This is a genomic window from Pseudomonas sp. PDM01, assembly GCF_014852325.1.
Taxonomy (GTDB): Bacteria; Pseudomonadota; Gammaproteobacteria; order Pseudomonadales; family Pseudomonadaceae; genus Aquipseudomonas; species Aquipseudomonas migulae.
Genome location: NZ_JACVBK010000007.1, coordinates 288,358 through 398,241, shown reverse-complemented (window position 1 = coordinate 398,241; position 109,884 = coordinate 288,358). Strand labels below are relative to the sequence as shown.

Annotated in this window: 103 protein-coding genes, 1 tRNA gene and 1 pseudogene (1 of these 105 only partly in view); 47 read left to right on the top strand and 58 right to left on the bottom strand. The window is 58.8% G+C overall.

Annotation, left to right across the window (positions count from 1 at the left end; translation table 11 throughout):
• Positions 1-191: 191 nt before the first annotated feature.
• Positions 192-1,508 (top strand): MFS transporter, encoded by a 1,317-nt coding sequence (locus IB246_RS20010; protein ID WP_008042381.1) that lies wholly within the window; start codon positions 192-194, stop codon positions 1,506-1,508.
• Positions 1,509-1,622: 114 nt separating this feature from the next.
• On the opposite strand, the gene purT is transcribed toward IB246_RS20010, so the two are convergent.
• From purT to IB246_RS19985, 5 genes are all read right to left on the bottom strand, one after another.
• Positions 1,623-2,804 (bottom strand): formate-dependent phosphoribosylglycinamide formyltransferase, encoded by a 1,182-nt coding sequence (gene purT, locus IB246_RS20005; RefSeq protein ID WP_008042382.1) that lies wholly within the window; start codon positions 2,802-2,804, stop codon positions 1,623-1,625.
• 100 nt (positions 2,805-2,904) lie between these two features.
• Positions 2,905-3,372: a VUT family protein gene (locus IB246_RS20000; RefSeq protein WP_008042383.1), complete on the bottom strand. Its 468-nt coding sequence runs from the start codon at positions 3,370-3,372 to the stop codon at positions 2,905-2,907.
• A 171-nt stretch (positions 3,373-3,543) separates the two neighbouring features.
• The gene (locus IB246_RS19995) at positions 3,544-3,759 is read right to left on the bottom strand and encodes a DUF1289 domain-containing protein (RefSeq protein ID WP_008042384.1); all 216 of its coding nucleotides are present in this window, start codon (positions 3,757-3,759) and stop codon (positions 3,544-3,546) included.
• On the bottom strand, positions 3,756-4,280 hold the full coding sequence (locus IB246_RS19990; protein WP_008025583.1) for a gamma carbonic anhydrase family protein: 525 nt from the start codon (positions 4,278-4,280) through the stop codon (positions 3,756-3,758). The genes IB246_RS19995 and IB246_RS19990 overlap by 4 nt, the downstream gene beginning before the upstream one ends.
• 54 nt (positions 4,281-4,334) lie before the next feature.
• The gene (locus IB246_RS19985) at positions 4,335-4,934 is read right to left on the bottom strand and encodes a CoA pyrophosphatase (protein WP_008042385.1); all 600 of its coding nucleotides are present in this window, start codon (positions 4,932-4,934) and stop codon (positions 4,335-4,337) included.
• A 147-nt stretch (positions 4,935-5,081) separates the two neighbouring features.
• Between IB246_RS19985 and IB246_RS19980 the strand changes: the two genes are divergently transcribed.
• The 14 genes and pseudogenes from IB246_RS19980 to cmoB all read left to right on the top strand — a co-directional run bounded on the left by IB246_RS19980 (position 5,082) and on the right by cmoB (position 20,498).
• Positions 5,082-5,633 (top strand): NUDIX hydrolase, encoded by a 552-nt coding sequence (locus IB246_RS19980; RefSeq protein ID WP_008042386.1) that lies wholly within the window; start codon positions 5,082-5,084, stop codon positions 5,631-5,633.
• A 51-nt stretch (positions 5,634-5,684) separates the two neighbouring features.
• Positions 5,685-6,188 (top strand): L,D-transpeptidase family protein, encoded by a 504-nt coding sequence (locus IB246_RS19975; RefSeq protein WP_008025576.1) that lies wholly within the window; start codon positions 5,685-5,687, stop codon positions 6,186-6,188.
• Between the two features lie 292 nt (positions 6,189-6,480).
• Positions 6,481-7,212 carry a GntR family transcriptional regulator gene (locus IB246_RS19970; protein WP_008042387.1) on the top strand — a complete coding sequence of 244 codons (732 nt, stop codon included), beginning with the start codon at positions 6,481-6,483 and terminating at the stop codon, positions 7,210-7,212.
• A gap of 32 nt (positions 7,213-7,244) precedes the next feature.
• Positions 7,245-8,351 carry an N-acetylglucosamine-6-phosphate deacetylase gene (nagA, locus tag IB246_RS19965; protein ID WP_008042388.1) on the top strand — a complete coding sequence of 369 codons (1,107 nt, stop codon included), beginning with the start codon at positions 7,245-7,247 and terminating at the stop codon, positions 8,349-8,351.
• Complete coding sequence (locus tag IB246_RS19960; protein WP_008042390.1) at positions 8,332-9,354, top strand: SIS domain-containing protein; 1,023 nt, start codon at positions 8,332-8,334, stop codon at positions 9,352-9,354. Before nagA ends, IB246_RS19960 begins: the two co-directional genes overlap by 20 nt.
• Before the next feature lie 163 nt (positions 9,355-9,517).
• Entirely contained in the window at positions 9,518-12,034 is a 2,517-nt protein-coding gene (gene ptsP, locus IB246_RS19955; RefSeq protein ID WP_008042392.1) for a phosphoenolpyruvate--protein phosphotransferase, read from the top strand.
• Positions 12,035-12,067: 33 nt separating this feature from the next.
• A complete protein-coding gene (gene nagE, locus IB246_RS19950; RefSeq protein ID WP_008042393.1) occupies positions 12,068-13,783 on the top strand; it encodes an N-acetylglucosamine-specific PTS transporter subunit IIBC in 1,716 nt (571 codons plus the stop codon).
• Positions 13,784-14,016: 233 nt separating this feature from the next.
• A complete protein-coding gene (gene lon, locus IB246_RS19945) occupies positions 14,017-16,434 on the top strand; it encodes an endopeptidase La (RefSeq protein WP_008042395.1) in 2,418 nt (805 codons plus the stop codon).
• A 115-nt stretch (positions 16,435-16,549) separates the two neighbouring features.
• Positions 16,550-17,131, top strand: a complete 582-nt coding sequence (locus tag IB246_RS19940; protein WP_192230157.1) for a hypothetical protein — start codon at positions 16,550-16,552, stop codon at positions 17,129-17,131.
• 102 nt (positions 17,132-17,233) lie between these two features.
• A pseudogene (locus tag IB246_RS29105) lies at positions 17,234-17,364 on the top strand (S16 family serine protease); the annotation flags it as partial.
• A gap of 218 nt (positions 17,365-17,582) precedes the next feature.
• Positions 17,583-17,975, top strand: a complete 393-nt coding sequence (locus IB246_RS19935; RefSeq protein WP_008042397.1) for a protease inhibitor I42 family protein — start codon at positions 17,583-17,585, stop codon at positions 17,973-17,975.
• 2 nt (positions 17,976-17,977) lie between these two features.
• Positions 17,978-18,613: a lysoplasmalogenase gene (locus IB246_RS19930; protein ID WP_008042398.1), complete on the top strand. Its 636-nt coding sequence runs from the start codon at positions 17,978-17,980 to the stop codon at positions 18,611-18,613.
• A 152-nt stretch (positions 18,614-18,765) separates the two neighbouring features.
• On the top strand, positions 18,766-19,545 hold the full coding sequence (gene cmoA / locus IB246_RS19925) for a carboxy-S-adenosyl-L-methionine synthase CmoA (RefSeq protein ID WP_177318187.1): 780 nt from the start codon (positions 18,766-18,768) through the stop codon (positions 19,543-19,545).
• The gene (gene cmoB, locus IB246_RS19920; RefSeq protein ID WP_008025566.1) at positions 19,542-20,498 is read left to right on the top strand and encodes a tRNA 5-methoxyuridine(34)/uridine 5-oxyacetic acid(34) synthase CmoB; all 957 of its coding nucleotides are present in this window, start codon (positions 19,542-19,544) and stop codon (positions 20,496-20,498) included. Before cmoA ends, cmoB begins: the two co-directional genes overlap by 4 nt.
• Before the next feature lie 113 nt (positions 20,499-20,611).
• On the opposite strand, the gene tadA is transcribed toward cmoB, so the two are convergent.
• The 7 genes from tadA to treP all read right to left on the bottom strand — a co-directional run bounded on the left by tadA (position 20,612) and on the right by treP (position 29,956).
• On the bottom strand, positions 20,612-21,109 hold the full coding sequence (tadA, locus tag IB246_RS19915; protein ID WP_008042399.1) for a tRNA adenosine(34) deaminase TadA: 498 nt from the start codon (positions 21,107-21,109) through the stop codon (positions 20,612-20,614).
• Positions 21,109-22,485: a multicopper oxidase family protein gene (locus IB246_RS19910; RefSeq protein WP_008042400.1), complete on the bottom strand. Its 1,377-nt coding sequence runs from the start codon at positions 22,483-22,485 to the stop codon at positions 21,109-21,111. The genes tadA and IB246_RS19910 overlap by 1 nt, the downstream gene beginning before the upstream one ends.
• A 125-nt stretch (positions 22,486-22,610) precedes the next feature.
• Positions 22,611-22,901 (bottom strand): PTS transporter subunit EIIB, encoded by a 291-nt coding sequence (locus IB246_RS19905; RefSeq protein WP_008042402.1) that lies wholly within the window; start codon positions 22,899-22,901, stop codon positions 22,611-22,613.
• Positions 22,902-22,903: 2 nt separating this feature from the next.
• Positions 22,904-25,438 carry a phosphoenolpyruvate--protein phosphotransferase gene (gene ptsP / locus IB246_RS19900; protein WP_008042403.1) on the bottom strand — a complete coding sequence of 845 codons (2,535 nt, stop codon included), beginning with the start codon at positions 25,436-25,438 and terminating at the stop codon, positions 22,904-22,906.
• A gap of 62 nt (positions 25,439-25,500) precedes the next feature.
• Entirely contained in the window at positions 25,501-26,724 is a 1,224-nt protein-coding gene (locus tag IB246_RS19895) for a maltoporin (protein WP_008025558.1), read from the bottom strand.
• 104 nt (positions 26,725-26,828) lie between these two features.
• Positions 26,829-28,478, bottom strand: coding sequence for an alpha,alpha-phosphotrehalase (treC, locus tag IB246_RS19890; protein WP_008042404.1), 1,650 nt, complete (start codon positions 28,476-28,478; stop codon positions 26,829-26,831).
• Positions 28,479-28,513: 35 nt separating this feature from the next.
• Entirely contained in the window at positions 28,514-29,956 is a 1,443-nt protein-coding gene (gene treP, locus IB246_RS19885) for a PTS system trehalose-specific EIIBC component (protein ID WP_008042405.1), read from the bottom strand.
• Positions 29,957-30,194: 238 nt separating this feature from the next.
• Here treP and treR point away from each other — a divergent pair, with 238 nt between their 5' ends.
• The gene (gene treR, locus IB246_RS19880) at positions 30,195-30,899 is read left to right on the top strand and encodes a trehalose operon repressor (protein ID WP_008042407.1); all 705 of its coding nucleotides are present in this window, start codon (positions 30,195-30,197) and stop codon (positions 30,897-30,899) included.
• A 99-nt stretch (positions 30,900-30,998) separates the two neighbouring features.
• Entirely contained in the window at positions 30,999-34,052 is a 3,054-nt protein-coding gene (locus tag IB246_RS19875; RefSeq protein WP_008042409.1) for a membrane-targeted effector domain-containing toxin, read from the top strand.
• A 70-nt stretch (positions 34,053-34,122) separates the two neighbouring features.
• Here the strand turns inward: IB246_RS19875 and guaA are convergent, their stop codons facing one another.
• From guaA to IB246_RS19855, 4 genes are all read right to left on the bottom strand, one after another.
• A complete protein-coding gene (gene guaA, locus IB246_RS19870) occupies positions 34,123-35,700 on the bottom strand; it encodes a glutamine-hydrolyzing GMP synthase (protein WP_008025547.1) in 1,578 nt (525 codons plus the stop codon).
• A gap of 93 nt (positions 35,701-35,793) precedes the next feature.
• Positions 35,794-37,263 (bottom strand): IMP dehydrogenase, encoded by a 1,470-nt coding sequence (gene guaB / locus IB246_RS19865; protein WP_008042411.1) that lies wholly within the window; start codon positions 37,261-37,263, stop codon positions 35,794-35,796.
• A gap of 207 nt (positions 37,264-37,470) precedes the next feature.
• Positions 37,471-38,019, bottom strand: a complete 549-nt coding sequence (locus IB246_RS19860) for a hypothetical protein (protein ID WP_008042413.1) — start codon at positions 38,017-38,019, stop codon at positions 37,471-37,473.
• A 186-nt stretch (positions 38,020-38,205) separates the two neighbouring features.
• Positions 38,206-38,973 carry a sulfite exporter TauE/SafE family protein gene (locus IB246_RS19855; protein WP_008042415.1) on the bottom strand — a complete coding sequence of 256 codons (768 nt, stop codon included), beginning with the start codon at positions 38,971-38,973 and terminating at the stop codon, positions 38,206-38,208.
• Between the two features lie 100 nt (positions 38,974-39,073).
• Between IB246_RS19855 and IB246_RS19850 the strand changes: the two genes are divergently transcribed.
• The 3 genes from IB246_RS19850 to IB246_RS19840 all read left to right on the top strand — a co-directional run bounded on the left by IB246_RS19850 (position 39,074) and on the right by IB246_RS19840 (position 42,303).
• The gene (locus IB246_RS19850; protein WP_008042417.1) at positions 39,074-40,021 is read left to right on the top strand and encodes a LysR family transcriptional regulator; all 948 of its coding nucleotides are present in this window, start codon (positions 39,074-39,076) and stop codon (positions 40,019-40,021) included.
• 77 nt (positions 40,022-40,098) lie between these two features.
• On the top strand, positions 40,099-41,478 hold the full coding sequence (gene xseA / locus IB246_RS19845) for an exodeoxyribonuclease VII large subunit (protein ID WP_032832722.1): 1,380 nt from the start codon (positions 40,099-40,101) through the stop codon (positions 41,476-41,478).
• A 3-nt stretch (positions 41,479-41,481) separates the two neighbouring features.
• Positions 41,482-42,303 (top strand): M23 family metallopeptidase, encoded by an 822-nt coding sequence (locus tag IB246_RS19840; RefSeq protein WP_008042419.1) that lies wholly within the window; start codon positions 41,482-41,484, stop codon positions 42,301-42,303.
• Between the two features lie 116 nt (positions 42,304-42,419).
• On the opposite strand, the gene IB246_RS19835 is transcribed toward IB246_RS19840, so the two are convergent.
• The gene (locus tag IB246_RS19835; protein ID WP_008025532.1) at positions 42,420-42,776 is read right to left on the bottom strand and encodes a hypothetical protein; all 357 of its coding nucleotides are present in this window, start codon (positions 42,774-42,776) and stop codon (positions 42,420-42,422) included.
• Positions 42,777-43,164: 388 nt separating this feature from the next.
• Between IB246_RS19835 and leuA the strand changes: the two genes are divergently transcribed.
• On the top strand, positions 43,165-44,844 hold the full coding sequence (leuA, locus tag IB246_RS19830) for a 2-isopropylmalate synthase (RefSeq protein ID WP_008025530.1): 1,680 nt from the start codon (positions 43,165-43,167) through the stop codon (positions 44,842-44,844).
• A 195-nt stretch (positions 44,845-45,039) separates the two neighbouring features.
• On the opposite strand, the gene IB246_RS19825 is transcribed toward leuA, so the two are convergent.
• From IB246_RS19825 to trmJ, 21 genes are all read right to left on the bottom strand, one after another.
• Entirely contained in the window at positions 45,040-45,831 is a 792-nt protein-coding gene (locus IB246_RS19825; RefSeq protein WP_008042420.1) for an amidohydrolase, read from the bottom strand.
• Positions 45,819-46,967: a pyridoxal phosphate-dependent aminotransferase gene (locus tag IB246_RS19820; protein ID WP_008042421.1), complete on the bottom strand. Its 1,149-nt coding sequence runs from the start codon at positions 46,965-46,967 to the stop codon at positions 45,819-45,821. The genes IB246_RS19825 and IB246_RS19820 overlap by 13 nt, the downstream gene beginning before the upstream one ends.
• Positions 46,968-47,192: 225 nt before the next feature.
• Positions 47,193-48,662 (bottom strand): ribosome biogenesis GTPase Der, encoded by a 1,470-nt coding sequence (gene der / locus IB246_RS19815; protein ID WP_008025521.1) that lies wholly within the window; start codon positions 48,660-48,662, stop codon positions 47,193-47,195.
• 139 nt (positions 48,663-48,801) lie between these two features.
• A complete protein-coding gene (gene bamB, locus IB246_RS19810; protein ID WP_192230155.1) occupies positions 48,802-49,953 on the bottom strand; it encodes an outer membrane protein assembly factor BamB in 1,152 nt (383 codons plus the stop codon).
• A complete protein-coding gene (locus tag IB246_RS19805) occupies positions 49,946-50,587 on the bottom strand; it encodes a tetratricopeptide repeat protein (protein ID WP_008025516.1) in 642 nt (213 codons plus the stop codon). Before IB246_RS19805 ends, bamB begins: the two co-directional genes overlap by 8 nt.
• Before the next feature lie 42 nt (positions 50,588-50,629).
• Positions 50,630-51,919 (bottom strand): histidine--tRNA ligase, encoded by a 1,290-nt coding sequence (gene hisS / locus IB246_RS19800; RefSeq protein WP_008042422.1) that lies wholly within the window; start codon positions 51,917-51,919, stop codon positions 50,630-50,632.
• A 23-nt stretch (positions 51,920-51,942) separates the two neighbouring features.
• Complete coding sequence (gene ispG, locus IB246_RS19795) at positions 51,943-53,052, bottom strand: flavodoxin-dependent (E)-4-hydroxy-3-methylbut-2-enyl-diphosphate synthase (RefSeq protein ID WP_007903603.1); 1,110 nt, start codon at positions 53,050-53,052, stop codon at positions 51,943-51,945.
• A gap of 3 nt (positions 53,053-53,055) precedes the next feature.
• Positions 53,056-54,117, bottom strand: a complete 1,062-nt coding sequence (locus IB246_RS19790) for a helix-turn-helix domain-containing protein (RefSeq protein ID WP_008042428.1) — start codon at positions 54,115-54,117, stop codon at positions 53,056-53,058.
• Entirely contained in the window at positions 54,117-54,875 is a 759-nt protein-coding gene (pilW, locus tag IB246_RS19785; RefSeq protein WP_008042429.1) for a type IV pilus biogenesis/stability protein PilW, read from the bottom strand. Before pilW ends, IB246_RS19790 begins: the two co-directional genes overlap by 1 nt.
• Positions 54,876-54,892: 17 nt before the next feature.
• Positions 54,893-56,035: a 23S rRNA (adenine(2503)-C(2))-methyltransferase RlmN gene (gene rlmN, locus IB246_RS19780; RefSeq protein ID WP_008025507.1), complete on the bottom strand. Its 1,143-nt coding sequence runs from the start codon at positions 56,033-56,035 to the stop codon at positions 54,893-54,895.
• A 28-nt stretch (positions 56,036-56,063) separates the two neighbouring features.
• A complete protein-coding gene (gene ndk, locus IB246_RS19775; RefSeq protein ID WP_007916882.1) occupies positions 56,064-56,489 on the bottom strand; it encodes a nucleoside-diphosphate kinase in 426 nt (141 codons plus the stop codon).
• Positions 56,490-56,577: 88 nt separating this feature from the next.
• Positions 56,578-56,778: a Fe-S cluster assembly protein IscX gene (gene iscX, locus IB246_RS19770; RefSeq protein ID WP_008025505.1), complete on the bottom strand. Its 201-nt coding sequence runs from the start codon at positions 56,776-56,778 to the stop codon at positions 56,578-56,580.
• Between the two features lie 14 nt (positions 56,779-56,792).
• Positions 56,793-57,134: an ISC system 2Fe-2S type ferredoxin gene (gene fdx / locus IB246_RS19765; protein ID WP_008025503.1), complete on the bottom strand. Its 342-nt coding sequence runs from the start codon at positions 57,132-57,134 to the stop codon at positions 56,793-56,795.
• Complete coding sequence (hscA, locus tag IB246_RS19760) at positions 57,134-58,999, bottom strand: Fe-S protein assembly chaperone HscA (protein ID WP_008042432.1); 1,866 nt, start codon at positions 58,997-58,999, stop codon at positions 57,134-57,136. The genes fdx and hscA overlap by 1 nt, the downstream gene beginning before the upstream one ends.
• A gap of 51 nt (positions 59,000-59,050) precedes the next feature.
• Complete coding sequence (gene hscB / locus IB246_RS19755) at positions 59,051-59,572, bottom strand: co-chaperone HscB (RefSeq protein ID WP_008025499.1); 522 nt, start codon at positions 59,570-59,572, stop codon at positions 59,051-59,053.
• 8 nt (positions 59,573-59,580) lie between these two features.
• Positions 59,581-59,904 carry an iron-sulfur cluster assembly protein IscA gene (gene iscA / locus IB246_RS19750; RefSeq protein ID WP_003227904.1) on the bottom strand — a complete coding sequence of 108 codons (324 nt, stop codon included), beginning with the start codon at positions 59,902-59,904 and terminating at the stop codon, positions 59,581-59,583.
• 34 nt (positions 59,905-59,938) lie between these two features.
• Positions 59,939-60,325 carry a Fe-S cluster assembly scaffold IscU gene (iscU, locus tag IB246_RS19745; protein ID WP_003443374.1) on the bottom strand — a complete coding sequence of 129 codons (387 nt, stop codon included), beginning with the start codon at positions 60,323-60,325 and terminating at the stop codon, positions 59,939-59,941.
• 86 nt (positions 60,326-60,411) lie between these two features.
• A complete protein-coding gene (locus IB246_RS19740) occupies positions 60,412-61,626 on the bottom strand; it encodes an IscS subfamily cysteine desulfurase (protein WP_008025496.1) in 1,215 nt (404 codons plus the stop codon).
• Between the two features lie 50 nt (positions 61,627-61,676).
• A complete protein-coding gene (gene iscR / locus IB246_RS19735; protein ID WP_008042436.1) occupies positions 61,677-62,168 on the bottom strand; it encodes a Fe-S cluster assembly transcriptional regulator IscR in 492 nt (163 codons plus the stop codon).
• Between the two features lie 253 nt (positions 62,169-62,421).
• Positions 62,422-63,198, bottom strand: coding sequence for a serine O-acetyltransferase (gene cysE, locus IB246_RS19730; protein WP_008045113.1), 777 nt, complete (start codon positions 63,196-63,198; stop codon positions 62,422-62,424).
• Positions 63,199-63,200: 2 nt separating this feature from the next.
• Positions 63,201-63,971 carry a tRNA (cytosine(32)/uridine(32)-2'-O)-methyltransferase TrmJ gene (gene trmJ / locus IB246_RS19725; protein WP_008045111.1) on the bottom strand — a complete coding sequence of 257 codons (771 nt, stop codon included), beginning with the start codon at positions 63,969-63,971 and terminating at the stop codon, positions 63,201-63,203.
• A gap of 146 nt (positions 63,972-64,117) precedes the next feature.
• On the opposite strand from trmJ, the gene suhB reads away from it, so the two are divergent.
• Entirely contained in the window at positions 64,118-64,936 is an 819-nt protein-coding gene (gene suhB / locus IB246_RS19720) for an inositol-phosphate phosphatase (RefSeq protein WP_008014726.1), read from the top strand.
• A 244-nt stretch (positions 64,937-65,180) separates the two neighbouring features.
• Here the strand turns inward: suhB and IB246_RS19715 are convergent, their stop codons facing one another.
• The 6 genes from IB246_RS19715 to queA all read right to left on the bottom strand — a co-directional run bounded on the left by IB246_RS19715 (position 65,181) and on the right by queA (position 71,282).
• The gene (locus tag IB246_RS19715; protein ID WP_008025488.1) at positions 65,181-65,732 is read right to left on the bottom strand and encodes a glycine zipper 2TM domain-containing protein; all 552 of its coding nucleotides are present in this window, start codon (positions 65,730-65,732) and stop codon (positions 65,181-65,183) included.
• Between the two features lie 132 nt (positions 65,733-65,864).
• Positions 65,865-66,779 carry a protein translocase subunit SecF gene (secF, locus tag IB246_RS19710; RefSeq protein ID WP_008025485.1) on the bottom strand — a complete coding sequence of 305 codons (915 nt, stop codon included), beginning with the start codon at positions 66,777-66,779 and terminating at the stop codon, positions 65,865-65,867.
• A gap of 9 nt (positions 66,780-66,788) precedes the next feature.
• Positions 66,789-68,657, bottom strand: a complete 1,869-nt coding sequence (secD, locus tag IB246_RS19705; protein ID WP_008025484.1) for a protein translocase subunit SecD — start codon at positions 68,655-68,657, stop codon at positions 66,789-66,791.
• A gap of 63 nt (positions 68,658-68,720) precedes the next feature.
• Positions 68,721-69,059 (bottom strand): preprotein translocase subunit YajC, encoded by a 339-nt coding sequence (yajC, locus tag IB246_RS19700; protein ID WP_007916913.1) that lies wholly within the window; start codon positions 69,057-69,059, stop codon positions 68,721-68,723.
• Between the two features lie 43 nt (positions 69,060-69,102).
• The gene (gene tgt, locus IB246_RS19695) at positions 69,103-70,218 is read right to left on the bottom strand and encodes a tRNA guanosine(34) transglycosylase Tgt (RefSeq protein WP_162130724.1); all 1,116 of its coding nucleotides are present in this window, start codon (positions 70,216-70,218) and stop codon (positions 69,103-69,105) included.
• A gap of 14 nt (positions 70,219-70,232) precedes the next feature.
• A complete protein-coding gene (queA, locus tag IB246_RS19690) occupies positions 70,233-71,282 on the bottom strand; it encodes a tRNA preQ1(34) S-adenosylmethionine ribosyltransferase-isomerase QueA (RefSeq protein WP_008025479.1) in 1,050 nt (349 codons plus the stop codon).
• 107 nt (positions 71,283-71,389) lie between these two features.
• Here queA and IB246_RS19685 point away from each other — a divergent pair.
• From IB246_RS19685 to IB246_RS19630, 12 genes are all read left to right on the top strand, one after another.
• Positions 71,390-71,474 (top strand) — tRNA-Leu (locus IB246_RS19685).
• 165 nt (positions 71,475-71,639) lie between these two features.
• Entirely contained in the window at positions 71,640-72,881 is a 1,242-nt protein-coding gene (locus IB246_RS19680; protein ID WP_192230153.1) for a tyrosine-type recombinase/integrase, read from the top strand.
• A 244-nt stretch (positions 72,882-73,125) separates the two neighbouring features.
• Complete coding sequence (locus IB246_RS19675) at positions 73,126-74,049, top strand: hypothetical protein (RefSeq protein ID WP_192230151.1); 924 nt, start codon at positions 73,126-73,128, stop codon at positions 74,047-74,049.
• 79 nt (positions 74,050-74,128) lie between these two features.
• On the top strand, positions 74,129-74,395 hold the full coding sequence (locus tag IB246_RS19670; protein ID WP_192230149.1) for a helix-turn-helix transcriptional regulator: 267 nt from the start codon (positions 74,129-74,131) through the stop codon (positions 74,393-74,395).
• Positions 74,392-75,000 carry a hypothetical protein gene (locus IB246_RS19665; RefSeq protein ID WP_192230147.1) on the top strand — a complete coding sequence of 203 codons (609 nt, stop codon included), beginning with the start codon at positions 74,392-74,394 and terminating at the stop codon, positions 74,998-75,000. The genes IB246_RS19670 and IB246_RS19665 overlap by 4 nt, the downstream gene beginning before the upstream one ends.
• The gene (locus IB246_RS19660) at positions 74,997-75,302 is read left to right on the top strand and encodes a hypothetical protein (RefSeq protein WP_192230145.1); all 306 of its coding nucleotides are present in this window, start codon (positions 74,997-74,999) and stop codon (positions 75,300-75,302) included. The genes IB246_RS19665 and IB246_RS19660 overlap by 4 nt, the downstream gene beginning before the upstream one ends.
• Positions 75,303-75,675: 373 nt before the next feature.
• Positions 75,676-75,834 carry a hypothetical protein gene (locus tag IB246_RS19655; protein ID WP_192230143.1) on the top strand — a complete coding sequence of 53 codons (159 nt, stop codon included), beginning with the start codon at positions 75,676-75,678 and terminating at the stop codon, positions 75,832-75,834.
• Positions 75,831-76,115: a hypothetical protein gene (locus tag IB246_RS19650; protein WP_192230141.1), complete on the top strand. Its 285-nt coding sequence runs from the start codon at positions 75,831-75,833 to the stop codon at positions 76,113-76,115. Before IB246_RS19655 ends, IB246_RS19650 begins: the two co-directional genes overlap by 4 nt.
• Positions 76,112-76,384, top strand: a complete 273-nt coding sequence (locus tag IB246_RS19645) for a DUF3077 domain-containing protein (RefSeq protein WP_192230140.1) — start codon at positions 76,112-76,114, stop codon at positions 76,382-76,384. Before IB246_RS19650 ends, IB246_RS19645 begins: the two co-directional genes overlap by 4 nt.
• Positions 76,381-79,287: a DUF927 domain-containing protein gene (locus tag IB246_RS19640; protein ID WP_192230138.1), complete on the top strand. Its 2,907-nt coding sequence runs from the start codon at positions 76,381-76,383 to the stop codon at positions 79,285-79,287. The genes IB246_RS19645 and IB246_RS19640 overlap by 4 nt, the downstream gene beginning before the upstream one ends.
• A 92-nt stretch (positions 79,288-79,379) precedes the next feature.
• Positions 79,380-80,324, top strand: a complete 945-nt coding sequence (locus IB246_RS19635; protein ID WP_192230136.1) for a chromosome segregation protein SMC — start codon at positions 79,380-79,382, stop codon at positions 80,322-80,324.
• Positions 80,325-80,547: 223 nt separating this feature from the next.
• The gene (locus tag IB246_RS19630) at positions 80,548-80,913 is read left to right on the top strand and encodes a histone-like nucleoid-structuring protein, MvaT/MvaU family (protein WP_192230134.1); all 366 of its coding nucleotides are present in this window, start codon (positions 80,548-80,550) and stop codon (positions 80,911-80,913) included.
• 159 nt (positions 80,914-81,072) lie between these two features.
• Here the strand turns inward: IB246_RS19630 and IB246_RS19625 are convergent, their stop codons facing one another.
• Genes IB246_RS19625 through IB246_RS19610 form a run of 4 tightly spaced genes read right to left on the bottom strand, consistent with a single transcriptional unit; the run spans position 81,073 to position 86,402 of the window.
• Positions 81,073-82,032, bottom strand: a complete 960-nt coding sequence (locus tag IB246_RS19625) for a hypothetical protein (protein ID WP_192230132.1) — start codon at positions 82,030-82,032, stop codon at positions 81,073-81,075.
• Complete coding sequence (locus IB246_RS19620) at positions 82,022-84,097, bottom strand: hypothetical protein (RefSeq protein ID WP_192230130.1); 2,076 nt, start codon at positions 84,095-84,097, stop codon at positions 82,022-82,024. The genes IB246_RS19625 and IB246_RS19620 overlap by 11 nt, the downstream gene beginning before the upstream one ends.
• Before the next feature lie 2 nt (positions 84,098-84,099).
• Complete coding sequence (locus tag IB246_RS19615; protein WP_192230128.1) at positions 84,100-85,062, bottom strand: hypothetical protein; 963 nt, start codon at positions 85,060-85,062, stop codon at positions 84,100-84,102.
• On the bottom strand, positions 85,062-86,402 hold the full coding sequence (locus tag IB246_RS19610) for a hypothetical protein (RefSeq protein ID WP_192230125.1): 1,341 nt from the start codon (positions 86,400-86,402) through the stop codon (positions 85,062-85,064). Before IB246_RS19610 ends, IB246_RS19615 begins: the two co-directional genes overlap by 1 nt.
• Before the next feature lie 1,036 nt (positions 86,403-87,438).
• Between IB246_RS19610 and IB246_RS19605 the strand changes: the two genes are divergently transcribed.
• The 3 genes from IB246_RS19605 (at position 87,439) to IB246_RS19595 (ending at position 89,862) form a co-directional block, all read left to right on the top strand.
• Positions 87,439-88,161, top strand: coding sequence for a Cthe_2314 family HEPN domain-containing protein (locus IB246_RS19605; RefSeq protein ID WP_192230123.1), 723 nt, complete (start codon positions 87,439-87,441; stop codon positions 88,159-88,161).
• A gap of 840 nt (positions 88,162-89,001) precedes the next feature.
• Positions 89,002-89,307 carry a DUF3077 domain-containing protein gene (locus IB246_RS19600; protein WP_008036612.1) on the top strand — a complete coding sequence of 102 codons (306 nt, stop codon included), beginning with the start codon at positions 89,002-89,004 and terminating at the stop codon, positions 89,305-89,307.
• A gap of 189 nt (positions 89,308-89,496) precedes the next feature.
• Positions 89,497-89,862: a hypothetical protein gene (locus IB246_RS19595; RefSeq protein ID WP_008036613.1), complete on the top strand. Its 366-nt coding sequence runs from the start codon at positions 89,497-89,499 to the stop codon at positions 89,860-89,862.
• Positions 89,863-89,969: 107 nt separating this feature from the next.
• Here IB246_RS19595 and IB246_RS19590 read toward each other — a convergent pair whose 3' ends face one another.
• Together IB246_RS19590 and IB246_RS19585 are read right to left on the bottom strand one after the other, a co-directional pair.
• On the bottom strand, positions 89,970-90,338 hold the full coding sequence (locus IB246_RS19590; protein WP_008025469.1) for a PH domain-containing protein: 369 nt from the start codon (positions 90,336-90,338) through the stop codon (positions 89,970-89,972).
• Between the two features lie 36 nt (positions 90,339-90,374).
• A complete protein-coding gene (locus tag IB246_RS19585; protein ID WP_008036614.1) occupies positions 90,375-91,124 on the bottom strand; it encodes a hypothetical protein in 750 nt (249 codons plus the stop codon).
• 424 nt (positions 91,125-91,548) lie between these two features.
• Here IB246_RS19585 and IB246_RS19580 point away from each other — a divergent pair, with 424 nt between their 5' ends.
• From IB246_RS19580 to IB246_RS19565, 4 genes are read left to right on the top strand one after another with little or no spacing between them, the layout of a single operon-like run.
• The gene (locus IB246_RS19580; protein WP_008025466.1) at positions 91,549-92,025 is read left to right on the top strand and encodes a formate dehydrogenase subunit gamma; all 477 of its coding nucleotides are present in this window, start codon (positions 91,549-91,551) and stop codon (positions 92,023-92,025) included.
• Entirely contained in the window at positions 92,025-93,581 is a 1,557-nt protein-coding gene (locus IB246_RS19575; protein ID WP_008036616.1) for a formate dehydrogenase beta subunit, read from the top strand. Before IB246_RS19580 ends, IB246_RS19575 begins: the two co-directional genes overlap by 1 nt.
• Entirely contained in the window at positions 93,578-96,454 is a 2,877-nt protein-coding gene (gene fdhF / locus IB246_RS19570; RefSeq protein ID WP_008036617.1) for a formate dehydrogenase subunit alpha, read from the top strand. The genes IB246_RS19575 and fdhF overlap by 4 nt, the downstream gene beginning before the upstream one ends.
• Complete coding sequence (locus IB246_RS19565; RefSeq protein ID WP_008025460.1) at positions 96,451-96,672, top strand: formate dehydrogenase subunit delta; 222 nt, start codon at positions 96,451-96,453, stop codon at positions 96,670-96,672. Before fdhF ends, IB246_RS19565 begins: the two co-directional genes overlap by 4 nt.
• Before the next feature lie 379 nt (positions 96,673-97,051).
• Here IB246_RS19565 and IB246_RS19560 read toward each other — a convergent pair whose 3' ends face one another.
• From IB246_RS19560 to IB246_RS19545, 4 genes are all read right to left on the bottom strand, one after another.
• Positions 97,052-97,393, bottom strand: a complete 342-nt coding sequence (locus IB246_RS19560; protein WP_008025459.1) for a potassium channel family protein — start codon at positions 97,391-97,393, stop codon at positions 97,052-97,054.
• 91 nt (positions 97,394-97,484) lie between these two features.
• Positions 97,485-97,937 (bottom strand): hypothetical protein, encoded by a 453-nt coding sequence (locus tag IB246_RS19555; RefSeq protein ID WP_008036619.1) that lies wholly within the window; start codon positions 97,935-97,937, stop codon positions 97,485-97,487.
• 55 nt (positions 97,938-97,992) lie between these two features.
• Positions 97,993-99,351 (bottom strand): ATP-binding protein, encoded by a 1,359-nt coding sequence (locus IB246_RS19550; RefSeq protein ID WP_008036620.1) that lies wholly within the window; start codon positions 99,349-99,351, stop codon positions 97,993-97,995.
• Positions 99,348-100,058 carry a response regulator gene (locus IB246_RS19545; protein WP_008036621.1) on the bottom strand — a complete coding sequence of 237 codons (711 nt, stop codon included), beginning with the start codon at positions 100,056-100,058 and terminating at the stop codon, positions 99,348-99,350. The genes IB246_RS19550 and IB246_RS19545 overlap by 4 nt, the downstream gene beginning before the upstream one ends.
• A 167-nt stretch (positions 100,059-100,225) precedes the next feature.
• Between IB246_RS19545 and IB246_RS19540 the strand changes: the two genes are divergently transcribed.
• On the top strand, positions 100,226-101,017 hold the full coding sequence (locus IB246_RS19540) for a VacJ family lipoprotein (protein ID WP_008036622.1): 792 nt from the start codon (positions 100,226-100,228) through the stop codon (positions 101,015-101,017).
• 215 nt (positions 101,018-101,232) lie between these two features.
• Here the strand turns inward: IB246_RS19540 and IB246_RS19535 are convergent, their stop codons facing one another.
• Positions 101,233-102,132 carry a LysR family transcriptional regulator gene (locus tag IB246_RS19535; RefSeq protein WP_008036623.1) on the bottom strand — a complete coding sequence of 300 codons (900 nt, stop codon included), beginning with the start codon at positions 102,130-102,132 and terminating at the stop codon, positions 101,233-101,235.
• 92 nt (positions 102,133-102,224) lie between these two features.
• Between IB246_RS19535 and IB246_RS19530 the strand changes: the two genes are divergently transcribed.
• From IB246_RS19530 to IB246_RS19520, 3 genes are all read left to right on the top strand, one after another.
• Positions 102,225-102,791: an NAD(P)H-dependent oxidoreductase gene (locus tag IB246_RS19530; protein WP_008036624.1), complete on the top strand. Its 567-nt coding sequence runs from the start codon at positions 102,225-102,227 to the stop codon at positions 102,789-102,791.
• Between the two features lie 62 nt (positions 102,792-102,853).
• A complete protein-coding gene (locus tag IB246_RS19525; RefSeq protein WP_008036625.1) occupies positions 102,854-104,776 on the top strand; it encodes an alkaline phosphatase D family protein in 1,923 nt (640 codons plus the stop codon).
• 137 nt (positions 104,777-104,913) lie between these two features.
• Positions 104,914-105,429 carry a hypothetical protein gene (locus IB246_RS19520; RefSeq protein ID WP_008036626.1) on the top strand — a complete coding sequence of 172 codons (516 nt, stop codon included), beginning with the start codon at positions 104,914-104,916 and terminating at the stop codon, positions 105,427-105,429.
• A gap of 87 nt (positions 105,430-105,516) precedes the next feature.
• Here the strand turns inward: IB246_RS19520 and IB246_RS19515 are convergent, their stop codons facing one another.
• Positions 105,517-106,692: an aspartate aminotransferase family protein gene (locus IB246_RS19515; RefSeq protein WP_008036627.1), complete on the bottom strand. Its 1,176-nt coding sequence runs from the start codon at positions 106,690-106,692 to the stop codon at positions 105,517-105,519.
• 102 nt (positions 106,693-106,794) lie between these two features.
• On the opposite strand from IB246_RS19515, the gene IB246_RS19510 reads away from it, so the two are divergent.
• Both IB246_RS19510 and IB246_RS19505 read left to right on the top strand, forming a co-directional pair.
• A complete protein-coding gene (locus tag IB246_RS19510) occupies positions 106,795-107,700 on the top strand; it encodes a LysR family transcriptional regulator (RefSeq protein ID WP_008025440.1) in 906 nt (301 codons plus the stop codon).
• 65 nt (positions 107,701-107,765) lie between these two features.
• Positions 107,766-108,779, top strand: coding sequence for a sensor domain-containing diguanylate cyclase (locus IB246_RS19505; RefSeq protein ID WP_008036628.1), 1,014 nt, complete (start codon positions 107,766-107,768; stop codon positions 108,777-108,779).
• Positions 108,780-108,795: 16 nt separating this feature from the next.
• Here IB246_RS19505 and msrA read toward each other — a convergent pair whose 3' ends face one another.
• The gene (msrA, locus tag IB246_RS19500) at positions 108,796-109,503 is read right to left on the bottom strand and encodes a peptide-methionine (S)-S-oxide reductase MsrA (protein WP_008036630.1); all 708 of its coding nucleotides are present in this window, start codon (positions 109,501-109,503) and stop codon (positions 108,796-108,798) included.
• Positions 109,504-109,534: 31 nt separating this feature from the next.
• Positions 109,535-109,884, bottom strand: partial view of a cytochrome c biogenesis protein DipZ gene (locus IB246_RS19495; RefSeq protein ID WP_008036631.1) — the 3' end only. The gene runs 1,426 nt beyond the window's last position; the window shows 350 of its 1,776 coding nt (coding positions 1,427-1,776); its start codon lies off the right edge, out of view — the gene reads right to left on this strand; the stop codon is at positions 109,535-109,537.

Below are 109,884 nucleotides of genomic sequence, written 5' to 3'. Positions count from 1 at the left end.
ATCTCAAGGACGCCATCGCCGGCAAGCCGGCTCCTACAAAAAGCATTTCCGGCCGTGGCATAATCGAGCCCGCTTACCCAAGCCCCGCCCCACCCCCGTGCTACCCGCACCCCCGCATCAAACCCACATCCCTGGGTGTTCGACCATAATAATTCGCTCCACTGGGGCACATGACTGTCAGGGATTACCGCATGACTACCAGCACGACCTATTCAGAAACCACGCCTGCGCAACCGACGAACTCCGCCACCCGCGTGGCGACCGCGAGTTTCATCGGCACCGCCATCGAGTTCTACGACTTCTACGTGTACGCCACTGCCGCAGCGCTGGTGATCGGTCCGGTGTTTTTTCCGCAGACCTCCGGTACGGCCCAGATGCTCTCGGCGTTTCTCACGTTCGGCATCGCGTTCCTCGCCAGGCCGCTGGGCTCGGCACTGTTCGGCCACTTCGGTGACCGCATCGGGCGCAAATCGACCCTGGTTGCCTCTTTGCTGCTGATGGGCGTGTGCACCACGCTGATCGGCGTGCTGCCGGGTTACGACAGCATCGGGGCCTGGGCGCCGATCCTGCTCTGCGTGCTGCGCTTCGGCCAGGGTTTGGGCCTGGGCGGCGAATGGGGCGGCGCGGCATTGCTGGCGACGGAAAACGCGCCCAAGGGCAAGCGCGCCTGGTTCGGCATGTTCCCGCAGCTTGGTCCGTCGATCGGCTTTCTCGCGGCCAACGGGCTGTTTTTGACGCTGGCAATGACACTGGACGACGAACAGTTCCGTTCGTGGGGCTGGCGGATCCCGTTCCTGCTCAGCGCCGCGCTGGTGATGGTCGGCCTGTACGTGCGCCTCAAGCTGCACGAAACCCCAGTGTTCGCCAATGCCATGGCCCGTCAGGAGCGAGTGAAGATCCCGCTGGTCGAGCTGTTCAGCCAGTATTGGGCGCCGATGCTGCTGGGCGCCGGTTCGATGGTGGTGTGCTACGCACTGTTCTACATCTCGACGGTGTTTTCACTGAGTTATGGCGTGTCGACGCTAGGCTACACCCGCGAAACCTTCCTCGCGCTGCTGTGTTTTGCGGTGCTGTTCATGGCCGCCGCGACACCATTGTCAGCCTGGGCCAGTGACCGTTACGGGCGCAAACCGGTGCTGATCATCGGCGGCGTGCTGGCGATTCTGTCCGGGTTCTTGATGGAACCGCTGCTGACCCAGGGTTCGACCTGGGGCGTGGCGCTGTTTCTGTGCATCGAGCTGTTTCTGATGGGCGTGACGTTTGCGCCAATGGGTGCGCTGCTGCCGGAGCTGTTTCCGACACACGTGCGTTATACCGGTGCGTCAGCGGCCTACAACCTGGGCGGCATTGTCGGAGCCTCGGCGGCGCCGTTCTTTGCGCAGAAGCTGGTGGCGATGGGCGGTTTGAGTTACGTCGGCGGGTATGTGTCGGGGGCGGCGGTGCTGAGTTTGATTGCGGTGCTGTGCCTGAAAGAGACGCGTCACAACGATTTGAATCGGGTGGCCTGATAGAAAAAGCTTCGCGGGCAAGCCTCGCTCCTACAGGTCCGCGTCGAACGACAATGGTTCGCTCGACAAATAACCTGTAGGAGCGAGGCTTGCCCGCGAAAGCCGCGCCTCGGTTTACAGCTCGACTACGACCGCCTGAGAAGCGCGGGTCGCTTTAGCACGGGCAGCCTCGATCGACTCGTCCCGCGCCAGCGCCACACCCATCCGGCGCTGACCATTCACTTCAGGTTTGCCGAACAGACGCAACGCCGTGTCCGGCTCGCTCAATGCCGCGCCGAGATTGGCGAAAGCCGTCTGGGTCGACTGCCCTTCCACCAGAATTACCGCCGAAGCCGAAGGCGCGAACTGACGGATCAACGGAATCGGTAGCCCCAGAATGGCCCGTGCGTGCAGTGCGAACTGCGACAGGTCCTGAGAAATCAGGGTCACCAGGCCGGTGTCGTGCGGGCGTGGCGAGACTTCGCTGAACCACACCTGATCGCCTTTGATGAACAGCTCGACGCCAAACAGACCACGACCGCCCAAGGCTTCGGTGACCGCCTTGGCCACACGCTCGGATTCCGCCAGGGCAACCGGGCTCATGGCTTGTGGCTGCCAGGATTCCTGATAGTCGCCCTTCTCCTGGCGGTGACCGACCGGCGCGCAGAACGTGGTGCCGCCGACGTGACGCACGGTCAGCAAGGTGATTTCGTAATCGAAGTCGATGAAGCCCTCGACGATCACCCGACCTTTACCGGCACGACCGCCTTCTTGCGCGTAATCCCACGCGGTTTTCACGTCATCGACGCTGCGCAGCAGGCTCTGGCCCTTGCCCGACGAACTCATCACCGGCTTGACCACGCACGGGAAGCCCAGGTCCTGAACGGCTTTGCTGTAATCCTCGAAGGTGTCGGCAAAGTGGTACGGCGAGGTCGGCAGGTCCAGCTCTTCAGCGGCCAGGCGACGGATGCCTTCACGGTTCATGGTCAGTTGCGCGGCGCGTGCGGTCGGGATCACGGTGAAGCCTTCGGCTTCCAGTTCGACCAGGGTCGCGGTGGCGATGGCTTCGATTTCCGGCACGATGAAGTGCGGCTTCTCGGCTTCGATCACGGCACGCAGGGCGGCGCCGTCGAGCATGTTGATCACGTGGCTGCGGTGAGCGACTTGCATGGCCGGCGCGTTGGCGTAACGGTCAACGGCAATCACTTCAACGCCCAGGCGTTGCAGCTCGATCACCACTTCCTTGCCCAACTCACCACAGCCACACATCAATACGCGGGTCGCGGTTGGCGACAATGGAGTTCCGATACGGGTCATCTCAGGTCCTCAAAGGAGCGGATCATCGAGGGTCGCGGTGCCTGGCACGCTTCCCATGGGGAGAAAGCGCGGCATTTTACATGAACCTGAGGGTTTGGCTTCAGCCGGCGATGGCCAGTTTGCGCAAGCGCCACGCCATGATCAGCCACACGACGGTCACGCCGGCGAACTTCGAGCCCATGGCGGTGAGGATCACGGCCGGGGTGAACGCGTCGATCATGCCGAAGAAGATGAAGGTATCGAGGGGAATGCTCAGGGCCGAACTTATCCACAGGCGGTCGTGCAGCGGGCGTTTGGTGATGCTGAACACCAGCCAGTCGATGCATTCGGAGACCGCGAACGCGGTGGCGCTGGCCAGGGCGATGGACGGATCGGAGGTGACATAGGACAGCACCAGCGCTGCCAGCATTGCCGCGATTGCACCGTGGCCGAAACGGGTTTGCACCATGTCGCGCAGGACGAAGACCAAACCGCCCCAAGCGGACCAGATGATGTCCAGGTGCGGCGCGGTGGAAAAGGCGTAGTTGATCAGCACGACGCTGCTGATGTAGGCGATCAGGAAGAGCATGGGACGTGAGAGTACCTGTCAATTTGGCGCACAGAGTACTGCAGAGAAGGTTGTGGTGTCAGCGCTGATGCCTTCGCGGGCAAGCCTCGCTCCTACGGATCTGCGTCGAACACGTAATTGTGGTTCAACCCTCACCCTGTAGGAGCGAGGCTTGCCCGCGAAGGGCGCACCTCAATTATCCGATTTAGCTCCGATCATCCAGAGCAACCCACTGGATTTCGCCCGCTCATGGCACAACCCCAACACCTTGCGCCGCTCTTCGTTGTCCATCCGGCTCCAGCCCGTGATTTCCGCCACGGTGCGCTGGCACCCGGTGCAGATGTCATCGTCGTCCAGCGCACAGATATTCACGCAGGGCGATAGCACCGGACGTTCGGGCGTGTTCATTCTTCCTGCTCTGCCAGATCGCGGGCATAACGCTGGGAGTTATGCACATAGTGCGCAGCGCTGGCCTCGAGCATTTTTTTCTGCGGCTCGGTCAGCTCGCGCACCACCTTGCCGGGCGAGCCCATGACCAGCGAACCGTCCGGAATCTCCTTGCCTTCGCCGATCAGCGAGTTGGCGCCGATGATGCAGTTCTTGCCGATTTTTGCGCCGTTGAGGATCACTGCATTAATACCGATCAGGCTGTAGTCACCGACGGTGCAGCCGTGGAGCATGGCGTTGTGGCCGATGGTCACGCCAGTGCCGATGGTCAGCGGGTAGCCCATGTCGGTGTGCATCACGGTGCCGTCCTGGACGTTGCTGTTCTTGCCGATCAGGATCAGTTCGTTGTCGCCACGCAGCACGGCGTTGAACCAGACGTTGGCGCCCTCTTCCAGTTTGACCTTGCCCACCAGCACGGCGTTGGGGGCAACCCAGCTTTGCGGATGGGTGTCGACGCGGGCGTCGCCCAGGCGGTATTTCATCGTGTTGTCCTCAGGCTCAGGCAGCCGCGGCTTCACGCCATACGAGCGATGGCTTCAGGTGTTGATAAAACTCTTGGGCGGCTGGTGCAGGCTGATTTTGGCGTCATAGAGCAAGTTGATCAACTCGACGATCATGATCGCGGTCAAACCCCAGATCTTGTATTCGCCATAACGATAACTCGGCACGTACCAGCTGCGGCCCTGGTAATCGATGCGATGGGTATGTTCACGCGGGTCCTTGCGGAAGAATTCCAGGGGAACGCTGAACACCGCAGCGATCTCCGCGTCGTTGGCCAGGTACTCGACAAAATCCGGGATCACGCCGACATAAGGCGTGACCTTGATGCCGTGCAGGGAAATCAGCGGGCTCAACGGCCCGATCACTTCGACCAGCCCCGGCGGCAGGCCGATTTCTTCTTCGGCCTCGCGTAGCGCGGTGAAAATCAGGTCCGGGTCTTCCGGGTCGCGGCGTCCGCCGGGGAAGGCCACTTCGCCGCCATGGGTCGAGAGCCCGCTGGCGCGCAGGGTCAGAACCAGTTCCGGTTCATCACTGCGAGTGATGGGCACCAGAACCGCGGCCTCCGGGAAACGCTTGTCGGTTTCCAGTGTGCGTGGGGTGTGGTTGCTTACTCGATGCAGTAGCTCGTCCAGCATGAGTCTTCTCGATTTATTCGCTACTTCGCATCATGCACCAATCACACCGACCGCCCAACCCCCCGAACTGCGGAGTGTCGCTAAACGACAACTTGCCGACAGACACCGCCGCACGCCAAGATAGGCGCAGCATTCAGGAACCCAAGCATGAAATTTTGCAGTCAGTGCGGCAACCCGGTCACCCAGCGCATTCCCGAAGGCGATTCGCGTCTGCGTTTTGTCTGTGACAGCTGTCAGGCGATTCACTACCAGAACCCCAATATCGTCGCCGGCTGCGTGGCGACCTGGGGCTCGAAAGTGTTGCTGTGCCGGCGCGCCATCGAGCCACGGCTCGGTTACTGGACCCTGCCCGCCGGTTTCATGGAGAACGGTGAAACCATCGAGCAGGCGGCCATTCGCGAGACCGCCGAAGAAGCCTGCGCGCGGGTGCGCAACTTGAGCATCTATACATTGATCGATGTGCCGCACATCAGTCAGGTGCATGTGTTCTTTCGCGCAGAGCTGGTGGACCTGGATTTTTCCGCCGGTCCCGAGAGTCTGGAAGTGGCACTTTTCGACGAAGCCGACATCCCGTGGTCCGACCTGGCTTTCCGCACGGTGGGCCGTACCTTAGAATGCTTCTTCGCTGACCGGCGGACCGAGGTCTACCCCGTGCGATCCGAGTCGATCCCGCCGCTTGCTCAGCCTGCCATCACTTAAAAAACATCTATAAATAAAATAGCCGCGACACCTCTTAGGGATATCGTTTCAATGCGCTGGTTGCTTGCCCTGTTTTGCTTGTCGTTCGTCGCTATCTCCCAGGCTTCCGTAGCGGAAACGCTGGACGGCAAAGTCATCGACAAAGTCCTGGTTCTCAAGTCCGCCCACCAATTGCAATTGATCAACGACGGCAAGCCGCTGAAGACCTATCGCATCTCCCTGGGCAAACGCCCCAAGGGGCCGAAGCTGATGGAAGGTGACAAACGCACGCCTGAAGGTTTCTATTGGCTGGACTGGCGCAAGGTCAGCGATAAATTCAACCTGGCGATGCACATCTCCTACCCGAACATCAGCGACTCCGCGCGCGCCCGGCGCGAAGGCGTCGAGCCCGGTGGCATGATCATGATCCACGGCACGCCGGACACCGAAGAAAACCCTGAAAACCTGTTCCACACCCTGGACTGGACCGACGGCTGCATCGCCATGCGCAACATGGACATGCGCGAGGTATGGGGCCTGGTGCCGGACGGCACGATGATCGAAATCCGCCCGTAACACCGACCTTCGGTCGCCTGTCACAAAATAAATTCTAAAGATCGCAGCCTTTGGCGGCGCCTGCTGGGTTGATACCACTCCCACCCGCAGGCACTGCCAAACGCTGCGTTTTTTGCTTGCAACGCCCTCTCCGCTAATACCACTTAAAACCAACAACCCTGTATGCCATCCGCAAAGGCAGGTTTTCCCGCGCCAACAACAAAGTGGTCTCATTGACATGGTATTCAAGTGGTATTAGTTTCCGCTGCACTACCGGGCGACAACACTCCAATATCCGCATCGGACACCCAACATGAATGACCTCCAGGCCCTGCGCCCTGACGACACCCAACCCACGCCGCTGTACCTGCAACTGGCGCGTAATCTGGAAGCGGCGATCCACGCCGGCCAGTGGAAAGCCGAGCAGGCGATGCCGTCGGAACGCAACCTCAGCGAAATACTGGGCATCTCCCGCGTCACCGCCCGCAAGGCGTTGGAAGTGCTGTTCGATCAAGGCTTGATCCGGCGCAATCAAGGGTCCGGCACCTTCATCACCCCGCGCCTGGAACAACCGCTGTCACGCCTCTCGGGGTTCAGCGAGATGCTGCGGCTGAAAGGTTTCGTCCCCGGCTCGCAATGGCTGGAACGGGAAATCACCCCACCGACCCACGAAGAACTGATTCGCCTCGGCCTGTCGCCAAACGACAAGGTTGCCCGGCTCAAACGCCTGCGCAAAGCCGACGACACGGTAATGGCAATCGAGATGAGCACCCTGCCCGCCTCGATCATTCCCAAGCCGCAAGCGGTGGGCGATTCCCTCTACGAATACCTCGACGGCATCGGCAAACCGGTGGTCCGCGCCTTGCAGCACATCCAGGCGATCAACGCCTCGGACGAATTCGCCGCACTGGTCGGCATCGCCCCCGGCACCGCCATGTTGCTGATGACCCGGGTCGGCTACCTCGAAGACAACACGCCGATCGAAGTCACCGACACCTATTGCCGCAACGACTACTACGACTTTGTCGCAGAGCTGCGTAGATAAAGAGCTTCGCCGCTAAGAACCGAGACCCCATCATGTCCGAAGACAACATCCTCACCGCCGGCGGCTGGATACGCGGCCGGCTGATTCACGAACACGGCAAGGTCCTGTCGATCGAAGGCGTGCCGTGCGATCCGGCAGACAACGACCTGCCTTACTTATTGCCCGGTTTCATCGACCTGCACGTTCACGGCGGCGGTGGCAAAGACATCATGGAAGGCGCGACCGCCTTCGAAACCATCACCCGAACCCACGTGCGTTTCGGCACCACCTCGTTGCTGGCGACCACCATGACCGCGCCGAGCGAAGAGATTTCCAGTGTGCTCAAAGCCGTCGGCGAGTTCTGCGAACAACGCCCGAGCGGCAGCGCCCGCGTGCTCGGTGTGCACCTGGAAGGCCCGTACATCAACCCCGGCAAACTTGGCGCGCAACCGAATTTCGCCCATACCGCGTTGATGACCGAAGTCGAGGAATACCTGGCCCTGGCGCCGATCCGGGTCATCACCATCGCCCCGGAAATCGCCGGCCACGATGCCCTGATCCGCGCCCTCAGTGCGCGCGGCGTGCGCATGCAGATCGGCCACACCCTTGGCAGTTACGAGGAAGGTGTGGCCGCACTGGCCGCCGGCGCGAGCAGTTTTACCCACCTCTACAACGCCATGAGCCCGCTGCATCATCGCGAGCCTGGCATCGTCGGCGCAGCGTTGGCGCATGCGAAATACGCGGAACTGATTCCGGACTTGCTGCATGTGCACCCCGGTGCGATGCGCGTAGCCCTGCGCTCGATACCGTGCCTGTATTGCGTTACCGACTCCACTGCCGCCGCCGGCATGCCGGACGGTGAATACAAGCTAGGTAGCCACACGGTGACCAAATGCCTGGGCGGCGTGCGCCTGGCCGACGGCACCCTGGCCGGCAGCACGCTGACCATGGATCAGGCGTTGCGCAACCTGGTGAAGATCGGTTTGCCGATCGCCGAGGCTTCGCAACGTCTTTCGCAATTCCCCGCCGACTACCTCGGCATCACCGAACGCGGACGCCTGCAACCCGGCGCCTGGGCCGACTGCGTGCGGCTGGATCGCTCACTCACACTGACCGCCGTCATGGTCGAAGGAGAAGACATTGACTTCAAAAATGCTTGAAGAGGCGCTGTCCTCGTTCGAAGCCGTGCAGGCGCAGTTGCAGCAACTCGACCCGCAGATGATCGAGATTGCCGGGCGTCTGCGCCGTCAGCCGCCGCAAGTGGCGATGACCGTCGCACGCGGCAGTTCCGACCATGCCGCCAGCTACTTCGCCTACCTGACCATGCAGCAACTGGGGATTCCCGTGGCGTCGCTGCCGATGTCGGTGGTGACCATGCAACAAGCGCCGTTGAAGGTCAGCGGTCAGGTGGCGTTTGCCTTCTCGCAATCAGGGCAAAGCCCGGATCTGGTGAACAGCCTGCGTCTGTTGCGCAAACGCGGCGCCTTGAGCATTTCCATGGTCAACGCCGAAAGTTCGCCGCTGGAAGCCGCGTGCGAATTCAGCCTGCCGCTGTGCGCGGGGACGGAAAGCAGCGTCGCCGCGACCAAGAGTTTTATCGCCACCCTCAGCGCCAGCGCCCGCCTGATCGCGCACTGGAAAGAAGACGAGCAATTGCTCGAAGCCGGCCACGCCTTGCCGGAAGGTCTGCGCGAAGCGGCGCAGCAGGACTGGAGCCTGGCCATCGATGCCCTGCGCGATTGCCAGCGCTTGATGGTGATCGGCCGTGGCGCCGGCTTCGCTATCGCCCAGGAAGCGGCGCTCAAATTCAAGGAAACCTCGGTGATTCAGGCCGAAGCCTTCAGCAGCGCCGAAGTCCGTCACGGCCCGATGGCGTTGATCGACGAGCACTATCCGCTGCTGGTGTTCGCCCCACGCGGTGCCGAGCAGGCGGGCCTGATCAGTCTCGCATCCGACATGCGTCTGCGGGGTGCCCGCGTATTGCTGGCCGCGCCGGATGACATCGCCGAACGAGACCTCACCCTGACCCGCGCCGAACACCCGGCCCTCGATCCGATTCTGGCGATCCAGAGTTTCTACGTCATGGCCGCCGGTCTGGCGGTGGCGCGCGGCATGGACCCGGACCAGCCACGGCACCTGAGCAAAGTCACGCGAACGCATTGATTCGAATGGTGAATGCATCCCCCTGCAGGAGCCGAGCTTGCTCGCGAAGACGTTGGTACATCCGACGCATCATCTGCGGCTGAAATGCCGCCTTCGCGAGCAAGCTCGGCTCCTGCAGGGGACGGCGTTGATACGAACTGTTGTTTTTTGATGAGACCGAGCCATGCACAACAATAATAAAGAGCTGACCCTCAGCGCCCCGCTCAGCGGCCCGGTGCTCACACTCGCCAAAGTCCCGGACCCGGTGTTCGCCAGCGGCGCGATGGGCGACGGGATCGCCATCGATCCGCTGAACGATACCCTGCACGCGCCGTGCGCCGGCGTCGTGGTACACGTCGCCCGCACCGGCCATGCCATCACCTTGCGCGCCGACAACGGCGCCGAATTGCTGCTGCACCTGGGCCTGGACACCGTCGAGCTGCAGGGCAACGGGTTCTCGATGCTGGTCAAGGAAGGGGCGCGCGTCGCCAATGGCCAGCCACTGCTGCGCTATGACCTGGACAAGGTCGCGCAGCAGTGCAAAAGCCTTGTCAGCCTGATGATCCTGACCAACAGCGAGGACTTTCAGGCGCGGCCAATCACGCTGAAATCGGTGAAGGTCGGCGAACCGTTGCTGCACATCATTCGTCGGCAGGCGTCTGGCGCGCAGGCAGAAGCGGACCTGTCCGGGGAAGCGTTTGTCGGCCACATCCGTATCGCCCATCGGGGTGGTTTACACGCCCGGCCGGCAGCGCTGATCCGCCAGACCGCACAAGGTTTCAAAAGCAAATCACAGCTGCACTTCGCCGGCAAATCGGCGCGCTGCGACAGCCTGATCGGGCTGATGGGGCTGGCCATCGGTGAGCAGGACGAGGTTCAGGTCAGCTGTCAGGGCACGGATGCCGAAGCGGCGCTGCAAGCGTTGTTGACGGCATTGTCCACCGCGCTGACCGAAGACAGTCACGCCATCGCGCCAACACCGATTGCCCAGCGTGGGCGTGCAGCCGAAGCGGGTGTGCTTCATGGTGTGTGCGCCGCGCCCGGCCTGGTCGGCGGACCGCTATTTCGCTTGAACGCGATCAGCCTGCCGGAGGACGCCGGCAACCACGTTCCAGAGCAACAGCACCAAGCCCTGGATACCGCGCTGAATATCGTACGCCGCGAAATCGACACCACGCTGGCCCAAGCCAGGAAGCACAAGGACACCGACGAAGAAGCGATCTTCGCCGCGCACCTCGCCCTGCTCGAGGACCCGGCGCTGTTGGATGCAGCGCACGCCGCCATCGACCGGGGCGTGGCCGCGACTCACGCCTGGAGCCAATCGATCGACGTGCAATGCGACGTGTTGCAGCAACTCGGCAGCCCATTGCTGGCCGAACGCGCCAACGACTTGCGCGACCTCAAGCAACGGGTGTTGCGCGCGCTACTCGGTGAGCGCTGGCACTACGACGTGCCGGCTGGCGCCATCGTCGCCGCGCATGAACTGACCCCGTCCGACTTGCTGCAACTCAGCCAGCAAGGGGTCGCCGGGCTGTGCATGGCCGAGGGCGGCGCGACATCCCACGTGGCAATTCTCGCTCGCGGCAAAGGCTTGCCGTGCATGGTCGCGCTGGGGTTGGCGCTGCTGGATCAGCAACAGGGCCAGGCGGTGGTGCTGGATGCCGACGGTGGGCGTCTCGAACTCGTGCCTTCTGCCCAGCGCATGGCCGACGTGCATCAGGCGCAACGGGACCACCAGCAACGTCGAGCGCTGCAACAATCTCAGGCGCATACCCAGGCGCTGACGCTCGACGGGGTGCAGATCGAAGTCGCCGCCAATGTCGCCTCCAGCGCTGAGGCGGCCGATGCGCTGGCCAACGGCGCCGATGGCGTCGGCCTGCTGCGCACCGAGTTCCTGTTCGTCGACCGCCACACTGCGCCGGACGAAGAGGAGCAGCGTGTCGCCTATCAAGCGGTGCTCGACGCCATGGGCGACAAGTCGGTGATTATCCGCACCATCGACGTCGGCGGCGACAAGCAGCTCGATTACCTGCCATTGCCGGCCGAGGCCAATCCGGTGCTCGGCTTGCGCGGGATTCGCCTGGCTCAGGCCCGTCCGGAAATTCTCGATCAGCAACTGCGCGCCCTGCTGCACGTCAGCCCGTTGTCACGCTGCCGGATCCTGCTGCCGATGGTCACCGAAGTCGACGAGCTGTTGCACGTCCGCCAGCGTCTCGAGGCCTTGTGCGCGGAGCTCGGTGTCAGCGAGCGCCCGGAGCTGGGGGTGATGATCGAAGTCCCGGCCGCCGCGTTGCTGGCCGAGCAACTGGCCGAACACGCGGACTTCCTGTCCATCGGCACCAACGATTTGTCCCAGTACACCCTGGCGATGGACCGCGACCACGCCGGCCTCGCGTCGCGGGTCGATGCCATGCACCCGGCGCTGCTGCGGCTGATCGCCCAGACCTGCGCCGGTGCCGCCGTGCATGGCCGCTGGGTCGGCGTGTGCGGCGCGCTCGCCTCCGATCCGCTGGCGACGCCGGTCCTGATTGGCCTGGGCGTCAGCGAGTTGTCGGTCAGCCCGGTGCAAGTCGGCGAAATCAAGGACCGCGTGCGCCACCTCGACGCCAGCGAATGCCGACGCATCAGCCACGGCCTGCTCAAGCTGAGCAGCGCCAGCGCGGTGCGTCACGCCTGTCATCAACATTGGCCTCTGAGCTGAACAACTAATAACAAGAATCCAGGGAGATCCGCCATGTACCAATACTTCATCGAAGGCCTGCAGCGCCTCGGCCGTGCGCTGATGCTGCCGATCGCGATCCTGCCGATTGCCGGGTTGCTGCTGCGCCTGGGCGACACCGACCTGCTGGACATCGCGATCATCCACGATGCCGGTCAGGTCATCTTTGCCAACCTGGCGATGATTTTCGCCATCGGCATCGCGGTCGGCTTCGCCAAGGACAACAATGGCACCGCCGGCCTCGCTGGTGTGATTGGCTACCTGGTGATGATCTCCACCCTCAAGGTGCTCGACGCGAGCATCAACATGGGCATGCTCGCGGGGATCGTCAGCGGCTTGATGGCCGGCGCGCTGTACAACCGTTTCAAAGACATCAAGCTCCCGGAATACCTGGCGTTCTTCGGCGGCCGGCGCTTTGTGCCGATCATCACCGGGTTCGCCGCAGTCGGCCTGGGCGTGGTGTTCGGCCTGATCTGGCCGCCGATCCAGCACGGCATCAACAGCTTCGGCGTATTGATGCTGGAAAGCGGCAGTGTGGGCGCCTTCATTTTCGGCGTGCTCAACCGCCTGCTGATCGTGACCGGCCTGCACCACATCATCAACAACATGGCGTGGTTCGTCTTCGGCAACTTCACTGACCCGGCCACGGGCGCACTGGTGACCGGCGATATCTCGCGCTACTTCGCCGGTGACCCCAAGGGCGGCCAATTCACTACCGGCATGTTCCCGGTGATGCTCTTCGGCCTGCCAGCGGCGTGCCTGGCGATGTACCGCAATGCGTTGCCGGAACGGCGCAAAGTGATGGGCGGGATCTTCCTGTCGATGGCCCTGACCTCGTTCCTGACTGGGGTGACCGAGCCGATCGAATTCGCCTTCATGTTTCTCGCGCCGCTGCTGTATCTGCTGCACGCGCTGCTGACGGGGCTGTCGATGGCAGTCACCAACCTGCTGAACATCCACCTCGGTTTCACCTTCTCCGGCGGCTTCATCGACATGATTCTCGGCTGGGGGAAATCCACTAATGGGTGGCGAGTGATCCCGGTGGGCCTGGCCTATGCGGTGATTTATTACACGGTGTTCGATTTCTGCATTCGCCGGTTCAACCTGAAGACGCCGGGGCGTGAAGAGGTGACCACGGCCGAGAAAGCGCGAGTGGCAGAAAACCAACGGGCCGGGGCGTACATCAAGGCGCTGGGCGGTGCGCAGAATTTGCTCACCGTCGGTGCCTGCACCACACGACTGCGACTGGACATGGTGGATCGCAACAAGGCCAACGATGCCGAGCTCAAAGCACTGGGCGCTATGGCTGTGGTGCGTCCGGGCAAGGGCGGGAGTTTGCAGGTAGTGGTCGGGCCGATGGCCGACAGCATTGCCGATGAAATCCGCCTGGCGATGCCGGCACTGGGTCGTGCGGCGGTGTCGACACCGGCGGCTGCGATTGATACGCCTGCCCCCGCTGCAGTGGAGCACCCGCAAGCACAGCGCTGGCTGAATGCGTTGGGTGGTGGGGAAAACGTCTTGCAGATGGATTGCGTCGCCATGACCCGGATTCGCCTGCAACTGGCCGACGGCAAGGCCCTGTCGGAATGTGATTTGAAGGCGTTGGGTTGCCAGGGGGTCAGTCAACTGGACGGTGGCATCTGGCATCTGTTGGTCGGCGACAAGGCGCCGAGTCTGACCGATGCGCTGGAGGCGTTGGTCAATCGCAGTGAGGTGAGTGCCAAGGTTTAGCTCTGCAGTGCCTGACCATCCGCTATCGCTGGCAAGTCGGGTCGCCGCATCGCAGCTCCTACAAAGGTTACGCATACCCTGTAGGAGCTGGCTGCCAGCGATGAGGCCGCACAAACGCCAAAAATCCCCAACCCTGTCGAAAACCTGAACGCACATCATGAAACACCCCCGACCATTGAAACCACCCCCCACCTGCCCCATCTAAGACCCATACCCCATTGCGCAGGTGCCCCATGAGCGACCAGCAAGAATTCCCCGAAGACCCGAGCGACTACGCCGACCCCGAAAACGCCCCGCACCACTCCACCGGCAAAGGCCTCGCCCTGCCCGGCCAGAACCTGCCGGACAAGGTCTACATCATCCCGATCCACAACCGCCCGTTCTTCCCGGCCCAAGTGCTGCCGGTGATCGTCAATGAAGAACCGTGGGCTGAAACGCTGGATCTGGTGAGCAAATCCGATCACCACTCCCTGGCCCTGTTCTACATGGACACGCCCCAGGAAGACCCGCGCCATTTCGACACCTCGGCCCTGCCGCTCTATGGCACGCTGGTCAAGGTGCACCACGCCAGCCGCGAAAACGGCAAACTGCAATTCGTCGCCCAGGGCCTGACCCGCGTACGCCTCAAGACCTGGCTCAAGCACCATCGCCCGCCGTACCTGGTGGAAGTCGAGTACCCGCACCAGCCCACCGAGCCGACCGACGAGGTCAAGGCCTACGGCATGGCGCTGATCAACGCGATCAAGGAACTGCTGCCGCTCAACCCGCTGTACAGCGAAGAGCTGAAGAACTACCTCAACCGCTTCAGCCCCAACGATCCGTCGCCGCTGACCGACTTCGCCGCCGCCCTGACGTCGGCGACCGGCAGCGAGCTGCAAGAAGTGCTCGACTGCGTGCCGATGCTCAAGCGCATGGAAAAAGTCCTGCCGATGCTGCGCAAGGAAGTTGAAGTCGCGCGCCTGCAAAAAGAAATTTCCGCCGAAGTTAACCGCAAGATCGGCGAGCATCAGCGCGAGTTTTTCCTCAAAGAACAGTTAAAAGTCATCCAGCAAGAGCTGGGCCTGACCAAGGATGACCGCAGCGCCGACATCGAGCAGTTCGAACAGCGCCTGGTCGGCAAGGTGTTGTCGACGCAGGCGCAGAAACGCATCGAAGAGGAAATGAACAAGCTCTCGATCCTCGAGACCGGTTCACCGGAGTACGCGGTCACCCGCAACTACCTCGACTGGGCGACCTCGGTGCCGTGGGGCGTGTATGGCGAGGACAAACTCGACCTCAAGCACGCCCGCAAGGTGCTGGACAAGCACCACGCCGGTCTCGACGACATCAAGGACCGCATCCTCGAGTTCCTCGCGGTCGGAGCCTATAAAGGCGAGATCAGCGGTTCCATCGTGCTGCTGGTCGGTCCGCCGGGCGTGGGTAAAACCAGCGTCGGCAAGTCCATCGCCGAATCCCTTGGCCGACCGTTCTATCGTTTCAGCCTCGGCGGCATGCGCGACGAAGCCGAGATCAAGGGCCACCGCCGCACCTACATTGGTGCGATGCCGGGCAAACTCGTGCAAGCGTTGAAAGACGTCGAAGTGATGAACCCGGTGATCATGCTCGACGAAATCGACAAGATGGGCCAGAGCTACCAGGGCGATCCGGCCTCGGCGCTGCTGGAAACCCTCGACCCGGAACAGAACGTCGAATTCCTCGACCATTACCTGGACCTGCGTCTGGACCTGTCGAAAGTGCTGTTCGTCTGCACCGCCAACACCCTCGATTCAATCCCCGGCCCGTTGCTGGACCGGATGGAAGTGATTCGCCTGTCGGGTTACATCACCGAAGAAAAAATCGCCATCGCCAAACGTCATCTGTGGCCCAAGCAGCTTGAGAAGGCGGGCGTGTCGAAAGGCAGCCTGAGCATCAGCGACACCGCGTTGAAGGCGCTGATCGACGGTTACGCCCGTGAAGCCGGGGTGCGGCAGTTGGAAAAACAACTGGGCAAACTGGTGCGCAAGGCGGTGATGAAGTTGATCGACGAGCCAAAAGCGGTGATCAAGCTCGGCCCGAAAGACCTCGAAGCCTCACTCGGCCACCCGGTGTTCCGCAACGAGCAAGTGCTGTCCGGTACCGGCGTGATCACCGGGCTGGCCTGGACCAGCATGGGCGGCGCGACACTGCCGATTGAAGCGACGCGGATTCACACGCTCAACCGTGGTTTCAAACTCACCGGGCAATTGGGTGACGTGATGAAGGAGTCGGCGGAAATTGCCTACAGCTACGTCAGCTCGAATCTGAAGTCGTTTGGCGGCGATCCGAAGTTCTTCGACGAGGCTTTCGTCCACCTGCACGTACCGGAAGGCGCCACCCCGAAAGACGGCCCGAGCGCCGGCGTGACGATGGCCAGCGCCTTGCTCTCGCTGGCACGTAATCAGCCGCCGAAAAAAGGCGTGGCCATGACCGGCGAACTGACGCTGACCGGGCATGTTTTGCCGATTGGCGGAGTGCGCGAGAAGGTGATTGCGGCGCGGCGGCAGAAGATTTTTGAATTGATTCTGCCGGAGCCGAATCGCGGGAGTTTTGATGAATTGCCGGATTATCTGAAGGAAGGGATTACCGTGCATTTTGCCAAGCGCTTTGCGGATGTGGCGAAGGTGTTGTTTTAATTCATCGCCTCACTGCACAACGACCACCTGTCGGAGCTGACACTTCTGACAGGTGGATTCATTTCCCTGCCCTGATAAAACGGTTGCTCATATCCTCATTAAAGTGAGAGCAATCATGGAAGCAAAAACGCAATTAGCCCCTCCGACTATCTTGAGTCCTAAAGAGGGGGATAAGGTTGAAAAACTGGTAATGAACGGGGTAGGCGAACCGCTCGCCTTCATTGAGCTGAACTTCAGTTTTTGGACTGAAGACAATTGGAAACCCATGACCGAGGTAAAACAGGACGGGACGTGGAGTTTTACACCCGAAGCAGCAGGACTTAATACACCTATGCAAGCTTGGATTCGTGTAAGGCAACGACGGTATTGGCCAGAAGAAATATCCGAACCAACCGAAAAAGTAAATTACCAAAAACTGCTTGATCGACCAGAAATAACCAAACCTCTTGAGGGAGAGTCACTTCCTCTGATCGAGCAAACTATCCAAGGAAATGCATTCCCCTTAAGGGCTCGGGTCGACATCGAACTGATCAAGGTAAGTCCATTACCCATTGGCACATACAAAACCAGTATTTATTCTGATGGCGGCGGTTATTGGAAGGCAACACCCAACTGGGCGCTGACCCCTGGTTCTTATGTACTGAAGGCCATGCAAACAATAACAAACAATAACAAACAATCATGGAAAAACACATGAGTCGAACTGGACTCACGACTTGCCCATCATCATAAAGTGACTCTGCTTTTGCTCCGTAAAAAAGCAGAAAAGTGCATAGCGGGTATAGCTGAAAATCTGTGGCAGAAGATCTTTGAATTGATTCTGCCGGAGCCTAACCGTGGGAGTTTTGATGAGTTCCGGATTATCTGAAGGAAGGGATTACCGTGCATTTTGCCAAGCGGTTTGCGGATGTGGCGAAGGTGTTGTTCTGATAATCATGTAGCGCCTGCAAGATCGCCATCGCCGGCAAGCCGGCTCCTACAAAGTATGGGTGTCAGCCACAAAAAATGTGAGCGGCACAAATCCCCTGTAGGAGCCGGCTTGCCGGCGATGGCGCCTGCACGGCCAACATCACTCCCCAGGCCGTCACAATTTGTCTCATCTTCAGTTATGCTCGCCGTTCGTCGTGAATGCCGGAGCCACTGCCCCCATGTCCCCCACCCGCCTGTTTGTCCCCTTCGCCCTCGCCTTGCTGGCCGCGTGCGCCACGCAACCGAAACAGAACGTGACCGTGGAAAAACAAAGCGAATGCCCCGTGCAACTGCACAACGGGCAAAACCTGATCCTGTCCCTGCCGAGCAACCCGACCACGGGTTACCGCTGGGCGATCCAGGATTCGGCCGGTGGCGTATTACGCGCTCTGGGGCCAGAAGTTTATCGAAACCCGGAAGATGCCGGTGTCGTGGGCGCAGCCGGTGTGTCGACCTGGCGCTTTCAGGCGTTCGCGGCCGGTTCGGGGCGCTTGCGCCTGACCTCGCAACAACCCTGGGCGCCGGAAGTGCCGGCGGTGGAAACCTTCGACTGCGCGATCTCGGTTAACTGATCATGGGCTGGCTGATTCTGGCGCTGATGGGCGCGGTGACCTTTCTTTACGGCCTGAGCGTGCACGCCGCGCTGCTCTGCCTGCTGGTCAAACCGTTGCCCGTGCTGGCCTTGCTCGGCTGGCTGCACGATGCGCCGCCCAGCGAATATCGACGCTGGATCAGCCTGGGCTTGATCTTTTCCCTGCTCGGCGATGTCTTGCTCGCGTGGCCGGGGGATTTGTTTGTGTTCGGCCTCGGGGCGTTTTTGGTCGCGCACCTTGCCTATCTGAAAGCTTATTTGAGTGATTGCCGGCGGTTGGCGGTGCTGCCGTTGATCCTCGCGCTGGGCGTCGGCGCGGTGCTGTTGGGGATTTTGATTGCCAATGGTTTGGGCCCCCTGCTGATCCCGGTGATTGTCTACGGCCTGGCCATCAGCGCCATGCTTTGGCGGGCACTGGCTCGCCTGGGCACCGATGTACCGAAGCGCTCTGCGCTGCTGGCGGCGGCGGGTGCGTTGGCGTTTGTGTTTTCAGATAGCGTGATTGGTATCAATCGGTTTGTTGCGCCGTTTCATGCCGCGCCTTACGTCATCATCCTCAGTTACTGGCTGGGGCAATGGGGGATTGCGGCGTCGGCGTTCGGCACCAAACCGCGCTGAACTCATCGCGAGCAGGCTCGCTCCCACAGGTACAGCGCAATCCCTGTAGGAGCGAGCCTGCTCGCGAAGCAATGTCCCTGAACACGAATATCTAAAAGCCTGCCCACCGCTTTATCAGACAACCCGCGCATCCCCGCGCCAAGTTGGCTAAAATGCCGGCCTTTTCCACATACGCCGCTGGAACCGCCGTGAGCAAAGAACCCGATCGCCTTTTCGCCCAGCCTTTGGCCCAGGTGCCCGACTTCGCCTTTAACGAGGACGTGGTGCGGGTGTTCCCGGACATGATCAAGCGCTCGGTGCCAGGTTATCCGACCATTGTCGAAAACCTCGGCGTGCTCGCCGCGCAATTCGCTCAGCCCAACAGCGTGCTCTACGACCTCGGCTCGTCCCTCGGTGCCGTGACCCAGGCGTTGCGCCGTCACGTGCGCACCGATGGCTGCCGCGTCATCGCTGTGGATAACTCGGCGGCGATGGTCGAACGCTGCCGCGAATACCTCAACGGTCAGGATTCGATGTTCCAGGAGTTGCTGCCGGTGGAAGTGATCGAAGGCGACATCCTCGCCCTCGACTTTCAGCCAGCCTCCGTGGTGGCGCTGAACTTCACACTGCAATTCATTGCCCCCGAGCAGCGCACCGCGTTGCTGAGTCGCATCCGCCAGTCGCTGCTTCCCGGCGGTGCGTTGATCCTCTCCGAAAAGCTGCGCTTCAACGACCCCGAAGAACACGCGCTGCTCACCGACCTGCACGTTGCCTTCAAACGCGCCAACGGCTACAGCGAACTGGAAATCGCCCAGAAGCGCAGCGCCATCGAAAACGTCATGAAGCCCGACAGCCTCGAAGAACACCGCGAGCGCCTGTTGGCCGCCGGGTTCTCGAAAGTCGTGCCGTGGTTCCAGTGTCTTAACTTTGCCTCGTTGATTGCCTTGCCATGATTGATCTGTCCCCCCTCGCCCGCCGTCTGGCCGGTACACCGCTGGCCGAATGGGCCAACACCCTGCAAGCGCAACTCGACAAGAAAATGGAAAAGGGTCACGGCGACCTCGAGCGCTGGCAGAGTGCGCTGGACGCCTTGCCAAAAATCCAGCCGAGTGAAGTCGACCTGCTGAATGGCCTGACCCTGGACACCGATTGCGACGCTGAGACCCGCGCGCAAATGCGTACCGCATTGATGGGGTTGTCGCCGTGGCGCAAGGGCCCGTTCGATCTGTTCGGCGTGCATGTCGACACCGAATGGCGTTCGGACTGGAAATGGTCGCGAGTCGCGCCGCATCTGGACCTGAAGGGCAAACGCATCCTCGATGTCGGCTGCGGCAATGGTTACTACATGTGGCGCATGCTCGGCGCCGGCGCGGACAGCGTGATCGGCGTCGACCCGAACTGGCTGTTCTTCTGTCAGTTCCAGGCGGTTCAGCGCTATTTGTCCGAGCCGAATGCCTGGCACCTGCCGTTTCCTTTTGAAGACCTGCCACCGGAACTCGAAGGCTTCGACACGGTGTTTTCCATGGGCGTGTTCTACCACCGCCGCTCGCCGATCGAGCATCTGTTGGCGCTGAAGGATTGCCTGGTCAAGGGCGGCGAACTGGTGCTGGAGACGCTGGTGATCGAAGGCGATCAGCAGCAGGTGCTGGTGCCGGAAGATCGTTATGCGCAGATGCGTAACGTGTGGTTCCTGCCATCGGTGCCGGCACTGATGCTTTGGTTGCGGCGTGCCGGTTTCACAGACGTGAAGTGCGTGGATGTCAGCGTGACGACCGTCGAGGAACAGCGCGGGACGGAGTGGATGAAGTATCAGTCGTTGAGTGATTTCCTCGATCCCGAGGATCACAGCAAGACGATTGAAGGGTTGCCGGCGCCGATGCGTGCCGTCATCGTCGCCCGTAAGTAAAAGCTTCGCGGGCAAGCCTCGCTCCTACAGGTTATGCGTCGGTCGCGGAATTGGCGTACGACACAACCCCGTAGGAGCGAGGCTTGCCCGCGAAGGCTGCTTCATTGTCGCCTCTAGTCTGCGGGTTTGGCGCGCCGGGCCTTGAAGAATTCGCTGAGCACCGCCCCGCATTCCTCGGCCAACACCCCACCTTCATACAGCACCCGGTGATTCAAAAAGCCCTGGGTAAAGAACTGCCCCTGACTCTGCACAATCCCCGCCTTGGGCTCCAGCGCGCCGTACACCACCCGCGCAATGCGCGAATGCACGATCAGTCCGGCGCACATGCTGCACGGCTCAAGCGTCACGTACAGCGTACTGCCGGGTAAACGGTAATTACTGGCGGCCAATGCCGCCGCGCGGATCGCGACCATCTCGGCATGCGCGCTCGGGTCGTTGCCGCTGATCGGGCAATTGAAGCCACGGCCGATGATTTCACCGTCCTGCACCAACACCGCGCCCACCGGCACTTCACCCAGCGCAGCGCCTTGTGCGGCCAGCGCCAGCGCTTCGCGCATGAAGTCGCGATCACGGCTGCGGTCGATGATCGCGGCGGGACGAATCTGACGCATCACGCCACCTCGATCGCGGCCATCAGGCCGGTTTCCATGTGGTCGATCACATGGCAATGGAACATCCACACCCCAGGGTTATCCGCCACCAGCGCCACTTGCGCCCGCTCGTTCTTGCCCAGCAAATAGGTGTCGGTGAAATACGGGATGACCTTGTGCCGGTTCGAGGCAATGACCTTGAAGCTCATGCCATGCAGGTGAATCGGGTGCTGGTACTGAGTCATGTTCTTCAATTCGAAAATGTAGCTTTTGCCCTTCTCGAGCTTGGCAATCGGGCGGTCGGCGCAGGTCTTGTCGGTGATGTCCCAGGCCTTGCCGTTAATCTGCCACAGGCTCGGCGGCCGGCCGTTGTCGACGTTCACCGAAACCGAGCCGACCCATTCGAAATTGAAGTTGAGTTTCTCGGCATTGGCCAGGTCCGGCTCGGCCACCGGGTTGGCGGGCAGCGCGGGCGGCCACTCGGTTGGGGCATCGGTGTTCGCCACAGAGCGGAACGTGCCCAAACGTACCGGGCCGTTGCGCAGGGATAATTCTTCACCGGCCGCAGGTGCCTTGATTGCCAGGCAAATGCGCATGCCCGGCCCGAGCCAGTATTCCTTGCCCAATGGACGCGGCTCGACGGGATTGCCGTCCAACGCGTAGATCTGCGCCTCGACACCGGGAATGTTGAGGCGATAGGTCAAGGTGTTATCGAGATTGAGCAGGCGCACGCGGGTGATCTGCCCGGCCGGCAAATCGATGACCGCTTGCGGCACACCGTTGATCGTCGCCAGACGCCCCGCCGTGCCGCCCCGGGCCGCTTCCCGGGGAATGCTGAACTCGACGAAATTGCCCACCTCGTCGACATGCCAGCTCTTGAGGCTCAAGGTTTTCTCGTACTTGAAACCGGTCGGCTCGCGCTCTTCGACAATCAGCGATCCCACCAGACCACGGCCCAGTTCTTCGCTGCTGTTCACATGCGGGTGATACCAATAGCTGCCGGCATCGGGCACGCGGAATTTGTAGTCGAAGTATTCACCCGGCAGCACCGGCAGCTGCGAGACGTAGGGCACTCCATCCATTTCCAGCGGCAGGCGGATGCCGTGCCAGTGAATGGTGGTCGCCACCGGCAAGTGGTTGATGAACCGCACCCGCAGCCATTCGCCCTGACGCACGCGCAACTCGGTGCCCGGCGCCGACGGGCCGAACGCCCAGGCTTGGGTCTTGTGCCCGGCCACCAGTTCGACGTCCAGCGGCGCCGCAATCAGCTCATAGTCGTGGCCCGCATCGGCGTCGGCCATCTTGCCCAGCCAGTAACGCGACGCGCCCCCCGCACCGACGCCAACGACAACAAGACCGGCCAGGCCACCGAGGATTTGGCGACGGGTAAAGGACATGAACTCAACTACCTCACGTATCAGCGACAGGTCCGGGGACCTGGAAAAGGCGAATACGATACACCTGCGGTTGAGAAACGGTAAGGGCGACCGAGAGACGCACATTATCTGTGGCGAAGGATCGGTTATGGCTGAAGGCCGGTGATCAGGTGCACCACGCCGCCCTCCAGCATCATGACGCCTGGCACACCTGCCAGATTCAAAGCCTGTCGATTCATCCGCCCCACATCGCGCAATTCCACCCGAACCCGGGTCAGCGCCACAGGCTGCTGCGACTTGAGGTTATCCACACCACCCAACGCAGCCACCACATTCGCTGCCAGGCCAGGCGCCGATGGCGCAGCCACCTTCGGTTCATCCACGATCAGATCCGGCGTCAAGGCTTTCCAGAACGCTCGCTGCATTTTCTCGAACATGTTCAGTTCTCCATAACCAGTGAAGTTTGGACCGTCGCGTCGCGATACAGCCTCAAGACCTCGCGTACTTGCCCGGCACTTTCCAGACCCAGGATCTGTTGGGCGATGGCCTGGCAATCCGCCAGGTCCACCGTGCGAACCGCCGCTTTGACCGCCGGAATCAACGGCACACTCACCGACAACTCATCCACGCCCAGCCCCAGCAAAAGCGGTGTGGCCAGGGTTTCGGAGGCCAGGGCGCCGCACACGCCCACCCACTTGCCGTGACTATGGGCGGCTTTCACGGTGCTGGCGATCAATCGCAGCACCGCAGGATGAAAACTGTCAGCCTGACTGGCCAGCCGCGGATGATCGCGGTCCATGGCCAAGGTGTATTGGGTCAGGTCATTGGTGCCGATGGAGAAAAAATCCACTTCGGGCGCAAACAGATCAGCCATCAGCGCCGCTGCTGGCACCTCGATCATGATCCCCAGCTTCGGCAGTTCCGTGAGGCCCAGGGCCAGCGCCTCCTCTTCGAGCAGTTGACGAGCCACACGCAACTCCGACAGCTGCGTCACCATCGGCAGCATGATGTGCAAACGCGTCAGTCCCGCACAGCTCAGGATTGCCTTGAATTGATCGCGCAACAGCTGCGGACGCTCCAGGCACAGACGAATCCCGCGCACGCCCAGAAAGGGGTTGGTTTCACTGTCCATCGGGACATAGGCCAAAGGCTTGTCACCGCCAACATCCAGCGTGCGCACCACCAGATTTCGCGCAGGCCCGAGAGCTCGGGCGATGGCGCTGTAGGTGGAGGCCTGCTCGTCCTGGCTCGGCGCATGATGGCGATCCAGATATAGAAACTCCGAACGCAGCAAACCCACACCCGCGCCTCCCAGCGCCATGGCCTGTTCGGCTTCAGCCAGCGAAGCGATGTTGGCTGTCACCTCGACATGATGTCCGTCGCGAGTACAGGCAGCCAGTGACGCCTGCGCCAATTCACGGTGCTGACGTTGCTGCGCAAGCGCACGCCTGGCTTGAAGTTCTTCAATGGCGGCCAGATCCGGGTCGAGCTGCAACTCCCCCTTATCGGCATCGAGCAACACCTGGGTACCGTTGACCAGCGCCAGCACTTGCACCGGTAACCCACAGATCGCCGGCAAACCGAACGCCCGCGCCAGGATCGCGACATGGCTGGTGGCGCCACCGCCGACCGTGGCAAACCCCAGCACCTTATGGGTATCGAGCCCGGCGGTCTGGGACGGTGTCAGTTGTTCAGCAATCAGAATGGCGCCTTCAGGCAACTCCAGCTCGCGGTCCCGCACGCCGAGTAGCAACTTGAGCACTCTCTGACTGACATCGGCCAGGTCTGCCGCTCGTTCGGCCAGCAGCGCATTGCCCAAGCCTTTGAATAAGGTTGCCGTCGACCCGGTGGCCGCACGCCAGGCGAATCCGGCGCTTTTGCCTTCGTCGATCAGCACATGAGCCACCTCCAACAAACCCGGGTCTTCGAGCAGTTCCTGATGCGCCCTGAAGATCTCTGCCTGAGCATCGCCCGTGGCGTGATCACGCATCTGCTGCAACGCTGAAATTGCTTCGGTCAACGCTGCGGACAGATGATCGCGCTCAACCCGCGAACTCTCACCCCATTCGCTGACATCAAGGACCTGCTCGGCGATCTGCACCACTTGGCCAAATGCCGAGCCCGCCGAAGCACATACCCCACGCAGCACCTTGGGCGATGATGCCTCCTGGGGTTGCGGGGCAACATCCGCCGTCACGGGCACGGTCTCGCCGCATCCGGCGGTCAGCAGCTCGGCCAGTGCCTTGATCGCCTCCTCAGCATCCGGGCCGACCGCACTGACTTGCACAACATCATCATAAACGGTCTGCAATGCCATGATCGCCACCAGGGATTTCGCATTCGCACTCTCCTGCTGTTTATGCAGGTAAATGCTTGCCGAGAAACCTTTCGCCGCTTGGGCGAACACCGCCGCAGGACGGGCGTGCAAGCCGTTCGGGTTGGGCAACGTCACCGGTTTGGAGAACAGCGCCTCGCCCTCTTTAGCCACAGACTCATCCGTTGTCAGCTCGACAGAATTCAAACCGAGCAACGGCTGACCACTGTCTACCCACCCGGTTTCCGCCGTCAGCCAAGTGAACGGCTCACCGCTGACCACCAGCATCAAGGTCAGCAGGCTGCGTGCATTCAACGCAACAAAATCAGCATCGAACTCAATCAGCGACTGCCCGACGGCAACCTGCTGCCCCTCCTCCACCAACCGCGTGAACCCCTTTCCTGCAAGGTTCACCGTGTCGAGCCCAATGTGCATCAACACCTGCACGCCATTTTCATCGGTGATGCTGACCGCATGCCCACTGGCCTGCACATTGCTGACAACCCCTGCCAGCGGCGCGCACAACGTTGTTGACGTCGGATCGATGCATAGCCCATCGCCGATGATCCGGCTGGAAAAAACTCGATCGGGCACAAGGTCCAAGGGCATCAATACGCCGGACAGGGGTGCGTGAAGCTGCAATTGTTGGGGTGTGGCCATGACTTCACCTGCTGTTCTGTTCTTTGAAGTGCCGATGGAGCGCGACGCTCCGACAGCATCGCTTATTTCCACCAGTACTCGACCTGCAATCCGACGTTCGCACCGTGTCGCGCCGTGCCGAAGGCTCCGGTGTCGGACAACGCTGAACCCGCTGCCAGTTCATTGGCCGCACGCTTGGCCGCCTCGTTCCAGCTGGCATAGGTGTAATACAAGCGCACTTCGGGCCGCGCCCAGAATTCAGGCCCCTTGGGCGACCAGGTCGGAGCAAAGGTGAACTTGCTCAGCTTGCGCGTGCCACCTGTGGCTTCGACCTGATCGTGACCCAGCTCGGTCACCAGTTTGAACTGCTCGGTAATCGCGTAGGCCGGCCGAACGCCCAGGGAAATCCAGTTCTGGTCTGATCCGTCGGGGCGAATATCCTTCTGGTAAACCGCTTCGACCTGCCCGCCAAACCGGGGCGTCACCTGCCAGTCGAAGAACTCCACCACCCGGTAGCTTTTATTGCTGTCATCCAGCTTCACGTTACCGGTATAGCCCAACCCGGTGCCCGGCCCTTCACCGTACTGAAACGCGAGTTTGTTCTTGCCACCCAGAAATCCTTTTTGCACATGCTGGGTGGTAATCGCCCAGCCACGATGAGCGTCGCGGCTGTCGGGTTTGTCGATGTAGCTCAGGCCAAACTCCAGCTCACCGCCGGGGTTAGTGTTGAAACCGGCAACGTTGAAATCGTGACGATTGATGTAATCCTTCTGGTACAGGTTGTCCTTGCGCGAAAAGGCGTAGCTGTATTTCAGATCTCCGATCAGCACGTCCTCGATGCCGCCGCCGGTGGCGCTCTGGTTCCAGTAGTAGAAGTCGGAAATGTGGATGTCGTTCCGTTTGTAATAGCGGCGACCGGCCCACAGCGAACCGCCGTTGAGGCCAGGCATGTTCGACCATTGCGCGTACAGCTGCGGCAAGCGCACCGAGCCGTTGTCGCCATTGAACGTCAGGTCCTTGTCGTACTGGTTATACAGTGAGGCCATGCCATCGACACTTAGCACCGAACCGTCATCCAGCGTGTACAAGTCCTGACGAAGTTCCAGCTCCCCATATTGCTCGCACTCGTTACCGAGGCGGTATTTGGTCTGTGCTCCGGGCAGTTGGAAACACTGTTGTTTGCCACTGTTGACCGACGTACCGACGCCGCTGCGCAGGTAACCGCCGAACTCCAGCGCATGGGCCGTCAGTGGCAACGCCAGGCAAATGCCAGCGGCTGCAAGGCCGCGATTTATTGTTGTTTTCAAGAAACACTCCATTATTTTTATTGTGTGCAGCAGCAAAATCGGCGCGCAAAACTCCCCCGCGCAGCGTTCTGCGTGTTTTTGAAACGGTGTTTTTTTGTGAGGGGTCAGTGGTCAGTCAAGTGCAAGACAAACGACTCATACGGTCGTAAAAACACCTGTCGATTTCGCGGCGGACAGTCCGCATAGTTGCTGATGACCAAGCGTTGAGTCATGAATTCAGCGATCACTGCATCCGGCAATTCAACTTCGCAAGGCGTCCCGTAAAAGTTGTTCAATACCAGCAACCGTTCGCCGCTTCCTTCCCGTACATAAGCCCAGACATGCGCGTGCTCAGGCAACAGCTGACGGTAAACACCGTCGGATATCAGCACTTCGGTACGCCGCAAATTGATCAACTGGCGGTAGTGATGCAGCACTGAATTCGGGTCGTCGAGTTGAGTGGCGACGTTGATCTGCGCCGAGTTGGCCGGTACGCCGATCCAGGGTTGCGCCGTGCTGAAACCAGCGTTCGGTCCGGTATTCCAATGCATCGGCGTACGGCCGTTGTCGCGGGACTTCTGCATGATCGCCGCCATGTTGTCGGCATCGCTCGCACCCGCCTCGCGCTTGAGCCGGAAGATGTTCAGGGTCTCGACGTCTCGATATTGATCGATGTGATCGAAACCCGGATTGGTCATACCCAGCTCTTCGCCCTGATACACAAATGGCGTGCCCTGGAGAAAATGCAGCGCGGTGCCGAGCATCTTCGCCGACACCACACGGTGCTCGCCGTCATGACCAAACCGCGAGACCACCCGAGGTTGGTCGTGATTACACCAGAACAGCGCGTTCCAGCCTCCGCCGGCCTGCATGCCGGTTTGCCAGTCGGAGAGGATGCGCTTGAGCTCAAGGAAGTCGAAATCGGCGCGAATCCACTTTTGCAGGTTCGGGTAATCGACTTTCAGGTGATGGAAGTTGAAGGTCATCGACAGCTCTTTGGAGCCCGGCCGCGAATAACGAATACAGTGTTCGAGACTGGTAGACGACATCTCGCCGACATTGATCAGGTCATGGCCTTCGAACACTTCGCGGTGCATTTGCTGCAAGTATTCGTGAACATTCGGCCCGTCGGTATAGAAGCGTCGGCCGTCGGTATTGTCCTCGGGAAAGTCCGCCGGTTTCGAGATCAGGTTGATCACATCCAGCCGGAACCCGCCCACACCTTTATCCCGCCAGAATCTCATCATCTTGAAAACTTCGGCGCGCACCTTCGGGTTGTCCCAGTTCAGGTCGGCCTGAGTGTGATCGAACAGGTGCAGGAAATACTGGCCGGTCTGAGCCTCGTACTCCCATGCCGAACCACCAAACTTGGACTCCCAGTTATTGGGCTGATCGCGCCAGATGTAGAAGTCACGATACGGATTGTCGAGACTGCTGCGCGCCTGCTGGAACCAGGTGTGCTCGATCGAGGTGTGGTTGACCACGATATCGAGCATCAATTTGATCCCGCGCTTGCCGGCCTCGGCGATCAGCAATTCACAGTCGGCCATGGTGCCGTAGCTCGGATCGATGGCGTAGTAATCGCTGATGTCGTAACCGTTGTCACGCTGGGGCGAACGCAGGAATGGCGTGATCCACAGGCAATCGACGCCCAGCCAGTGCAGGTAGTCGAGCTTGGCCACGACGCCGAGCAAATCACCCGTGGGATTGCCTGCGTGGCTATAAAAACTCTTCGGGTAGATCTGGTAGATCACCGAACGTTGCCAGTCTTGCATGGCTGTATTCCTTCTTGAACTGCGATAGCGATCTATCAGGCGACCCGATACCCAGGCCGAACAATCTTCATGCTCAACCCACAGGTCAAAACAAACGGCACGACCATGGCGATGATCATCCCGATCACAAACATCGGGATGAACTGCGGAATGATCGAGATAAAGCCGGGTAAACCGCCGACACCGATGGCCGAGGCCTGGACCTTGTTCATCGACAGGAAGATGCCCCCCAGCGCCGAGCCAATCAGTGCGGCGTAAAACGGAAACTTGTAGCGCAGATTGACCCCGAACATCGCCGGTTCGGTGATGCCGAAATAGGCCGAAATCGCTGAGGTCGACGCCATGGACTTGTCCCGGGCATTACGGGTCATGTAGAACACCGCGAGCGCCGCGCTGCCTTGGGCGAGGTTGGACATGACGATCATCGGCCAGATGAAAGTACCGCCCTGGGTCGAAATCAGCTGCAAGTCGACCGCGAGAAACATGTGGTGCATGCCGGTGATCACCAAGGGGGCGTAAAGCAGGCCGAAGATCGCGCCGCCGACCATCGGCGCCAGATCAAACAGGGTGACCACACCTTCGGTGATGAGAATCCCCAGATGCCGGGTCACCGGGCCAATGACCGCCAGCGCCAGCACGCCGGTAACCACGATGGTGGTGATCGGCACCACCAGCAATTGCACCGCATTAGGCACTCTCGCCCGCAGCCATTTTTCGATGACGCTCATCACGTATGCCGCCAGCAGGATGGGCAGGATCTGCCCCTGATAACCGACCTTTTCGATCTGGAACAGACCGAGGATGTCGAAATACGGCAGGCTCTGGCCGTCGAGACCTGCGACTGCCTTGCCATAGTTCCAGGCATTGAGCAGATCGGGATGAACCAGCATCAGACCGAGCACGATGCCGAGGATTTCGCTGCCGCCAAACCGCTTGGCTGCTGACCAGCCCACTAGCGCAGGCAGGAACACGAACGAAGTGTTGGCCATCAGGTTGATCAGGCTCCAGAGCCCATCAAGCTTGGGGTAAGCGTCCAGCAGGGTCTGGCCCTCGATGAACATGCCCTTGGCGCCGATCAGGTTATTGATGCCCATCAGCAGGCCCGCGATGATCAACGCCGGAAGGATCGGCATGAACACGTCGGAAAACACCCGCACCAGACGCTGCATGGCGTTTATCTTGTCGGCGCTTTTCTGTTTAACGTCGGCGATTGTTGACGCGGCAAGACCGGTTTGATGGCGCAGCTCTGCGTAAACCTTCTCCACCTCGCCAGGACCGATGACCACCTGGAACAGGCCGCCGGTAAAGAATGAGCCTTTGACCAGGTCAATCTGGTTCAGCGTGGTGCTGTTGACCCGGCTCGGGTCCTTGAGGGCAAGGCGCAGGCGTGTGACGCAATGCGCGGCTTGCTCGAGGTTGTCGCTGCCACCGAGGCTTTGCAGCAGCTCGCTGACGATGTTCGGATAGTCGTGGCTCATGCTTGTTTTTCCGCTGTGGTTTTTTGTTATTGGCAGCACGCCGAAGCGAAAAGTACTCGTCTGTACGAGTTAAATCAACAACTCGTACAGACGAGTTTGAATTTGTTGGCTTGTCACCCGACCGGCGGCGATTTTTCCCACCCTCTCAGACGATGAAAACCCAAACCCGCATGGACAAACCCCTACCCTGCCCTTAAGGTTCGAAACCTTGAGCACATTGCGGCACAGAGCCATCCCCATGAGTAAATACAACCAGATCTACAGCGATCTGCTTGCCAGCATCACGACCGAACGTCTGGAGCGCGGCGCCCGGTTGCCTTCCGAAACCGAATTGATGGACAGCTACCAGGCCAGTCGCGGCACCGTGCGCAAGGCCATCGAGCAATTACAGGAGCGCGGGTTCGCCCAGAAAGTCCATGGAAAAGGCACCTTTGTGTTGTCGACCGACCCGATCGAATTTCAGTTGGGCGGCATCGTCAGCTTTCAGGAAACCTATCCGCGACTGGGCAACAACGTCAGCACCGAAGTGGTCGAGTTCAGCCAGATCCCTCTCGAAGGTGCGCTGCTGGAACATATCAAGGCTGAAGAAGGCAGCCTGATCACGAGGATCAAACGCGTACGGCGGATCGATGGAAAACGAGTGATCCTCGACATCAACCATTTCGTCAGCGACGTGATCCCCGGACTATCGCGGGACATCGCCGAGCACTCGATCTACGCCTTCATCGAACAGACCTTGCAACTGCAAATCGCCTACGCCCAGCGAACCATCGAAGCCGTACCCCGCAGCAAGGACGACCAGCAACACCTCGACCTCGACGACCAGAGCCATGTGATCGTAGTCAGCAACCATACGTTTCTGCAGGACGGCCGGCAGTTCGAGTACACGGAATCACGGCACACCCTCGACAAGTTCTACTTTTCGGATGTGGCACGGCGCTGACCCTACAGGTTCTTGAATCGCGTTTGGGCATAACTATGTAGTGCACCTCCTGCATGGAAACGGGCAATCATCGCTGCCCATTTCTCAAGGAGCGAGAGCATGTCCACCGAACAAAACACCCCCGCATCAAGCAATGCTGCCGATCAGGAAACACTCAGACTCATCGCGCCGGTCGTGGTGACAGCCTGCCCCGGTTTGCAGGAGGAAGCCCATGCGGTCGCCAGTGAAATCCTGCAAAAACACGGCATCACCCACCTGGACCCGGATCAGGTCTGGTGGCATCGCTTCAACAATGTCTCGGCCAGCAGCACCAAGGCTTTTCTGGGTTGGGAGCACGCGCCCAAACCCAGTGAATCTTTAACCCTGACGCAACTGGTGATCCATCGGTACCGCGTGACCGACCAGGACGACGCCCTCGAACTGGACAGCAATGGCGGGTTTTACACGGCGGATGCGAACGCCAGTATTTACAACGAAACCAATGAAGTGCGGATGTACCCCAGGCAGGTGCTCGCGGACCTGTGGGAGAAGAACCTCAGTCAACGCTACCTGGATAAGCTGAATGCATTCTGGGCCAGCCATTTTGATGACTACCGCACACTGGCCAAATGTAACTACCTCAGCAAAGCCGTGGAGGCGCGGCAAAACGGGCAACTCGAAGAGGAGGATTTCCAGACAGTCATCAGGGCCGTCATCGGTGGCGCGTCCTGGCCGATCACCTTGGCTACCCTGAAAGCGCAAACCGCTACGCCTGCGGATCTTCGTGTTTGCGCGCTGGATGTCGCAGGGCATGTCGCCACCGATATTCTGCGCATTGTTGAGCCCAACGGTCGGCAAATCACCTACGTTCCCGGCGCCGCAGAACCCTTCCACGTGCACCCGACATTGACGGACATGCATTGGTGGATGCTGTTGCAGATGAACGAAGAACACCCCCGAACCGAATTCATGACCCATTTCCCGCTGTCGGTTCGCAAGGAGGTCCACGACAACATCACCCCGCTGATGAACCAACTGGTCGGCACCTGGGGCAAGTACGACCACCATTTGATCAATCAAAAAGACATCACCATCAGCGGTGACGTGTTCACCTGGCAGAGCCGGGCCGTCCAGCACACGATGCTGGAAGAGGCTGACCTGACGCTGGTGAGCAATGGACAGATGCGTAAGCAGCTATGGCTGGGTTATCTCACCGCCGCACTGCACGTTTTCGGCCCGTTGGCGGTGCTTGGCTGGCCGATCGCATTGCCGGTGATCGGGGCCAGCATCGCGGCCATGGATTTGAACATCGACAAAGCGGTGAATGGCAAAACAGCGGCAGAACGCAAGGCCGGCATCATCGGCGCGGTGCTCGATGGCATCAATGTGCTGTTCAATCTCCCGCTGCTCAAAGAGGTTAGTGTGTTGGACGAAACCGGGGCTGCGGCTGAGGCGGCAGAAGCGGCCGAGATGGCGGACTTGAACAAGACGCTCGATCCAGAAGAAACCGCTGGCACGCAAGAACCGCAGGCGCCCGACGAATCGGAGGAAGTCACCCTGCAACCTGGAGAGTTGCCGGGCGTGCCCGATGAAACCGCGCAAGCGTTTGATGTACCGGAGCACTGGCAAAGCAATGAAATCCTCGAAAGCTACCCGATGGCCACCAGCGGAAAATTCCAGGGTGTCTACACACTCGATTCACAACCCTCCAATGCCATCCTGATCAACGAGCAGGCTTACTTCGTACGTTTCGAAGCAGACGCCAATGGTGGCGGAACCTGGGCCATCATTGATCCGCAGAACCCGAATGCCTTTACGGGGTCGATTCCCGTGCGCCTGAATGCCGAAGGTGAATGGGAGCTGGCGCCGAAAAGCGGGTTGAAGGGTGGCGGCAAAGGCCCCAGCAAACTTGTTCCCGGCCCCTCCCGGCCCGCTGCCCCATTGCCGCCCAAAGTGAATGATCACGCACACCTGACCCGATACGATGCCCCTAACGGTCGCTCGTTGAATTTCCTGGCGCTGGGAAAACAGGAAACCCATATAAAAGTCGTCAACATGCCGGGTGGGCAAATCAGAGGGGTCTCCCCCTACGAAGAGTATGTCGCCGGACGCCGCACGGCACTGGCCAGGGATGCAATCGCATTCCAGAAACCCAAGGACTTTTTCGCCTCGCTGCCTCCCCGACCGGTCCAGCCCGTGATCACTCCATCCACGACGGTCACCGAACTCATCGAGAAGGTATTCGATGCATCACCGGGGCTGGTGGTCGGTGAAAGTCAGGATCGCATTGCCAGCATGCGCTTCCTGATCGAAAACATGCCGACGCTGGCCAGGAAAGGCGTCAAGACGATCTACCTGCATCGTCTGCTCAACGACTTCAATCAAGTCGACCTGAACAACTTCGCCGAAACCGGAAATATGCATGGCATGCTGGAGATGTACCTGAAAAAGTTGCCAGGCGATCCTGCGGGACAGTTCACGCCGCTGGAGGTCGTCAAAACGGCCCAACAGAACGGCATTCAAATCCAGGCCACTGACTGCCTGGCGAGTTATCGTTATGAAGACTCGACCATGACCCTCAGAGCACAGCAATCCTTCAAGACCTACCTTACCCACACCATCATGCAGGCGACTCAAGCCCGCAACGGCGGCGGAAAATGGCTGGTACTCACCGACCAGGAGAGTACCAACACGTTCAGGGGAATGGCCGGCATCAGCGAAACGGAGGGTGGTATCGGTTTGCGCATAGAAGAAGTGCAACCCGATCAGAGTCTGCACCTGGACATCGACCATGGTATCGAAGTAGGCCATGAGATTGCCGGGGGAACTGGCCCGATGCACGGTAATACCGACACCCTGTATGCCGACATCAGCCTGCAGATGCCGACGCCGTTCATTCAACGAACGCCCGAGCAGATCAATCAGCTGCTGTTCCGCCAAGGCATGTTCACCATTGAAAGGTCGGAAGACACCTTCTCGCTGATTCATCGCAGCCGCACTGGCCAGATTGTGCGAACGACAATCGAGCGAACGATGGATAGCGGCTTTCGGATCAACCGTCCGGCCTGGGCGGGTGTGCATCGGATCACCTACGCGAATCTGATCAGCCTTGCCCACGCACTCAACCGCATGGGCCTGACGCTGCAAGGGCGCCTGCCGGCTGTAACTGCCTGATACGCAAAGGCCCCGTGAATTCACATTCACGGGGCCTTTGAGGTGTTACAGGCGATCAGTCAGACCGGGATCATTCCCACTCGATGGTCGCTGGCGGCTTGCTCGACACGTCGTAAGTGACGCGGGAGATGCCTTCGATTTCATTGATGATGCGGCCGCTGACGGTTTCCAGCAGTTCGTAAGGCAGGTGAGCCCAACGCGCAGTCATGAAGTCGATGGTTTCCACGGCACGCAGGGCCACGACCCAGGCGTAACGACGGCCATCGCCTACAACGCCAACCGATTTCACCGGCTGGAACACCACGAATGCCTGGCTGACTTTGTGGTACCAGTCGGCCTTGCGCAGTTCTTCGATGAAGATGTGGTCGGCGCGACGCAGCAGGTCGGCGTATTCCTTCTTCACTTCACCGAGGATCCGCACACCCAGGCCCGGGCCCGGGAACGGGTGACGGTAGACCATGTCGTACGGCAGGCCGAGTTCCAGGCCCAGACGACGGACTTCGTCCTTGAACAGCTCGCGCAGCGGTTCAACCAGCTTGAGGTTCATTTCTTCCGGCAGGCCGCCCACGTTGTGGTGCGACTTGATCACGTGCGCCTTGCCGCTTTTCGCGCCAGCCGACTCGATCACGTCCGGGTAGATGGTGCCTTGGGCGAGGTACTTGATGTTGTCCAGTTTGTTGGACTGGGCATCAAAGACGTCGATGAAGGTACGACCAATGATCTTGCGCTTCTTCTCTGGATCGCTTTCGCCAGCCAGGTTGTTCAGGAACTGGTCTTCAGCGTTGGCGCGGATCACCTTGACGCCCATGTTCTCGGCGAACATGGCCATCACTTGCTCGCCTTCGTGCAGACGCAGCAGGCCGTTGTCGACGAAGACGCAGGTCAGCTGGTCGCCGATGGCTTTGTGCAGCAGCGCGGCAACCACCGAGGAGTCAACGCCGCCGGACAGTCCGAGCAATACGTTGTCGGTGCCGACCTGGGCGCGAACCTGGGCGATGGCGTCTTCAGCGATCTTCGACGGTGTCCACAGCGCTTCGCAGCCGCAGATCTCGAGGATGAAGCGCGACAGGATGCGGCCGCCCTGCTTGGTGTGGGTCACTTCCGGGTGGAACTGCACGCCGTAGTAGCGCAGGTCATCGTTGAACATGCCGGCAATCGGGCAGCTCGGGGTGCTGGCCAGGATGTGGAAGTCCTGCGGCATTTTGGTGACCTTGTCACCGTGGCTCATCCACACGTCGAGGCCGAACAGGCCGTCGGCGTCGATGTGGTCTTCGATGCCGTCCAGCAGCTGGCTCTTGCCGACCACGTCGACACGGGCATAACCGAATTCACGCAGTTCGGAACCTTCGACCTTGCCACCCAGCTGTTCAGCCATGGTCTGCATGCCGTAGCAGATGCCGAAGACCGGCACGCCCAGGTCAAACACCGCTTGCGGGCAGCGAGGGCTGTTGGCTTCGTGCACGGACTCGGGACCGCCGGCGAGAATGACGCCTTTTGGAGCGAATTCGCGAATCGCTTCGTCGTCCATGTCGAACGGATGCAGTTCGCAGTACACGCCGATTTCACGCACGCGGCGGGCGATCAGCTGGGTGTACTGGGAACCGAAGTCGAGGATCAGGATGCGGTGGGCGTGAATGTCGAGGGCCATGTGGTCAGTCTCGTCTATGCAGTTCGGTGAAGAGAATCAGAAACAACTCGGGGCTGAAAACAGCCCCGGTTACTTAACTTTTTTGCAGAAGGCTCAACCTACGCGGTAGTTTGGCGCTTCTTTGGTGATCTGTACGTCATGAACGTGGGACTCGGCCATGCCAGCGCCGGTGATCCGCACGAACTCAGGCTTGGTGCGCATTTCTTCGATGTCGGCACTGCCGGTGTAACCCATCGAGGAACGCAGGCCGCCCATCAGTTGATGGATGATCGCGCTCAGGGTGCCCTTGTACGGAACACGCCCTTCGATGCCTTCCGGAACCAGTTTCTCGGCGCCTGCCGAGGAGTCCTGGAAGTAACGGTCGGAGGAACCTTGAGCCTGGGACATGGCGCCCAGCGAACCCATGCCACGGTAAGCCTTGTACGAACGCCCCTGGAACAGTTCGATCTCGCCTGGCGCTTCTTCAGTACCGGCGAACATCGAGCCCATCATCACGCAGGAAGCACCGGCTACGATGGCCTTGGACAGGTCACCGGAGAAACGGATGCCGCCGTCGGCGATCAACGGAACACCGGTGCCTTCAAGGGCGGCGGCGACGTTGGCGATGGCACTGATTTGCGGGACGCCGACACCGGCGACGATACGGGTGGTGCAGATCGAGCCAGGGCCGATACCGACCTTGACCGCATCGGCGCCAGCTTCGGCCAGGGCCTTGGCGGCAGCGCCGGTGGCGATGTTGCCGCCGATGACCTGCACTTCAGGGAAATTCTGTTTGACCCAGCGAACGCGGTCGATCACACCTTTGGAGTGACCGTGAGCGGTGTCGACCACCACCACGTCAACGCCGGCATTGACCAGCGCGGCAACGCGGTCACCGGTGTCTTTACCGGTACCGACCGCAGCGCCTACGCGCAGACGACCTTGATCGTCCTTGCTGGCCAGCGGGTAAGCCTTGGCTTTTTCGATGTCTTTGACGGTCATCATGCCTTTGAGGGCAAACTTGTCATCGACGATCAGGACTTTTTCCAGGCGGTGCTTGTGCAGCAACTCGCGGACTTCGTTCTTGTTGGCGCCTTCACGGACGGTGACCAGACGCTCTTTAGGCGTCATCACTTCACGTACGGTGGCTTCCAGACGGGTTTCGAAGCGCACGTCACGGGAAGTGACGATGCCGACCAGGTCGCCATCGTGCAGTACCGGAACGCCGGAGATATTGTGCATGCGGGTCAGTTCGAACAGATCACGGACCGTGGCGTCAGCCTCGATGGTGATCGGATCCTTGACGACGCCGGCTTCGAACTTCTTGACCTTGCGAACTTCGGCAGCTTGCTGCTCGATGGTCATGTTCTTGTGGATAATGCCGATGCCACCTTCCTGAGCCATGGCGATTGCCAGACGGGCTTCAGTAACGGTGTCCATGGCGGCAGAAACCAGAGGAATGTTCAGCTCGATGCCACGGGTAAGGCGGGTCTTGAGACTGACTTCGTTAGGAAGCACCTCGGAATAACCGGGCACTAGGAGAATGTCGTCGAATGTCAGAGCTTCTTGGCTGATACGCAGCATCGCGGGGGCTCCCGAGCGGGAAAATGGAAGCGCGCCATTATAGTCAGACACCCCCTCGGGTTCAATGTAAAACTCTGTCTATTATCGATGCGGTGATCGACGGGAGATTTACAGAGCATCGCCGGCAAGCCGGCTCCTACAAAAACACCGTCGATCTGTAGGAGCCGGCTTGCTGGCGATGAACGATAACGCGGTCTCCCGGACGTATTACAACTCGACTTTCACCCAGCTAACCGGCTGATCCAGCCAATCGGCAAACTCATCGATAAAGCTCTGCTTGAACCCGGCCTCGGCCCAGTTGTTGAAAATGAACCCCAGGTTGGAAAACCCGCATTCCTGCAAAAACAGAAAGCCATTGATGTCATCTTCATGCCCGCATTCGGGACAGGTGAAGTTATCGGTACGCCCCGGCATCCAGTCTTCGAGGCTTTCGAACAGCGCCTCGCCGATTTCCTTGCGGCACTCGGCGCAACCCGCCTCCCCCAGAAAACCTTTGGCCGGCGTATAAATGCAGCGTTTGGTAATGATCTCCAGGCCATTGACCGGCTCGCCGAACGGCAGCGCATCCGGGTGCAGCACCACGGCGCGGGCACCATCGGCGATCGCGTGCCCCATGCGGTTGCCGGTGCGGCCGCAAGTGGTCAGCTCTTCCTTGATGATGTCCTTGCGCACCAGCCACCGCACGACCGCCCGGGCCCGGGGTTCATGTACCGGCAGTGTGGAGATTTTCGGGACGATGATGCTTTGGGAATTCATGGGTGCAAGCCTGCTGCGTCAAATGGAAGTTCTGCGGTGTGCCGTCCTACGCCTTCGCGGGCAAGCCTCGCTCCTACAGGATTTGTGCTGTTCGCACATTTATTGAACGACATCAATTCTGTAGGAGCGAGGCTTGCCCGCGAAGGCGTCCGAGCGGGCGGCAGCTTAATCCCTGACGAAATCCGGTCAAGTACTCAAATACCGCCCGATCAATGCAATCCCGCTGGCCAGCACCAACCAGGTCACCAGCCGCACAAACGCCTCGCGGGACAATCGCATGGTCAACCGCCGGCCGACCCACAACCCCAGCGCCATGGCCGGCAACAAACACAGCGCCAGTACCAACAAGGGTAGCTCGGCATACACACCCGCGACAGCAAACAGGCTCAGGCGCACCACGGTGCTGCAACTGATCAGCGCACTCTGGGTGGCCCGCGCCGCGTCTTTGGGCAACCGACTGTTCAAATAGATCGCATATAAAAAGCCGCCACTGCCAAACAACGCCCCGAACATCCCGCCCACCGTGCCCATCGGCACTGCCCAGGCGGCAGACAACTGCGTCGGCCGGGTTTTGACCCACAGGCTGTAAACCGCATAGACGCTGATAAACAGCCCCATCAACAGCAGCAACACGTCGGATTTCAGGTTCAGCAGAAAGATGACCCCCAGCGTGCAACCCACCGCCATGCACGGCAACAGCCGCAGCAACTCAGGCCTGGCCACATCCCGCCGCGAGGGCAGCAGATTGCCGAACGCCGCGACAAAATCCAGCAGCACCAGCAACGGCACGATCTTCGACAGCGGCATGAACACAATCAGAATCGGCCCCGCCACCAGTGCGGTGCCGAACCCGGCGATGCCAAACACGATGTACGCCAGGGCGATGGCCAGGCCGATCACCAACCAATCCGTCGCGCCGAATGGCCATTGGTGTAACAACTCCAGCACGTTCATCTGCACGCCTTTATCAAATACCTGTGATGACTTTAGCCAGCGCCGAGCCTTGCGACTAATATCTTCAAAGCCGACCTCTCATCTCAAAAAGGCATGACTCGTGCTTTCAACCCGTCAATTGCGTTACTTCGTGGAAATCGCCGAGTGCGGCAGCTTCAGTGCAGCCGCTGAGCGTTTGTTTGTTGCGCAGTCAGCCTTGAGCCGGCAGATCAAGGACATGGAAACCCGCCTGCAAACCCCGCTGTTCGAACGCACGGCGCGCCAGCCGCGACTGACCGCCGCTGGCGAGGCGTTCTTGCCGCGCGCCAGAAACCTGCTGAACGAACTGACCAAGGCCAGTGAAATGGCCACCCAAGTGGGCAACGGGCAACTGGGCACCTTGCGCCTGAGTCACTCCAGCACCGTGCCCATGAGTGGTCGCCTGCTACGGGGTATCAGTGCTTATCTGGACCAGCAGGCCGGCGTGTCCATGGAGATCGTCAAGCTGTCTTCCGAAGCGCAGCTTGAAGCGTTGGTCGACAATCGACTTGATGTCGGACTGCTGCGCCTGCCGGTGTTGCGCCAGCGTGAAGGCGTGCAGATTGTTCCTTTGTATAGCGAACGATTGCTGCTGGCCGTTCCACCCAATCATCGGCTGGTTGTGGATAAGTCCGCTCAGGGCATCGATCTGGCGCAGTTGAAGGATGAAGCCTTTATCTCCATCCCTCACCCGCAGCGCGGCGGTTTGAGTTATCTGTCCGCCGAGCTGTGTATGCGCCAGGGATTTTTCCCGAAGGCGGCGCGGGTGGTCTCGCGCAAAACCACGCAACTGCAATTGATCCAGGCCGGATTCGGCATCGCCCTGCTGCCGGAGTCGATGCAGGACATCGCGCCACCCGACATTCATTTCCTGCCCCTGGCCGACCCGGATTGCCACAGCACCGTCGCCCTCGCCTGCCGGCAGAATCCCACGGCGCTGATTCAACACTTCATAAATGTCTGCACAGACCATTGTGGGAGCGAGCCTGCTCGCGATAGCGGTTTAACATTCAATAGCACTGTCGACTGACACACTGCCATCGCGAGCAGGCTCGCTCCTATAGGGGATCGTGCATTCGGTTGGAGAATGCCTTTATCATGCGCCCCATGATTAAAGATCCCTTTGCAAGACTCGGCCTGGACCGTGAAGTCCTGACTGTCAGCCAGCTCAACGGCCGCGCGCGGGTGTTGCTCGAAGACGTGTTCAGCAATATCTGGGTCGAAGGCGAAATCTCCAACCTCGCCCGCCCGGCGTCCGGCCACGTGTATTTCACCCTCAAGGACAGCGGCGCCCAAGTACGTTGCGCGCTGTTTCGGCAGAACGCGGCGCGGGTTCGTCAGGCGCTGAAGGACGGCCTGGCGGTCAAGGTGCGCGGCAAGGTTTCGCTGTTCGAAGGCCGTGGCGACTATCAGCTGATTCTCGACACCGTCGAGCCGGCCGGTGACGGTGCACTGCGCCTCGCCTTTGATGCCTTGAAGGAAAAACTCAGCGCCGAAGGCCTGTTCAGCGCCGAGCGCAAAGTGCCGCTGCCGGCGCATCCGCAGCGCATCGGCATCATCAGTTCGCCGACCGGCGCGGTGATCCGCGACATCATCAGCGTGTTCCGCCGTCGCGCACCGCAGATCCAGCTGACGCTGATCCCCACAGCCGTGCAGGGCCGTGAAGCGACGGCGCAGATTGTCCGCGCGTTGAAACTGGCGGACGCCCGTGGTTTCGATGCATTGATCCTGGCCCGTGGCGGCGGCTCACTGGAAGACCTCTGGTGTTTCAACGAAGAAGCCGTGGCCCGCGCCGTGGATGCTTGCGTGACGCCGATTGTCAGCGCCGTCGGCCATGAAACCGATGTATCGATCAGTGATTTCGTGGCCGACGTTCGCGCCCCGACGCCGTCCGCCGCCGCTGAACTGCTGGCGCCGGATTCCAGCGACCTGGTGCGTCGGGTCGAAAGCCTGCACCGTCGGCTGGTGATGCGCATGCGCGACCGTTTGATGCGTGATCGCCTGCGCCTGGAAGGCATCTCTCGTCGCCTGCGCCATCCCGGTGAACGTCTGCGCCAACAGGCGCAACGTCTGGATGATCTGGACATGCGCATGCGCCGCGCCTTCGAGCGAAGCCTCAATACCCGTCGCGAACGGCTGATCCGCCTGGAAACCCGCCTCGCCGGGCAACATCCGGGGCGGCAACTGGCGATGTTGCGTCAGCGCCTCGACAGCCTCGCCGAACGCCTGCCCCGGGCCATGCGCGAAGGGCTCAAATCCCGTCGTCTGCAACTGCAAAGCCAGGTGCAGACCCTGCACGTGGTCAGCCCTTTGGCGACCCTCGGCCGTGGCTACAGCATTTTGCTGGACGAGCGCGGCAACGCGATCCGCAACGCCGCGCAAACCCACAACGGCCAGCGCCTGAAAGCCAAACTGGGTGAAGGCGAGCTGCAAGTGCGGGTCGAAGACAACCACCTGACACCTGTCACCCTTTCTTTACTGGATTGATCCATGCCGCGTTTTTTAGCTTCGCTGCTGTTGCTGTGCCTGACCTTCAACGCCCACGCTGACAGCTACATCACCCGCCTGTTGAACAAACCGGTGCCGGGGGGTGTGGCGGTGGTGGATCTGGGCGCGGCGGCCCAGGCGCCGAAAGCCAGCTATCAAGGCAAACCGGTGCTGGTGGTCAAGGAACAGGACAATTGGCTGGCGATTGTCGGTGTGCCGTTGACCGTCAAACCGGGGGCGCAGTCCATCAGCAGCGGCGGCCGCAACTTGAGTTTCACCGTTGGCAACAAGAAGTATCCGGAACAGCGCATCACGTTGAAAAACACTCAACAGGTCAACCCGGACCCGGACAATCTCAAGCGCATCGAGCGCGAACTGGCCGAGCAGATCGCCGCGTACCGCACGTTCAGCCCGAATACGCCGAGCAACCTGCTGCTGGACAAACCGGTCAACGGCCCGCTGTCGAGCAAGTTCGGCGTGCGCCGTTTCTTCAACGGTGAAGAACGCAATCCCCACTCAGGCCTGGATTTCGCCGTGGGCGCCGGCACGCCGATCAAGACCCCGGCAGCGGGCAAAGTGATTTTGATCGGTAACTACTTCTTTAACGGCAACACGGTGTTTGTCGACCATGGGCAGGGCTTTATCAGCATGTTCTGTCACATGTCGAAGATCGATGTGAAGGTGGGGCAGCAACTGGCGCGTGGCGGTGTGGTTGGCAAGGTCGGTTCGACTGGACGGGCGACCGGGCCGCACATGCACTGGAATGTCAGCCTGAATGATGCGCGGGTGGATCCGGCGATTTTCATTGGTGCGTTTCAACCTTAGATTTTCGGTGAGGTTGATGGCCTCATCGCGAGCAGGCTCGCTCCCACATTTACCGTGTTCACACCGAACAAATGTGGGAGCGGGCTTGCCCGCGAAGGCGGCATCACTGACAACAATTACTCCGCGTCCAGGTCCTCTATCCCATGGACCTCTCGATCCGCCAGGCAGTGTTTGACCCACTCCTGCGTCTCGACTGAAAACCAGCTCAACTCCTCTGCCGTGATCAATTCCCGCGCGCACAACCCAAGCAAGTGCGAGCGGGCTTCATGACGCGAAAACCTGAAAACACCAAACGCCCAGTACAGCTCCTTTTGCCCGGCTTTCAGCAGCTCCTCGCTGGCATCTATTCGTTCGTAGGGCGCGTTGCTCTTATCCAGCAGCGTTTTTTCGACATCCGACAAAATCCGCTCGCACATCCGCTCATGTGCCACCGGCCGTAACACGCAATACTGCTTCCAGTCAGACTCGTTCATCGCCGACTCCTGAATGCCAGTCGAGGCTTTAAGAATAGCCCGACTGTCAGCGCCCGGCGCTCAAACCATCAATTGCGCATCGCTTAAAGCTCGCGCAAAAAACCAAACAATCACGGGGACTCACAGCAATAAAATCTCGATAAATACGCACTAGCGAGTATTCCTCTCAATTTTTTTCGACTGCTTGCCATCCTTCACCCTCGCGGTTAGGGTTGAAGACATGAAAACCTCTCACACCCTCATTCAGCTTCGCCAGCACCGCAGCCTGTGCCTCGTCAGCGCACGACTGCCGGGCTGAATCGCGACGCCTCGTTTTACGCTTTTCCCCAAGAACTTTTGATCCACCGGCAGGCCGCCTTTTTTCGGCCCACACAATAAGGATTTCCCGATGAGCATGCTCAAAGACCCGTCTTCGAAATACCGCGCGTTCCCGACCATCGACATTCCGGACCGCACCTGGCCGTCGAAGACCATCACCGCCGCGCCGATCTGGTGCAGCTCCGACCTGCGCGACGGCAACCAGTCGCTGATCGAGCCGATGGACGCGGTCAAGAAGCTGCGTTTCTGGAAAACCCTCGTACAGGTTGGCGTGAAAGAAATCGAAGCGTCCTTCCCGGCTGCGTCGCAAACCGACTTCGACTTCGTGCGCACCCTGATCGAAGGCAACCACATCCCGGACGACACCACCATTCAGGTGTTGACTCAAGGCCGTGAAGACCTGATCGAGCGCACCTTCGAATCCCTGCGCGGGGCGAAGAAAGCCATCGTTCACCTGTACAACGCGACCTCCCCTTCCTTCCGCCGCATTGTCTTCAACCAGGACAAGGACGGGATCAAGGCCATCGCCGTGAACGCCGCCAAGCTGTTCGTCAAATACGCGGCCCAGCAGCCGGACACGCAGTGGACCTTCGAATACTCGCCGGAAACCTTCAGCGCCACCGAGCTGGAATTCGCCAAGGAAGTCTGCGACGCGGTCATCGAAGTCTGGAACCCGACGCCTGAGCACAAGGTGATCCTCAACCTGCCGGCCACCGTCGAATGCGCGACCCCGAACATCTATGCCGACCAGATCGAATGGTTCGGTCGTCACATCAATCGTCGTGACAGCGTGATCATCAGCCTGCACACCCACAACGACCGTGGCACCGGCGTGGCCGCCACCGAGCTGGGCCTGATGGCGGGTGCAGATCGTGTCGAAGGCTGCCTGTTCGGCAACGGCGAGCGTACCGGCAACGTCGACCTGGTCACCGTGGCACTGAACCTCTACACCCAGGGCATCCACCCTGAGCTCGATTTCTCGGACATCGACGGCGTGCGCAAAGTCGTCGAAGAATGCAACCAGATCCAGGTGCACCCGCGTCACCCGTACGTCGGCGACCTGGTTCACACCGCGTTCTCCGGCTCCCACCAGGATGCCATCCGCAAGGGCTTCGCCCAGCAGAAACCGGACGCCCTGTGGGAAGTGCCGTACTTGCCGATCGACCCGGCCGACATCGGCCGCAGCTACGAGGCGGTGATCCGCGTCAACAGCCAGTCGGGCAAGGGCGGTATCGCTTACCTGCTGGAACAGGAATACGGCATCAGCTTGCCGCGCCGCATGCAGATCGAGTTCAGCCAGGTCGTACAGCGTGAAACCGATCGCCTGGGCCTCGAAATGACCGCCCAGCAGATCCACGCGTTGCTGCACAGCGAGTACTTGCAGGCCAACACCCCGTACGCGCTGGTCAGCCATCGCCTGCAGGAAGAAAACGGTCACAGCGCCGTGGAAGTGGAAGTCTCCGGCAAGGGCCAGGGCGAAACCAACCTGCACTGGCGCGGCAAAGGCAACGGCGCGCTGGAAGCGCTGGTGGCCGGTCTGCCGATTCCGGTGGAGATCATGGATTACAACGAGCACGCCATCGGCGCGGGCACCAACGCCAAGGCCGCGGCCTACATCGAACTGCGTGTGGAAGGCCAACGTGCGGTGCACGGTGTGGGCATCGATGAAAACATCACCACCGCCAGCTTCAAGGCCCTGTTCAGCGCGCTGAACCGCTCGTTGAGCCAGCCGGAAGCGAAAGCGGCATAAAGTCACCGCTGTAATGCAAAAGGCCTCTTGGTGAAAACCTTGGGGCCTTTTTGTTTGCCGGCAATATTTATGTTGTCCGTGCCGACCCCATCGCCAGCAAGCTGGCTCCTACAGTTGACCGCGTAGGTCAGAACAACTCGGTCAACTGTAGGAGCCGGCTTGCTGGCGATGGGGCCCTGTCAGACAATAAAAATCTCAGGTGAACTCAAATGTATCCGCATCCAGGTTCGCCGGAAACCGCGTGCGATAAGCCGCCAGTTCCGCTGCATCCAGAACAACCTGAAACACCCCGTCCGCCTCACCGGCACTGAGCAATGTCTCGCCCTGAAAATCCAGGACCTGACTGTCGCCGGTGTACGCAAAGCCTTTCCCGTCAGTGCCGATGCGATTCACCGCCGCCACGTAGCACAGGTTTTCGATTGCCCGCGCCGGCAGCAAACGGTTCCAGTGCTGGCGCCGCGCACCCGGCCAGTTGGCGGTGTACAGCAACAGATCTGTGTCCTGGGCATCGCGGCTCCACACCGGGAAACGCAAGTCGTAGCAAATCAACGGGCGCACGCGCCAGCCTTTGAGCTCGAACTGCACTTGGCGCTCGCCCGGCGTGTAGTGATTGTGCTCACCGGCCATGCGGAACAAGTGGCGCTTGTCGTAATGCCAGACTTCGCCATCCGGCCGCGCCCACAACAGGCGATTGCGATGGCTGCCATCAGTGGCCTGAACGATGATGCTGCCGGTGATCACCGCATCGAGTTTTGCCGCCTGGGCGCGCAGCCATTTGCTGGTGGGACCGTTTTCCGCCTCGGCAAGCGTCTCGGACTCCATGGAAAAACCGGTGGTGAACATCTCCGGCAGGATGATCAGGTCCGCGCCACGAGCCTGCTCCAGCAGTTGCTCGAAATGCTCCAGATTGGCCTGGCGGTCGTGCCAGGCCAGGGTTGTCTGGATCAGCGCGATGGTCAGATTCGGCAATGCACTCAGATCACGCATAGTTTTGCCGCTGCTTCACGCAGGGTCTCCTCGCGTTTGGCGAAGCACAGGCGCACCAGGCGCTGGCCTTCGGGTGGCGTCTGGTAGAACACCGAGATCGGGATGCTCGCCACGCCGTGTTCGCGGGTCATCCACAGCGCCATCTCGACATCGTTGAGGTCGGGACGGATCTGCGAGTAATCGACCAACTGGAAATAGGTGCCGGTGACGCGGGTGAAACTGAAACGCGATGGCATCAGCAAGTCGCAGAACAGATCGCGCTTGGCCTGGTAGAAGCCGGGCAATTCTTCGACGTGTTCAGGATGCTCCGCCATGAAGTCGGCCAAGGCGTATTGCAAGGGGGTTACGCCGCAAAAATTGACGTACTGGTGCACCTTGCGCAGCTCTGCCGACAAGGCCGGTGGCGCGACCACGTAGCCGGTTTTCCAGCCGGTGACGTGGTACGTCTTGCCGAAGGAGCTGACCACGAAGGCGCGCTGATACAGCTCTTCATGGGCCAGCACACTGACATGGGGCACACCGTCGTAGACCAGGTGCTCGTAGACCTCATCGCTGATCACATAGATGTCGCGGTCACGGATCAACGCCGCCAGTTGGTCCAGCTCGGCACGGTTGATCAGTGCGCCGCTGGGATTGTGCGGGGTATTGAGGATGATCATCCGCGTGCGCGGACTCAGCGCCTGGGCGAGCTTTTCGAAATCGATGCTGAAGTCGTCCAGCCCCAGTTGCACGTGAACGCAACGGCCACCGGCCAGCTGGACCGAGGGCTCGTAACTGTCATAGGCCGGATCAAACACGATGACTTCGTCACCGTTGTGGATAACGGCCTGAATGGCGCAAAAAATCGCCTCAGTCGCACCGGGAGTCACGGTCACTTCGCTGTCCGCATCGACGGTGACGCCATAGCTGCGGGCAATTTTCGCCACGATCTGCTGACGCAGTACCGGCAGGCCGGTCATCGGCGAGTACTGGTTATGGCCATTGGCAATGTGCCGACCCACCGCATCGCACAAGGCTTGCGGGGCATCGAAATCGGGGAAACCCTGTGACAGGTTGATCGCCCCGGTTTGCGCCGCGAGCTGAGACATCTGCGTGAAGATAGTGATGCCGACATTCGGCAGCTTACTGGTGATCATCGGTGATTCCCTGCTCTACACCCGGCTCTAACGGCGGCGCGGGAGAGCCCGAGGATAGCCAAACGGCGCCCATAAAAAAAGGGCGCCAGTGGCGCCCTTCTTCTCGAACCCGATCCCGTAGGAGCGAGGCTTGCCCGCGAACGCAACACCGCGGTGTATCAGATACACCGCGTTATCGTTCTTCGCGGGCAAGCCTCGCTCCTACAGAGGCGAGCCAGCCTTGAATCAGCGCTTGTCGCGGCGCTTTTTGTCGGCTTTCTTGTGGTGCGACATCAAGCGACGCTTCTTGTTGACCTGACGGTCAGTGAGCGAGTTCTTGTTGCCTTCGTACGGGTTCTCGCCGCCCTTGAACTCGATGCGGATCGGCGTACCGACCAGCTTCAAGACACGACGATAAGTGTTTTCCAGGTAACGCACGTAAGACTTCGGCACCTTCTCGATCTGGTTACCGTGAATCACGATGATCGGCGGGTTGGCACCACCCAAGTGCGCATAACGCAGCTTGATCCGGCGGTTGTTGACCATCGGTGGCGCGTGCTCGCCAACCGCATCTTCCAGAATCTGGGTCAGGCGGTTGGTCGGCCAGCGGGTGACCGCGGACTTGAACGAGTTCTGTACGGAAGCGTAGAGGTTGCCCACGCCCGTGCCGTGCAGTGCCGAGATGAAGTGGATGTCGGCGTAGTCAACGAAGAACAGTCGACGTTGCAGCTCGACCTTCACGAAGTCACGCTCGCTCGGCGTCATGCCGTCCCACTTGTTGATCGCGATAACCAGCGCGCGACCCGACTCAATGGCGAAGCCCAGCAGGTTGAGGTCGTGGTCCACCACGCCTTCGCGGGCGTCCATCACGAAGATCACCACGTTGGCGTCTTTGATCGCTTGCAGGGTTTTGACCACGGAGAATTTTTCGACTTCTTCGTGGATCTTGCCGCGCTTGCGCACACCGGCGGTGTCGATCAGCGTGTACTTCTCGTCGTTACGCTCGAACGGGATGTAGATACTGTCGCGGGTAGTGCCGGGCTGGTCATACACGATGACCCGGTCTTCACCGAGCATGCGGTTGACCAGGGTCGACTTGCCGACGTTCGGGCGGCCGATGATGGCGATCTTGATCCCGTCTTTTTCGCTTGGGCCAGGAATGCGCTTGGCTTCCTCGCCTTCGGCAACGTCCTCTTCCTCGCCTTCTTCCAGCTCTTCTTCGTCTTTCGGGAAGTCGCTCAGGGCGATTTCCAGCATCTGGGTGATGCCACGACCATGAGCACCGGCGATCGGGATCGCGTGGCCCATGCCCAACGGGGCGAATTCGGCGCGGGCCATTTCAGGGTCGATATTGTCGACCTTGTTGGCAACCACGTACGAACGCTTGTTACGTTTGCGCAAATGCTCGGCGATCATCTGGTCGGCGGCGGTGAAACCGGCCTTGGCATCTACCAGGAACAGAACGACATCGGCTTCTTCAATGGCCAGCAGCGACTGCTCGGCCATTTTTTCGTCCATACCGTGCTCGTCACCGGAGATACCGCCGGTGTCGACCAGAATGTAGGAACGCCCTTGCCACTTGGCCTCACCGTATTGGCGATCACGGGTCAGACCGGACAAGTCGCCGACGATGGCGTCGCGAGTCCTGGTCAGGCGGTTGAACAAGGTGGACTTGCCGACGTTCGGTCGGCCCACCAGGGCGATTACGGGAACCATGCGGCTCTCCACTTCGTTATTTCAGAAAATACAAAAGCCGCTGCGAGGCAGCGGCTGGTGCTCGGGGCAGCGTTTGAAAACGCTGCGAGCCCCGCAGAACGGGGCCGCTTGGGGGTTAACCCCAAGCATAGTCAAAACATTACTTGATGGTCAGGGCTTCCAGTTTGCCGCTGTTGCCATACAGATAAATCGTGTCACCCACCACCAGCGGACGGGCACGCAGGCCGTCGCTGTCAATGCGTTCGCGGCCGACAAAACGACCGTCCACCTGGCTCAGCAGGTGCACATAGCCTTCCATGTCACCGACTGCAACATAGCTGGAGAACACTTCCGGAGCCGACAGTTGACGGCGAGCCAGCGAGTCGTTGCTCCACAAGGCTGTGGTGGAACGCTCGTCAACGCCTTCAACGGTGCCCGAAGCCAGGCTCACGTACACAGTGCCGAAGCCCTGCGCAACGCCGGCATAGCTGGAAGCATCACGCTGCCAGAGCTGACGACCGCTTTCCAGGTCCAGTGCCGCAACGCGACCCTGATAGCTGGCGACGTACAAGGTACCGCCGGACAGCAGCAGGCCACCGTCGATATCGACAACGCGCTCCAGCTCCGAACGACCTTGTGGGATCGCAACCCGCTGTTCCCACACCGGCACGCCGTTGGAGATATCGAGTGCAACCACTTTACCGGTCGACAGGCCAGCCACCGCAAGGCGGTTGGTCACGATCGGCGCACTGGTGCCACGCAGGGTCAGGACCGCAGGCGTGCTGTCATACAACCAGCGCTGGTTGCCGGTAGAGGCATCCAGACCGATCAGACGGTCATCCTGAGTCTGAACGACCACCACGTCACCGTTGTTGGCCGGCGGCGCGAGAACTTCGCTGGACACGCGAGCGTGCCATTTCTCTTCACCGTTGGTGGCGTCCATCGCAACGATTTCGCCCTTGGTCGTACCGATCACGAGCAGGCCATAACCTACGCCAACGGCGCCGGAAACAGGCAGTTCGAGGTCTTTCTTCCATTTGACGTCGCCATTGCTGCGATCCATCGCCATCACCACGCCAGTGACGTCGGCGGCATAGATGGTATCGCCATCGATCGCCGGAACCAGCATGTTGTAGGTTTCGCCCTGACCGTCACCGATCGAACGACTCCACTGCTTTTGCAGGACCACTTCTTCTTTGAAGTCGACCAGCTCGGCAGGCGGCAATTCTTTTTTGCTGTTGCTGCTGCAACCCGCGGCCAAAACGGCCAGAGCCAGCAATGCTGCATGTTTCCAACGGATCACGTCACGCATCCCCTTTGGCCAGATCGTCCAACTTGATTTGTAGGCCACCGACTGCCGCTTCATCCGACAGTGCCGCCTTGGCTTTTTGATACGCAGCGTGCGCTTCGTCGGTACGACCCAACTGCACCAGCAGGTCGCCCTTGAGTTCTTCGCGGGTGGCGAGGAATGCTTTATCGGCATCGCCTTCGAGCAGTTTCAGGGCTTCATCGACCTTGTTCTGCGCGGCCAGTACCTGCGCCAGGCGCTGACGGGCGATTTCGCCCAGTGCCGGGTTGGCCGGTTTGGCAACGATGGCTTTCAGCTCGGTGGCTGCGTCGTCCAGCTTGCCGCTGTCGACCGCGACTTTCGCCACGAACAGGCTGCCGTATTGCGCGTAGGCGCTGCCGCCAAATTCGCTGTTGAGCTTGCCGGCCAGGTCCGAAACACGGGCGGCATCAGGCTTGCCGCTGGGCGTCAGCGTGGTTTCGAGCAATTGCTGATAGAGCATCGAGGCGCCTTGCGACTGATTGCTCTGATACTTTTGAAAGGCCTGCCAGCCGAACACGATGACCAGCGCCAACAGGCCGCCAGTGACCAGGGGCTTGCCGTTGCGTGTCCACCAGTCCTTCAAATCCGCCAGCTGTTCGTCTTCGGTACTCGACACCCCAATACTCCTTAATCGCTAAATCGGCTGTTTATGACAGCTTCAACCCTGCACGACGCAGGTGGCCAGGTGTGCAGCAAGCGCATCCCAGGCAATGCTTTGTTGTTCGCCCTGGCCACGCAGGGGTTTGAAACCTACCACTTGCTGGGCCATTTCGTCGTCACCGAGGATCAGCGCGTACAGCGCACCGCTCTTGTCGGCCTTCTTGAATTGACTTTTGAAGCTGCCGGCGCCGGCATTGATCTGCAGACGCAGGTTGGGCAACTGATCGCGCACCTTCTCGCTCAACGTCAGGGCCGCCAGTTCGGCAGCCTCGCCGAATGCGCAGAGATAGACGTCGACCTGACGGGAGATCTCTTCCGGGATCTGCTCCAGGGTTTCAAGCAGCAGCACCAGGCGCTCGATGCCCATGGCGAAACCAACGCCCGGGGTCGGCTTGCCGCCCATCTGTTCCACCAGACCGTCGTAGCGGCCGCCGGCACACACGGTGCCTTGAGCGCCCAACTTGTCGGTGACCCACTCGAAAACCGTCTTGCTGTAGTAATCCAGCCCGCGTACCAGCTTCGGGTTGATCACGTAAGGAATACCGGCGGCGTCCAGGCGAGCCTTGAGGCCCTCGAAGTGCACGCGGGATTCGTCGTCGAGGTAGTCGGCCATTTTCGGCGCGTCGACCAGGATCGCTTGAGTGTCGGCGTTCTTGGTGTCCAGAACGCGCAACGGGTTGGTCTTCAGACGACGCTGGCTGTCTTCGTCGAGCTTGTCCAGGTGAGCGGACAGGAACTCGACCAGCGCTTCGCGATAACGACCACGGGATTCGCTGGTGCCCAGGCTGTTGAGCTCGAGCTTGACCGCATCACGGATGCCCAGCTCGCCCCACAGGCGCCAGGTCAGCACGATCAGCTCGGCGTCGATGTCCGGACCGTCGAGGTTGAACACTTCGACACCGATCTGGTGGAACTGGCGATAACGGCCTTTCTGCGGACGTTCGTGGCGGAACATCGGGCCGATGTACCAGAGTTTCTGCACCTGGCCGCCGCCAGTGATGCCGTGCTCGAGCACCGCACGCACGCAGGCCGCCGTGCCTTCAGGGCGCAAGGTCAGCGAATCACCGTTACGGTCTTCGAAGGTGTACATCTCTTTTTCGACGATGTCGGTCACTTCACCGATCGAGCGCTTGAACAGCTCGGTGAACTCGACGATCGGCATGCGGATCTGCTTGTAACCGTAGTTATCCAGCAGACGCGAAACGGTGCCCTCGAAATGACGCCACAGGGGAGTCTGTTCGGGCAGGATGTCGTTCATGCCACGAATGGCTTGCAGAGACTTGCTCACTTTAAATCCTTAAATTCGTTCGATCAGCCGCGAGCGATTACAGCTGCGTCAGCTTCGACCTTCTCGGCCGCTTTCTGGCGGATCAAGCGTTCAAGCTCATCCACCAGATTGTCATTCGTCAGTTTCTGCGACGGCTTGCCGTCGATGTAAATCAGGTTTGGCGTGCCGCCGGTCAAGCCGATATGGGCTTCCTTGGCTTCGCCCGGCCCGTTGACCACGCAACCGATGACCGCGACATCCAGCGGCACCAGCAGATCTTCGAGGCGCCCTTCCAGCTCGTTCATGGTCTTGACCACATCGAAGTTCTGCCGCGAGCAGCTCGGGCAGGCGATGAAGTTGATGCCACGGGAACGCAGGTGCAGGGATTTGAGAATGTCGTAGCCGACTTTCACTTCCTCGACCGGGTCGGCCGCCAACGAGATGCGGATAGTATCGCCAATCCCTTCGGCGAGCAGCATACCGAGGCCCACGGCGGATTTCACTGTGCCTGAACGCAAACCACCGGCTTCGGTGATGCCCAAGTGCAGCGGCTGGACGATTTCCTTGGCCAGCAAGCGGTAAGCGGCGACGGCCATGAACACGTCGGAGGCTTTCACGCTGACCTTGAAGTCCTGGAAGTTCAGGCGTTCAAGGTGCTCGACGTGACGCAAGGCGGATTCGACCAGCGCGGCCGGGGTCGGCTCGCCGTATTTCTTTTGCAGGTCTTTTTCCAGGGAACCGGCGTTGACGCCGATGCGGATCGGAATCCCGCGATCACGGGCGGCATCGACCACCGCACGCACGCGGTCTTCACGACCGATGTTGCCCGGGTTGATCCGCAGGCAATCAACGCCCAGTTCGGCTACGCGCAAAGCGATCTTGTAGTCGAAGTGGATGTCGGCCACCAACGGCACTTTGACCAGTTGCTTGATCTTGCCGAAGGCTTCGGCGGCGTCCATGTCCGGCACGGAAACCCGCACGATATCGACGCCAGCAGCTTCCAGACGATTGATCTGGGCGACGGTGGCGGCAACGTCATTGGTGTCGCTGTTGGTCATGCTCTGCACAGCGATGGGCGCATCGCCGCCAACAGGCACGTTACCGACCCAGATTTTCCGGGATTCGCGACGCTTGATTGGAGATTCGCCGTGCATGACTTATTGACCCAACTTCAGGCGAGCAGTCTCGCCACTGGTGAATGGAGCGACATCAACCACCTGACCGTTGTAGCTGACCTGCGCGCCACGGGCGAAGCCCAGACGCACGGCAAACGGCGGCTTACCACTGAGGGAAACGGTTTCGCCTTTGCGCTTGAGACCACTGAGCAGCACTTTGCCAGTGCCGTCGGTGACTTGTGTCCAGCAATCAGCGGTGAATTGCAGTTGAACCTGGCCTTGGCCGGCAACCGGAGCAGCCGGAGCAGGAATGGTCGGCGTTACCGAGGCAGTTGCAGGCGGGGTCGACACAACCGGAGCCGTCGGGGCCGCAGGCGCGACAACTGGCGCGGTGCTGTGCGCCGGGGCAACGGGTGCCGGAGCAGCCGGCGCGGTGTTATGTGTCGGTGCAACTGGCGCCGGGGCAGCCGGTGCGGCCGGAGCGACCACAGGCGCAGCCGGCTCAGCTTCAGCCGGCGCTTCAGTCGAAGTCTCGGCTTGCGGCAATGCGAGAGCGGTCGAACTTTCAGCCTGACCTTCCGCGACAGCCTGGTCTTCCGGCTCGTCCAGCGGATGGATCTGGGTGGTGCCGTCGGCGCCTTCGACTTCAACGTGCTCCGGGCTCAGGCTGATCAGGTCCTTGGTGCGCAATGAGGTTTGATCCTGCCACCAGATGAAACCGCCGCCAATCACCGCGATCAGCAACAGCAGGCTGACGATTCGCAAGATAGTGTGGGAAACCCGAACCGGCTCTTCGATGCGCCCCAGGCTGTGGACGTTGGCGCCCTGGGAGTCGGTACCGGTGGACTGGTCGAATTGCTGAACCAGAACGGTCTGGTCCATGCCGAGCAATTTGGCGTAGGCGCGAATATAACCGCGGGCAAAGGTATGCCCCGGCAGCTTGTCGAATGCGCCGGCTTCCAGATTACTCAGGGAATTAACGGTGAGGTTGAGCTTGAGGGCCACTTCGGCCAGCGACCAGCCATTGCTTTCGCGGGCCTGGCGCAAAGTCTCACCGGGGTTAACGCGATTCGCTGCTACAACTTCGGGATGCGCCGCTTTCATCATTGCTCCGACAGGTATTGCTGATATTCCGGCGTACCGGGATAGAGTCGTTTTAGTTGCAGGCCATAACTGGCGGCCTTGTCGCGATCTTCGAACACTTTTGCCAGCCGAACGCCGAGCAATAGACTACGTGCATTTTGCTCGGTGAGCAGGCTAAAACGGTCGTAATAGTCACGCGCGGGCACATAATGCCTGTCTTCGTAAGACAACTCAGCCATTTCCAGCAATGCACGGGGTTGCTGACGGTTCAAACGCAAAGCTTTTTCCAACTGCTGCTGGGCCAGATCACGCTGGCCAAGCTTGGAAGCGGTCATGCCCAGGTTCTCGAACACTCGCGAACGCTCAGGATACAGGGTATCGGCAGCGGCTTGCTCGAAGCGCTCGTAAGCCTCTTTGTAACGTTTCTGTTCGAAAAGAAAACTGCCGTAATTATTCAGGATACGGGCATCGTTGGGGCGGGAAGAAAGCGCCTTGCGAAAGTGCTCATCCGCCAGCTCCGGCTCCATCTCGGCCTGAAACACCAGACCCAATGCGGCATTGGCGTCAGGATCCGAACCGTCCAGCTCCAAGGCCTTTTTCAGCGGGACCTTGGCGCGTTCGGTCATGCCCTGCTGCAAATAGCCCAAGCCCAGTTGCACGTAGGCAACTCGCGCTTCATCGCGGCCCTTGCTGGTCTTCATCGGATTGAAATCGCCCGACAGGACGCAGCCAGTACAAAGACTGGCCAACAGCAAAAGCAGCGCAAAGCGCAGGGACATAGAGATCCTCTCTTGAATTATTTCGCAGCGTTCGAAGCCATATCGTTGTCGGCGCTCAACTCGCGCACGGCGATATAACGTTCACTGCGACGGGTGCGATCCAGCACCTGCCCTACCAATTGGCCACACGCGGCATCGATGTCTTCACCGCGGGTGGTGCGTACGGTGACATTAAAACCTGCATGGTGAAGCTGATCCTGGAAACGACGAATCGCATTGTTGCTCGGACGCTCGTAACCGGAATGCGGGAACGGGTTGAACGGAATCAGGTTGATCTTGCACGGGATGTTCTTGAGCAGCTCGATCATCTCAACGGCATGTTCAACCTTGTCGTTGATGTCCTTGAGCAAGGTGTACTCGATGGTCAGCACGCGTTTTTCGCCCAGGGACGACATGTAGCGCTGGCACGACTCGAGCAGCATCTTAAGCGGATATTTCTTGTTGATCGGCACCAATTGGTTACGCAATGCGTCATTCGGTGCGTGCAGGGACAACGCCAGGGAGACGTCGATGTGCTTGGACAGCTCATCGATCATCGGCACCACGCCGGAGGTCGACAGGGTCACACGGCGCTTGGAAATGCCGTAACCCAGGTCGTCCATCATCAGATGCATGGCTGCAACGACGTTGTCGAAGTTCAGCAGCGGCTCGCCCATGCCCATCATCACCACGTTGGTGATGGCACGGTCGGCGGTCGCCGGGATGCTGCCGAACGATTTATTGGCAATCCACACCTGGCCGATGACTTCGGCGGCGGTGAGGTTGCTGTTGAAACCTTGCTTGCCGGTGGAGCAGAAACTGCAATCCAGGGCACAGCCTGCCTGGGACGAAACGCACAGAGTGCCGCGTTTACCCTGGGGAATGTAAACGGTCTCGACGCAGCTGCCGGACGCCACGCGCACCACCCACTTACGGGTGCCGTCGGTGGAAATGTCCTCGCTGACGACTTCAGGACCGCGAACTTCGGCAATGGCCTTGAGCTTGTCGCGCAGGGCCTTGCTGACGTTCGTCATGGCGTCGAAATCATCGACGCCAAGGTGGTGAATCCATTTCATTACCTGACCGGCACGGAAACGCTTCTCCCCGATTGAGTCGAAGAATTTTTCCATTTCCTGTTGAGTCAGACCCAGCAGGTTGGTTTTTACAGTCGATGTAGTCATGGATTCACCTTCACTCTTAAGCCAATGCTTAGCGAGTGGTTACTTCAGTAGCTGCGAAGAAGTACGAGATTTCGCGAGCAGCAGCGGCTTCGGAGTCCGAACCGTGTACAGCGTTGGCGTCGATGGAATCAGCGAAGTCAGCACGGATGGTGCCGGCAGCAGCTTCTTTAGGGTTGGTAGCGCCCATCAGCTCACGGTTCAGAGCGATAGCGTTTTCGCCTTCCAGAACCTGAACAACAACAGGACCGGAGATCATGAAAGCAACCAGGTCGCCGAAGAAACCACGAGCGCTGTGCTCAGCGTAGAAGCCTTCAGCTTCAGCTTTGGACAGTTGCTTCAGTTTCGAAGCTACAACGCGCAGGCCTGCTTTTTCGAAACGAGTGGTGATCTCGCCGATGACGTTTTTTGCAACAGCGTCAGGCTTGATGATGGAGAAAGTACGTTGAACAGCCATGGTGTAACTCCAGAAACGGTAATTTGTGAAAAATTAAACCCGCGAATTATACGCGGGTTCTTGGGTATTGCCTAACCTGCAGCGTGGCTCAGTCGCGTTCTTCGATCCAGTGGGCCTGAATGGCCTCGAGGATCTTTTCGCCACAATGCTCAGGCAGGTCGTCGAACTCGGGCAATTCCATCACCCACTTGCGCAGATCGACGAAGTTGACCGACAAAGGGTCAACATCGGGCTTGCTTTCAGCCAGCTGGATTGCGATTTCCAGCACATCAGTCCACTTGAGACTCATGACAGTTCCTTGAATCAGTGCGGCGCTTCGGCGGCGTGGTTGAGCGAATACTTCGGAATCTCGATGGTCAGGTCTTCAGTCCCGACGATCGCCTGGCAGGCCAGACGCGATTGAGCTTCCAGACCCCAGGCACGATCGAGGAAATCTTCTTCCAGTTCATCCGCTTCTTCCAGCGAATCAAACCCTTCTCGAACGATGCAGTGACAAGTGGTACAGGCGCAAACGCCGCCACAGGCACTTTCCATCTCGATGTGGTGCTCATGGGCCAGCTCAAGAATCGATGTACCGGGCTCAGCCTCGACCACCATGCCTTCCGGGCAAAACTTCTCGTGTGGCAGAAAAATGACCTGCGGCATCAGTTATCCTCGATTTCATTCAGATTGCGCCCCGCCAGCGCGGCTTTCACCGTCGAGTCCAGGCGGCGGGCAGCAAAGGCGTCGGTGACTTGCGACAGACGCTTGGTCTGCTGCTCAATGGCGTAACCATCGGCACCTTTCATCAGTTCGGTCAGTTCCTGCATCTGCAATTCGATGACCATGCGCTCTTCGGCGTCGAGCAAACGCTCGCCGTCGGCTTCGAGAGCGGCTTGCACCGCTTCGATCAGACGCTGGGCATCGACCTGCTGCTCACGCAGCACACGGGCGACCTTGTCGTCGTTGGCGTGCTGGAACGAATCCTTGAGCATCTTGGCGATTTCGCCGTCGGTCAGGCCGTAGGACGGCTTGACCTGAATGCTTGCTTCAACACCCGAACCCAACTCACGGGCCGAGACGCTGAGCAGACCGTCGGCGTCGACCTGGAAGGTCACGCGGATCTTCGCTGCACCGGCGACCATCGCCGGAATGCCGCGCAACTCGAAGCGCGCCAGGGAGCGGCAGTCGCTGATCAGCTCGCGCTCACCCTGCAACACGTGGATCGCCATGGCCGACTGGCCATCTTTGTACGTGGTGAAATCCTGGGCACGAGCGACGGGAATGGTGGTGTTGCGCGGAATCACCTTCTCCATCAGGCCGCCCATGGTTTCCAGCCCCAGGGACAACGGAATCACGTCGAGCAACAGCAGTTCGCCGCCATCGCGCTTGTTGCCGGCCAGCGTATCGGCCTGGATCGCGGCACCGATGGCCACCACTTGATCCGGGTCGATTTCAGTCAGCGGTTGGCGACCAAAGGCTTCGGCGACGGCTTCACGAACGCGAGGCACACGGGTCGAACCGCCGACCATGACCACCGCGTGCACGTCTTCCAGCTCGACGCCGGAATCACGCACCGCGCGACGGCAGGCTTTCAGGCTGCGAGCAACCATCGGCTCGATCAGCGCATTGAAAGCTTCGCGAGTCAGCTCGGCTTTCCAGTCGCCATAAGCGACTTCAACGGCCGCAACATTGGTCAGCGTTTCTTTGGCCGCGCAGGCAGTTTGCAGCAGGTTACGTTGCGCACCCGGATCGAGATCAGCGGACAAACCGGCGCTCTCGATGATCCAGCCGGCAATCGCATGGTCGAAGTCATCGCCGCCCAGGGCGCTGTCGCCGCCGGTGGCCAGCACTTCGAACACACCGCCGGTCAGGCGCAGAATCGAAATATCGAAGGTGCCGCCGCCCAGGTCATAAATCGCGACCAGGCCTTCAGCATGTTGATCCAGACCGTAAGCCACGGCAGCGGCGGTCGGCTCATTGAGCAAACGCAGCACGTTGAGGCCGGCCAGTTTGGCCGCGTCCTTCGTGGCTTGACGCTGAGCATCGTCGAAATAGGCCGGAACGGTGATCACCGCCCCCACCAGTTCGCCACCCAATGTCGCTTCAGCGCGCTGACGCAACACCTTGAGGATATCGGCGGAGACTTCGACCGGGCTTTTCGGCCCTTGAATGGTTTCGATGAACGGCATGTGCGACTCGCCACCGACAAAGCGGTACGGCAGTTGCTCGCCCAATTGCTTGACGTCGGACAGACCACGACCCATCAAGCGCTTGACCGACAGCACGGTGTTCAACGGATCGGTAGCGGCAGCCAGCTTGGCCGACTCGCCCACTTCGACGCGATCGGCGTGGTAACGCACGGCGGACGGCAGGATGACCTGCCCGTCAGCGTCGGCCAGAGGCTCGGAAAGACCACTGCGCAATGCAGCGACCAGCGAATTGGTAGTGCCCAAGTCGATCCCCACAGCCAGACGACGCTGGTGCGGTTGAGGACTTTGGCCGGGTTCGGCGATCTGCAGTAGGGCCATCGTGATCAGGACTTATCTGTATATCAGGCGTGCGACCGGAGCGGCACTGGGTTAATCGTCGAGGCGCTCTTCTAACTGGCGCACTTCGTAGGTGAGCTTGTCGAGGAACTGCATGCGCCGCATCAGGCGTTCGGCCTGTTCACGTTGCGCTGCATCATTCCAACAGGCTGCGAAACTGTCGTTCAGTTTTTCCTGAGCAACTTTCAAACGACGCTTGAAGACCGCAACGCCATTCAGGTCGGCGCTGTCCTGCAGGTCTTCGAGCTCTTCGCGCAACTCCATCTGTTGCAGAAGAAACTCCGGATCATGCACCGTGACCTCCAGCGGCAGCTCGCCACCATTCAGGGCGAGCAGGTATCGCGCGCGCTTCGGGGGACTTTTGAGCGTCTGGTAGGCCTCGTTGAGGCTCGCGGATTGCTCTAGCGCCAGCCGTTGCTCGCGCTCGGAAGCGTCCGCAAAACGGTCCGGATGAACACTGCGCGCCAACTCACGGTAGCGCGTAGCCAGCTGGTCGAGGTCCAGATTGAAACTCGGTTGCAGCTCGAATAAAGCGAAATGACAAGGAGTACCCACAAGAAGCCTCAGATGTTGAAGCTTTCGCCGCAGCCACATTCACCGCGTACGTTGGGGTTGTTGAACTTGAAGCCTTCGTTCAACCCTTCCTTGACGAAATCGAGCTCGGTGCCGTCCAGGTAGGCCAGGCTTTTCGGGTCGATGATCACTTTCTCGCCGTGACTTTCGAACACCTGATCCTCGGCAACCACCTCGTCGACAAACTCCAGCACATAGGCAAGGCCGGAACAGCCCGTGGTGCGAACACCCAGACGAATCCCTTCACCTTTGCCGCGCCCGTCGAGGGAGCGTCGCACGTGTCGAGCAGCCGCTTCTGTCATGCTGATAGCCATCGGTGACTCCTTACTCGTCGCAAAATCTTGAAAATCAGATCAAGCCTTTCTTCTGCTTGTAGTCGCGAACGGCCGCTTTGATAGCGTCTTCAGCGAGTACGGAGCAGTGAATTTTCACCGGCGGCAGAGCCAGTTCTTCGGCCAGTTGAGTGTTTTTGATGGTCTCTGCTTCATCCAGAGTCTTGCCTTTCATCCACTCGGTCGCCAGGGAGCTGGAGGCGATAGCCGAACCGCAACCGTAGGTCTTGAACTTGGCGTCTTCGATGATGCCTTGCTCGTTGACCTTGATCTGCAGGCGCATCACGTCGCCGCACGCCGGAGCGCCGACCATGCCGGTGCCGACATCCGGGTCTTCCGCGTCCATCTTGCCGACGTTACGCGGGTTTTCGTAGTGGTCGATGACCTTTTCGCTGTAAGCCATGATTCTTAATCCTCACTCATCAGAGAGTCGCTCTTGAAGCCCTGCCTACCTTAAGTTTACAGGGCCTGGTTTGCGGCGACTTGAAATCAGTGTGCCGCCCACTCGATTTTCGAAATGTCGACACCGTCTTTGTACATGTCCCACAGCGGCGACAGAGCGCGCAGCTTGGTAACGGCCTCGCAGACTTTCTGCGCGGCGTAGTCGATTTCTTCTTCGGTGGTGAAACGACCGAAGGTGAAGCGGATCGAGCTGTGTGCCAGTTCGTCGTTGCGGCCCAGGGCGCGCAGTACGTACGAAGGCTCCAGCGAAGCCGAGGTGCAAGCCGAACCGGACGAAACAGCCAGATCCTTGAGCGCCATGATCAGCGACTCGCCTTCAACGTAGTTGAAGCTCAGGTTCAGGTTGTGCGGAACGCGGGCGGTCATGCTGCCGTTGACGTACAGCTCTTCCAGGTCTTCGACCTGCTTGAAGAAACGGTCGCTCAAGGCTTTGATGCGCACGTTCTCGGCAGCCATGTCTTCCTTGGCTACGCGGAAGGCTTCACCCATGCCGACGATCTGGTGGGTCGCCAGGGTGCCGGAACGCATGCCGCGCTCGTGACCGCCGCCGTGCATGGTCGCTTCGATGCGCACACGCGGCTTGCGGCTGACGTACAGCGCGCCGATGCCTTTAGGGCCATAGGTTTTGTGGGCGGAGAACGACATCATGTCGACTTTCAGCTTCTGCAGGTCGATCTCGACCTTGCCGGTGGACTGAGCGGCGTCGACGTGGAACAGGATCCCTTTGGAGCGGGTCAGTTCGCCGATGGCTGCGATGTCGTTGATGGTGCCAATTTCGTTGTTCACGTGCATGACCGAAACCAGGATGGTGTCGTCACGCAGTTCAGCTTCGATCATTTCCGGCGTAACCAGACCGTCAGTGCGAGGCTCGATGTAGGTCACTTCGAAACCTTCACGCTCCAGTTGGCGCATGGTGTCGAGGACAGCCTTGTGCTCAATCTTGGTGGTGATCAGGTGTTTGCCCTTGGTCGCATAGAAATGCGCCGCACCCTTGATTGCCAGGTTGTCGGACTCGGTGGCACCGGAGGTCCAGACGATTTCACGCGGATCGGCGTTGACCAGGTCTGCGACCTGACGACGGGCGTTTTCGACGGACTCTTCAGCTTTCCAGCCGAACACGTGGGAACGGGACGCCGGGTTACCGAAGTTTCCGTCGACCAGCAGGCATTCACTCATTTTTTGCGCAACACGCGGATCAACCGGGGTGGTCGCAGAGTAATCAAGGTAAATCGGCAATTTCATGGACTATCTCCTAAATCAGGCTGGCTGGCGTGCCGCTAGCTCTTTGGCTGTCATTCGACGGCGGACGCTTCAATCTTGTCCAGGCGTGGCGTCTTGCTGTTGCAACGACGCTGGTCCTGACGCTGGGCTACTTCTTGTACCTCACGGCGAGTAACAAGATCAGCCAAGCTGATACCGCTCAGAAATTCGTGGATCTGCAGGCTCAGGTCGCACCACAGGTGGTGGGTCAGACAGGTGTCGCCTTGATGGCAATCGCCCTGCCCCTGGCACTTGGTGGCATCAACCGATTCGTTTACCGCATCGATCACCTGGGCGACCTGGATGCCCTGCATGTCGCGGGACAGCTGGTAACCGCCGCCCGGACCGCGGACGCTGGACACCAGATTGCTGCGGCGCAATTTGGCGAAAAGCTGTTCGAGGTAGGACAGGGAGATGCCTTGGCGCTCGGAGATATCGGCCAGGGACACGGGCCCGTGCTGCGCATGCAACGCCAGATCAAGCATGGCGGTCACGGCGTATCGGCCTTTTGTAGTCAGTCGCATGGACAATTACCACGGAGTTCGGAATGGGGCGAGTATGCAATTCCCGAGTATTTAAGTCAACTATAAGACCTAGTACTTTAGTCAGGTTTACCCGCAAAAGAGCGGCCGCATCATAACAAAGGCTGGGCGGTTACAGCCAGCAATTGCGCGTTATCGTTCTTCGCGGGCAAGTCGGATCGCCGCCCGCTCGCTCCTACAGGATTAACGAAACCCTTGTAGGAGCGAGGCTTGCCCGCGAAGGGGTCGACTCGGTCTAGCTGGCCTGGCTCTGATCCTTGTCCTTCACACACGCAAAGTCTTCTTCACGCAGTTCAGGCAGATCTTTCGCACAGTAATTACTGCCCAGGTCCTTCAGCGCCCCGCACATCCCCTCCAGACGACCATCAACAGCCTGCAGGTGATCGAGCAATTGGTTAATGGCACGCGCCACCGGGTCCGGCATGTCTTCACCAACACCGTAGGCATCGAAACCGATCTTCTCGGCCATGGCCTTGCGCTTGGCGTCCTGCTCTTCATCGGATTTGACGATGACCCGCCCTGGAATGCCGACCACTGTCGCACCGGGCGGCACAGCCTTGGTCACCACGGCATTGGAACCGACCTTGGCGCCGGCACCCACGGTGAACGGGCCGAGCACCTTGGCTCCAGCCCCCACCACCACACCGTCTTCCAGTGTCGGGTGACGCTTGCCTTTATTCCAGCTGGTGCCGCCCAGCGTCACACCCTGATAAAGGGTGACGTCGTTGCCGATCTCGGCGGTTTCACCGATGACAATGCCCATGCCATGGTCAATGAAGAACCGACGACCGACCTTGGCGCCCGGATGGATCTCGATCCCGGTCAACCAGCGACCGAAGTTCGACACCAGCCGCGCCAGCCATTTCAGCTCGGCGCGCCACAATGCTGCCGACAACCGGTGGATCCAGATGGCGTGCATGCCCGGGTAGCAAGTCAGGACTTCAAAAGCGTTACGCGCCGCCGGGTCACGATGGAAAACACTCTGGATATCTTCACGCAAACGCTCGAACATCATTAATCCTTCCGCTTTAGAAGCTCACCACGGGCCGCTTTCTGGGTTTCCGTGAGGATGCCACGCAATATATTCATTTCCGCCCGGCTGACCGAGCTTCGTCCGTACAACCGACGCAGGCGCGCCATCAAGTGCCGTGGCTTTTCAGGATCGAGGAATTCGATGGCCACCAGGGTTTGCTCCAGGTGCTCATAGAACCGCTCCAGCTCATCCATGGTCGCCAGCTCAGCGCTTTTGACCGATGCCACTTCTTCCTTCTCGACCTTGCTCGGCTGGCCTTGGGCCGCCAGCCAGGACATGCGCACTTCATAGCTCAACACCTGCACCGCCGCCCCAAGGTTCAGCGAACTGAACTCAGGGTCTGATGGGATGTGCACGTGATAATGACATCGCTGCAGCTCTTCATTGGTCAGGCCGGAATCTTCACGACCAAACACCAAGGCAATTTCGGCGCCCTGCCCGGCTTCCTCGACCACTTTCGTCCCGCATTCGCGGGGATCGAGCAGCGGCCAGGGAATGCGCCGGTCACGGGCGCTGGTGCCGAGCACCAGATTGCAGCCGACCAAGGCATCTTCCAAAGTGGCGACGACTTGCGCGTTTTCAAGGATGTCCCCGGCGCCAGATGCACGGGCATCGGCTTCGTGGTGCGGGAACAACCGTGGTTCGACCAGCACCAGCCGCGACAGGCCCATGTTCTTCATGGCACGCGCAGCCCCGCCGATATTGCCGGGGTGGCTGGTATTGACCAGGACGACACGAATGTTATGCAGCAAGGGAGGCGCTCTCGAACACTTTAATGGGGAGCAGAATCTTACAGCTCAACCTACCGTTAAGCTATGAAAGCGAACACTGACCTTCTCCTGTAGAAACTTTCTGATAGAATGCCCGGCTTTCTTTAACAACCTTAGGTGACACATCCATGCAGCCCATGCTGAATATCGCGCTGCGCGCCGCCCGCAGCGCCAGTGAATTGATCTTCCGCTCCATCGAGCGCCTGGATACCATCAAGGTCGACGAAAAAGACGCCAAGGATTACGTATCCGAGGTGGATCGCGCCGCTGAACAGAAAATCATCGACGCGCTGCGCAAGGCTTACCCGAACCACTCGATCATGGGTGAAGAAACCGGCATGCACGCCGGCACCGGGATCGAAGGCGAAGAATACCTGTGGATCATCGATCCGCTGGACGGCACCACCAACTTCCTGCGCGGCATTCCTCACTTCGCTGTCAGCATCGCCTGCAAATACCGCGGTCGCCTGGAACACGCTGTTGTTCTGGACCCGGTTCGCCAGGAAGAATTCACCGCCAGCCGTGGTCGCGGCGCTCAACTGAACGGTCGTCGCCTGCGCGTCAGCGGCCGCACCAGCCTGGACGGCGCCCTGCTGGGTACCGGCTTCCCGTTCCGTGACGACCAGATGGACAACCTCGACAACTACTTGGGCATGTTCCGCGCCCTGGTTGGCCAGACCGCCGGCATCCGCCGCGCTGGCTCGGCGAGCCTGGACCTGGCCTACGTGGCTGCCGGCCGTTTCGACGCTTTCTGGGAGTCGGGCCTGTCCGAGTGGGACATGGCTGCAGGCGCCCTGCTGATCCAGGAAGCTGGCGGCTTGGTGAGCGATTTCACCGGCGGTCACGATTTCCTTGAGAAAGGCCACATCGTTGCCGGTAACACCAAGTGCTTCAAGGCAGTGCTGACGGCGATCCAGCCGCACCTGCCGGCCTCGCTGAAGCGCTAAGCTTCCAGCGATAAAAAAGCACCCTGCGGGGTGCTTTTTTTATGCCTGGAATTCGCCCTCAAGAACACCGCATATCCCTGTAGGAGCCGGCTTGCCGGCGATAACGGTCTGACATTCAACATTTATATCAACAGTTACACCGCAATCGCCGGCAAGCCGGCTCCTACAGGGGGTTGCGTGAATTTTTGGTACAAAAAAAGCACCCCGAAGGGTGCTTCTTTTTCAGCGGCTGACAATCAGTTCATCAATGCGCCTGTTCATTCTGCGTCAGGATCAACTTACCTTCCTTATCCACCGGAATCTGGTTGCCCGGATCACGATCCATCCGCACCTTGCCTTCCTTGCCGTCCAGCGAATAACGAACGTCGTACCCCACAACCTTGTCGCTGATGTCATTCACCGTGTTACAGCGGGTTTGCGTCGTGGTGTAGGTGTCACGCTCCTGCATGCCCTCCTGAACCTTGTTGCCGGCGTAACCACCACCGACCGCGCCTGCAACCGTGGCAATTTTCTTGCCGGTGCCGCCGCCGATCTGGTTACCCAGCAGCCCGCCTGCCAGCGCACCCACCACCGTACCGGCGATCTGGTGTTGATCTTTCACCGGCGCTTGCCGGGTGACCGCTACATCCTTGCACACTTCACGTGGAGTCTTGATTTGCGTCTTGACCGGCTCAACGGCGAGCACTTGCGCATACTCTGGGCCGTTATTTTTTACCAGGCTGTAGGTGGCCACAGCACCCCCGGCAGTCACACCGACAGCACCCAGTACAGCACCAACCAGCATCGACTTGTTCACATGAACCTCCTGACCATCACATGCGGGATAAACCCGTGCTTCTCCCAGCCTTGGAGCATAAAAAAAGGCGCGAGTTCAACTCGCGCCTTTTTGGACTACATCGCTGGGGAACTGCTCTGGACTAGAGAGTCCTCAAGGACGGTCGTCGACTTCCTTCTCGGTATTCACCGTCGGGATCAGGTCTTCGGAACTCAGGTTCAGCCAGATCAACACCACGTTGGCGATGTAGATCGACGAATAAGTACCGGCCAGAACACCCACCAGCAGTGCCAGGGAGAAGCCGTAGAGGTTGTCACCACCGAAGAACAGCAGTGCCGCAATCGCCAACAAGGTGGAAACCGACGTCGCGATGGTCCGCAGCAGGGTTTGCGTGGTCGAGATATTGATGTTCTCGATCAGGCTGGCCTTGCGCAGTACACGGAAGTTCTCACGAACCCGGTCGAATACCACGATGGTGTCGTTGAGCGAGTAACCGATAATCGCCAGTACCGCCGCCAGCACCGTCAGGTCGAAGGTGATCTGAAAGAACGACAGGATACCGATGGTCACGATCACGTCGTGAATCAAGGAAACGATCGCACCGACGGCGAATTTCCACTGAAAGCGGAACGCCAGGTAGATCAGGATGCCGCCCAGCGCCATCAGCATGCCGAGGCCGCCCTGGTCGCGCAGCTCTTCACCCACCTGCGGGCCGACGAACTCGACGCGCTTGACCGTCGCCGGGTTATCGCCGCCAACCTTCTGCAACGCCGCTGCCACCTGATGACCCAACTGCGGGTCTTCGCCAGGCATGCGCACCAGCAGATCGGTCGTTGCGCCGAAGTTCTGCACGATGGCTTCGTGATAACCGGACGAAACCAGCTGCTCACGCACCTTGGTGACGTCAGCCGGACGCTCGTAGGTCAGCTCGATGAGCGTACCGCCGGTGAAGTCCAGCCCCCAGTTCATGCCCTTGTGGAAGACACTGAAAATGGCCAGCGCGGTAAGGAACAATGTGACGCCGAACGCGAAGTTGCGAACGCCCATGAAGTTGATTGTACGTAACATGGCAGCCCCTTAAATCCACAACTTCTTGAAGTCACGACCGCCGAAGATCAAGTTGACCATCGCGCGGGTGACCATGATGGCCGTGAACATCGAAGTCAAAACCCCGAGGGACATGGTCACTGCGAAGCCTTTGACCGGACCTGTACCCATGGCAAACAGGATCCCGCCCACCAGCAAGGTGGTCAGGTTGGCGTCGAGAATCGCCGTGAATGCGCGACCGAAACCTTCGTTGATTGCCCGTTGTACGGTCATGCCCGCAGCGATCTCTTCACGAATCCGCGAGAAGATCAGTACGTTGGCGTCGACCGCCATACCCATGGTCAATACGATACCGGCGATACCCGGCAGGGTCAGCGTTGCACCCAGCAGCGACATCAGGGCCAGCAGCAGCACCATGTTCACACCCAGCGCAACGGTGGCGATGATGCCGAAGAAGCGATAGATGGCGATGATGAACAGCGAGACGAACAGCATGCCCCACAGCGATGCATCGATACCTTTGGTGATGTTGTCCGCACCCAGGCTCGGGCCAATGGTGCGTTCTTCAGCGAAGTACATCGGCGCCGCCAGACCACCGGCACGCAGCAGCAGCGCCAGTTCGGACGATTCACCCTGGCCGTTCAGGCCGGTGATGCGGAACTGAGCACCCAGCGGCGACTGAATGGTCGCCAGGCTGATGATCTTCTTCTCTTCCTTGAACGACTGCACCGCCACGTCTTTTTCGACGCCATCAACCACTTGCTTGGTGTAAGTGGTGACCGGACGCTGCTCGATGAAGATCACCGCCATGCTGCGACCGACGTTCGAACGGGTTGCGCGGCTCATCAGCTCGCCACCGTGGCCATCCAGACGGATGTTCACTTCTGGCGTGCCGTGCTCGCCGAAGCCAGCCTTGGCGTCAGTTACCTGGTCACCGGTGATGATCAGGCCACGCTCGATCAGCGCAGGAGGACGATTGCCTTCACGGAACTCGAAGGATTCGGAAGTGGCTTTCGAAGCACCAGGCTCAGCCGCCAGACGGAACTCAAGGTTGGCCGTCTTGCCGAGGATACGCTTGGCTTCTGCGGTGTCTTGTACGCCCGGCAGCTCAACCACGATGCGGTTGGCGCCCTGACGCTGAACGATCGGTTCGGCAACACCCAGCTCGTTGACGCGGTTACGTACCGTGGTCAAGTTCTGCTTGATGGAGTATTCGCGGATTTCCGCCAGCTTGGCCGGGGTCATCGCCAGACGCAGTACCGCCTGACCATTGAGGTCGGCCGGAACAATGTCGAAATCGTTGAAGTTCTTGCGGATCAGTGCACGGGCCTGTTCGCGGGAAGCTTCATCAGAGAAGCCCAGCTGAATGGCACCGCCCAGTTGCGGCAGGCTGCGATAGCGCAGTTTCTCTTTACGCAACAGGCTCTTTACATCGCCTTCGTACACTTTCAAGCGTGCGTCGAGGGCTTTGTCCATGTCCACTTCGAGCAGGAAGTGCACACCACCGGACAAGTCCAGACCCAGCTTCATCGGGTGCGCGGCCAGGCTGCGCAGCCATTGCGGGGTGGTTTGTGCCAGGTTCAGAGCAACGACGTAGTCATCACCCAACGCCTTGCGCACGACGTCCTTGGCAGGCAACTGGTCTTCAGCCTTGACCAGACGAATCAGACCGCCCTTGCCGTTGGTCGCCAGCGTGGCCGCCTTGACGTTGATCCCGGATTCCTTGAGCGCAGCGCTCACTCGATCCAGATCAGCCTGATTGACCTGCAGCGCAGTGCTTGCACCGCTGACCTGAATGGCCGGGTCATCAGGATATAGATTGGGAGCGGAATAAATCAGACCGATCGCCAGCACCGCCAGGATCAGAATGTATTTCCACAGAGGGTATTTGTTCAGCATCACGCCGCCCGCTTATGACGCGGGGCGCCTTGCGCGCCCCGTCGATTGAGTAGAAGTTGAAACTTAGATCGCTTTCAGCGTGCCTTTTGGCAGCGTGGCGGCAATGGCGCCTTTCTGGAATTTCATTTCGACGGTGTCGGAAACTTCCAGAACCACGAAATCGTCAGCCACTTTAGTGATCTTGCCGGCGATGCCGCCGGTGGTCACAACTTCGTCGCCTTTTTGCAGGCTGCTCAGCAGGTTCTTCTGCTCTTTGGCGCGCTTGGCCTGTGGACGCCAGATCATCAGGTAGAAGATGACCAGGAAACCGACCAGGAAAATCCACTCAAAACCGCCACCCATTGGGCCGGCAGCGGCCGGTGCAGCGGCGTCAGCCATGGCATTCGAGATAAAAAAGCTCATTTAGCACTCCAGTTGCAAATGTTGAATCTTGGGGTCAGAAAACTCAGTCCAAAGGCGGAACAGGTAACCCGCGTTTGGCGTAGAAGGCATCGACAAAGGCGGCCAATGTACCCTGTTGAATAGCCTCGCGCAAACCAGCCATAAGCACTTGATAATGACGCAAGTTATGGATGGTATTGAGCATGCTTCCCAGCATTTCGCCGCACTTGTCCAGGTGATGCAGATAAGCGCGGGAGAAGTTCTGGCAGGTATAGCAATCGCAGGTCGGATCGAGCGGCGAATCATCATGGCGATGGAACGCGTTACGGATCTTCAGCACGCCAGTATCAATGAACAGATGCCCATTGCGGGCATTACGGGTTGGCATCACGCAATCGAACATGTCCACACCGCGGCGCACACCCTCAACCAGATCTTCCGGTTTGCCAACGCCCATAAGGTAACGAGGTTTGTCAGCCGGCATCTGACCCGGCAGGTAATCCAGCACCTTGATCATCTCGTGCTTCGGCTCGCCCACCGACAGACCGCCGATGGCCAGGCCATCAAAGCCGATCTTGTCGAGGCCTTCCAGCGAACGCATGCGCAAATCCTGGTGCATGCCGCCCTGAACGATACCGAACAGCGCCGCCGTGTTGTCGCCATGGGCTTCTTTCGAACGCTTGGCCCAACGCAACGACAGCTCCATGGAAATCCGCGCGACGTCTTCGTCAGCCGGGTACGGCGTGCATTCGTCGAAAATCATCACGATGTCCGAGCCCAGGTCACGCTGGACCTGCATCGACTCTTCCGGGCCCATGAACACTTTGGCGCCGTCGACCGGAGAGGCGAAGGTCACGCCCTCCTCCTTGATCTTGCGCATCGCGCCCAGGCTGAACACCTGAAAACCGCCGGAGTCTGTAAGAATCGGGCCTTTCCACTGCATGAAATCGTGCAGGTCGCCGTGCTTCTTGATCACTTCGGTGCCAGGACGCAGCCACAAGTGGAACGTGTTGCCCAGAATGATTTCCGCGCCGGTGGCGGTAATGTCCCGCGGCAGCATGCCCTTCACGGTGCCGTAAGTACCGACCGGCATGAAGGCCGGGGTCTCGACGGTACCGCGCGGGAAGGTCAAGCGACCGCGACGAGCCTTGCCGTCAGTAGCAAGCAACTCAAACGACATACGACTTTGGCGACTCATTCTTTGTCCTCAGGGCCACGTGGTGCGGGATTACGGGTGATAAACATCGCATCACCGTAGCTGAAAAAGCGGTATTCATGCTCAACGGCGGCTTTATAAGCGGCCATGGCTTCGGGATAACCGGCGAACGCCGAAACCAGCATCAACAGCGTGGATTCGGGCAAATGGAAGTTGGTGACCAGGGCATCGACCACATGAAACGGCCGGCCCGGGTAGATAAAGATGTCCGTGTCGCCACTGAACGGCTTGAGCACGCCATCGCGCGCGGCACTTTCCAGCGAACGCACGCTGGTAGTCCCCACTGCCACCACACGACCACCGCGAGCGCGGCACGCCGCAACGGCATCGACCACGTCCTGGCCGACTTCCAGCCATTCGCTGTGCATGTGATGGTCTTCGATCTTCTCGACCCGCACCGGCTGGAACGTACCCGCGCCAACGTGCAAGGTCACGAACGCCGTCTCGACGCCCTTGGCCGCAATCGCCTCCATCAGCGGCTGATCGAAATGCAGCCCCGCCGTCGGCGCCGCCACCGCGCCCAGGCGCTCGGCGTACACCGTCTGATAACGCTCGCGGTCCGAGCCTTCATCCGGGCGGTCTATATAAGGAGGCAACGGCATGTGCCCGACGCGGTCGAGCAGCGGCAACACCTCTTCGGCAAAGCCCAACTCGAACAACGCATCGTGACGCGCCAGCATCTCGGCTTCGCCACCGCCATCGATCAGGATCTTCGAACCCGGCTTCGGCGACTTGCTGGAGCGCACATGGGCCAGCACGCGATGACTGTCGAGCACCCGCTCCACCAGGATTTCCAGCTTGCCGCCGGAAGCCTTCTGGCCAAACAGCCGCGCCGGAATCACCCGGGTATTGTTGAACACCATCAAATCGCCCGGGCGCAAATGCTCAAGCAAATCAGTGAATTGACGGTGTGCCAGGGCGCCGCTGACCCCATCAAGGGTCAACAGGCGACTGTTGCGACGCTCGGCCAAAGGGTGGCGAGCAATCAGCGAATCAGGGAGTTCGAAAGTAAAGTCAGCAACGCGCATGATGGGGTTCGTCTAGCAGGGCCCGGAAGTCTAGCCGAAATAGTGAAAATTCTCTATGTACCTGATTGACCGACGGTAATCTCATCTCTATACTTCGCCGCCATTGAGCCCTGATGGCGGAATTGGTAGACGCGGCGGATTCAAAATCCGTTTTCGAAAGGAGTGGGAGTTCGAGTCTCCCTCGGGGCACCATATAGCAGTATCTGAAAGTCTCTACCAGACTCTCAGACCCAAAGAAACCGGCCACTTAGGCCGGTTTTTTTGTGTCTGGTTATCTACCCCTGTATCCCCTTATCCGTTGTATCCCTGTATCCCTGCTTGTATCCTGAGAAAAGCACCTAACTTTGGGATACAAGGATGAAGCGCGCAGACATCAAGCGCCGCCCTCTCGCAGACACGACGCTTGCGGGGCTGGAGCCGGAATCAAAGGAATACCGGGAGCTGGACGGAAACGGCCTCTACTTCAGGGTCAAACCTGATGGTGGTAAATCGTGGCAGCTCCGCTACAAACGTCCGGCGGGCAATTGGGCTTGGATGGGGCTCGGGGGTTATCCGGAAGTAAGTGGCGCGTTGGCACGGGACAAAGCTGCTGACCTACGCAAGGTAGTGAGTAGCGGTGCTGATCCGCTAGAACAAAAGCGATCCGCGAAAGCTGCAATCGATGCGGCCAAAACCCGAACCTTTCGATCTGCTGCTGATGCATGGCTGAAGGCGAAAGAGGAAAAGGGTCTTGCAACCTCCACCCTCAACAAAATCCGTACCTACCTCGACAAGGACATACTCCCGGCACTGGGAGACAAGCCTCTAGATGAAATCACCCGTACCGACTGCGCAGAACTCCAGGCATCCATCGAAGCCCGAGACGCACACAACGTGGCGGAAAAGTGTCGCACCTGGATAAATCAGATCTTCGGGCGAGCCATCGGCTTAGGCCTGACTGAAAACGATCCGGGCAGCCGCCTTCGCGATATTGCAGCCCAAGCTCCAAAGACTCAGCAGCATCCACATTTGCTGGAGCCTGAGCTGGCGGAATTTCTCCAGGCACTAAAAAACACCCCGAGCAGGCTGACGGCCCGTACTGCGGCATGGCTTTGTGTTTGGACGGCATCACGACCTGGAATGGTCCGCTTGGCCGAATGGAAGGAATTCGACCTTGAGAAAGCCATTTGGACCACACCTGCCGCCAAAATGAAGATGCGTCGGGATTTTGTATGCCCCCTTCCCCGCCAAGCAGTTGCGGCACTGAAAGAGCTTTACCACTTAACCGGTCGCAGTCGTTGGCTCTTCCCTGGGGTCGGAGCCAAAAATCCGACCATCAGCGAAAACACGATCAATAAGGTCTTTGCCACCATCGGCTATAAAGGCCGCCTCGTTGGGCACGGGACTCGGCACACCGCGAGCACATTGCTCCGAGAACATGGCTGGCCGAAAGAACACGTTGAGGCACAGCTTGCCCATAAAGAGGAAGGCATTTCCGGGGTATACAACAAGGCTCAATACCTTGAACAACGCGTGAAGATGATGCAGTGGTATGCCGACCATCTTGATGCCCTTGAGTATGGAAACGTCGTGCAAGGCCAATTTGGAAAGGTGATATGAGGCTACTTATCCATCCCGCCTCCAAAAGCGGTGTAACGCGTGTTACTCGTGTAACGAAGTTTATCAACCAACTGAAAACATTAGGTTTTTTTAGAGTTACACGCAAACTCAGTTTTCCGTACGCCCCGTGTAACAGGGATAAACGGTGTAACGGCATGAGAACCAATGTTGCCCTGTTGGTAGCTTTTTTTCGTCGTGGACCTCGCGGGCTAACCGCCCCCGTTTCGGGGCAAGGGGCAGCGTCATGAAAGGCACAGTTAGCCTAGAAGCTGGAGAGCTAGAGATCGCGGGGGTCGAGGTAAGTTGTCTGCTTGTGGATATCGAGGAGATCGAGTTAGCCGTTAGTGAATTAGCGTTGTACGGTCATTTTTTCGACCATTTCAAAGGAGGCTTCGAGCTAATCCATCATGCATTGTTTTATTGGCTTGAGGATGGCGGATATGCCGAAAGCGCTAAATCGACGATTAACACCCTGTTTCTTCGTCGAGATCTCATCGAAGAGCGCTTTCACTTTGCTGAAGCGACAGCCCTACCGAGGGTAATTCGCAGTGAGATTAAGACAGATCATCTCGTTAGCGACTCCCAGCTCGTAGCAACCTACGCATTCGTGCAGGCCGTAGAAGCAATTGAAGCCCTTGCGAACTGGCTGTTCGACTTGGAGCTTGGGGTTTATGACATTGAGGTTGACCTGGTCGAGTTACTGCGACAAACCGATCACAAGGAATACGTGAAGCTTGTGGAGAAGGCGCGAGATCGAACAAGCGGGTTCGAAATCAGAAGCAGAGAGGACTTCGCCCTCTTAAAAGCGGGCGCTGATAAGGCATTGATGCTGGCCTCACTTTACCGACAAATCGAAGACGTCGAGGCTTCACAACCTGGCTCTAATGCATACAGTTTTATGCGTAACGTCCTGGCTAATGTTTCTGCGACCCAAGCATCACAACGCGGAAAGACAGCAGGCAAAGGCAACAGTAACCCTGAATCGGACATACAACAGGCGGCAAAAAACCGATTTGATCGTGTATGCAGTGCAGCCGACCGACACCTTTCAGCCAATCCAAAAATATCTGGAACTGACTTGATCAAAGTGATCGTTGAAAAGGACAAGATAGCGTCGATTCCGACCGTCAGAAAATACCTTCATAGGGGTGGTTACATACCCCGATAGCCAGCAAAAAAAAGCAAACCATGTTTGCTTTTTTTTTGCTCTCTAACCTGTGCCTGTCTCTCACATTACAGGCACGACTATGACTAACTCCCTCGCATCCATAACCAACAACATTTCCCATCGCGATCCAGCGACGACCTTGATCAGAATTTCTGAAGTCACGGCCATCGTCGGTCTTGCTCGCCCCACGATCTACAAGCTCATGCAGTGCACTAAAAGCGGATTTCCGCGCCCCGTAAAACTGAGCACCAGCACCGCACGCGGCGCACCGGTCGCGTGGGTGCTGGCTGAAGTCCAAGCCTGGGCACGGGGTCGTATTGAAGCCCGTGATCAGGTGGCCGCATGAGACGTAGTCACTGCCCATTCAAGGGGCCCTTTCTCGACTCCTACAGCATCGGATTCCGACTTTATCGACCTGATGCTATCAACTGGCGGCATCGCACCATCGCGGGCGTGAGCTGGAACGGCGAAGAGCAGGAGGCGTTCTTTTTCAGCCCTGACGGCCTCGCTCTCCCACTTAAAGCCAATCCTTGGGAATTACCCGAACTTATCCGTAAAAACGCGAAGCGCAGAGAGTTTTCGAGCATCCACGGCACCGGCTATTTCGCCATGAGCGAAAGCCGCCTCGCCTCACTGAAAACGCGAGGTATGAACGACTGGGTCACCTACTGGCTGGTGGATCAATCGGCCGGGTACGCGAACAATCCGGCGGTATGGCAACGCATCACGGATGAGGATCTCGCAGTGGAAAAGACCGTTACCGAGAACCTTCACAAAAGCATGCGCTTGACCTCGGATCTGACCGAGTACGTAGATGAGTGTCTAGCACAGCGTCGCGATGTGATGGCCGTCGAATACCGCAGACGTTGCGTCGAAGACAGCAAGATCTTGGCTTGGCTCAAAGGCGAAACACCACCACCGCTGCTTGCCTTTGCGCAGGAGGCAGCATGAGCCAAAAGATCGCGGATAACGCTTTGATGCACCCGTTTTCGGTGCTGCGCCGGATTGGCTTTTCGCCCCGCCTCATGCAGCGCCTCGAGCGCTACCGCAGCCAACAGGACAAGCAAGGTCGCGTGGTCAGTGTACTCAGCTGGGCCGACGGCACCTGGTGCGCCCTCTCCCTGCACTGCGAAAAAATCGGAGCCGTGATCGCCGACGAAGGCCAGCAATCGCAAGCCTACGAAGATGCACGATCGATGCTCAGCGGTGGCTTCCTGCCCCTTCTTTCCCTGCGCTGGGAAGCCCATGCCTGAAACGAAAACGCCTCCGGGGGCGATCCGGAGGCGTTGAGGTAAATCTACATGCACGAACAATTTATGCCGCACCTGAAAATTCCGCAAGTCATCAACGCAGTTGCACTTTCCAAAAACGGACGTTACTCTTCCGCCGTCGCTGCAAACTCAGCGGCCGGGCTTGGTAACCCGTTGAACAATAGGCGCAACAGCGCCCATATCTCTTTTGCAGGCGCTTTTTTTACGCCCGCAATTTCGTTTTATGGCGGCTGTGCGTGGGAGACCTTCGGGTCTGCCGGGTTCCTATTGTCCCGGTTTACCAACCTGCGCACAGCTGCCACCCATTCGCTTGGTAACGAACGTGGCAGCTCCTCAACAATAGGAGCTTCGCCAGATGCACGCCCTCAATCCGTCCAAAATTCGCGCCGCTGCCCATCGTGCAATGGCTCTCGCCGCTTTACACGCCAATTCCAGCCTCGCTACACGCCTCTCCCGCTACAACAACCACATGGCCAAAGCTCGTGCGCTCGAAACCGCAGGCGGTGCCCAATGAACAACACCCTGCGCTGCGCCCTGCCTGAAGACCTATTGCGCGTCAGCTTGAACGCCGAAGCCGGTGTGCCCATCGACGCGATCACCTGCGCCATTGATCGCGCCGACTCGGTGCTGACGTTGCTAGAAGATCACTTCGAAAGTGAATCCTCGCGCCTCGCCAATCATGTGATCGCAGCCGTCCTTTGGGACGTACGCGGCACTCTCGGCCTGATCAAGACCCTAGCCTTGCACGGTGACACCACCTCCATTCCGGCTGCACAGAAAGGCGGTGCGCTATGACCACCTCCACCACCCGTGGTCACGCCACATTTACTCGCGTGAATGCCACCGATTTGAAGTTGTTCCGGGTCAATGCAGGAGTACCGGTCGAAGAGGCACTGGAGATGGTTTCCCTGCTGCAGCATCACGCCAACCAGCTCAACTTTGACGCCGCCATGAGCGATAACGGCGAGCGTTTCAGTTGGCCTGCTCTGTACCTTGGAGAGATGGCCAAAGCCCTGATCGATGACATCAACGATGCACTGTTTTTGTCGAGGGCTGACGCATGAGCCAACGCCCGAGCAACTCCGAGAAACGTCCCAGCTTCGCCGACGTGAAAACCGCCGCGCTGAAAGACATTGACCGTGTCTTGTCGCACTGGCTGCCAAATGGCAAGCGCGTGGACGGCGGCAAGGAATACACCGCCCCGAATCCGACCCGCAGCGATAAGCGAGCCGGTTCGCTCAAGATCAGTTTGAGCAAGGGCACGTGGGCCGACTTCGCCACCGGCGACAAGGGCGGTGACCTAATCGATCTGGTGCGCTATCTGGACGGCGGCACCGACGTCGAGGCCTGTAACAAACTGGCGGATCTGCTCAACGTATCGCCCGGTGCCGCCCAGGCGAAGCCAGAGCCCGCGAAGACAAAAGCACCTGAGTGGATTCCCATTCAGCCGATCCCGGCCGAGGCCATGAATAAGTGCCCGGCCAAGCATCGGCAACACGGCGCGCCGTCCAAGGTGTGGATCTACCGCGACGCGCAGGGCCAGGCGCTTATGGCGCTTTACCGCTTCGACCTCGCGCCGGATGAAGACGGCATACCGAAGAAAGTCTTTGCTCCCCTGACATGGTGTCAGCGCGCCGATGGCCAAACCACGCAATGGCGCTGGCAAGGTCTGCCCGATCCGCGTCCACTGCTGCGCCTTGACGAACTGACCCAGCGCGCTGACGCACCGGTTATTCTCTGCGAAGGCGAGAAAGCTGCCGACGCCGCCGCCGAACTGTTGCCCGGCTACGCGGCCACCTGCTGGCCGAACGGCTCCAACTCCTGGCACAAAGCCGACCTGACACCGCTCAAGGGTCGCGAAGTGCTGTTGTGGCCGGACAACGATGTCAGCGGCAAAGCCTGCATGGAAGCCGTGGCCGACAAGCTGCGCGAAATCGGCGCCGCCTCGGTCCGAATCATCGCGCTGGACGTGTTCAAACGTAAGCCCACACTGAAGAACGACCGCGCCGCCTTCGCCAAAGGTGGTCAATGGGTCGACGGTGACGATGCGGCCGATGCGCTCGCCAAAGGCTGGACGGCGGCGCACTTCGCCGAGCTGGAAAGCAGCGGAGAAATGTTCGGTTTGGTTGTCGAAAAGACGGAGCCTGAGCAGGCCGAGACCAAATCAGAACCGAAGACAAAAACCGCCGCCAAGCGCCCCGCAAAATCGAAAAACGACCTGATGCCCGGTGGCTTTCGCCTCACCTCCGAAGGCGTGTTTTATGCGGGCGACGACGGCGAGGCGCGGCCGGTGTGTTCGCCGCTGGAAATCCTGGCCCGCACCCGCGACGACAAAGGCCAGAACTGGGGCCTACTGGTCGAGTTCGACGATCCCGACGGCGCCAAGAAACGCTGGAATATCCCGGCGCGCACCATGACCGGCGACTTCGGCAAGGACGTACTCGGACCGTTGGTAGATATGGGACTGCGCCTCGCGGGCAGCCGCTCAGGACGCAACGCACGCAACGACCTGCAGAGTTACCTCGGCGGCTTCGACAGCGCGCAACGGGCACGACTGGTCACCCGCTTGGGCTGGCACGACAGCGCCTTTCTGCTGCCAGAGCAACAGGTCGGCGCACACAGCGAACACCTGCATTTTTACGAGGCGGGTTCTCAGCTTCCGCCAATCAGCGAAGCAGGCTCGCTTGAGCAGTGGCAGGACCAGATCGGTGCACTGTGCGTCGGCAATCATCGATTGGCGTTCGTCGTCGGCGTGGCCTTTGCTGGCCCGCTGCTGCACATGCTCGGCCATGAGTCGGGTGGCTTCCACTTGTACGGCGACAGTTCAGGCGGCAAGACCACGCACCTGCAAGTTGCTGCCTCGATCTACGGCGGACCGCGTCTGGTGCGTTCGTGGCGTTCCACCGACAACGCGCTCGAATCCATCGCCGCCGCGCATTCCGATGGGCTTCTGGTGCTGGATGAAATCGGCATGTGCGACCCGCGCATCATCGGCGAGACGGTGTACATGCTCGGCAACGGCACCGGCAAGGCACGCGCCAATGATCGAGGGCAAGCAGGCCGACAGGTACAGGAGTGGCGTCTGCTGTTCCTCTCCACCGGAGAGAAGACGCTGGCTCAGCACATGGCCGAAGCCAACAAGGAACTGAAAGCGGGCATGGAAGTACGCATGCTCGCCGTTCCGGCCGATGCGAGCAAAGGCCTCGGCATGTTCGATGCGTTGAACGGCTTTGAGGATGCGGCGTCACTCGCCGACGCGCTCAAGGCGCGGGTAGCGAAGTATTACGGCACTCCGCTCACCGCTTTCCTCACCGCGCTGTGCGAACCGGGCAAACGCCACGGTTGGTCCGCCATCCTGCGACGCACGCTGGAAGGGTTTATCGCCCAGTCGCTGCCGGCCTCGGCCAGCGGACAGGCACACCGTGCAGCCGCTCGTTTCGGCCTCGCGGCCGCAGCGGGTGAGCTGGCCACCGCGATGGGCATCACCGGCTGGCCCGATGGAACCGCCACCACCGCCGCTCGCGTGTGCCTCAACGCCTGGATGAACGAGCGTGGCGGCGCCGGAAACTTCGAAGGTGATGCGATCTTGGCGCGGCTGCGCCAGGTCATCGAGCGCTTCGGCGAAAGCCGTTTTACCCGCTGGGAATCGGCGGCGGCAAAGATCGACGAACACGGCCCGCGCACCATCGACCGCCTCGGCTTTCGCAAGACGCTGGAGCACGGCTTGGGCGACTCCTTGCACACCACCAACACCTATTACGTGCTGCCCGAAGCATGGCGCTCGGAGATCTTCCGGGGGATGAACATCAATGCTGTGAACAAAGAGCTGCTACAGCGCGGCGTTCTGGAGCCGGGAGGTGATGGCAAGGCGTCGAGTTTGATCCGATTACCCGGCCTAGGCACGCAACGCTGCTACGTCGTGAAAACGATTCCAGGAATGGATGAGAGCGAGGCTAGGGCTGCCTGAGGGCATCTCTGCTGATCGAGGTAGCGCCGGCTTATTCCGGCCTCGCCAGCCACTCAACCAACCCACAATCGAATTGAACAGAGACTAAACACATGAACGAAATTCAAGACCTTAAAGACCGTCGCAACCATCTGCTGAGCGAGGCCGACCAATTGCATGCCGAACTGCTGCCCCTTGAGGCGGTGCTGGAAAGTGAGGAAACCATCGAACCGACTCAGGAGCGCGAACTCCGCGACAGGTACAACGAGCTGAAACGGAATTTCGATTCGCGCAAAAACAACGCCGACCTTTTGGACAGGAAAATCAGTCGCCGCGAAAACCTCGCCAACTGCGATTCCCTGATGGCGGGGTACATCGAAGCGATGGATAACTGGACCGCTGATGAACAGGAGTTGAGGGAGAAGCGCCAAAGCCTCAGCACCCGCCTGGAGCAAATTCAGCAGCAGGCGGAAGAGGACATGGCAAAAGCTCGCCAGGCCGAAACGGACGCCGCCACGGCGTACGCACAGGCAGTCGCGTGGGGCGACACCGAAGGCGAGAAAACAGCCAATACTGATGCGCAAAAGGCTGCGAAGAACCTCACCGTGGCCACCGAGCACAATCGTCGCCAACACCTGATCATGACAGCTCTGGAGCAGGAGCTGGTCACCGTAGATAAATACATCGCTGAAGCACTGCTAAAGCATAAAGAAATAGAGCGCACTGCCCTGTTGCTATCGCAGACGGTACTTGAAGAACAGTGGAACGAGGCCGCAAAAACGTTGTTCGAGGTGGGCGGAAAGCTCTGGGCGAATTACAACTTGATTGGCCGTGACCAGATTGGACTTATGAAGCTTGCCGTTCCAGAGCAAGGCGAGAATTTTGGGAAGTGGACGTGGGAAGAGCTATCAGCTCGATCGCGCCAGTACCGCGCGCGGGACTTAATCGAGCTCGACGGCGTATCGACACCGCACCAACCTGAAGTCATGAGCAGTCTGGAACAACCCAAGGATGAACGTAATGAACAAACCAATACAGAACAGCGCGAGCTGGTCTGACACGCTTAAAACTCGGAAGGCCCATCTCAATGCGCTACTGAAGACCATCAACGCAGGGACGGGAAAATCCAGTCCGATACAAAAGCTAACCATCAACGCGATTAAATCGGAAATGGCGCATATTGAAAGCCAGCTGAATCGCCGGAAACAGCGCTGAACTTGTAACGAGCACTAACATCCAAATAAGCGAGCACGCATAACCGAACTAAAGAAGGGAAACAACATGTCCAAACTCGCAGAATACCGTCAGCTCGAAAAACACCTCGCTGAGCAGCTCCAGGCCCTGGAAGCACTGAAAGGTGATGATGGTCTGAAGAAAGAAATCGAGTTCGAAACCAAACTGCGCAAGCTGCTCGAACACTACGGGTTTAGCCTGAAACACATCATCAACATTTTGGAGCCGCACAGCACGGCGCGGCATCAAGCAGCAGCTCCGGCTGCCGGTAGACGCAAACCACGCGAACTCAAGGTCTACGAAAACCCGAATACTGGTGAGGTGATCGAAACCAAAGGTGGGAATCACAAGGCTTTGAAAGAGTGGAAAGCGAAACACGGAGCCAATGTCGTCGAAGGATGGCTGAAGAAGTAAATCTGCTTCGCCTGAAAAAGGGCCCATGCGGGGCCCTTTTTCGAAGTGACGCGGACACCCTCAGGACTACCAGATTAGCGCCCTCTTTCTTAAAAAAACCAGTGATGGCAGCCCCTGTAACTTTCATCGGAACCTCAGTACTGCCACCGCTAACTCATCCTAAATCGTCCATGCTGGTAGCTCTATTGAATATTTCCATATTTCCGCGGTACCTATAGATGTTTCTTGTTCATAGCCATTAGCAAAAGGAAATACTATGCTCGAAGCATTATTTTTTGCATAGAGATAATATAAAGCAAAGCCTAGTGCTTGCGCCTTAGTGGAAAGAGGGCTCAAATACAAATTCGTGATGGGCTTTTTTAAAGACTCCGCCTGCACTACTTCGTGGATTCGCTCAGCGGTAGAGAATGGATCGTTGACGGGAGCATAATATCGTTGCTTGCCTCTCCCAGTCGGAAATGCTGCTTCTGGAGCCTTACTAGCCCGAACAACACTCTCCTGATACATATCTGCTCTAAGAGAAGGAAACCCCCACAATGTAACTATATTTGCGAAGTCTTTATGCTCAGCCACTTGCTTGAGCAGTTCGTGATCATAGCCAATACCGAGGAGCAGAATATCGTTTGAGCTTTCATTGTTTGGCTCACCTTCAAATCCGGCGATTGATCGAACTAGCGTTACGGGACCCGCAGAAAAATTGGTATCGTCTTTTTTCTGATATCGAACAGGTTCAGAATAAATTGCGTCAAATTTCAGAAGGCCATAATATTGTAGCAACTTGATCAGAAACAATAAGTGCGGCCGCATAAATCCGGTTATATCAATGCACAGTCGCTTGCCTGCCAGAGACTCAGCATACTTCTGAAAAAACTCGTTTAAAAACTCAGACTCTTCCATCTGCGACGAATAGAACACCTCTCCGCTTTCGGGGTACTCAGATTCGTTAAACTGGTATTGTGGAAAAATTAGCCATAGCTTTAGCGGCGCTTGACATTTATCGAAAACGACTCCAATTCGATCGCTCAAATTATATGCAGAAATGAATACATCATACTGGGCGTCGAGCGGCCAGCTTCCTTCTATGGGCAAGCGAGTTTTATAAAAGTAATCAAATCGCATCATCGTCACCAAAATTCAGTGAAAGAGTACCGTTGGTGGATAGCTCTTCCATATGTGGACGATTTAACTGAGCTCTCGACTTGCCAAAATTAGGAGCCTTCATACCTAAGGTTGCCTCGTTCAACTCCTTTTGAAAGCCTGAGCTGTCAAGCGTACCGAATATGGCTTCCGCTACGCTGTGGGGCAAGCGGACATCTCCGCGAACAGATACGGGTAGATCCCACTTCGGCGACAGCATAGGGTTGAGTTGATATTTTTCATCGACGCGCTTGGAGTTTGCGTTGGGACGGCCTTTAGGATGGCGGAAAATATATGACCAATTCTCTGCTCGTTTGAGATTGTATTTGGCGGCTTCTGACAGCTTAGACACATCCAAACTGAAGGCTAATGGAGATACCTCAACTGGTTTGGAGGAGAAGCGCACCTCGCGGAGATATTCGGCCAAACGTTCTACTGCACGCTGAACGTTAGGAACGTCCGCACCTGGCCTAGCGTCTTCGTCAAAGAAAAACCCGGCACTTTGTATGACAGCTTCGGCTTGAGTCAGGATTGGAATAGGCCCCTCTCGGAATGGGCGATCACCATTGAACGATGCCCATTTGTAAACATTTTGCAGTATTACCAACAGATTTCTTGGTACACAGGCTGACATCCTGACGAACGAGTCGAACCCAGCATACATTGGAGTCGGTGACTGTTTGTAATCTCGATATAACTGAGCCAACAAATCTATAGCGAAGTGCCCGTATAAAGTTTTGTGCCGACCGGGCTCACCAGCAAGAAAACCTTTGCATTCTTCGGAAATTAATTCCGCTGACTTAATCAGGTCTTTTCCGCGATACCAGTCTTGGTAAAGCATGAAAATGTTAACTTTCTCAACCAGGGGATGCTCATAGATGCTGAGCAAAGAGATTATTCTTTTAGCGTCAGAAGCAGTTGCGACGGCATTATTTGTACCTTTCGAATGAAGCTGATCACGAAGCCTCTTAAAGTACGGGCGGTCGGATGACTTGGCTATTCCGACTAACTCTTTAGTGTGACTACGATAGTAATCGTCCGAACTATACGCTTCAAAAAGACTCTGCAGTACCCCCTTAAGTTTTTGTTCACCCGGTTTGTTCGCGAAACCACCGTCCTCTAAACGCTTGGCGCACAACTCTCTTGAAAACTCTTTGAACGCTTCCCCTTTAGACCTCAGAATTTGATCCAAATACAACGCTTTAAACTCTGAACCTTCTTTGTTTTCTTCATCAGTACCGTAATTAGCAAGGGTCTTGATACCGTACAATCGAGCACCAAGCCTAAAGCTGCAGGGGTCCATTGAATGACGAATTAGCGTATTCAAAAACTTTTGTTGATCTTCGGTTAAGTTCTCAACTTCATCTACCAAATATATAAATCGAAGCTTCTCGAATATTTTTATTCGCTTCGTTACGAGCGCCGGCACGCCAAAGAGCAAAGACCCAGGACTTAGCAGTATATTTACATTGAGCGATCTAGTGAATACACAGTTATTTACACTCAGGTCGACAGCTTTCCGAAGTGAAACTATAAAATCCAAAAGACTAGTTAGGGTATCTGGTTTTTGGGTTGGCCGCTCGTCCAGCAGCAGCAACACATCGCCGACCAAGGAGTTGAGCTCAAGCATTAATTTGTGATCGAACTTTGATAAATCTATCAAGGTAAGTATCAAGTTCTCAACCAATCTTAGCTCAAAATAATAATTAAACAGCGTCCCCCACTTTTCTCCGTCCTGGCCTTTCCCGGAGAATTTCCCCGTATCTAGAGTGTTAGCACGGAGGAAAATCCCGATATAGCCTTCGCTTATCAGACCTTTTATCGAATTATCGGGAAATCGAAGTTTTTGCACGGGGTAGGAGCAATATCGCATCAGGTGGGTCTTACCGCTCCCCTTACCTCCGAGAATATGCATTGACGTAATCGAGGTTGGTTCGAGCAAAGCCTGTAGTTCTTGCCCTTTAAAATCAACCCAAAAATCTTTTATCTGGAGGTCGGAATAGTCAGCAGCCCGAATAAGATCAAATGGATTAGTATTATTTTCCACGATCACACTCCGTATTTTTTATCGAATCGTTTGAAAATCGGCACCCAAGAGGTTGATAGTGGATTATCGAACCACATAATTGGTAAAGAATTATCAGGGGTGTTGTGCAAGAATGAGAGTAGCAGCTGACCATTTTTATAGCCTAAAACATGATCGCTAGGGAGTAGCTTAGCGCCGTATCCAGCAGCGACATCTTGCGCACTTTGCTTGTCTAGACCATTGGGAAGGTTAGCAAATGCCCTTGCATTCGGTGAAAAACATTTAAATGTTTCATCCAATTCAAACACGCAAGAAACGTTATCCCCAAAGTATTCTGGTTTTCTTGCGGTCTTCAAACCTTTAGTCGTAGCAAATAAAGCGTAGTAGTGACATTCGACACCTGGAAAGCGGCGAATCTCTTCAAGTTTGTGCGAGAGATATTGTTCAATTTGCGAGCCAGATCCTAGCAAATCATCAATAAATACATACCGCTTTATACTTTTATCGTGCTGCGAAATTTGAATTTGCCCTTGACTGTCACGGGATAATTTAAAAATATCACCGCTATCAATAAACAAATCCTTCCCTAGATTATTTATCTGTCTGAAATAGTAAAGAAGATGAGGGCCGCTTTCTGAAGGATTGCCTACCCCGACGAATCGGGTCTTGAGGCGCTCTTCTAAAAAAAGGGGCTCGATAATTCCGGGATCTAAAGTATCGTTATTAGCACGACGTATTTGAGATGTTATTGGGTGTCGGTATAGTGTCTGGTATACACACTTAAGCATCTCCCTAAGCAGATCAAGTCCAAAATAGTTAACTTGTGAAAGCAGGTGTAATGCGTGCAACTTCTCATTGCTTTCATCTTTGAACTGGCCATTAAAATTTTCTAGCCAGGCTTCAACATCGGGCCAAGTGAGGCGAGAGTCCCAAGCTTGCTGAGAAAGAATTTCAATCTTACGCTTTAGTATGTCTTTTAGTTCCATTAAATAATCTTCCTCAAAACCAAGACCCACTCACGAGTTATAAGGCTGGCGGTTTTGTTACGCTTGGTCATCAAACCTCTTGATTTGATCGAGTCGATCAGCTTCAGCCTTAGCTCCATACCCAAACTTTCACAAATCTCTAGCAAATAGTTTGAAGACATAAACTCATGCCCGCATACGATATTATTCCCAATCACCAAGACAAGTTGTCCGCCTGGCTTCAAAACTCTAAATACTTCTGTCAGAGCCTGTCGCATCTCGATCAAATAGGTGGAGGCGATAGATGCTCGCAGAGGGTTTACTTCGTATACGTTTTTTAAGATTTTATCAGCTTCTTTTATGCCGGTACTCGAAAAGCTCATGTATTTCTGCTTTGGTATGTGCTCTCTACCAATATTTTGGTCTTCAAGACCGCGAAGCTCGCAAGGCTTCGCAAATTCTAGCCAGCCTAAGTTAAGACTAGTCGCCCTAATGTACTTCTGCGCTCCCGCATACGGCGGAGAAGTTATCACTAGGTCTATAGAGCTAGAAGCTAAGGGCTGTCCCGACTCAACAACTAATCTGCGCGCATCTCTTCCCGCCAGGCAGGGTCTATGCGTGCCGCTGTCCATGGCGGACAATTCGCGCATGCGTTTTAGGTTTGATTCGAACTGTTCCGAGAAAAGATCAATTACGCTTGTAGACTTACGATCCCTTCGACCTGGATAGTCTTTGATTTTTACTGGGACGGATAATCGTGGATCCGCCAAACTGCTTTTTCTTGTAATCGATGAAAACGTGACCAGAAGAAAGTCTTTGATTATGACATTAGGTTGATGGCCTATAGCTGCTTTAAGTCGACTAAGATGCTTGATGGTTTCAGGAGTGTACCAGTGCTCGATATTTACGATTTCAGGATGAGACCGAGTACGATTTTTTTTGAAGTCTGAAAGGCACTGTTTGAACGCCTCGTTAAGATTCTCTTCACTAACAAGGGTCGTCTTTGCTGAGGTTATCAAACGCGCTAATGGATTAGCATCAGCATAGAACGCTTCACGACCGGATAGCATTGCCTCTAACGCAACTGTTCCTGTACCTGAGAAAGGGTCAAGCACCCGACCTGCTAGGGGGCAGACCCGATCTGACGCCAAGAAGAAATGCGCAATATGCGGCAAGAGCTTCGCTGGGTAACTATGAATGTAGTGCGTCGCACGCTCTCCGACCTTCATCCATGGCACGAGCTCTCGGAAGGAGACCTCCTGAGCCTCTCCCGAATTGATGAAATTGGCGAGTAAGCTGTCAAGGATGGCATCAGTGGAGAACGGATACCCCTTACCTCGCCACTGGACGAATTTATTCATTCCCGTTTGCTCTAGCGAAGCACTCAAAAGAAGCTGGCAAGGTTTTTTCCGTTTGTTTGATCGTTTGTAAAATACGCTTAGCAAGGCTCGATGTAGTCAGAGCCGCCATTTTGGAACGCATCCTATCATCGGTGAGGGTTGGACGCTCGGTCGTCACCTTATCAACGGCCGTTGGAGGTGAGCGCATATCGCTGATCGGAAGCCCCTAAAAAGTCGAGCTTTGTTCCTCTCTGCTGTCGACCGATATGTTACACCGATCCGCGTTGTTACACCGAATATCGGGATTGCTCCTGACCAGTGTTACTCATAATTTATCTTTTAAATTCAATGGGTTGAGACCGCTTGTTACACCAGTAACACCTGTAACACGACATTTGTTAGGTATCTGCCCCCGCCCCCCATAATCAAAGCTCCCACCGCGATGAATACTCCAGCGAGAGCGGGGGCGGGGGCCCCTGAGGGAATATGCTCCCCACGGGGTCGGAAACCCGCGTGATCGTGTTAGCGGAAAAATGCCCAGCTTAGTGAACAGGTGAACCGGGTGAACTGCTGTTCACCTGTGCATCTGCACTACAAATGGAATGACGCAGGGGACCCTGGGCATTTTGGGTAGACACGGGGCAGAGAACCCGCGCGTTTGTATTAGCGGCTGGATTTTTGAAGTTGGTTGACAGGTTGACGGAGTTGACTCGGTTGACGAACGCCATGCGTGCGTTATCAGCAACACAAAGGGGCATCTTTACCAACACGGTAACGATGCCCCTTTTTCTTCAAGATCCTTTCAATTTCAACGTTGAAATTTCAGTAAGCTGGGGAAACTACCGCTAACAAGATCTCGCGGGTTTCCGACCCCGTGTTCTTTGAAAGTACCCAGGGGCCCCGGCGCGTCTCCGCTCAGACGCCGGTAAGTCATCAAGGAGCTGACTCCTAAAGCTAAGCTGGCGGTGATCTCAGCGTTGAGTGATCAGACCGTCATGCAGGCCGCGCTATGATTGCCCCACAGCAGTGAAGCTAAATTCAAGAAGGAACGTGCGATTTGAGAGATACATCGATAGACAAAAACTTGATAGATCATCCTAGTTTGGTTGTCCTATTTCCCCACATGCAGAGCTACTGCACAAAAGGTCTAACCAATCATATCGAAGGTAAAGATAGCTTTACGGCTTCAACCATTGAGACCTACGCCAACGGAGTCTTTGCGCGGGTTGATGAGCTAGACACCGCGTTGGTCTCCTTGCGCCTAGCATGCAGATTCGTAACTGAGCTTGGGTTTGAGCCAACCCCGAGCCCAGCTATCTATCGTTACCACTACGAGAACTTTGTGCTTCGGGTAATTGGGTTGGTGGATCGGGCACATCGACTGGTTGGGGCTTCTTTGCTGCTGCCTTCAGAAAAATATGAGGCGATGGGAGGAAATACCTTTGTTCAGAAAGCCACGAAAACAAAGCACCCTGAGTTGTATAGTGCCTTGGGCGCGGTAGCGGAAGCAGTGAATAGCTACCGTGGACCTAGGAATGAGTTGATCCACTCAAGCGCTTACTCCAGTCGTGAGCTGGGGATAATCATGGGGATCGAGCAATTCAGCGTGGATACCGGCTCCGTAGACATGAACGAGCTCAAACGTGATTACTCCTCCGCAGGAGCTGCTGAAATCGAGGAAACGATTGGGTGGCTGATGGCAACCCTAACCACGTTACTGGACGAGTTAGGCCCGGCCTTCTCCACCGCGCATGAGGTCAGCGTCTCAAAAACAAATTGATAGAGACGGCGCTTGCCGTTAATTTCTATACCAGCGCTTCTATAGAATCGAGCAGCATGTATCCCCACATGTATCCCAGCATGTAGAATATCGCTACAAGACACGGTTTATATGGAACGCACGAGTCTCCCTCGGGCACCAAAATTAAGAAAGGTCTTGCTTAGCAAGGCCTTTTTTCGCCTATAGAAAACGCCCTGCCCTCTGTAGGACCTGCCGAAGGCTGCGATCTTTTGATTCTGCTCTTCCATGCAGCCCATCCCGACGGAACGTTTCAAAAGGATTCCCCTCATGGAATTTCAGCTGGAAACGGTTGCCCACTTCTCCCTCAAACTGGCTTATGAGACGGAAGATCAAAGTCCGATTTTGCGGGATGACTTGGAAAAGGGGGCAGATTTATTTCAGTTCTAAAAATGATTAATGGCCTTGCCCGGTACTCATAGCTGAATTAAGGGTTTTCAGGTTTCGAAGGTTGCGGGCTTGAAGCGTCCACGCTACCCTCCCACCGTCGCTGCCAATTCAGCGACCGGGTGTGGAAACCCGTGTAATTCAAGGCGCAACAGCGCCCCCATCACGTCTGCCGGCGCTTTTTTTGTGTCTGCGGCGTGAGTTATGGCGGCTGTGCGTGGGACGTCTTCGGGCGTGCCGGTTTCCTTGATTCCCGGTTTTCCACCCTGCGCACAGCTGTCACCCATTCGTGTGGAAACGAACGTGGCAGCTCCTCATATCAAGGAGTCTGATAATGCGCAGCATGAATCCGTACAAAATTTGGCTTTCCCCTCTACGTAATTCCCAATCGCGTAACACCCTCCCCGACCGCCGCTCCCTCATCGGAGGTGCCCAATGACCAACCAACCCGAACTAAAAACCATCGGCCTAACCCCCGCCATCTACTGCGGCGATCAACCACTCTTCCACGTCACCCGCGACGTCCCCCTCGGCGATGCGCTATCTATGGCTTCCGATTTCCTGTTCTTGGCCAAAACACTCACCGAAGATGCTGCCTACGCCAAAGACACCGATCGCCACGCCTGGGCTGCGCATTATTTGACGTCGATGAGTAAGGCGTTGGTGGATGATGCAGTGAAGGTGTTGACGCGGGATCGGGATTCTTTGTCGGGGTCCAAGCGGGCGGGGGCGAAGGCTTAAGGGTTGTAGCCGTCAGTCGATAAGGTAGGAAGTCTGTGGGGGCGGGTTGCTTGCGATGGTGGCAGTCGTTCGGTGGTGATGTTGGCTGGTTTGGCGCTATCGCCAGCAAGCTGGCTCCTACAGGGGGTTGGGGTTGTTTGTAGGGTGATGTTGGCCCTGAATTTTTTTAACCAAGGAGTGGAGTGAGTAATGTTGTTTGATTCTCTGGTTATTTACGGTGCTTGGATTGGGGTGTGGGTTTGGATCGTGCGCTGTCGTGGCACGCTGAATCTGTGGCTGGCTAATCTGGCGGGGTTTGTGTGTGGCTGTATTGTCGGGATGGTGGTGGAGCAATTGACTCGTGCCGCCAGCGGGATTCTGTCGCCGGATGCGCCATTTATGTTGTATTCGATTATGGCTGGGTTTGGCACGTTAGTTGGGACGTGGATGTGGCTTATTGCGAGGCTTGAGCAGCCGGAGGATCTGTTTCTGCGCCATTTGTTTGCCGGGGCGGTGAGTGTTTTTGTTGGCGCGGTTGTGCTTGGGCAGGCTTGGTCGCATTTGGTTTCTGGGTGAGTGCATTCGGGAATAGTGGTGGCTGGTCTGGCGCTATCGCGAGCAGGCTCGCTCCTACAGGGGTTGTGGGTTAGCCCCGGGTTTTTCGGGGCTTTTTAGCATTCAGGTTAGAGGAGGTGTTGGGAGATCAGTTTGGAGATTTCTACCATTGATGTCCGGCCGGTGAATTCGAATTTCACTTTGCCCAGCGACGAGAAGTAGATCTCCAGTTCCGAGTCCAGGTCGAAGGTGCCGGAGGTTTCTACCGAGTAGGCGACGATGTTTTTGTAGGGCAGTGAGGTGAAGTCTTTTTTGCTGCCGGTGATGCCCTGTACGTTGACGGCGATGATGCGTTTGTTGGTGAAGACGACGCCGTCGCGCATGGATTTATACGAGTCGATGACGTGCTCGCCTTCCAGCAACAGTGCACTGACCCGTTCTGCGTATTCTTCGTTTTGCTTGAGTTTGAAGAAGCCTTTGTTGTTGAAGTCGATCATCTGCCCATCCTCCGTTCGAAGAAAAATCCCTGCGAATTACTTCAGCGCTTTTACGACTCGAATGTTGACGGGGAATCCATCCTGTCCGGGCAGTTTCTTCCATCCCACATACTGAAAAATCGCTTCTTCATCAATGTACTCGCCCCACTCCGCGACTTTGCCGCCCAACACTGCGACGTTCCGGTTAATGGCGCAGGTGCCATCGTCAGGACCGACGGTGTAGATCACATAAGGTTTGACGTATTTCGCGGCGCGGAAATGTTCGCCGCAACCAGAATCGACTCTGATCATCAAGGTCTTCAGATTTGCTTCACCATCCAGCTCGGCGTGCTGGTCGAGTTCCCCGATTTCGCCGACGTCGGTGAAGCCCAGAGAGCGAGCGCGCTTGTATGCCGGGGAGGCCAGGTGTTTGATCTGGGCTTGCGCGAGATACTCGTCCACGTCTTTGCTGAGTTCAATTTCGCCCTTGTGCGCGATCTCTTCCGCTATGGGAACGCCGCTCTCACAACGAGCGTATTCGGGGGAGCCAAGGCTTGACGGGGATAGGTAGTAGCGATGGAACTCAAGGGTACTCAGATGCATCTTGATAGCGGGATTAGCTTCTTTGGGCGTCTGGCGCCCGGCCTGCACCTCGGCCACCACCTGCAGAAATTTCTGGCAATCGGAGAGGTAGCCGTCCCAGGCGTATGTCGGGGTTTCACTCGACAGGCCGGCGAGCGCCGGGGTCATCACGACGGCGAAAGTGATTGCGCAGAACAGGCGCGAGACTCGAGTGACAGTGGCCATGTGTAGTCCGTTACAAAGTTGATGAAAGTGGCGCAACGCTACTGTTTTGCCGCCTTGCCGTCCACTGGCAGCAAAGGGGACAGACTCTATTTACTGCTAGCCCCTGTTTATTGAATTGAATCCCGAGTGCCAGGTGCATCTGACGCCTTCGGCTGCCTCTCGTCTAGACTTAATGGGTGGTCGTAGACAGAACCGAGCACGTCGCTTTGGTGCGGATTAATAAAGGGCCGCGTGGCAATCTGACTTTTATGCCCTTATTGAGGTGCGGCGAAGACCGTGCCGGGCACAACAAGATGCCCATTCAGGGTGCCCTGGCCACCGGCCTGAAATTGCCACGATACCGTGACGTGGTGTGAGTGCCGCAGCCGACACTTTCGGACGACCGACAACCTTCTGGTTTGTCCGTGACCGTGAGGATTGCTGAATGCCTGATGAGAGTTTGCACCTGCCTTTGGTCAACAGCCTGCTGGAGCGCCACAAAGGCTCCCCCGGCGCTCTGTTGCCCATTCTTCATGATATTCAGGAACGCATCGGTTACATCCCCGATGTGGCCGTCCCCGAGATTGCTCATGCCCTCAACCTGAGTCAGGCCGAGGTTCGCGGGGTGATCAGTTTTTACCATGACTTCCGTACCTCGCCGCCGGCCCGCCATATTCTGCGTCTGTGCCGCGCCGAGTCCTGCAAGAGCCGTGGCGCCGAGGAGCTGGCCGCGCAGTTGCGCGACCGCCTGCAACTGGACGATCACGGCAGCAGCGCCGACGGCAACATCAGTTTGCGCCCCGTTTATTGCCTCGGCGCCTGCGCCTGTTCGCCGGCTCTGGAGCTGGATGGCCGGGTGCATGCGCGGCTCAGTGCTGAGCGTCTCGATGCCTTGCTCGACGCTTGCCGGGAGGACGCGTGATGCCGACACTTTATTTGCCCTGTGATTCCCTTGCCCGTGCTGTTGGGGCCGATGAGGTCTCCACAGCGCTGATCACTCAGGCCAAGGAACGCAATCTGCCGCTGGAGTTGCAGCGCACCAGTTCGCGCGGCCTGTATTGGCTGGAGCCGCTGCTGGAAGTGGACAGCCCGCAAGGCCGGATCGGCTTCGGTCCGCTGACCGCAGACGAAGTGCCGTCAGTGCTCGATGCGCTGCAAAAAGACGCCAGCCATCCTCTGGCCCTGGGTCTGGTGGAAGAGCTGCCTTATCTCAAATCTCAACAACGCCTGCTGTTCGCCCGCGCCGGTATTACCCGGCCGCTGTCGCTTGACGATTACCGGGCCCACGGCGGTTTCGAAGGCCTGACAAGGGCCGTCGCCATTGGCGGCGAAGAGACCGCAACCGCAGTGTTCGATTCAGGCCTGCGTGGCCGTGGCGGCGCGGCCTTCCCCGCCGGGATCAAATGGCGCACGGTGCGCGCCACTCAGGCGGCCCAGAAGTACATTGTGTGCAACGCCGACGAAGGCGACTCCGGCACCTTCGCCGACCGCATGTTGATGGAAGGCGACCCCTTCCTGCTGATCGAAGGCATGGCCATTGCCGGCATTACCGTCGGCGCCACCTTCGGCTACATCTATGTCCGTTCGGAATATCCGGATGCCGTGGCCACCCTGCGTGCAGCGCTGAACATTGCTCGTGAAGCGGGTTACCTCGGCGCTAATGTCGGCGGCAGCGGTCTGGCCTTCGACATGGAAGTACGCGTCGGTGCCGGCGCTTACATCTGCGGTGAAGAAACCGCGCTGCTGGATTCGCTGGAAGGCAAGCGCGGGGTCGTCCGCGCCAAGCCGCCGATCCCTGCGTTGCAGGGCCTGTTCGGCCAACCGACGCTGGTGCACAACGTGCTGACCCTGGCCTCGGTGCCGCTGATTCTGGCGAAAGGTGCGCAGTTTTATCGCGACTACGGGGTTGGCCGTTCAATGGGCACGATGCCTTTCCAACTGGCGGGCAATATTCGTCACGGCGGTCTGGTGGAACGGGCCTTTGGCCTGACTTTGCGGGAATTGGTGGAAGACTACGGCGGCGGCACCGCCAGTGGTCGTCCGCTGAAAGCCGCGCAGGTGGGCGGCCCGCTCGGCACCTGGGTACCTCCGTCGCAATTCGATACACCGCTGGATTACGAGGCCTTCGCCGGCATCGGCGCGATGGTCGGTCACGGCGGTGTGGTCGTGGCTGACGACACCTTGGACATGGCGCAAATGGCCCGTTTCGCCATGCAGTTCTGCGCAGAAGAATCCTGTGGCAAATGCACACCTTGCCGCATCGGCTCGACCCGGGGCGTTGAGGTTATCGACCGGATGCTGGCCGCGCCGGACCAGAGCGAACGCGATGCGCAGGTGATCATCCTCAAGGACCTGTGCGACACGATGCAATACGGTTCGCTGTGCGCCTTGGGCGGCATGGCCCCCTTCCCGGTCACCAGCGCCCTCAAGTATTTCCCCGCCGACTTCGGTCTGCAGCCTTCGGAGGCCGAGCAATGATTACTCTCTTCGACCCGAAAACCGATATCGACCTTGGCACTCCCGCTCGCGAAAGCCAGGTGCAAGTCACCCTGAACATCGACGGTCGCAGCATCAGCGTGCCTGAAGGCACCTCAGTGATGCGCGCCGCTGCGCTGATGGGCACCACCATTCCGAAACTCTGCGCTACCGACAGCCTGGAAGCCTTCGGTTCTTGCCGCATGTGCCTGGTGGAAATCGACGGGATGCGCGGCTATCCGGCGTCTTGCACCACGCCGGTCACTGAAGGCATGACCGTGCATACGCAGACGCCAAAACTTGCAACGCTGCGCCGCAATGTCATGGAGTTGTACATCTCCGATCACCCGCTGGACTGCCTGACCTGCTCGGCCAACGGCAACTGCGAACTGCAAACCGTCGCCGGTCAGGTCGGCCTGCGGGAAGTGCGCTACGGCTATGAAGGCGAAAACCATCTGGAGGATGTGAAAGACACCTCCAACCCTTATTTCGACTACGACCCCAGCAAGTGCATCGTCTGCAACCGCTGCGTGCGCGCCTGTGAAGAAACCCAGGGCACCTTTGCCCTAACCATCACCGGGCGCGGGTTCGAATCCCGCGTGGCGGCTGCTGGTGGCGAGAATTTCCTCGATTCGGAATGCGTGTCTTGCGGCGCCTGTGTGCAGGCCTGCCCTACCGCGACGCTGATGGAAAAAAGCGTCGTCGAATTGGGCCAGCCGGAACGCAGCGTGATCACCACCTGCGCCTATTGCGGCGTGGGTTGCTCGTTCCGCGCCGAGATGAAAGGCGACCAACTGGTGCGCATGGTTCCGGACAAGAACGGTCAGGCCAACCACGGCCACTCTTGCGTCAAAGGTCGTTTTGCCTGGGGCTACGCGACCCACCCGGATCGCATCACCAAACCGATGATTCGCAAGAACATCAGCGACCCTTGGCAGGAAGTCAGCTGGGATGAAGCGGTGACCTATGCCGCCAGCGAATTCCGTCGCTTGCAGCAGAAATATGGCCGCGATTCCATTGGTGGCATCACCTCCAGCCGTTGCACCAACGAAGAAACCTATCTGGTGCAAAAACTGGTGCGCGCTGCGTTCGGCAACAACAACGTCGACACCTGTGCGCGGGTTTGCCACTCGCCGACCGGTTATGGCTTGAAACAAACCTTGGGCGAGTCCGCCGGCACCCAGAGTTTCGATTCGGTGATGCAGGCCGACGTGATCCTGGTGATGGGCGCCAACCCGAGCGACGCTCACCCGGTGTTCGCTTCGCAACTCAAACGCCGTCTGCGTGAAGGTGCGCGGCTGATCGTCATCGACCCACGTCGCATCGATCTGGTGGACTCGGTGCACGCCCGCGCCGAATATCACTTGGCCCTGCGCCCCGGCACCAACGTCGCCATGCTCAACGCGCTGGCCCACACGATCATCACCGAAGGCTTGCAAGACCAGCCCTTTATCGACGCCCGTTGCGAAGGCAATGACTTCGCCCGCTGGAGCGAGTTTGTCAGCCGTGCGGAAAACTCGCCGGAAGCCCTTGCCCCTGTCTGCGGCGTCGACGCTGCCGACATCCGCGCCGCCGCTCGCCTGTATGCCACTGGCGGCAACGCCGCGATCTATTACGGCCTGGGCGTCACCGAGCACAGTCAGGGCAGCACCGCCGTGATGGGCATCGCCAACTTGGCCATGGCCACCGGCAACATCGGCCGCGAAGGCGTCGGCGTGAACCCGTTGCGTGGGCAAAACAACGTGCAGGGTTCCTGCGACATGGGTTCCTTCCCCCACGAGTTGCCCGGCTACCGGCACATCTCCAACGAAACGGTCCGTACGCAGTTCGAACAGGCGTGGAACGTCACCCTGCAACCCGATCCGGGCCTGCGGATTCCGAACATGTTCGAGTCGGCACTGGCAGGCAGTTTCAAGGGCCTGTATTGCCAGGGCGAAGACATTGCCCAGAGCGATCCGAACACCCAGCACGTCACCGCGGCCTTGTCGGCCATGGAATGCGTGGTGGTGCAGGACATTTTCCTCAACGAAACCGCCAAGTTCGCCCATGTGTTCCTGCCGGGCGCTTCGTTCCTGGAAAAAGACGGCACCTTCACCAACGCCGAGCGCCGTATCTCGCGGGTCCGCAAGGTCATGGACCCTCTGGGCGGCAAGGCCGACTGGGAAGGCACCGTGGCGCTGGCCAATGCCTTGGGTTACCCGATGAACTACAAACACCCATCGGAAATCATGGATGAAATCGCCAGCCTGACACCGACGTTCACCAACGTCAGCTACGCCGAACTGGACCGCCACGGCAGCCTGCAATGGCCGTGCAACGCCGCCGCACCGGACGGCACGCCGACCATGCACATCGATCAATTCGTGCGCGGCAAGGGGCGGTTCATGCTCACCGGTTATGTGCCTACCGAGGAGAAGGTCAACAACCGCTATCCGCTGCTGCTGACCACCGGACGCATCCTCAGCCAGTACAACGTCGGCGCTCAAACCCGGCGTACCGAGAACGTCGCGTGGCACGACGAAGACCGTCTGGAAATCCACCCGACCGATGCTGAAAGCCGTGGTATCAACGAAGGCGACTGGGTGGGCATTGGCAGCCGCGCCGGGCAAACCGTGCTGCGTGCGCGAGTCACCGAACGGGTTGCGCCGGGCGTGGTGTACACCACGTTCCACTTCCCTGAATCGGGGGCCAACGTGATCACCACCGATAACTCCGACTGGGCCACCAACTGTCCGGAGTACAAGGTCACCGCCGTGGAAGTCAGCCGCGTCTACCACCCGTCCGAGTGGCAAAAACGCTTCCAGGAATTCACTGACGAACAGCACCGTTTGCTCAAGGAACGCCGTCAAGGCGCTAAAGCGGAGGTGCGCCGATGAGCACTGCCAACCTGATCAAGATGGTCAACCAGATCGCCCAGTACTTCGCCACCGAACCGGACCGGAAACAGGCCGTGCTCGGTGTGCGTAATCATCTGCAGATGTACTGGACGCCGGGCATGCGCAAGGAGTTGCTGGCCTGGCAGACAGAGCATCAGGGGGCGGATTTGCATCCGTTGGCGCAAGAGGCGGTCAGCGGGGCGGGTTGGGAAGCGTAGATCTAGAAAACGACGAAAAAACCTGTAGGAGCGAGCCTGCTCGCGATGGACGTCAACGATAACGCGGGCTGTCTGGATGCCCGCGTTGTATGGACTTGCATCGCGAGCAGGCTCGCTCCCACAGGGGTTGTGTGCAATGTTTGCACGTCTTATTTATCGCCACCGGTCACCCGCACCGCGATCTCAATCGCCCGCACGCTGATCGCCGCAAAGGCGGTCAGCGGGGTGGGTTGGGGGACGTAGATCTAGAAAACGACGAAAAAACCTGTGGGAGCGAGCCTGCTCGCGATAGCGGTGTGTCAGTCACCATCATTATTGACTGACATACCGCTATCGCGAGCAGGCTCGCTCCTACAGGGGTTGTGTGTGGTGTTCCGCCTTATTTATCGCCATCGGTCACCCGCACCGCGATCTCGATCGCCCGCACGCTGATCGCCGCAAAGATCGCCGTGAGCAGCACGCCGTTGAACCCGAGCAATATTGCCAATATCCGCGAAACCGGCAACTTCGGCACGAGCTCACCATAGCCAATGGTCAAGCCGGTCACGAAGCCGAAATAGATGCCGTCGAAAGGATCCCAACCTTCCAGGTAGCTGATGATCAGGCCGCACGTGACGATGACGATCAGCATGGTGGAAAGGATAGGCCAGACAACTCGAAGGTAATAGCCGACAGCTTTGTAGAACTCTCGACGGATGTTCGACGTATTTGCAGGCTTCATGTCGTGGGTTTCCTGAGGGCGGCAGGCGGATTGACACTCATCAGCTTGGCACAAGTATTGGAAATCGATGCCGCGTCCCAGGATGTAATGGCTACTCGATCTGAATCGGCCCCTTGGTCCCGGCATCGCTGTCGGTCCAGTAATCCTCATTCTGCAACCGCCGATCGCCCTGAATCGTGAAGGTGAGTTTGCCCTGATGAAACTGCAGCGTGCCATCGGTGCGCTTGGCATTGACCCGCTTGCCGTTGACCCAGACCTGCTCCTTGGCATCGATACGAATCGTCGCAACGGTCGCGCCGGTATCGCTCTTGGCGACCCATTGCCCGGCGTAAGGCGTCTGGGTATTTGTGCTGTCCGCCGCGGGGTTGGTGAATCCGGCCTTGGCGTTTTCCGCTTTGCTCTTGTGGATATCGCAGCCCTGAGTCTCGCTGACCTGGGTGCAACCGGATTGCTCAAGTTGTTTGCGGTACTTGTCGTTGATGGCATAGGCCGGGAGTTGCACCAACATCATGGCGGCCAGTGCCGGCAAGATGATCCGTTTCATAAGTCCTCTCCTCTGATCTGCGCCTTCCCCAGCGCCCGCGAACTGCATGGATCATTCACTGTAGTCCGAATCCTGTCCCCGGATGCACCGGCAAAACCACCAACGCCGCCAACCCGCCCTTCGACCGGTTGCGCAGCGTCAGCTCACCGCCGTGCTCCAACACAATCGCCCGTGCAGCCGATAACCCCAACCCTACCCCGCCCGTGCTTTTATTCCGCGACCCTTCCAGACGAAAGAACGGCACAAACACCTGCTCAAGACTGGCCTGCGGAATTCCCGGGCCACGATCCAGCACGTTGATCCGCACTTCCCCCGCATCAGGCATCAGCTCAATCGCGGGCTCACTGGCGTACTTGATCGCGTTATCCAGCAGATTGGTCATCACCCGCTTAAGCCCCAACGGCCGCCCGAAATACACCAGCCGTTGCGGTCCACTGAAGGCAATCTCGACACCCTGATCCCGGTAATCATCGCGCAAGGTTTGCAGCAGTTCCGCCAGATCAAACTGGGTCGCCGGTTCAAGCCTCGCATCGTCCCGAAAGAATTCCAGCGCAGAATTGATCATCGCCTGCATTTCATCCACGTCACGAAACAGCCGCTGCTGTTGCTCGGCATCCTCGATGAATTCGCCGCGCAAGCGCATTCGTGTCAACGGTGCGCGCAGGTCGTGGGAGATGGCCGCGAGCATTTGCGTGCGGTCGCGGATGAAGTGTTGCAACTGGGCCTGCATGGCGTTGAAGGCGAGGATCGCCTGGCGGATTTCCTGGGGGCCGAGGGGTTCGATGGGCGGAGCACGGAAATCGATGCCGAAGCGTCGGGCGCCTTCGGCGAAGCGCTGCAAGGGTGTGGCGAGGCGGCGGGTGGCGATCAATGCGACCAGCGCGGTGGAGATCAGCACCAGCAGGATGACGATCAGGTAACGCGGCGTTTCGTCGAGGCCCCAGCTGCGTGAGGGCGCGGAAAACATCAGCCAGGACGAGTCGGGCAGCTCGATCAGCAACGCGTAATGCGCGTCAGCCGAGGGTTCCGCCCAGTCAGCCGGCTCGTAGGTCTGGATTCGACCTGCGAATTTAAGCAACGGCTGCAAGAGGGTCGAGCCGATTTCGGAATCCAGATCCTCCACCGGCGGCAGGTTGAGCTCACGTCGATCAAGGTGCCAACTGACGGTAAAGCCTTCATCACTGACAGCTTGTGCCAACTGGCTGCGCAGGGGCACCGGGGCCGCCTTGATGACGCGGGTGATGGCGGCCATTTTTTCCAGCAGCCCGGTTTCAGTCAGCGGCGGCCGCGCCCAGACGCCGGCGAGCTGGATGAACAACCCGTTGAGCGCCAGCGAAATGAGCATGGCGAGGATGATGGTCAGGGCGATCCAGCGCGCCACCGTGTCCCGGCGAATCCGCTTCAGCCAGCTCATCGCCGCGTCACACTTGGAGTGAACAGGTAGCCGCCGTTGCGCACGGTGCGAATCATCGCCGGGCGCTTGGTGTCGGATTCGAGTTTGCGTCGCAAGCGGCTGACTTGCACGTCGATGCTGCGGTCGAACGCGTCGTGACAATGCCCGCGCGCCAGGTCCAGCAGCTGCTCGCGGGTGAGGATGCGTTGCGGGTGTTCGACGAAGACCAGCAACAAATCAAACTCACCGGCCGACAGCGGGATCATCACGTTATCCGGCGAGCGCAGTTCCCGGCGGGTGACGTCGAGGTGCCAGTCGGCGAAGTCGATCAGCGGCCGTGGACGTTCCTGCGCCAGCGGTCGACGGTCCTCCACGCGGCGCAACACGGCACGCACTCGGGCCAGCAGTTCGCGGGCGTCGAAGGGTTTGGTCAGGTAATCGTCGGCGCCGAGTTCGAGGCCGACCACCCGATCACTGAGTTCGCCCATGGCGGTGAGCATGATCACCGGGATCGCGTGGCGGATGCGCAGTTGCTGGCACAGGATCAGCCCGCTGTCGCCGGGCAACATCACGTCGAGAATGATCAGGTCTGGCGCCTTGCGCTCGATGGCCGCCCACAGCGACGCGCCGTCGGTGGCGACCTCGACACTGTAGCCGTGCTGGACGAAGAATTTTTTCAGCAGATCGAGGACTTCAAGGTCGTCGTCGACAATTAAAAGGCTGTTCACCGAAGGTCACTTAACGGGGCGAATGGAACCGTCATCTAAAACCATTCACGGCAGCGCGTCATATATTTCAATCCTGCAATAAAACGACAGCGGCGCAATAAACCGGACATCTTTGCGCAAGGCTCGGGGCCCAGCATCGCCGCCAATTCCTCCCGAGACTCGCGTCCATGTTGCCTTTCAAATGTGCTCCCTGGCTGGCCCGCAACACCTCGATTGCCGTGCTGGCCGCCGGGTTGGCGGGCTGCAGCAGCCAGCCGTCGTCCAGCGCCGAAGTGAGCTGCGCCGACATCGCCTATTCGGTGTACGACCCGGCGGAACCGCTCAATCGCGGGGTCTTCGCGTTTAACCGGGTGGTGGATGACTACGCCCTGGCGCCGGTCGCTCGCGGCTATCGCCACACGCCGGACTTTTTCCAGACGGGTGTGCATAACTTCGTGGCGAACTTCGGCGAGCCCGAGGTGTTTATCAACGACCTGCTGCAAGGCAACCCGATGCGTTCGGTCAATACGCTGGGGCGGTTCGCGTTGAATACCACGGTGGGCGTGGTGGGGTTGATCGACGTCTCCGGCATGGCCGGCATTCCACGTCATAAAGCCGACTTCGGCCAGACCTTCGGCGTGTGGGGCATCGGCGACGGGCCAATCGTCGAACTGCCGTTGCTCGGCACGTCCAACAGCCGCGATGCGGCCGGGCGTGTGCTGAGTTTCGTGGTCGACCCGTTCGGCGACAACAGCGATACCGTGGACACGCTCTCAACAATCAACACCGTCGGCGACATCGTCGATGGCCGAGCCGAAGTCTTGCCGCTGACCGACAGCCTGCAAAAACTGCCGGACTATTACAGCGCGTTGCGCAATGTGGTGGCCGAGCATCGCGCCGCTTTCGTGGTCGAGGGCAAACAAGGCTCGCCGAAGAACACTCAACCACAATGCACAGGAGCACCGGCCGATGGTTTCTGAAGGCCTGATTCTTCAACACCGCGTGACCCGCGACGACGAGGCGAATCTGCACTGCCGGGAAATCACCCTGCGCCTGTCCGCAGACTGTCGCCAACTGGTGCTCACCCGCTACACCGAACACTACGGCCCGGCGCTGGTGCGCTGGATCGAGCGCAGTCACACGGTGTCGGTGAGCGAGCTGTTTCGCTGGCTGGTCGCCAACGGTGAGGCGGATGTCAGTGAGCAGCGATCACTTCCTCCAACACCCGCGCTACGCACTGCACCGCCGCGTCCTCATCGCGGCGTTTATGCCAGGCCAGATGCACCGCAAACCCCTCAACCTCAATCGGCGGTTGCACGGCGTGCAGCGTCTTGGCCATCGGCATCGACAGGCACTGGCTGGGCAACATCGCAATCAGGTCCGAGCCCAACAGCAGATCCGGAACCATGACAAAGCTCGGCACGACGATCCCGACCCGTCGCGCCAGCCCCCTCCCTTTCAACAACTCGTCGAGCGGGCCCCAGGTTGCGCCTCGGCCAGACACCAGCACGTGTGGATAACTCAGCCAGCGGTCGAGATTGAAGTCTGCAATTGCAGGATGCCCGGCGCGCATCGCCACCACGAAATGCTCGTGCAACAGCAGGCGGCGGGTGTAGTCCGGTCCGAGGGGCGGGAAGACCGACATGGCCAGATCGCTTTGGCCGCGACTCAAACTTTCCTGAGCCGCTTCGCCGCCCTGCCAGGGTTGAATCACCAGGTCGATGCCCGGTGCCAACTCGGCCAGTCGCTGGTGCAACTGTTGCGCGACGATGATCGCCGGGAAGTCGGCCATGACGATGCGCACGGTTTGGCGCAGGGTACTCAGGTCGGCACTGGCAGCGCCGATCAGCGTGCTGACCGAGCCCAGAATCTGCTTCAACGGACCGCGCAAGGCCTGCGCCTTGGGGGTCAGTTGCATGCCGCCCGGTACGCGTTCGAGCAGACGATCCTGGAACAGATGCCGGCAACGCTCCAGCGCATTGGAGGCCGCCGGTTGCGACAGGCCGACACGCTCGGCGGCGCGGGAGACGTGGGCTTCGTCGAGCAACGCATCGAGCACGGTCAACAGATTGAGGTCCACCGAACGTAGATTCATTGAATCAATACCTAATTAGACAAACCATCCATTGGAGCAATTTATAGCACGCTGGCACGCTGTGGCTCCCTTCACTTGAACCGGGTAATCCCATGAACGACACCACGCTGATTATGAGTTTTCACCCGGATCTGGGACGTTCACACGCCAACCGCGCCTTGCTCGATGCCGTGAAAGATCTGCCAGGCGTCTCCATCGTCGATCTGTATGGGCTTTACCCGACCGATGAAGTCGACACCGCCGTGGAGGTGCAACGCTTGTTGTCGGCAAAACGGCTGGTGCTGCAATTTCCGGTGCAGTGGTACTCGACCCCGGCGCTGCTGAAAAACTGGCAGGACCGCGTGCTGACGCAGATGTACTACATCGCTTATGAAGCGCAGGGTTCCAGGCTTGAGGGGCTGCCGATCATGATTGTGGCGACGGCGGGCAATACGCCAGAGGCCTACAGTGAAACCGGCGTTAACCTGTTTCCCCTTGAGCAATTGTTGCAACCGTTGCGCGCGACTGCGCATCGCTGCCAATGGGCGTGGAGCGAGCCGTTTCTGGTGTATCGGGCCAACAAGCTGCCGGGCTCGGAGTTGAATGTCATCGCTACTGAATACCGGGCCAGGATTGAGCAGTTTCAACGCACCAATACGCCAATCGCTCACATGGCTTAACAAGTATCCGCAGCCACCTGCGTTATCATCGCCGGCCTGTGCGCCAAGAGTCTTGAACCCGGATGTCCGAATCACTGCCACTGCCTGACAACTGCACCCCACTGCCACCGGTTCTGGTCGGGCCGCTGTTGCGGCGCCTGGAGCCTTCACGGCTGGTGCTGTGGCTCGTGGGCACCCGGCCGTTATCGCTGACGTTGCGCCTGCAAGATGTTGGCGACATCCGCCTCGACGCCGGGCAATGCACGATCATTCCCGTCGGAACGCACGCCTTTATTCACTTGATCGATGTGCCGCTCGACAACGCCCTGCCCTGCGACACGTTGATCGAATACGACCTGCTGATTGATGACGCGATGACGGGCATCGCCGAATGGGCGCCGCATCTGTTGTATGGCGAAGCACGCTGCCCGAATTTTGTTTTGCGCTCGCGGATCGACCAACTGCTGCATGGTTCCTGCCGCAAACCTCATCACCCCGCCGCCGACGGCTTGCTTTGTGTCGATCATTTGCTGGCCTCGGAACATAAGGCCACTGAGCGCCCGGCGCTGCTGATGATGAGTGGCGATCAGGTGTACGCCGACGATGTCGCCGGGCCGATGCTGCGGGCCATTCATGCCTTGATCGCACGGCTGGGATTGTTCGGCGAACACCTCGAAGGCGCCGTGGTCAGCGACAGCGCCAAGCTCTATGAGCATGCGGCCAGCTACTACCACCGTGCGGATTTGTTACCGGCGCTGCAAAGCAATGAAACCCTGCGCGAGCGATTTTTCGGCGGGGCGCGCAAGCCGATTTTCACCAGCAGCAGTGCCGACAATCATCTGGTGACCTTCGCCGAGGTCATGGCCATGTACCTGCTGGTGTGGTCGCCGACACCCTGGACGCTGATCGCGCCCAAACCGCCGAAGTTGATTCCCGAACGGCGCGAGCGTTATGCGCTGGAGCAGACGCGCATCGATACCTTCAAGGCTGGCCTGGGCGGTGTCGCACGGGCCTTCGCGCATCTGCCGTGCCTGATGATCTTCGACGACCACGATATTACCGATGACTGGAATCTTTCCGCGCAATGGGAGGAAACGGCCTACGGCCACCCGTTCTCCAAGCGCATCATCGGCAACGCGCTGATTGCTTACATGCTGTGCCAGGGCTGGGGCAACAACCCGGATGCGTTCGGCGCGGTGCTGGCGAAGACCGATGGTTTCAGCGCGACCGGGGAAGACGGCTATCTCGACAGCCCGGTGCAGGACGCCTTGATCGATGAGCTGCTGAAGTTTCAGCACTGGCATTACGTGCTGCCCACCAGCCCGGCGATGGTGGTGCTCGACACCCGCACCCGGCGCTGGCGCAGCGAGATGACACTCAAGCAACCCTCGGGTCTATTGGACTGGGAAGCCCTCTGCGAACTGCAACAGGAACTGCTGGATCACCCGTCGGCGATCATCGTTTCGCCCGCGCCGGTGTTCGGTGTGAAGCTGATCGAAACCGTGCAACGGGTGTTCAGCTGGTTCGGTTATCCCCTTTTGGTGGACGCGGAAAACTGGATGGCCCATCGCGGCGCGGCGCAGGTGATCCTGAACATTTTCCGACACTCGCGTACACCGGGTAACTACGTGGTGCTGTCAGGCGATGTGCATTATTCCTTCGTCTACGAAGTGCTGATCCGACACCGCAAGGCGGGCCCCAGGATCTGGCAGATCACCAGCAGCGGCATCAAGAACGAATTTCCGCCGACGCTGCTGGAATGGTTCGACCGGCTCAACCGCTGGCTCTATTCGCCACGTTCACCACTGAACTGGCTGACCAAGCGCCGACGGATGCGCATCGTGCCGCATGTTCCGGAGCATGCCGAGGCGGGTGAACGGTTGTGGAATTCGGCGGGGATCGGGCAGGTGTTCTTTAATGAAAAAGGACAGCCGCAGGCGATTTACCAGCACAACTCGGATGGCTCGCCGAAGACGCGGATGGTGGCGCCTGAGGCTGAGGATTGAAGGTACACCCTGTATGACTGGTCATCCCCAAATCCTGTGGGAGCGGGCTTGCTCGCGAAAGCGGTTTGTCAGCCGCCATCAATGTTGACAGACACACCGCTTTCGCGAGCAAGCCCGCTCCCACAGTGGTTCTGAATATGAATCTCACCCGAACGCTGATCATCGGCAACTCCGGTTCCGGCAAAAGCTGGCTGGCCGAGCGATTGGCCGAGCAACTGCAAATACCCCGGATCGACCTAGACACCCTTCACTGGCTGTCCGACGAACACAGCATCACCCGCCCCCGCGCCGAAGCCCTGGGCATGGCGCGGATCGCAGCAGATGAAGAGCGCTGGGTGATCGAAGGTGTCTACGGCTGGATCGTCAGCGAACTTATCCACAGGGCCACGGCGTTGATCTGGCTGTGTATTGACGATGAGGAATGCGTCGCCAATGTTCGTCTGCGTGAGGCGAATCGGGATGAGCAGGACGAGAGGCTGATCGCCTTGCTCGACTGGGCCGGCAGTTATCGTGCTCGCGAAGGTTCCAGTGGGTTTGCCGCGCATCGGCAGTTGTTCGAAGGGTTCTCCGGTTCAAAACTGCGACTCATGAACCGCGCGGACATCACCGACTTCGCTGATTCCCGGCCGTATAAGAGCGAACCGCACCTGTAGGAGCCAGGCTTGCCGGCGAAAGCGTCCTCAAGAGCGCCTTCGCCGGCAAGCCTGGCTCCTACAAAAAGCGGTCAGCATTAAAGTCGTTCAGACCGTTTTCACCGCCCGACCAACCCCTCTGACAATCATCTCCACCTCGCGCTCATCAATCGTCAGCGGTGGCAGCAGGCGGATGGTCTTGCCCCGTGTCACGTTGATCAGCAAGGCGTGATCCCGGGCGGCGATCAGGGTCAGGTCGCGGATCGGTTGCTTGAGTTCGATGCCGATCATCAAACCCTGGCCGCGAATCGCCAGCACGTTCGGGTCATCGGCCAACTCGGTGCGCAATCTCGCAAGCAGGCGTTCGCCCTGTATTTTGGCGTTTGCCAGCAGGCCCTGTTCTTCGATGATGTCCAGCACGGTGCAACCCACGCGGCAGGCCAGTGGATTACCGCCGAACGTGCTGCCGTGGCTGCCGGGGGTGAAGAGGTCGGCGGCTTTGCCCCGGGCCAGGCAGGCACCGATGGGGACGCCGTTACCGAGGCCTTTGGCCAACGTCATGACGTCCGGAACGATGCCTTCGTGCTGGAACGCAAACCACTGGCCGGTGCGACCGATGCCGGTCTGGATTTCATCGAGCATCATCAGCCAGCCACGCCGATTGCACAGGTCGCGCACGGCCTTGAGGTAACCGGGCGGGGCCAGTTGCACACCGCTTTCACCCTGGATCGGCTCCATCAGGATTGCCACGATTCTTGCGCCGTGGGCCTGCTGGACCTTGTCCAGCGCCTTGAGGTCGCCGAACGGCACTTTGACGAAATCACCCGGCAGTTCATTGAACCCCAGGCGCACGGCCGGGCCATCGCTGGCGGACAGGGTGCCGAGTGTCCGGCCATGGAACGCGTTTTCCATGACGACCACCAAGGGTTGTTCGATGCCTCTGTGCCAGCCATGCAGCCGCGCCAGTTTCAGCGCAGTCTCGTTGGCTTCGGCACCGGAGTTATTGAAGAACGCCCGCTCCATGTCCGCCAGCCGCGTCAGTTTCTGCGCCAGCCGCTGTTGCCAGTCGATGCTGTAGAGGTTGGAGGTGTGCAGCAGCAGACCGGCCTGTTCGCTGATCGCCGAGACGATTTTAGGATGAGAGTGCCCAACGTTGGTCACCGCCACGCCCGCCACCGCGTCCAGGTATTCACGACCGGCCTGATCCCACAGGCGCGTGCCCAGGCCTTTACTGAAACTCAGTGCCAGCGGTTGGTAAGTACTCATCAGGCAGGCGGCGGTCATGACATCAAGCTCCATCAATGGTCGGTGTTTTTGCAGTATGGTTAGCCACCTGAACTGGATAAACGCTGCAATACTTCAATCATTTTAAAGTCGGGCTTGATAATGGATTTGTTCCAGGCAATGACCGTGTACGTAAGAGTAGTGGAATCCGGCAGCATGACCGCCGCCGCTTTTCAGTGCGAAATGTCCACCACCATGGTGGGCAATCACCTGCGGGCACTGGAGCAGCGTCTGGGTGTGCGCTTGCTCAACCGTACGACCCGGCGCCAACGGCTGACGGAATTTGGCACCGCGTACTATCAACGCTGCCTGGAAGTGCTGGGACTGGTGGCCGAATCCGAACGCCTGGCCGAGCAGGCCCTCGACGAGCCGAGCGGCACCCTGCGCATTACCGCACCGCTGACCTTCGGCACGGAAAAACTGGCACCGGCGCTTAGCGAATTCGCCCTGCTGTGCCCACGCGTCAAACTGGATGTGGTCCTCACCAACCGCCGCCCGGACCTGCTTGAAAACGGCATCGACGTAGCGTTTCGTCTGGGCAACATGGAACAGACCAACCTGATCGCCCGTCCACTGGTGGACTACACCCTGACCATGTGCGCATCGCCGATCTACCTGGCGCGTCGCGGCAACCCGGAAAAACCTGATGACCTGCGACACCACGACTGCCTGTCCTTCGCCTACCCGGCCGGTGATGACTGGCAATCGGTGGAAAAGGAATGGCGTCTGAGCGGGGCCGAAGGCGAGGTAGCGGTGGCGGTCAGTGGACCGATGCTGATCAACAGCTCCGCCGGTTTGCATCAGGCGGCACGCACCGGCATGGGCATCGTGCTGTTACCCGACGCCTTGGTAGAACAAGACCTCAAAGACGGAACACTGGTGGCCTTGATGCCGAATTACCCGCCGCCGAGCCGGCCAATGAGCCTGATGTACGCTCAGGATCGCTACCGCTTGCCGAAATTACGCCGTTTCGTCGACTTCGCCATGGCGATGTGGGGCAAGCACTAGGCGGTTGAATGCACCATCGACTAATCTCCTCGACTGGCGGGTCGCTTTGGTCAGGGAGAGCAGTGATGGATGGGGCCTCGGATATTGAAGCGTTGAAGTTCAATCTGTCGGATTTGAACGAAGACATGCTGCACACCATCCTGGAACTGGTCAGTGATGGCATCTGGGACTGGAACGCCAATACCGGGTTCGTTTACCGCAACCGCGGCTGGTACGAAATGCTCGGCTATGCGCCTCATTCCCTCAACAACACGGTATTCACCTGGGAATCGGTGATGCATCCCGAGGATTACCCACGGGTCATGGCCCTGTTTGACGCCTACCTGAGCCAACAGGCTCCCGGCTATCAGGCCGAGTATCGCTGCCGCATGCAGGATGGTAGCTATACCTGGGTCGAAGACCGCGGCTACGTACTCGCCCGCAACGCCGACGGTTCGGTGGCGCGCATGGTCGGTGCGCACCGCAGCATCGAAGACAAGAAGCGCTTGTTCGAAGAGCTTGAACGAAAGAACAAATCCCTCGAAGCCATCGTCGAAGAACGCACCCGCGAGTTATCCCGGGTCAACCAGCAACTGCAGATTCAGCTCGAAGAAAACCGCAAACTGGCGGAAACCGACGCACTGACCACAATCGCCAATCGCCATCGCCTGAGCAAGGACCTTCCTCAGGCATGTGATCGCGCCCAGCGCTTCCGACAGCCGCTGTCGCTGATTGCCATGGACATCGACGACTTCAAGAACATCAACGATCACTACGGTCATGCCTTGGGGGATGCCGCGCTGGTGCAGGTTGTCCAGAGCGTGAAACATTGCGTACGCGACGGCGACTTGCTGGCGCGCTGGGGCGGTGACGAGTTCATCATCATTCTTCCCGATACCCCGTTGGCCGACGCCAGAAACCTCGCGGAGACAATCCGCCATAGCGTCGCCAGTTTGCTGCCAGTGGGAGACTTTCAAGTCACCATGAGTTTTGGCGTCGTACAACGCTTTGAAGAAGAACAACAGACCGGGCTGCTGGCCAGGGCTGATCAAGCGTTGTATCGGTCGAAAGTGGCGGGCAAGAATGTGATTTCGGGGTAAGCGTTTTTCTCGCCCCTCACATCCCCGCCTTCACCAACACCGGTTTCTCTTGATACCGCTCCGGAAACAACTTCTTCAACTGCGCCACTTTCGGTAGATCGTTGATAACGATGTACGGATAGGTGGGGTGTTCAGTCAGAAAGTCCTGATGTTCCTCTTCTGCCGGGTAGAAACCGTTATAGGTTTCCAGTTTGGTGACGATCGGTTTGTTGAACGATTTCGCAGCGTCGAGCTGGGCTATGTAGGCCTGGGCAACACGTTGCTGCTCGCTGTTTTCCGGAAAAATCGCCGAGCGATACTGCGTGCCGTGGTCAGGTCCCTGACGATTGAGTTCGGTCGGGTTGTGAGCCACCGAGAAGTAGATCTGCAACAAGGTGCCGTAGCTGACCTGAGTGGGGTCGAAGGTCACCTCGACCGATTCCGCGTGACCGGTATTGCCGTCGCTGACCCGCTCGTATTGAGCGGTGTCGGCCGCCCCGCCCGCGTAACCGGAGACGGCTTTCTTCACGCCTTTGACATGCTGAAACACACCTTGGACGCCCCAGAAGCAACCGCCGGCGAACACGGCGGTTTCGCTGTGGGCCTGGGTGATTTCGTCGAGGGTGGGTGCGGGGATGATGACCGCGTCTTCGGTGGACCCGAAAGAGAACGCAGAGCATTGGCCGATGACGCCAGCGGCGGCCAGTCCCAACAGGGTGCGACGCAAGGTGAACAGGGTTTTCATGAGGCTGACTCCTGAATCAGTGAAGTGGCGATCAACCGAACGTAAAGGCATACGCCGAGACACCCGGATCGAGAAATTCGATGCTGAACGTCCGATCCGTTACTGCGCCGGACTGGCGCACCAGCTGATACAAACGTTGTTCGGTGACGCTACCGCTGCCATCGGGTGCCACGTCCGTACCGTGGGCATCGCCGGGGGCTTTTCCGTCAATCAGCACTTTGAAGCGCACCGGTCTGCCGTCTGCGCCGGGGCCCAGTACCAGATGCAAATCACGTGCGTGGAAGCGGTAGACAATGCGACTGGCGGGCGCGCTTGAAGTGGCCCGCTCCGAACCGACCGTCCACTGACCACCCAGGCTCCAGTCATTCAGGGCCAGTTGCG

Excerpts from the sequence above, each read along its gene's own strand:
- treC (WP_008042404.1), bottom strand. The coding sequence starts at position 28,478 with ATGCAAGACTGGCAACGTTCGGTGATCTACCAGATCTACCCGAAGAGT.
- IB246_RS19860 (WP_008042413.1), bottom strand. The coding sequence starts at position 38,019 with ATGAATTCCCAAAGCATCATCGTCCCGAAAATCTCCACACTGCCGGTA.
- ptsP (WP_008042392.1), top strand. The coding sequence starts at position 9,518 with ATGCACAACAATAATAAAGAGCTGACCCTCAGCGCCCCGCTCAGCGGC.
- IB246_RS19855 (WP_008042415.1), bottom strand. The coding sequence starts at position 38,973 with ATGAACGTGCTGGAGTTGTTACACCAATGGCCATTCGGCGCGACGGAT.
- queA (WP_008025479.1), bottom strand. The coding sequence starts at position 71,282 with ATGCGCGTTGCTGACTTTACTTTCGAACTCCCTGATTCGCTGATTGCT.
- guaB (WP_008042411.1), bottom strand. The coding sequence starts at position 37,263 with ATGCTGCGTATCAGCCAAGAAGCTCTGACATTCGACGACATTCTCCTA.
- guaA (WP_008025547.1), bottom strand. The coding sequence starts at position 35,700 with ATGGCCCTCGACATTCACGCCCACCGCATCCTGATCCTCGACTTCGGT.
- IB246_RS19530 (WP_008036624.1), top strand. The coding sequence starts at position 102,225 with ATGAACGACACCACGCTGATTATGAGTTTTCACCCGGATCTGGGACGT.
- IB246_RS19550 (WP_008036620.1), bottom strand. The coding sequence starts at position 99,351 with ATGAGCTGGCTGAAGCGGATTCGCCGGGACACGGTGGCGCGCTGGATC.
- IB246_RS19520 (WP_008036626.1), top strand. The coding sequence starts at position 104,914 with ATGAATCTCACCCGAACGCTGATCATCGGCAACTCCGGTTCCGGCAAA.
- IB246_RS19505 (WP_008036628.1), top strand. The coding sequence starts at position 107,766 with ATGGATGGGGCCTCGGATATTGAAGCGTTGAAGTTCAATCTGTCGGAT.
- xseA (WP_032832722.1), top strand. The coding sequence starts at position 40,099 with ATGATTAAAGATCCCTTTGCAAGACTCGGCCTGGACCGTGAAGTCCTG.
- IB246_RS19585 (WP_008036614.1), bottom strand. The coding sequence starts at position 91,124 with ATGGCCACTGTCACTCGAGTCTCGCGCCTGTTCTGCGCAATCACTTTC.
- IB246_RS19940 (WP_192230157.1), top strand. The coding sequence starts at position 16,550 with ATGGAAGCAAAAACGCAATTAGCCCCTCCGACTATCTTGAGTCCTAAA.
- IB246_RS19970 (WP_008042387.1), top strand. The coding sequence starts at position 6,481 with ATGAATGACCTCCAGGCCCTGCGCCCTGACGACACCCAACCCACGCCG.
- IB246_RS19905 (WP_008042402.1), bottom strand. The coding sequence starts at position 22,901 with ATGTTCGAGAAAATGCAGCGAGCGTTCTGGAAAGCCTTGACGCCGGAT.
- purT (WP_008042382.1), bottom strand. The coding sequence starts at position 2,804 with ATGACCCGTATCGGAACTCCATTGTCGCCAACCGCGACCCGCGTATTG.
- IB246_RS19990 (WP_008025583.1), bottom strand. The coding sequence starts at position 4,280 with ATGAAATACCGCCTGGGCGACGCCCGCGTCGACACCCATCCGCAAAGC.
- IB246_RS19555 (WP_008036619.1), bottom strand. The coding sequence starts at position 97,937 with ATGAAACGGATCATCTTGCCGGCACTGGCCGCCATGATGTTGGTGCAA.
- fdx (WP_008025503.1), bottom strand. The coding sequence starts at position 57,134 with ATGCCGCAGGTCATTTTTCTGCCACACGAGAAGTTTTGCCCGGAAGGC.
- treR (WP_008042407.1), top strand. The coding sequence starts at position 30,195 with ATGAGTAAATACAACCAGATCTACAGCGATCTGCTTGCCAGCATCACG.
- iscU (WP_003443374.1), bottom strand. The coding sequence starts at position 60,325 with ATGGCTTACAGCGAAAAGGTCATCGACCACTACGAAAACCCGCGTAAC.
- tadA (WP_008042399.1), bottom strand. The coding sequence starts at position 21,109 with ATGCGTCAGATTCGTCCCGCCGCGATCATCGACCGCAGCCGTGATCGC.
- IB246_RS19565 (WP_008025460.1), top strand. The coding sequence starts at position 96,451 with ATGAGCACTGCCAACCTGATCAAGATGGTCAACCAGATCGCCCAGTAC.
- IB246_RS19540 (WP_008036622.1), top strand. The coding sequence starts at position 100,226 with ATGTTGCCTTTCAAATGTGCTCCCTGGCTGGCCCGCAACACCTCGATT.
- IB246_RS19825 (WP_008042420.1), bottom strand. The coding sequence starts at position 45,831 with ATGCGTGATCTGAGTGCATTGCCGAATCTGACCATCGCGCTGATCCAG.
- IB246_RS19740 (WP_008025496.1), bottom strand. The coding sequence starts at position 61,626 with ATGAAATTGCCGATTTACCTTGATTACTCTGCGACCACCCCGGTTGAT.
- IB246_RS19515 (WP_008036627.1), bottom strand. The coding sequence starts at position 106,692 with ATGACCGCCGCCTGCCTGATGAGTACTTACCAACCGCTGGCACTGAGT.
- treP (WP_008042405.1), bottom strand. The coding sequence starts at position 29,956 with ATGAGCCACGACTATCCGAACATCGTCAGCGAGCTGCTGCAAAGCCTC.
- IB246_RS19580 (WP_008025466.1), top strand. The coding sequence starts at position 91,549 with ATGCCTGATGAGAGTTTGCACCTGCCTTTGGTCAACAGCCTGCTGGAG.
- IB246_RS19630 (WP_192230134.1), top strand. The coding sequence starts at position 80,548 with ATGTCCAAACTCGCAGAATACCGTCAGCTCGAAAAACACCTCGCTGAG.
- IB246_RS19615 (WP_192230128.1), bottom strand. The coding sequence starts at position 85,062 with ATGGAACTAAAAGACATACTAAAGCGTAAGATTGAAATTCTTTCTCAG.
- IB246_RS19935 (WP_008042397.1), top strand. The coding sequence starts at position 17,583 with ATGTCCCCCACCCGCCTGTTTGTCCCCTTCGCCCTCGCCTTGCTGGCC.
- cysE (WP_008045113.1), bottom strand. The coding sequence starts at position 63,198 with ATGTTCGAGCGTTTGCGTGAAGATATCCAGAGTGTTTTCCATCGTGAC.
- lon (WP_008042395.1), top strand. The coding sequence starts at position 14,017 with ATGAGCGACCAGCAAGAATTCCCCGAAGACCCGAGCGACTACGCCGAC.
- IB246_RS19650 (WP_192230141.1), top strand. The coding sequence starts at position 75,831 with ATGAACAACACCCTGCGCTGCGCCCTGCCTGAAGACCTATTGCGCGTC.
- fdhF (WP_008036617.1), top strand. The coding sequence starts at position 93,578 with ATGATTACTCTCTTCGACCCGAAAACCGATATCGACCTTGGCACTCCC.
- IB246_RS19510 (WP_008025440.1), top strand. The coding sequence starts at position 106,795 with ATGGATTTGTTCCAGGCAATGACCGTGTACGTAAGAGTAGTGGAATCC.
- IB246_RS20010 (WP_008042381.1), top strand. The coding sequence starts at position 192 with ATGACTACCAGCACGACCTATTCAGAAACCACGCCTGCGCAACCGACG.
- ptsP (WP_008042403.1), bottom strand. The coding sequence starts at position 25,438 with ATGGCCACACCCCAACAATTGCAGCTTCACGCACCCCTGTCCGGCGTA.
- IB246_RS19820 (WP_008042421.1), bottom strand. The coding sequence starts at position 46,967 with ATGATCACCAGTAAGCTGCCGAATGTCGGCATCACTATCTTCACGCAG.
- IB246_RS19660 (WP_192230145.1), top strand. The coding sequence starts at position 74,997 with ATGAGCCAAAAGATCGCGGATAACGCTTTGATGCACCCGTTTTCGGTG.
- IB246_RS19625 (WP_192230132.1), bottom strand. The coding sequence starts at position 82,032 with ATGCGATTTGATTACTTTTATAAAACTCGCTTGCCCATAGAAGGAAGC.
- IB246_RS19670 (WP_192230149.1), top strand. The coding sequence starts at position 74,129 with ATGACTAACTCCCTCGCATCCATAACCAACAACATTTCCCATCGCGAT.
- cmoB (WP_008025566.1), top strand. The coding sequence starts at position 19,542 with ATGATTGATCTGTCCCCCCTCGCCCGCCGTCTGGCCGGTACACCGCTG.
- secF (WP_008025485.1), bottom strand. The coding sequence starts at position 66,779 with ATGTTACGTACAATCAACTTCATGGGCGTTCGCAACTTCGCGTTCGGC.
- IB246_RS19595 (WP_008036613.1), top strand. The coding sequence starts at position 89,497 with ATGTTGTTTGATTCTCTGGTTATTTACGGTGCTTGGATTGGGGTGTGG.
- IB246_RS19635 (WP_192230136.1), top strand. The coding sequence starts at position 79,380 with ATGAACGAAATTCAAGACCTTAAAGACCGTCGCAACCATCTGCTGAGC.
- IB246_RS19600 (WP_008036612.1), top strand. The coding sequence starts at position 89,002 with ATGACCAACCAACCCGAACTAAAAACCATCGGCCTAACCCCCGCCATC.
- suhB (WP_008014726.1), top strand. The coding sequence starts at position 64,118 with ATGCAGCCCATGCTGAATATCGCGCTGCGCGCCGCCCGCAGCGCCAGT.
- cmoA (WP_177318187.1), top strand. The coding sequence starts at position 18,766 with ATGCCGGCCTTTTCCACATACGCCGCTGGAACCGCCGTGAGCAAAGAA.
- pilW (WP_008042429.1), bottom strand. The coding sequence starts at position 54,875 with ATGTCCCTGCGCTTTGCGCTGCTTTTGCTGTTGGCCAGTCTTTGTACT.
- IB246_RS19680 (WP_192230153.1), top strand. The coding sequence starts at position 71,640 with ATGAAGCGCGCAGACATCAAGCGCCGCCCTCTCGCAGACACGACGCTT.
- IB246_RS19560 (WP_008025459.1), bottom strand. The coding sequence starts at position 97,393 with ATGAAGCCTGCAAATACGTCGAACATCCGTCGAGAGTTCTACAAAGCT.
- IB246_RS19590 (WP_008025469.1), bottom strand. The coding sequence starts at position 90,338 with ATGATCGACTTCAACAACAAAGGCTTCTTCAAACTCAAGCAAAACGAA.
- IB246_RS19985 (WP_008042385.1), bottom strand. The coding sequence starts at position 4,934 with ATGCTGGACGAGCTACTGCATCGAGTAAGCAACCACACCCCACGCACA.
- IB246_RS19875 (WP_008042409.1), top strand. The coding sequence starts at position 30,999 with ATGTCCACCGAACAAAACACCCCCGCATCAAGCAATGCTGCCGATCAG.
- iscX (WP_008025505.1), bottom strand. The coding sequence starts at position 56,778 with ATGAGTCTCAAGTGGACTGATGTGCTGGAAATCGCAATCCAGCTGGCT.
- IB246_RS19525 (WP_008036625.1), top strand. The coding sequence starts at position 102,854 with ATGTCCGAATCACTGCCACTGCCTGACAACTGCACCCCACTGCCACCG.
- IB246_RS19910 (WP_008042400.1), bottom strand. The coding sequence starts at position 22,485 with ATGTCCTTTACCCGTCGCCAAATCCTCGGTGGCCTGGCCGGTCTTGTT.
- IB246_RS19840 (WP_008042419.1), top strand. The coding sequence starts at position 41,482 with ATGCCGCGTTTTTTAGCTTCGCTGCTGTTGCTGTGCCTGACCTTCAAC.
- nagE (WP_008042393.1), top strand. The coding sequence starts at position 12,068 with ATGTACCAATACTTCATCGAAGGCCTGCAGCGCCTCGGCCGTGCGCTG.
- iscA (WP_003227904.1), bottom strand. The coding sequence starts at position 59,904 with ATGGCTATCAGCATGACAGAAGCGGCTGCTCGACACGTGCGACGCTCC.
- IB246_RS19535 (WP_008036623.1), bottom strand. The coding sequence starts at position 102,132 with ATGAATCTACGTTCGGTGGACCTCAATCTGTTGACCGTGCTCGATGCG.
- nagA (WP_008042388.1), top strand. The coding sequence starts at position 7,245 with ATGTCCGAAGACAACATCCTCACCGCCGGCGGCTGGATACGCGGCCGG.
- IB246_RS19995 (WP_008042384.1), bottom strand. The coding sequence starts at position 3,759 with ATGAACACGCCCGAACGTCCGGTGCTATCGCCCTGCGTGAATATCTGT.
- tgt (WP_162130724.1), bottom strand. The coding sequence starts at position 70,218 with ATGTCGTTTGAGTTGCTTGCTACTGACGGCAAGGCTCGTCGCGGTCGC.
- hscA (WP_008042432.1), bottom strand. The coding sequence starts at position 58,999 with ATGGCCCTACTGCAGATCGCCGAACCCGGCCAAAGTCCTCAACCGCAC.
- IB246_RS19645 (WP_192230140.1), top strand. The coding sequence starts at position 76,112 with ATGACCACCTCCACCACCCGTGGTCACGCCACATTTACTCGCGTGAAT.
- ispG (WP_007903603.1), bottom strand. The coding sequence starts at position 53,052 with ATGCACGGCGAATCTCCAATCAAGCGTCGCGAATCCCGGAAAATCTGG.
- IB246_RS19655 (WP_192230143.1), top strand. The coding sequence starts at position 75,676 with ATGCACGCCCTCAATCCGTCCAAAATTCGCGCCGCTGCCCATCGTGCA.
- IB246_RS19640 (WP_192230138.1), top strand. The coding sequence starts at position 76,381 with ATGAGCCAACGCCCGAGCAACTCCGAGAAACGTCCCAGCTTCGCCGAC.
- bamB (WP_192230155.1), bottom strand. The coding sequence starts at position 49,953 with ATGCGTGACGTGATCCGTTGGAAACATGCAGCATTGCTGGCTCTGGCC.
- IB246_RS19790 (WP_008042428.1), bottom strand. The coding sequence starts at position 54,117 with ATGAAAGCGGCGCATCCCGAAGTTGTAGCAGCGAATCGCGTTAACCCC.
- yajC (WP_007916913.1), bottom strand. The coding sequence starts at position 69,059 with ATGAGCTTTTTTATCTCGAATGCCATGGCTGACGCCGCTGCACCGGCC.
- msrA (WP_008036630.1), bottom strand. The coding sequence starts at position 109,503 with ATGAAAACCCTGTTCACCTTGCGTCGCACCCTGTTGGGACTGGCCGCC.
- IB246_RS19975 (WP_008025576.1), top strand. The coding sequence starts at position 5,685 with ATGCGCTGGTTGCTTGCCCTGTTTTGCTTGTCGTTCGTCGCTATCTCC.
- IB246_RS19675 (WP_192230151.1), top strand. The coding sequence starts at position 73,126 with ATGAAAGGCACAGTTAGCCTAGAAGCTGGAGAGCTAGAGATCGCGGGG.
- IB246_RS19610 (WP_192230125.1), bottom strand. The coding sequence starts at position 86,402 with ATGAATAAATTCGTCCAGTGGCGAGGTAAGGGGTATCCGTTCTCCACT.
- ndk (WP_007916882.1), bottom strand. The coding sequence starts at position 56,489 with ATGGCTGTTCAACGTACTTTCTCCATCATCAAGCCTGACGCTGTTGCA.
- rlmN (WP_008025507.1), bottom strand. The coding sequence starts at position 56,035 with ATGACTACATCGACTGTAAAAACCAACCTGCTGGGTCTGACTCAACAG.
- IB246_RS19665 (WP_192230147.1), top strand. The coding sequence starts at position 74,392 with ATGAGACGTAGTCACTGCCCATTCAAGGGGCCCTTTCTCGACTCCTAC.
- iscR (WP_008042436.1), bottom strand. The coding sequence starts at position 62,168 with ATGCGACTGACTACAAAAGGCCGATACGCCGTGACCGCCATGCTTGAT.
- der (WP_008025521.1), bottom strand. The coding sequence starts at position 48,662 with ATGGTTCCCGTAATCGCCCTGGTGGGCCGACCGAACGTCGGCAAGTCC.
- IB246_RS19835 (WP_008025532.1), bottom strand. The coding sequence starts at position 42,776 with ATGAACGAGTCTGACTGGAAGCAGTATTGCGTGTTACGGCCGGTGGCA.
- leuA (WP_008025530.1), top strand. The coding sequence starts at position 43,165 with ATGAGCATGCTCAAAGACCCGTCTTCGAAATACCGCGCGTTCCCGACC.
- secD (WP_008025484.1), bottom strand. The coding sequence starts at position 68,657 with ATGCTGAACAAATACCCTCTGTGGAAATACATTCTGATCCTGGCGGTG.
- IB246_RS19930 (WP_008042398.1), top strand. The coding sequence starts at position 17,978 with ATGGGCTGGCTGATTCTGGCGCTGATGGGCGCGGTGACCTTTCTTTAC.
- IB246_RS19575 (WP_008036616.1), top strand. The coding sequence starts at position 92,025 with ATGCCGACACTTTATTTGCCCTGTGATTCCCTTGCCCGTGCTGTTGGG.
- IB246_RS19980 (WP_008042386.1), top strand. The coding sequence starts at position 5,082 with ATGAAATTTTGCAGTCAGTGCGGCAACCCGGTCACCCAGCGCATTCCC.
- IB246_RS20000 (WP_008042383.1), bottom strand. The coding sequence starts at position 3,372 with ATGCTCTTCCTGATCGCCTACATCAGCAGCGTCGTGCTGATCAACTAC.